Origin of the sequence: Pseudonocardia charpentierae (assembly GCF_031845345.1) — a bacterium.
Classification (GTDB): Bacteria; Actinomycetota; Actinomycetes; order Mycobacteriales; family Pseudonocardiaceae; genus Pseudonocardia; species Pseudonocardia charpentierae.
In genome coordinates this window covers 339319-454117 of sequence record NZ_JAVREJ010000002.1, presented here as the reverse complement: position 1 = coordinate 454117, position 114799 = coordinate 339319, and the positions used below count along the sequence as shown (strand labels likewise).

Genomic DNA, 114799 nt, shown 5'->3' with positions numbered 1-114799 from the left:
GTGTAGACGTAGTTGGTCGGGCCGGTCATCGGCGCACCGAGCGGTACGGGTCGGTCGAGCCGGCGCACGTCCCACAGGCGCACCGTCTTGTCGGCGCTGCCGATCGCCAGCGTGTGCCCGTCCGGGCTGAAGGCCGGCGAGTAGGCGTAGCTGGTCGGGCCGTCGAGAACTGCGGTCGGGACGTCGTCGGGCCTGGTCAGGTCCCAGAGATAACCCTTCCGGTCGGCGCTCGCCCCGGCGACGACGCGGCCGTCCGGGCTGAAGGTCGCGGCGAAGACGTAGTTGGTCGGGCCGGTGAGCATGCGCAGCGGTCGCGGTGTCCGGGGCTGGGAGATGTCCCAGAGCCGGACCGTGCCGTCGTCGGACGACACCGCGAGGGTGCGGCCGTCCGGGCTCGTCGTCAGCTGCTCCACCACGCCCGTCGACCCGGTGAGGGGCGGTTCGACCGGGACCGGCCGGTCGGGCGCGCTCACGTCCCAGAGCCGGACGCTGCCGTCGGAGCGGCCGACCGCCACCGTCCGACCGTCGGGGCTCAGGGTGGCCGAGCCGGAGAACGTGGCCTCGCCCGGCGGGTTCGTCACCGATCCGAGCAGGGCGGCGGACGCGTCGTCGAGCCGCCAGAGCGAGACGGTGCCGTCCTTGCTGCCGGGACCGACGGCAAGCACGCGGCCGTCCGCGCTCCAGTCGAGCGCGAAGACGGAGTCGGCGAAGCCGGACAGGCCCGGACCCGGCACCGGCCAGACGCGCGCCACGCCGTCCGCCTCTCCTGCGACGAGCGTGCGGTCGTCGAGAAACGTCGCGGCGGTGACGGGGCTGGGATGCGGCAGCTCCGCGACCAGGCGTCGGGACGCCAGGTCGACCACCCGGAGGGTGTTGTCCGAGCTGCCGAACGCGATGCTCCGTCCGTCCGGGCTGAAGGCGACGGAGTTGACCCAGGTCGTCGGGCCGGCCAGCGGCTCACCGATCAGTGGCAGCGTGGGATCGGCGACGTTCCACAGGTGCACGGCGCGGTCCGCGCCTCCTGCGGCGAGGGTGCGACCGTCCGGGCTGAACGCGACCGCGTGGATCTTGGCGGTGGCGCCGATCAGCACCTCCCGGCGGGCCGGATCGGCAAGGTCCCACAGGTAGGCGCCGGTGTCGGCGCTTCCGGCGGCGAGCTGCCGCCCGTCCGGGCTGACGGCCACGGCCTGGACGTCGCCACCCGGCCCGGTGAAGACGGCGCCGGGGACGGGGTGCGCGGGGTCGCTGACGTCCCACGAGCGCACCGTGCGGTCGGCGCCGCCGGCCACCAGGGTCCGGCCGTCGGGGGTGAACGCGATCCCGAAGATCGTCCCTTGCGCGCCGGTGACCGGTGGCCCGACGGCCGTCGGGTGCGCCGGATCGGCGAGGTCGATCAGATGCACGGCCGTCCCGGCACCGGCGGCGAGCAGCCGACCGTCCGGGCTCAGCGCCACGGTGAGCACCGTGCCGTCGGCCACGGGTGGGGTGTCGGCGAGCCGTTGCCAGGCGCCGGAGTCCGACCGGTTCCACACCTGGGCCGTCGGGTCGCTCCCCGCCGCGGTCACGACCAACCCGCGCCGGGCGTCGACCGCGACGGACTGGGTGGTACCCGACGGCCCGGGCAGCCGGGCCGGCGTCGGTGCGCCGGTGGCGCCGATCAGCTGCGCGCGGGCCTCGGGGGTCGGGGAGATCCGGTACGCCGCCACGGCGAGCTGCGCGGCCAGCGACGGATCCCTGCCGCGCAGCATGTCCGCCCGCACCGCGACCTGCCGCGACACGGCGACGTCCCGCTCGCGGGCCATGTCGCCGCGTTGCTTCAGGGCGTAGGCACCGGATCCGGCGGCAATCAGCAACGCGACCGCCAGCACCGCCAGCAGCCGCCGGAGCCGGCGGGTGCGCCGCCGCTCGGCCTGCCGCTCGGCGGCCTGCCTGGCGGTCGCGGCGGCGAGGAAGGCGCGTTCGAGCTCGTTGAGCTTGCCGGCGCGTTCGGCGGTCGCTTCCTGCGCAGCGGCGAGCCGGCCGCCGCGCAGGAGCAGGTCCGGATCCCGGTCGGCGTCCCGCCACGCGCGGGCCGCTTCGCCGAGACGACGGTGGACGGCCAGTCCTCCGCGGTCGGTGTCGATCCAGCCGCGCAGCCGTGGCCAGGCGGTCAGCAGGGCCTCGTGGGTGATCCCGACCGTGTGCCGGTCGACCGTGAGCAACCGGCGGGCGACGAAGAGGTCGAGGACCTCGGTGACCTCGGCACCGCCGGGCAACTCCGCCCGCTCCACATGACGGCGGGTGTCGGCCGTGTCCGGCGCGACGTGCACGAGCCGCAGGAAGATGTGCCGGACGAGCTCCTGCCGGTCGTCCGGCAGCTGCGTGAACACCTCCTCCGCGGACTGCGCCACGCCGCCCGCGATCCCCCCGACCGCGTGGTAGTCCGCCACGGTCATCCGCACGCCCTGCCCACGCCGCCAGGTGGCCAGCAGCGCGTGCGACAGGAGCGGGAGGAGTGCGGCCGACGCCGCACCGGCGCCGGTCCGGTGCAGGTCGGCGAGGAGCACCTCGACCAGGCCGTCCTCCACCGTCACCTCGGCCTTGCGCGCCGGTTCGACGATCGCCGCCCTCAGCTCGTCGTCGCTCATCGGGCCGACGACGACCTGGCCCTCCTGCACGGCCCGGGCGAGCGGCGCATGGCCCAGCGCACGACCGTAGAAGTCGGCGCGCAGGGCGAGCACCACCGGCGCGTCGAGCGCACAGAGCACCCGGATGAACGCCGCGCGCTCCGCCTCGTCGACGGCCGGGCCGAACACCTCCTCGAACTGGTCGACGACGAGCAGGAGGTCGGCGTCGACACCGAGGACGGCCGGATCGAGAGGTTCCGCCGCCAGCGCGGCGCGCAGCTCGACCGGGTCGGCTCCGCGGGCGGCGGCGAGGTGCGTCGCGAGTGTCGTGAGCGGGCGCTCGCCGGGGGTGAGCAGCACGGGCCGGGTCTGCATCGCGGGGATCAGCCCGGCGCGCAGGACGGACGACTTGCCCGCCCCCGAGGCGCCGACCACCACCAGCGGCCCTCGCCCGCCGCGCTCGGTGAGCGCCGCGACGATCGCCGCGGCGAGCTCCGCGCGGCCGAAGAACCACGGGGCGTCCTGCGGCTGGAAGCTCTCCAGACCGCGGTAGGGAGGCTCGACCGTCCGGGACCGACGCCGCCCGGGAACCTTCCGCACGCGGCCGAGGGCGTCGTGCCACTGCCGGACGGCCTCGGGATCGTCGATTCCGCAGGCCCGGAGGATCGCCTCGAGGCTCTCGGCCGGCGGGCTGTGGCGACCGGAGAAGTAGCCGCCGAGCGTGCTCGCGACGATTCCGGTGGCCGCCTGCACCCGGCGCACGGTGAGTCCGGCGTGTTCGCGGGCCAGCGTGAGCTCGCGGGCGAACTCGCGCCCGTCGGCGATCCGGGCCGGGTCGGGCGTGAGCCGTTCCGGTGCGTCGGTCTCCTCCGCCATCGCCACCCCCTGGTGACCGCCCATCACGACCGGGTGACCCCGCCGATGACCGCGCACCGTACGGGCAGGCGCTGTACGGGCTTTGTACGGGGTTGTGCCCGGGTGCCGTACCGGGGTGACAACGCACCGTCACCGCCTGTTGACTTGCGTCACCCGTCACGGACGGTCGCGGTCGCCGTCGGCGCTGGAGGGGAGCGCCGGCGGTCATCGTGACAGCGACGCCTCGTCGTTCAGCGGCGACGGCGCAGCAGGTACGTGTCCATGATCCAGCCCTTGCGGGCACGGGCCTCCGTGCGGCAACTCTGGATCTCGTCCTCGACCTCGTGCAGGTCGCCGGACACCAGGATCTCGTCCGGCGTGCCGAGGTAGGCGCCCCAGTAGATGTCGAGATCCGTGTCGGCCAGCCCGGCGAAAGCCGTGCGGCCGTCGAGCATGACGACGACGTCGTCGACGTCGCGCGGCATGCCCCCGTCCGCGAGCCGGCGGCCGGTGGTGATCAGGATCGGGGTGCCGACCCGGTTGAGGATCAGTCCGTGTGCGGCGGCCAGCGCGGCGACGCTGCTGATGCCGGGGATCGAGACGATCTCGAGCTTCTGGCCCTGCTCGGCGATCCCGTGCAGGAGGTTGAGCGTGCCGTCGTACAGCGACGGGTCGCCCCAGACGAGGAAGCCGCCGGTGCCGCCGTCGGCCAGCTCGTGCTCGATCATCTCCGCGTAGAGCGCCGCCCGGCGCGCCTGCCACTCGGTCGCGGTGGCGACGTACGCGGCCGGGTCGCGGTCGCGCGGGACCTCCGGCGCGGTCACGACCCGGTGCGGGCTGGTGACGTGACGGGCCAGGAGGTCGGCGCGCAGGCCCGCGAGGTCGGCCGTCGCTCCCCCGTTCACCGCGCCCTTGTCGATCGTGAAGAACACGTCGACGCGGTTCATCGCGGCGACGGCCTGCAGGGTCAGGTGCTCCGGATTCCCCGCACCGATCCCGATGACGTAGACCGTGCGGGTCACTCCGCCTCCAGATCCCCTTCGGTCTCGAGGTAGGTCTGCCGCAGGGCGTCGAGGGTCGAGGGCTCGGGTGCCTCCCACAGCCCGCGGTCGACGGCCTCCAGCAGCCGCTCGGCCATGCCGTGCAGCGCCCACGGGTTGGACTCGGCGAGGAACTCCCGGTTGACGGGGTCGAGCACGTAGCTCTCGGTGAGCTTCTCGTACTGCCAGTCGGCGATCACGCCGGTGGTGGCGTCCCAGCCGAACAGGTAGTCGACGGTGGCGGCCATCTCGAACGCGCCCTTGTAGCCGTGCCGGCGCATGGCCTGCATCCAGCGCGGGTTGACCACCCGGGCGCGGAACACACGCGAGGTCTCCTCGTGCAGGGTGCGGGTGCGGACCGACGACGGGGTCGTCGAGTCGCCGACGTAGGCGGCCGGCGCGCTGCCGGTCAACGCACGGACGGTCGCGATCATGCCGCCGTGGTACTGGTAGTAGTCGTCGGAGTCGGCGATGTCGTGCTCGCGGGTGTCGGTGTTCTTCGCGGCCACGGTGATGCGCCGGTAGGCGGCCTCCATCGCGCCGCGGGCGGGGACGCCGTCGATGCCGCGGCCGTAGGCGTAGCCGCCCCACGTGGAGTAGACCTCGGCGAGGTCGGCGTCGTCGCGCCAGCTGCGGGAGTCGACGAGCTGCAGGAGACCGGCCCCGTAGGTGCCGGGCTTGGAGCCGAAGATCCGCATCGGTCGGTCGGCGCCGTCGGCGTGGGCGCGCACGAAGTTGCGCTCGTCCGGCTCGTCGAGGGCGGCGACCATCTGCACCGCGTCGTCGAGCAGGGCCAGGACGTGCGGGAACGCGTCGCGGAAGAAGCCGGAGATGCGCACGGTGACGTCGATGCGCGGCCGGTCCAACTCGTCGAGGTCGATCACCTCGAGCCGGGCGACCCGGCGCGACATCTCGTCCCAGACCGGCCGGACGCCGAGCAGCGCGAAGACCTCGGCGATGTCGTCGCCGCTCGTCCGCATGGCGGACGTGCCCCACACGCTGAGGCCGACGCTCTTCGGGTACGCGCCGTCGTGGTCGCGCCGGTAGCGCCCGACCAGCGACTCCGCCATCGCCTGCCCGGTCTCCCACGCGAGGCGCGACGGGACGGCCTTGGGGTCGACGGAGTAGAAGTTGCGGCCGGTCGGGAGCACGTTGACCAGCCCGCGCAGGGGCGAGCCCGACGGTCCGGCCGGGATGAACCCGCCGTCGAGGGCGTGCAGGACGCGCGGGATCTCGTCGACGGTCGCGTCGAGCCGCGGCACGACCTCCTCGGCCGCGAACCGCAGCACCCGCTCGACCTGCTCGAGGTCCGCCGTCGGCTCGATGCCGGCTGGCGGAACGTGCGACTCGCCCTGTCGAAGTGACGGACTCGCGGGGGTTTCCGCGCGAGTCGGCACGTTCGTCAGCGCGAGTGCGCGGTTCTGGCACACGTCGGCGACGACCGTCGGGGCGGCGTCCGGGTTCCACCCGGCGGCCTCCATGGCCGCGACAAGGGCGTGCGCGAGCGCCTCGATCTCGTCCACGTGGGCCTTGGGGGCCTCGTCGGGCAGGCCCAGGGCTTCGCGCAGGCCGGGCAGGCTCTGCTCGCCGCCCCACATCTGGCGGGCGCGCAGCATGGCGAGCACGAGGTCCACGCGCTGGTCGCCGGCCGGCGCGGCCCCGAGCACGTGCAGGCCGTCGCGGATCTGGACGTCCTTGATCTCGCAGAGCCAGCCGTCGACGTGCAGCAGGAAGTCGTCGAAACCCTCCTCCTCCGGCCGTTCCTTCAGCCCGAGGTCGTGGTCCAGCTTCGCGGCCTGCATCAGCGTCCAGATCTGCTGGCGGATCGCCGGGAGCTTGGCCGGGTCGAGCGCGGAGATGTTGGCGTGCTCGTCGAGGAGCTGCTCGAGCCGCGAGATGTCGCCGTAGGTCTCGGCGCGGGCCATCGGCGGGATGAGGTGGTCGACGAGGGTGGCGTGCGCGCGGCGCTTGGCCTGGGTCCCCTCCCCCGGGTCGTTGACCAGGAACGGATAGACCAGCGGCAGGTCACCGAGCGCCGCGTCCGTACCGCACGACGCGCTCATGCCCAGCGTCTTGCCCGGCAGCCACTCGAGGTTGCCGTGCTTGCCCATGTGCACGATCGCGTCGGCGCCGAAGCCGCCCTCGTCCTGCGGCGCGGCCAGCCAGCGGTACGCGCCGAGGTAGTGGTGCGAGGGCGGGAGGTCCGGGTCGTGGTAGATCGCGACCGGGTTCTCGCCGAAGCCGCGCGGCGGCTGCACGATCAGCACGACGTTGCCGCTGCGGATGGCGGCGACGACGATGTCGCCGGTCTTCCCAGAAGAGAAATCGACGTAGAGCTCGCCCGGCGCGGGGCCCCAGTGCGACTCGACGCCCTTGCGGAAGTCGTCGGGCAACGTGTCGAACCAGCGGGCGTACGTCGCGGTCGAGATCCGGATCGGGTTCCCGGCCAGCTTCTCCTCGGTGAGCCAGTCGGGGTCCTGCCCGCCGGCCTCGATCAGCGCGTGGATCAGCGCGTCGCCGTCCTGCTCGGCGACGCCCGGAAGCTCGCCCACGTCGTAACCGGCCTTGGCCATCGCCGTGATCAGGGCGACGGCACTGGCAGGTGTGTCGAGCCCGACGGCGTTGCCGATCCGCGCGTGCTTGGTCGGGTACGCCGACAGCATCAGCACGATCCGCTTGTCCGCGTTCGGGATGTGCCGCAGCCGGGCGTGCCGCAGGGCGATCCCCGCGACGCGGGCGGCGCGCTCCGGGTCGGCGACGTAGATGGACAGCCCGTCGGCGTCGAACTCCTTGAACGAGAACGGCACCGTGATCAGCCGGCCGTCGAACTCCGGCACGGCGACCTGCGTGGCGACGTCGAGCGGCGACAGTCCGTCGTCGCTGTCCGCCCAGGTCGCGCGACTGCTGGTGACGCAGAGCCCCTGGAGGATCGGGACGTCCAGAGCGGCCAGCTCCGCGACGTCCCACGCCTCGTCGTCGCCGCCCGCCGACGCGCTGGCCGGCTTCGTGCCTCCCGCCGCCAACACGGTGACGACCATCGCGTCCGCGGCGCGCAGGGTCTGCAGCAGCGCGGGCTCGGCCTGGCGCAGCGACGCGCAGAACACCGGCAACGCCTGCCCGCCCGCGTCTTCGATCGCGGCGCACAGCGTCTCGACGTAGGCGGTGTTCCCGGCGAGCTGCTGGGCGCGGTAGTAGAGGACGGCGACGGTGGCGCCGTCCGTGGCCTTGCCGTCGCGCTCCAGGACGCCCCAGCTCGGCAGCTCGACCGGCGGCGCGAACCCCTCGCCGGTGAGCAGCACGGTGTCGGACAGGAAGGCGTGCAGCTGCGCGAGGTTCTCCGGCCCGCCCTGCGCGAGGTAGGTGTGGGCCTGGGCCGCGACCCCGGCCGGCACGGTCGACAGCTCAATCATCTCGGCGTCCGGCGCCTGCTCGCCGCCGAGCGCGACGACCGGCTTGCCGGAGGCGAGGACCGTGTCGATCCCGTCCTCCCAGTACCGGCGCCCGCCGAGGACGCGGACGACGACGATCTCCGCATCCGCGAGCATGGCCGGCAGGTCGTCGACGCGGTTCGGGTTGGCGGGGCGCCAAGCGGCGCCGCAGGCGCGGGCGGAGAGCAGGTCGGTGTCCGAGGTGGACAGGAGCAGGATCACCGGGACGGCTCCCGGAACGGCGCGCGAAGCATGGCGGACCTTCCTCGGGATCCGCGTCCCGGGTCACGGCGGCGGGCGGGGCAGTGTCCGGCTCCTGCGAAAGCAGCGCAGTGACGGTGGCGGGACCGCGCCGGACTCGCACCGGCTTCCTGGTCCCCGCTCGCGATGTGGACTTGTCGGTAGGTACGTCTTTCCGGCCAACTGTCGCACGTGTCCCGGCGATCGCGTCAAGCGTGGCCGGAAGCGCCACAGTCCCGGTCGCGATGTGATCGCCCGCTCGCAGGAGCGCACTCTCGCATCGGTCGTGCCTAGAGTGACCCGGTGCCCGCCGCCGTCCGATCCCGCGCCGACGCCTGTCCGGGGGTCTTCGCCCCGCACGACGCCGCCGACGGGGCGCTCGCCCGGATACGCCTGCCCGGCGGTGTGATCGACGCGAAGGCCCTGCGCGTGCTCGCGGGCTGCGCCGAGGAGCTGGGCGACGGGCGGGTGCACCTGACGTCGCGCGGAAACCTGCAGTTGCGGGGGCTGTCGCGGTCACCCGCGCTCGCCGCGCGCCTGACCGACGCAGGGTTGCTGCCGTCGGCGACGCACGAGCGTGTGCGCAACGTGCTGGCGTCGCCGCTGTCGGGGATCGCCGGGGGCCTGGCCGACGTGCGGGGGCTCGCCGCGACGCTGGACCGCGGCTTGTGCGCCCGTCCGGAGCTGGCGGAGCTGCCCGGCCGGTTCCTGTTCGCACTCGACGACGGCCGGGGCGACGTCGCCGCGGAGGACCCGGACCTGTGCTGGCGCGCGCCCGGTGCGCTGCTGGTCGCGGGGATGGATACGGGGCTGGTCGTGACGGCCGCGGACGCCGTGGCGGTGCTGCTCGACGCGGCGGAGGCGTTCCTGGCGCTGCGGGCGGCGGACGGGGGCACGGCATGGCGGGCCGCGGAGCTGGCGGAGGGGCCGGCGCGGATCGCCGCAGCGCTGGTATACGCGCACGGCGCCGGGCTCCGCCCGTCGCAGCATGGTGGCTTTGCTGCGGTCGGAGTGCAGCAAAGCCACCATGCTGCACTCACAGACACCCCGGCGGCGGCGGCGCGGCCCGGGCCGGTGCCGCGCGCCGACGGCGGCACCGCGCTCGTCGTCGCGCCGCTGCTCGGGGAGCTGACCGCGGACCAGCTCCGCCTCCTCGCCGATACCGGGCCCACAGCGGTCGTCACGCCCTGGCGCACCCTCGTGCTGCCCGCCTCCCGCCTCGCCGCCACGGAGCTCGCCGCCGCCGGACTGGTCGTCGCACCGGGGCCGGCCGCCGACGTGAGTGCCTGCGCCGGCCGGCCGGGCTGCGCGAAAGCGCTCGCCGACGTCCGCGCCGACGCCCTGGCTGCGATCGGGCGGCTGCCCGCCGGCCGCGTGCACGTCTCCGGCTGCGCGCGCCGGTGCGGGGCGCCGCGGGGTCGGCATGTCGACGCCGTCGCGCTCGTCGACGGCGGGTACCTGATCGATGGGATAGCTCGGGCGGAGCTCGGATGATCCACCAGTACGTCCGCGACGGCGACGAGATCTACCGCCGCTCGTTCGCCACGATCCGCGCCGAGGCCGACCTCTCCCGACTGCCGCCGGACGTCGCGCAGGTCGCGGTCCGCATGATCCACGCCTGCGGCCAGGTCGACCTGGTCGACGACCTCGGCTACTCCCCCGGCGTCGTCGCGGCGGGCCGCGCGGCGTTGCGCGATGGCGCCCCGATCCTCTGCGACGCCGAGATGGTCGCCTCCGGCATCACCCGCGCCCGCCTGCCCGCCGGCAACGACGTCGTCTGCACGCTTCGGGACCCGCGCGTCCCCGCCCTCGCGGCGGAGCGGGGCACGACCCGCAGCGCCGCCGCCCTGGAGCTGTGGCGCGACCGGCTCGACGGCGCCGTCGTCGCGATCGGGAACGCCCCGACGGCCCTGTTCCACCTGCTCGGCATGATCGACGCCGGCGCGCCGCGGCCGGCCGCGGTGATCGGGATCCCGGTCGGGTTCATCGGGGCCGCGGAGTCGAAGGACGCGCTGGCGGCGACCGACCTGGAGCACCTCGTCGTCCGCGGACGCCGCGGCGGATCCGCGATCACGGCGGCGGCCGTGAACGCCCTTGCGACCCAGAAGGAGATCCTGTGAGCACCGGGCGTCTCTACGGCGTCGGCGTCGGCCCCGGCGACCCGGAACTCACGACGATCAAGGCCGCCCGGCTGATCCGCGCCGCCGACGTGATCGCCTACCACTCCGCCCGCCACGGCCGGTCCATCGCCCGCCGCATCGCCGAGCCGCACCTGCGCGGCGACCAGATCGAAGAGGCGCTGGTCTACCCGGTCACGACCGAGACCGTCGACCACCCCGGCGGCTACCAGGGCGCGATCGACGAGTTCTACGCCGCCGCGGCGGAGCGGCTGGCCGCCCACCTCGACGCCGGCCGCGACGTCGTCGTGCTCGCCGAGGGCGACCCGCTCTTCTACGGCTCCTACATGCACATGCACAAACGCCTCGCACACCGCTACCCCACCGAGGTCGTCCCCGGCGTCACGTCGATCAGCGCCGCGTCGGCCGCGCTCGGGCAGCCGCTGGTCGAGCGCGACGAGGTGCTCACCGTCCTCCCCGGCACCCTGCCCCGCACCGAGCTCGCGCGGCGGCTCGCCGACACGGACTCCGCGGCCGTCCTCAAGCTCGGCCGGACCTTCGACAACGTCCGCGGGGCGGTGGCCGACGCCGGTCGGACCGGGTTCTACGTCGAGCGCGCGACGATGGACGGCCAGCGCACCGCCGCGCTCGCCGACGTCGACCCCGACTCCGTGCCCTACTTCGCGATCGCCCTGCTCCCCGGCGCCGTCGCCGCGTCGCTGCCCGAACCTCCGCCTCGCGTGGACCGGCCGGGCGAGGTCGTCGTCGTGGGCACCGGGCCCGCCGGACGCGACTGGCTCACCCCGCAGGTCGCGGCCGTGCTCGGTGCTGCCGACGACCTCGTCGGCTACGGCCCGTACCTGGACCGCGTGCCGCCGAACCCGCGCCAGACCCGGCACGCCAGCGACAACCGCGTCGAGGCCGACCGCGCCGCGCACGCGCTCGACCTCGCCGCGGCCGGGCGATGCGTGGCGGTGGTGTCGGGCGGCGACCCAGGCGTGTTCGCGATGGCGGCAGCGGTGCTGGAGGTCGCCGCGCAGCAGAAGTACGTCGACATCCCTGTGCGCGTGCTTCCTGGCGTGACGGCATCGAGCGCGGTCGCCGCCGCGGTGGGCGCCCCTCTGGGCCACGACCACGCCGTGATCTCGCTGTCCGATCGGCTCAAGCCGTGGGAGGTCGTCGCCGAGCGGCTCGCGGCCGCAGCTGGCGCCGACCTGGCGATCGCGATCTACAACCCGCGCTCGAAGGCGCGTCCGTGGCAGATGGCCGCCGCCCGCGACCTGCTGCTGGAGCACCGCAGCCCGGAGACGCCGGTCGTGCTGGGCCGTGACGTCGGCGGCTCGGGTGAGCGGGTGACGGTGACGACGCTGGCGCAGCTCGACCCGGAGCAGGTCGACATGCGCACCCTGGTGATCGTCGGAGCGTCGACGACGCGCACCGTGCGCCGCGGCGACCGGGACGTGGTGTTCACCCCGCGGCACTACCACCGCTGACGCCCGTAGGGGGTGTGCAGGGCTCCCCGGGCGACCACAGTCCCCCGTAGCGGACGATCACCAGCCACCCACGCCCGTAGCGGGCGATCACCCAGCCCTGAGCCGGGCCACGGCGGCCTCGACCGTGTCGACGGCCTCCACCCCGGCCGGCAGCGGAGGCCGGCGCACCACCAGCACGGTGACGCCCTCCTCGCGGGCCGCGGCGAGCTTCGCCGACGTCAGCGGGCCACCGCTGTCCTTCGTCACCAGCACGTCGACGCCGTGCTCGCGCATGAGCGACCGCTCGCCGTCGACCGTGAACGGCCCGCGGCTCAGGAGCACGTGCACCCGGCGCGGCATCGGCCCGGTCGGCGGGTCCACGCACCGGACCAGGAACTCCAGATCCAGGTCCACGAACGCCGCCAGGCTCGTGCGGCCGGTGGTGAGGAACACGCGCTTCCCCCACGACGGCAGCAGCGTCGCGGCGGCGGCCGTCGACTCGGCCCACACCCACCCGGGCTCGGGCGGCCAGCCCGGACGGCGGAGCACGACGAGCGGGACGCCGGCCGTCGCGGACGCCGAAACGGCGTGTGCGGTCATCGTCGACGCGAAGGGGTGCGTGGCGTCGACGACCGCGGCGACGCCGTGCTCGCGCAGCCAGGCCGCGAGGCCCTCCACCCCGCCGAAGCCGCCGATCCGCACCTCACCCACGGGCAGTGCGGGGCCGCGCACCCGCCCGGCCAACGACGACACCACGTGGACACCGGCGTCGACGAGGGCCGCCGCGAGCGCCCGGGCCTCGGCGGTGCCCCCGAGGATCAGGACCGGGCCGGGCAACCCGCTCAGCTCCGGCATCGCGCGTCCGAGTACAGGTGGCTGTCCGGGAAGTGCTCGGCGGCGAGCGCCGGGCCGACGATGACGACCGCGGCCATCCGGATGCCGGCCTCGTGGACCGCCGCGGGGATCGAGTCGAGGCGGCCGCGCAGCACGACCTCGTGCGGGTGGGAGACGTGGCCGACCACCGCGGCCGGGCAGTCGGGCCCGTAGACGCCCTTGAGCTGCGCGACCACCTCGTCGATCCGGTGCACCGACAGGTGCAGCACCAACGTGCCGCCGGATCGGCCGAGCTCGGCCAGGCCTTCGCCCTCCGGCATGGGCGTGGCCAGGGCGGATATTCTTGTCAATGTGACAGTCTGGGCCACAGTCGGGACCGTCAGCTCCCGGCCCAGCGCCGCAGCGGCCGCAGCGTAGGCCGGCACGCCGGGGCACAGGTCGTACGGCACGCCGAGCGCGTCCAGCCGCCGCATCTGCTCGGCGAGCGCGGAGAACACCGACAGGTCGCCCGACGCGAGCCGGGCCACGTCGAGCCCCTGGCGATGCGCCGCGGCCATCTCGTCGACGATCTCGGCGAGGGTCATGTTCGCGGTGTCGATCGTCCGCGCGCCCTCGGGGCACAGGTCCAGCATCTCCGGCCGCACGTACGTGCCCGCGTACAGGCAGACCGGCGACGCCGCGATCAGGTCCCTCGCCCGCAGCGTGAGCAGGTCGACGGCGCCCGGGCCGGCGCCGATGAAGTGCACGGTCATGTGTCGCCCTTCGTGGTGCTCCAGATCGTGACCGGCATCGCGGGCCGCCAGCCGGTGAACCCGCCCAGCGGTGCGGCGCGGGCCACCTCAAGACGCGTGAGCTCACCGCCGTGGCGGGCGCGACCTGCGACGAGCACGGCCTCGGCCTCCAGCGTGACGGCGTTCGCCACCAGCCGTCCGCCCGGTCGCAGCGCCGTCCAACAGGCGTCGAGCACGCCGGGGTTCGTGACGCCGCCCCCGATGAAGACGACGTCCGGCGTCGGCAGCCCCGCCAGCGCCTCCGGGGCCCGACCGCGCACGACCTGCAGCGACGGAACGCCCAGCGTATGGGCGTTCGTCACGATCCGGCCGGCCCGCGCGTCGTCGCTCTCGACGGCGACCGCCCGGCACGCGCGATGGGCCCGCAGCCACTCGATCCCGATCGACCCGTTGCCCGCCCCGACGTCCCACAGCAGCTCCCCGGCCCGGGGCGCGAGGAGGGCGAGCGTGACGGCGCGGATCTCCCGCTTGGTGAGCTGCCCGTCGTGGTCGTAGGCGTCGTCGGGCAGGCCCGGCACCTCGGCGCGGACCGGCACATCACGGTCCGCGACGCAGGGGACGGCGACGACGTTCAGCGGGTCGCCCGGCGGGTGCGCCCAGCTGCCCGCCGCGCCGTGCACGGCGCCCTCGTCCGGCCCGCCGAGCCGGGCGAGCACGGTCAGCTCCGACCCGCCGTACCCCGCGTCGACGAGCAGCGCGGCGAGGGCGGCGGGCGTCGTCGCGTCTTCACTGAGCACGAGCAGCCGCACGCCGGGCGCGAGGACGCGCCGCACTCGGGCGAGCGGCCGGGCGACCGCGCTGACGATCTCGACCCCGTCGACCGCCCATCCCATCCGGGCGCACGCCAGCGACACCGACGAGGGGTGCGGCACCACGTGCAACCGGTCGGGCCCGAGCATGCGGGCGAGCGTCGCACCGATGCCGTGGAACATCGGGTCGCCGCTGGCGAGGACGCAGACCCGCCGGTCGGCGAGCTCTGCGAAGAGCCCAGGCAGGGCGGGCAGCATCGGCGACGGCCAGGGGCGGGCGTCGGCCTTGGTCTGGCCGGCGACGAGCTCCAGCTGCCGCGGGCCGCCCAGCACGACCTCGGCGGCGCGCACGGCCGCACGGCCCGGCTCGGCGAGCCCGGCCCAGCCGTCGGCCCCGATGCCCACGACGGTCACGGTCTGCACGGGCCCATCGTTTCCCACCGCACCGATGATCCGCACGGTTACCTAGCCCACGGTGCAGCATCCGCCGTGTCTACCTGCGCAGTCGTCCGGCCAGTTCGGTCTCGTCCGCGACGAACCACGTCTGCCCGCCCCGGTTCGCCTCCCGCACGAAGTCGCGCAGGGCAGTGCTCTCTGCGACGAACCCGCTGACGTCGCCGACGACGGCGAGCCGGACCCGGTAGTTCACGAACTTCTGCACGACGGCCCCCGCGACGCCGCTGGTCAGTGCGAAGAACTCCGGCGCGATCCTGGCAACGGGCACCGCCACGAGGTCGGCCTGACCGAAGGTCGCGCCGATGAGGTCGAGAGCGGCCTGCTCGCCGTCGAGCACCGGTCCGTCGTCGGTGCACCACAGCACGGGCACGCCGCCGACCGGAACGACCACGTCGCCGTCACCGGCAGCCCCCGTGCTCGCCGTCTCCTGCTCCTGCGTCATCTCCGCTCCCTTCGCGAACGCCGGTCCGTCCGCAGAGCTTTCCGGCGATCGCGACAGGTCGCCAACGAAATTCCGATGGTTTTGTCGGTGGTGTCCGGTCTGATGGGAGTGACCACCACCGCGACCCGAGGAGGAGCCGTGCCGGAGCCGACGGTGCCCGCGAGCCCGACCGGCCCCGCCGTGCCCGGTCCGACCCTGCCCGACGAGGCCCTGCCGGAGAACCGGACGGAGCCGCCGGTCCCGGGCGGCGACCGGCGACGGGTGTTCCACCACGTACTGGTCAACACGCTCGTGGCGTCCGTCGTCAACTTCACGGTCTGGTTCGCCGCCACGTTCTGGGTGTTCCTGGAGACCCGCTCGGTGTTCGCCACCGGCGTGATCTCGGGGATCTACCTCGTGTTCACCACCGCGTCCGGCGTCTGGTTCGGCGGGCTGGTCGACCGGTACCCCAAGCGCGCGGTGATGCTGGGCTCGAGCACGGGATCGTTGCTCTGCTACGTCGCCGCGCTGGCGGTGTACCTGCTGACGGAGCCGGCGAGCTTCACCGACCCGGCGAGCCCGGCGCTCTGGACGCTGGTGCTGCTGCTGATGAGCGGCGTGATCATCGGCAACCTGCGGGCGATCACGCTGTCGACGCTGGTGACGATGCTCGTGCCGCCCGAGGGCCGCGACCGCGCGAACGGCCTCGTCGGCACCACGAACGGCACGTCGTTCCTCGTGACGTCGGTGATCAGCGGACTGCTCGTCGGGCTGTCGGGAATGCTGCACGCACTGCTGGTCGCGGTGGTCGCCACGGCGCTCGTGATCGGGCACCTGGCCGTGGTCCGCATCCCGGACGACCGCCCCGCCGCGCCCGACGACGGCTCGGGGTCGAACCGGCTGGACCTGCGCGGAACGATCGCGATCGTCGCCGCCATCCCCGGCCTGTTCGGCCTCATCGCCTTCTCCACGATCAACAACTTCCTCGGCGGGGTGTTCATGGCCCTGCTCGACGCCTATGGGCTCTCGCTCGTCTCCGTCGAGGTCTGGGGGCTGCTGTTCGGCGTGCTGAGCTCGGGGTTCATCGTCGGTGGCCTGATCGTCGCGCGGCGCGGGCTCGGCGCGAACCCGCTCCGCACGCTGCTGGTCGTCAACGTCGTGATGTGGGCCGTCTCGAGTGTGTTCACGCTGCAGTCGTGGATCGTGCTGCTGGGCGTCGGCATGTTCATCTGGCTCTGTCTCGTGCCGTTCGCCGAGGCCGCGGAGCAGACCGTCCTGCAGAAGGTGGTGCCCTTCGAGCGCCAGGGGCGGGTGTTCGGCTTCGCGCAGAGCGTCGAACTGGCGGCGGCGCCGCTCACCGCGTTCCTGATCAGCCCGATCGCGCAGTTCGTGGCCATCCCGTTCATGACCACCGGAGCGGGCGTCGACCTCATCGGCGGCTGGTTCGGGACCGGTCCCGAGCGGGGCCTCGCGCTGGTCTTCACCGTCACGGGCGTCATCGGCCTGGTGGTCACCCTCCTCGCGTTCCGCACGCCCTACTACCGGCGGCTCTCGCAGCGCTACCTGACGGACCGGCCCGTGGCCGCTTGACCGCTGTCCCCCGATCCGGCGGTCTACGCACGCGGCCGGGTGGTCCCGAGCCGCGGCGACGTCACCCGCGCGTGCGGACCTCGTTCGGTTCCTCGTAGCGCGCGGCGCCGCCGGATGCAGCCGCGACGGGGGGAGCGAGCGGTGTCGATGTCTGCCGGGTCACTGGAGATCTCCCGGACGGCCGCCCGCCGCGGGGCGGCCGCCGTCCTCGTCGCCGGGTGCGCCAGCGCCTTCCTCGTCGGGATCGGCGAGATTTCGCGGGCGGCGGCGCAGACCACCACCGTCAGCCTGGGCGCAGCCGCGCCCTTCGCCGTGCTTGCGAGCGGCGCCGTCACCGGCTCCGGGACCTCCTCGGTCACCGGCGACGTCGGCGGCAGCGCGGTCACCGGACTCGACGACCAGATCACCGGCACGATCACGACGTCGGGCGACACCCTCACGCAGGCTCGCGCCGACCTCGTCGAGGCCGACGACGCCGTCGCCTCCGCAGCGGTGACGAACGAGACGACGACCGTCAGCGGGACCCTCGGCCCGGGCGTCTACGGGCTGTCCGGCGCGATCACCGTCAGCGGCCCGGTGACGCTCGACGCGGGCGGCAACGCCGACGCCACCTTCATCTTCAAGACCGACTCCACGCTGACCACGGCCGACGGGGCGAACGTGACACTGGCCGGCGGCGCGAAGGCGTCCAACGTCTTCTGGCTGGCGGGCAACAGCGCCACGGTGGACGGCACGGTCGCCGGGACGGTCTTCGGCCGCAGCGGCATCACGGTGCGCAACGGCGCGAACGTCACCGGCCACCTGTACTCCCGTGGCGGGACGGTGACGCTCGACGCCGCGACGGTCCGCCGCTCCGAAGGGGCGGGTGGCGCCGGCAACGGCTGATCGAACGAGCCCGTACACACGACAGCGGCTCTCGCAGGGATCGTCCCTGCGAGAGCCGCTGTCGTCCGTGGTCGTCAGGTCAGGCGGTGCTCACCGTGCCGTCGGAGACGTTCTCCTCCTCGGTGGGCGGAACCGTGATCATCGGACGCACCCGCTCGAGCAGCGCGAACCCGAGGCCGCAGCCGATGAACCAGCCGAAGTCGCCGATGCCGGTGAACAGGCTGAGCAGGATCGCGACGACACCGGTCGCCACCACCGTGATGACGGCGTTCGGGTTCCACCCGTTGCGGTACCAGTACCGGCCCGTCGGCGAGAGCGTGTACATGTCGTCGACCGAGATCCGCTGCTTGGCGGCCAGGTAGTAGCCCGCGATCAGGATGCCGAACAGCGGGCCGATGAGGCTGCCGAGAATGCCCAGCGAGTACTGGATCGCCTCGCTGTTGTTGTACCAGTTCCACGGCGTGAGGATCACCGAGCCGACGGCGGCGATCATGCCGCCGGTGCGCCACGAGATCTTCTGCGGGTTCACGTTCGAGAAGTCGAACGCGGGCGAGATGAAGTTCGCGACGATGTTGATGCCGACCGTCGCGGTGACGAACGTCAGGCCGCCGAGCAGGATCGCGAACGGCGTGTCGATCCGCTGCACCGTCTCGATCGGGTCGGTGAGCAGCTCGCCGAACACCGGCACGGTCGCCGACGCGGTGATGACCGTCAGCAGCGAGAAGAACAGGAAGTTGAACGGCAACCCCCACAGGTTGCCCTTCTTGACCGCCTCGAAGCTGCGCCCGTAGCGGGAGAAGTCACCGAAGTTGAGCATCGGGCCCGAGAAGTACGACACCACAATCGCGATCGCGGTGAGCATGACCGGGATCGACGCCCAGAAGCCCAGTTCCTCACCGGAGTGCAGGCTGAAGCTGATGTTGGACCAGCCGGCCTGGGACACCAGGTAGATCGCCAGGACGACCATGACGACGTAGACGGCGGGGCCTGCCCAGTCGATGAACTTGCGGATGGTCTCCATGCCGGTCCAGAACAGCGCCGCCTGGGCGAACCAGAGGATGGCGAAGGAGATCCAGCCCAGCGCCGGGAGCCCGAGGAAGCTCGGCTCCAGGAGTGCCGCGCTGGACGGGATGAACTTCAGGAAGATGATGTTCAGCGACTCGGCCGCGAGGTAGGTCTGCACGCCGTACCAGGCCACGGCGATCAGGCCGCGGATGATGGCGGGGATGTTCGCGCCCTTGACCCCGAAGATCGCCCGGTTGATCACCGGGTACGGGACGCCCGTCTTCTGGCTCGGCTTGGCGACGAGGTTGACGAAGATCTGCACGATGACGATGCCGACGAGCAGCGCGACCAGCACCTGCCAGGCGGCGATGCCGAGTGCGAACAGGCTGCCCGCGGTCAGGTACCCGCCGACCGAGTGCACGTCGGACATCCAGAACGCGAAGATGTTGTACGACGACCAGGTCTGCTTCTTCAGCGGGGCCAGGTCCTCGTTGGTGAGGGCCGGGTCGTAACCGGGCTTGATGAGCCCAACACCCGCCGGGTGGTGGACGTCGGGAACCTGCTCGACCTCGTTGGAGGCGGCGTCGGCGGACATGGGGCTCCTCTGCTGGGACGGCGGGCCGCGGAGACCAGCGGCCGGCGATACGACGACGGTAGATCCGGAACTTCTGTCGCACACCGTTCGTTCAGCAGTGTTCACGCGGTCATTGCGCGCGGTAAACAACTCTCAACATATATCTGGCTTGACGACCTCGAAATCGGACAAAAGGCCGATATATGTCTTCGGAAGAGGCGGTGCGAACTCGGCGCGGTCGCTGGTCCGCAGGCCCATCGCGACGAGCCCCTCGACCGTCTTCGTCGCCGCCGCGACACCGTCGATCACGGGGACGCCGACGGCCTCGGTCATGCGCGCGGCGAGGTCGGCCATGCCCGCGCACCCGAGCACGATCGCCTCCGCACCGTCGTCGGCGACCGCGCGCCGCGACTCCGCGACGATCGCCGCGAACGCGTCCGACTCCGGATCCTCGAGCGCGAGGACGGGGATCTCGCAGGCGCGGACGTTGCGGCAGAACCGGGTCATCCCGTAGCGCTCGGCGAGGTCCCAGGCCCGGCCCGCCGTGCGCCCCAGCGTCGTGACCACGGAGAACCCGCGGCCGAGGAAGCTCGCGGCGTGCATGGCCGCCTCCGCGACCCCCACCACCGGCCCGTGGGCGAGCTCCCGCGCCGCGTCGAGGCCGGGGTCGCCGAAGCACGCGATCACGAACCCGTCGGCCGCCTGCTCGCCCGCCTGGGCCCGGGCGATCTCGGCGAGCAGCCCGGGAACGCTCAGCGCCTCGTCGTAGTGGCTCTCGATCGAGGCGGGGCCCATGTCCGGGTTGACGGCGGTGACGGTCGTCCCCGGGGCGGCGACGGCGCGAGCCGACTCGCCGATCAGCCGGGTCATCGAGGCGGTGGTGTTCGGGTTGATCACGATGAGGTGCACGGGTTCTCCGGATCGTCGGGCTCGGTGACGAACAGTTCCTCGCCCGGTGGCACCGTCGCCAGCGCCGCGAGCAAACGGCCGTGATGCGCCGTGGCGCACTGCAGGAGCGACGCCGCGTCGCCCGCGACGAACGCGCTCAGCATCGCGGCGTGGTCGGCGTGGAGGCGGCGGCGGTCGATGTCGGAGACGCGGGCCATGGGCCGGTACGACTCGGTGAGGTTCCACGCCGCCCCGACCATCGCCGTGAACCGCCGCATCCGGGCCGGTTCGAGCAGCGCGAAGTGGAACCGGCGGCTCTCCCGGTGGTAGGCGGGCAGGTCACCGTCGCGGACCGCCCGGTCCAGGTCGTCGAGTGCGCTCCGGGCCCGCACGTGGTCGGCGGGCGCGGCGGCGCTCACCGCCGCGGCGAGCACCGCGTTCTCCAGCACACCGCGCGCCGCGTACAGCTCCAGCAACTCGGAACGGGCGAGCCGGGCGACGGTGTAGGCGCTGCGGCTGCGCTGCTCGACGAGCCCCTCGCCGACGAGGATCTTCAGGGACTCACGCACCGGGATGACGCTCATCCCGAGGACCGCGGCCACCTCGTCGAGTGGGATGCCGGTGCCGGGTGGGACGTCGCCTGCCAGGATCACCCGCCGTAGCTCGGCGAGCACCGCCGCCTGCGTCGGCGCACCGCGCAACGGTACGAGGCACGCGGCGAGCGGCGTCGACCGCCGCGGCCGATAGGGCTCGGCAAGATGGGCGGAATCGGGATCGGACCTGGTGGACACCGTCGTGAGCCACCTCCTGCCGTCGCCTCGGGCCGGACGATGGGCCCCCCGTGTTGCACTACATGAACCCGCTCCCGGTCGGCCGCGTCAAGAGCACGTTCGGCGCGCCGTGACGCACGGTCGTCGCACGCGGGGTGGTGCCGCACCGGACTGGCCCTAGGTTCATCAACGGATCATGACGACATGGTCACGTGATGGACACGGGACTCCCCACCCGCCGGTCCCCCCGAACCGGGCGTCCAGCCGCGTCGTCGATCCGGAAGGTTGGTCGTGGCTCGGCATCGCTCCCCCCGAGGCCGCCGCGCGCTCCAGACCCTCCCGTTCCCGCTGGCCGGGACCACAGGAGGCGACGGTGCCCGCCGCGCGTCGCACGCATCTCCCGTCCGTACGCCCGCGCCCGTGCTGCGCGGCGTCGGCATCGCCACCGTGGCGGCCATCGCCGTCACCGGTGGCGCCGCGGCACTGGCCGGCCCCGGTGTGCCCGACGCCGCCGCCGACGGCACCGCGGAGCTGAACCTGGCCGCGCAGCGCGCCCCCGTCGTTCCGGTGCCGTCGCGGGTCGCCGCGTTCGTCCCCGCGCCGGTCGTGCCGATGCAACGCGCGGTCGACACCGGCATGCTCGACACCACCTTGCTGTCCGACGCCGTGTCGCGTGCGCAGGACGAGGCTCGCCGGCTCGCGGACGACGCCCGCACGCGGGAGGGCGAGGCACGTACCGCGGCCGACCGCGCGCAGCAGGCCGCGAAGGACGCCGCCGCGGCGGAGGAGGACCGGCGGACGGCCGAGCAGGGCCGGCGCGTCGGCCGGATCACCCAGCCCGATCCGCAGCCGGCGGCGACCGCCGACTGCGGTCTGAACACGGGCCAGCTCGGCGCCGTCAAGCCGTTCGTGCGCACCGCGGCCGAGTTCCTGGGTTGCGCCTTCGACAAGCCGACGGTGCTGGGCGTCGCCGGCCGCGGCAACGCGTCGGACCACCCGGGCGGCCGGGCGCTCGACTTCATGGTCGACCGGGCCACGGGCGACCAGCTGGCGGCCTGCACGATCCGCAACCGCGAGGCGCTGGGCGTCAGCTACGTCATCTGGCGTCAGCGCATCGACACCGGCAGCGGCTTCCGGGCCATGGAGGACCGGGGCAGCCCGACGGCGAACCACCTCGACCACGTCCACGTCTCCTTCAAGCCGGGCGCCGGCACGGGCTCGCCGATCTCCTGCTGAAACCGCACCCGGATCGGTTCCGCCCGGGAGACGCGAGCCTCGAGGGGCTGCCCCCGCGGCCCCGGCACGGGTAGAAACACCGCATGGATGTCGCCGGACGCGTTGCCATGCGGTTCACCGGCGATGTCGTCCGCGGCGGCAGCCACGACAACCTGACCGCCGTGCGCGTCGACGGCGAGCACCTGTGGGTCGCAGGCGACGAGACCGCGACGATCGACCGCCTCGTCCTCGACCCGGTGCCGACACCCAGCCGCGCCGGTCGGCAGCGCAGCTTCCGGCTGGCCGATCTCGTGCAGCTGCCGGGACCGCCCGGCGGGGAGACCGACCTGCAGGGGATCGCCCGCAGCGGAGGCTGGCTGTGGGCGGTGGGGTCGCACGCACTCGTGCGCCGCCGCCCGAAGCCGATCCACGACGACGGGAAGGTCGTTCGCCGGCTCGGCAAGCTGCGGCGCGACCCGAACCGGTTCGTCATCGTGCGGCTCGCGGTGCAGCTGGGCGTCGACCGCCGCCCCGAGCCGGTGCGGGTCGCCCGCGACGGGCGTCGCTCGGCGCTGATCGGAGCGCCGCGGGCGGAGAGCCTGGTGGACCTGCTGCGCGCCGACGCGCACCTCGCACCCTTCCTCACGATCCCGGGGCAGGACAACGGCTTCGACGTCGGCGGCCTCGCGGTGGTCGGCGACCGGCTCTACGTCGGCCTGCGCGGCCCCGTCCTGCGCGGGTGGGCCGTGGTGCTCGAGCTGCGCCCCGCACAGGACCCCACCGACCCCGGCCGGCTCGCCCTCGGGATCTTCCCGGAGGGTGCGCGGTACCGGAAGCACGTCCTCGACCTCGGCGGACTGGGCGTCCGCGACCTGTGCCCGGACGGCGACGACCTCCTCGTGCTGGCCGGGCCGACGATGGCCCTGTCGGGCCCGGTGCGGGTGCACCGCTGGCGGGACGCGGTCGCGGACGGGGGCGGCCCCGTGGTGCGCGACGCCGAGCTGGCCGTCGAGACGGTGCTGACCAACGGGGATGGCGTGGACCATCCCTCGGCGATCTCCCTGCTCGGCCCCGATCCGCTCGACGCCCGCGCCCGGCTGCTCGTGGTCTACGACAACCCGTCGGCGGACCGGCGGCCGTGGGCGGACACGGTGCTGGCCGACCGCGTGCGGATCGGGGTGGTCGACGACGGCAGCCCGGAGGCGGTCGACGCGGACGACACCGACGCGGATCCGGCCGACGTGGATCCGGGCAAGATAGATCCGGGCGACGGCCTGGCGCCGGTCGACCTCGCCTTCGTCGACACCGTCGGACCGGTCGACGTCTTCTCCCCCGACGAACTCGACGACGAGCCGGCCGACGAGACCGACGACGACTCCGACGACCTCGCGGTCCCCGACGACCGGCCACCCCTCGACGTCGTGGCCGACGAACCGGCCGACGAACCGGCCCCCGTCGACCACCGGCATGCCGCCGTCCTGCTTCCCGACCACCTGCGGTCGATCGACTCCTGACGTCCGCCTCCGGCGAACATCGCCGCCCTGGGCGAACACGGCCCTCCCGGGCACTCCCGCGCTCCTAGCGTCGCGGACGACCCGAGGAGGAGCCATGTCCCGCACGCTGAGCCCGTCTCCCACCGACGCCGTTCTCGACCGGCTGTTCGAGGAGCGGATCGTCTACCTCGCCGGCGTCGTCGACGACGAGGCCGCCCACCGGATCACCGCACAGCTGCTGCTGCTCACCGCCGACGACCCCGCGCGCGACATCACGTTCTACGTCAACTCCCCCGGCGGATCGGTCACCGCGGGCATGGCGATCTACGACACCATGCAGCTCGTCAGCCCGGACGTCGCGACCTGGGCCGTCGGGTTGGCGGGGTCCATGGGGCAGTTTCTGCTGTCGGCAGGCGCCCCCGGCAAGCGGTACGCGCTCCCGCACGCCCGGATCCTCATGCACCAACCTTCGGCGTCGCTCGGCGGCACCGCGTCCGACATCTCGATCCGGGCAGGCGTGTTCGGGGAGATGAAGCGCGAGATCGCGGAGCTGACCGCCCGGCACACCGGGCAGACGGTGGAGACCGTGACCGCCGACGCCGACCGCGACCGCTGGTTCACCGCGGAGCAGGCGCGGGAGTACGGGCTGGTCGACCACGTGGCGGGACGAAACGGACCGACGGGATCGAACCGGCGTATCGGTTTCCTGGGCGAGGGCCGGGGGAATCCGGCCGGGTGACCAGCCAGGACCGGGGCACGTCCCGGCGCTTCCCGCCGCAGCTCCTGATCGCGCTGCTGGCGAGCCTGCCGGGCACGTATCTCGGTGCCGCCACCTACCTCGGACTCCCCCACCCCGAACTCGCACCGCCACTCGCCGCGCTCGTCTACGGCATCGCGATCGTCGGGGCGGCGTTCCTCCTGTCGTGGGCCGCCGAGGCCGCCCAGATCGACATCAGCGCCGGGCTGGCGCTCGCGGTACTGGCGCTGCTCGCCGTGCTGCCCGAGTACGCCGTCGACTTCGTGTTCAGCTGGCAGGCCGGACAGATCTACGCGGCCGAGGGTTCGTGCCCCCCGGACGAGGGCGGCACCACCGCCTGCGCGCTGGCGCTGGCGAACATGACCGGGGCGAACCGGGTGCTGGTCGGCGTCGGGTGGCCGCTGGTGGTGGCCGTCGCGACGTTCGCGGTCTGGCACTCGCGGCGCAAGGGCGGGGGCGACAGCGCCACCACGCACACGGGCTGCGTCCAGATGCCCCGCACGCTCTCGGCGGATGTCGTCTTCCTCGGCATCGCCACCCTGTACTCGCTGACCCTCCCGCTGCGCCACACCCTCACCCTCGTCGACGCCGCCGTCCTCGTGGCGATCTTCTGTGCCTATGCGTGGCGGCTGTCGAAGGCTCCCCCGGAGGAGCCGGACCTGCAGGGCACGTCGGCGTGGGTCGGCGAGCTGCCGTCCGCGAAGCGGAAGTGGACCTACAGTGCGCTGTTCGTCTTCGCCGCCGCGGTCATCCTGGCCTGTGCGGAGCATTTCGCCGAGGGCCTGGTGCAGACCGGGGAGAGCCTCGGCGTCGACCCGTTCATCCTCGTGCAGTGGGTGGCTCCGCTCGCCAGTGAGGCGCCCGAGCTGATCGTCGCGTGCCTGTTCGCGTGGCGGCTCAAGGCCTCGGATTCGCTCGGCACGCTGCTGTCGAGCAAGGTCAACCAGTGGACGCTGCTGGTCGGCACGATCCCGATCGTCTTCGCGATCTCCGCGGGCACCTTGGACGGCCTGCCGATCGACGCCCAGCAGCGCATCGAACTGCTGCTCACTGCGGCCCAGTCGCTGTTCGCGGTCAGCATCCTGATCACCCTCGCGCTGACCACCCGCGGCGCCCTCGCCCTGTTCGTGCTGTTCGCGGTGCAGTTCTTCGGCAGCCTGCTGCTGGAGACCGAGGCCGACCAGATCCTCAACATCACGCTCTCGGGCGTCTACGTCGCGCTGGCCGTCGTCCAGTTCGTCCGGCACCGTCACCTGCTCGCCCGCACTGTCCGCGACGGCCTCGTCACGCCCTTCGACACGCTCGCGGAGGCGGACGAGGAGCTCACCGGCGAGAGCACTGCCGGAGGTCGGGACTCCGCGTGACCCCTGCCACGCAAACGTGTGCCCCGGGGCTAGCGTGGGAGCCGGTGTTGACGGAGACGAGGAGTGATGACATGCGCGTCGGCGTGCTCACGGGGGGCGGCGACTGCCCCGGGCTGAACGCGGTGATCCGGGCGATCGTGCGCAAGGGTGTACCCGAGTACGGCTACAACTTCCTCGGGTTCCGCGACGGCTGGCGCGGCCCCCTGGAGGCCGCGACCATGCCGCTGGACATCCCCGCGGTCCGCGGTCTGCTGCCCCGGGGCGGCACAATCCTGGGCTCGTCGCGGACGAACCCGTTCGCGATCGAAGACGGCGTGCAGCGGATCAAGCGCAACCTGCAGAACCTCGGGGTGGACGCGCTGATCGCGATCGGCGGGGAAGACACACTGGGTGTCGCGACCCAGCTGCACGACGCGGGCGTGAACGTGGTCGGCGTGCCCAAGACGATCGACAACGACCTGTCGGGTACGGACTACACGTTCGGGTTCGACACGGCCGTCGGCATCGCGACCGAGGCCATCGACCGCCTGCACACCACCGCCGAGAGCCACCACCGGGTGCTGATCGTCGAGGTCATGGGCCGGCACGCCGGCTGGATCGCGCTGCACTCGGGCATGGCAGGCGGAGCGAACATCATCCTCATCCCCGAGGTGCCGTTCGACATCGACCAGGTCTGCCGCTACGTCGAGGCCCGGTTCCGGCTGCACTACGCGCCGATCATCGTCGTGTCCGAGGGCGCCAAGCCCAAGGAGGGCGAGGAGTCGCTGCACAGCGGCGAGAAGGACGCGTTCGGCCACGTCCGCCTCGGCGGGGTCGGCGAGTACCTGGCCCGCGAGATCGAGTCGCGGACCGGCAAGGAGGCCCGGACGACGGTGCTCGGCCACGTCCAGCGCGGCGGCACGCCGTCCTCCCGCGACCGCTGGCTGGCCACCCGCTTCGGGCTGCACGCGATCGACGCGGTCGCCGAGGAGAAGTGGGGCATGATGACGGCCCTGCGCGGCACGGACATCGTGATGGTGCCGCTGGCGGAGGCGACGAAGGAGCTCAAGGTCGTCGACCCGGCGCTTTATGCCGAGGCCGAGGTCTTCTTCGGGTAGCTCGCGGGCCCAGGCGGCGCCTCGCGGCGTTGTCGTCGCCGCCGATACAACCCCGGTATCGGCGGCTCCTCCGCCTTGCGATCCATCCGCCTGGATCCCGCGATCTGGCGGCAACGGGTGTCAGGCGATCGGCAGGCCTGTCACGATCCGGGCCGCCACCGCGCCCGCCCTCCGCCATCCGGGCGGGTCGCCCCCAGAGGCAAGGGCGAGCGCGGGGGCGCCCGGCGGCAGCGAGGCGTGGTGCACGGCGACCGTACCGTCGGCGTCGATCCCGACGCCGACCTCCAGCGGCGACGCCAGGGCGGCGGCGTGCGCGAGCACCGCGGCGTCAGCGGGCGTTCCCGACGGCTCGACGCGCGTCGGCACGCCCTCCTCCTCGGCTCCGGCGCAGACCTCCCGCAGCACCGGGCCGGGGGCGCCGCCGTGCCGGACGACGATCGTGGGCGGCTCGGGCCGCTCCTTCACTGTGCCGCCTTCACTGTGCCGCCTTCACGGGGCCGCCTTCACGGGGCCGCCTTCACTGTGCCGCCTTCACTGTGCCGCCTTCACGGGGCCGCCTCCGAGTACGCCATGACCAGCCCGGACGCGACGGCGTTGCGCGGGCCCTCGGTGCCGTGCACGTTGCCGGTTCCGCAGACCACGCCGAAGGGGGCGAGCGCGTCGGCGAGCATGTCCGGGACCTCGAAGTCCAGCGCCGATCCGCCGAGCAGCACCACGAAGTCCAGCGCCCGCAGGTCGCCGCGGGGGGCGACCTGGCGCAGGGCCCGTAGCGCGTTCACGACGAACACCCGCCGCTTGGCCTTGCGCCGCACCCTCCGGATCGCGTCCAGGTTCAGCCGGGTGGGCACCGGCGCGGGGCCGTCCGCGCCGAGCGTCACGACCCGGGCGAAGACCTGGGGCGGCAGCGGCTCCTGCACGAACTGGACCGTGCCGTCCTCGTGGCGCAGGTGGTAGAAGCTCTCCACCTTGGCCAGCGGATGGCGCTTGACGTGCTCGGCGGTCTCGCGGTTGTCCAGCGCCAGCTCGGCGTCGATCAGCTTGGTGACCAGCTCGCCCGCCCCCGCGACGTGCATGGCGACGCACGCGCCGTCGCGGTCGAGCAGGGCCGCGTCCGTCGAGCCGCCGCCGAGGTCGAGGACGGCGACCGGCCGCTCGACGCCGGGGGTGGTGAGCGCGCCCAGGGCGGCCATCGCGCCCTCTATCCCGCCGACCGCGGCCGACGTACCCAGCTCGTCCGCGACCCGGTCGGCCACGGCCTGCATGCGGCTGCGGTCGGTGCGCACCATCGCGGCCAGCGCCACGGCGTTCTCCAGCGCGACCTCGCCGGCCAGCCCGCCGCGCACTTCCGCCGGCACCATCGTGTCGACGGCGAGGACGTCGCGGATCGCGATCTCGCTCGCCGGCTGCCCGGTGATGTCGGTCATCGTGTCGCGGACCTGCGCGAGCATCCCGCCGACGTGGGTGCCCGGCTCGCCGGTGGCGTCGACGAGCGGCTGGGCGCGGGCCAGCGCGTCCATGATCGCCTCGGCGCCGGCGTCGACGTCGACCCGCACGGTCCGCGCCTCCCCCCGCAGCGTGAGCTCGCCGACGGGGATGCGGCGGTCGGTCACGTCGCCGGTCGGGGTGCGCACGACCACCGCCGACCGGTTTCCGGTGAGGGCGCGGGCGACCGGCGCGACCTGCCGGGTCTGCTGCGGGTCCAGGCCGAAGACGGTGGCCAGGCCGTAGGAGTTGGACAGGGTGCGGATCGTGCGCCCTGGCGGGGCGACCTCGACGGCCGACAGCATGCCCAGCGGCACCTTCTCCACCGCCGCGACCTCGTCCACCACCGGGACCTTGCGGGTGAGCCGGTTGGTGACCAGCACCGCGTCGTCGCCCGCGAGGATCGCCGCCGTCAGGTCGACGCCCGTGTCGACGGCCGCGTTGAGCGTGGCGGCGACGTCGTCGAAGTCCCACCCCGGGGGTACGACCACGACGACGGGCCCCTCCGGGCCGTCAGCGATGTCGCCGACGTCGCCGATCGCCACCGTGACCCCGACGCCGATCCCGGTCCCGCCCGGCGTCGCCGGGTTATGTCCGATCATCGTCGACTCGGTGATGATCGTCTCGGTGATCGTCTCCATGGCCAGCCCGCTGATCACGGGCGTGGCCTCGTTGAGCAGCACGCGGTGCAGCGCGTCCGGCGTGACCCCGGCCCGCTCGAGCGCGGCACGGACCGCGGTCACCGCCCCGTCGGCGTTCTTGGGCGTGCCCTTCACCCCGGTGGTGCGGGTGAGCGCGGTGGCGAGCAGGGTCACCGCGCCGTCCCCGACCCGGGCGAGGCACGCCTCCGTGGTGGAGTTGCCGACGTCGACGCCGACGACCAGCTCCATGCGGTCAGCTCCGCCCATCTATCCGGCGGAACTGAGCTCGAAGTCGAGCTCCACCTCCACCGGCCCGCGCCCGGCCTCGATGGTCTCGAACTCCTTGAGGTGCAGGAGGGCGGCCTTCGCCTGCCAGCGCGGCCGGGCCATCTGGTCGTTGCGCGTGGGCACCGGCTCGGGCGACTCGCCCTTGGCGTAGCGGGCCGCGTTGCTGCCGATCTGGCGGAACACCGGGGCGTCGAGCAGCGGCGACTGCGGGAACAGCTCCAGGTTGCTCAGCCGGGCCAGGTCCCGCTGGTGGATCATCGTGGTGCCCCGGGAGAGCACGCCGACGCTGATCCCCGAGCCGGACAGGCGGGCCCCGAGGTGCGAGATCGCCGCGAGGTCCGCGGTGTCGTGCACCTGGATCACCCGCGCGGTGACGCCCTGCTCCTCGATGCCCGCCAGCAGCTGGCGCAGCACCTCGGCGTGCGGGACCTCGACGATCGTCTTGCTGAAGATGCCCGCGAAGGCCGGTGACAGGGCGATGACGACCTCGTCGGGGCGGGTGCCGCGGCGGGCGGGGCCGATGTCGCGCAGTCTGAGCGTGCGCTCAGCCGTGGAAGTGGGCCCAGTGGGAGAACTCATGGTCAGCTCACCTCGGTCTCGGGGTTGCTCGCGGAGGTCACGTGGCGGAGCTTCTTGAGCTCTTCCCAACGCTCGCCCTGCAGGCGGTAGCCGGTGCCCGGGCCGGCGTAGTCGTTGGCGTCGTTGATCGCGGACAGCGGCACGAACTCGGGCGTGAGGATCGCCGACGTCTGGAGCAGGTCGCCCGAGACGCGCTGGCGCAGCACCGTCAGCAGGTTCTCCGCGACGTCGTGGAAGCCGGTGGCCTCGAGGCCCTTGACCAGGTCGACGCCGGTGAGCCCGCGCTCCATGACCGACTGCGCCCCCTTGAGGTCGGCGAGCACGTCGCGCAGCGGGTAGTCGTTGGAGGAGTTGGCGTAGGTCGCCGCCTCGACCTCCGCGTCGGTGATCGTCGGCAGGTCCAGGTGCCGGAACAGCGCCTGCAGTGCCTCGGCCGCCCGCCGGCGCACCGCCAGGATGTCGTCCTCCCGGACGTGCCGCAGCCCGCCGTCGACCTGCAGGTCGCGCTGGATGGTGTTCCAGTCGTCGTAGTCGTCGGTGTCGAAGTTGGAGCCGGCGAACATGTTGTCGGCGTTCGGCACCGCGGAGTAGCCGGAGCAGACGAAGTCGGTGCCCGGCAGCAGCTGCGGCATCAGCCGCGCCACCCGCCGCATCGACGAGTGGGAGAACGACTGGTCGTTGCCGGAGGCGACCTCCAGGTCGCACAGGCTCGCGACGAGGTTCTCCGCGGCGACGGCCCGGATGCCGCCCGGCACCGCGCCGGGGACCCCGATGCAGCTGATCGAGCCGTTCTGCAGGCCCTGCACGCCCGCGCCGCGGGCCATGAGGATGCAGCGGATCTCCAGGTAGAGCATCGACTTGCCCTCGGCGTTGCCCATCTGCACCTCGGAGCCCGTGCCCGAGGTGAACCGCATCTTGATGCCGCGCGAGGCGTAGGCCGAGGCGAGGAAGGTCTTCGACCACGGGGTGTCGTCGCCGTCGACGAACACCGACTCGGTGCCGTAGATCGAGATGGTCTCGGCGTACGCGGTGATGCCGCGCATGCCCAACTCCAGCTCGGTGGCCTCCTCCAGTGCGCACTGGGTGAGCACGCCGCCGCGCCCGACCTGGCCGCCGACCTGCAGGGCGATCGCGACGAGCGGGGCGTAGCGGACGACGCCGAGCGTCGTCTCCAGCTCGGCGAACCCGCGCACCGCCCCTTCCGCCGCGTCGACGGCGACCTGGATGGGGTTGTCCCGGGCGCTGGTCGAGTGCGCCTGGTTGGCGGGCGTGCGCCGGGCCCGCATCTTCTGCATGCCCTGCATGATCTCGACGACGTTCATCAACCGGACGACATCGAGGATCTTGGCCGGGGTCAGCCCGCGGATGACCGCGAGCACCTCGTCCCGGCTCGTCCGGGGGTCGATGATCATCCGGGCGATCTCGTCGGACGAGACGGCCATCGAGGCCTCCGTCGTGGCGATGTCGATCGCGTGGGCGGCGATGAAGGTGTCCATGAAGTCGAAGTCGGCGCGCGGCTTGCCGTCGAGCTCGACGATCACGCCGTCCTCGACACGCACGCCCGGCTCCGGGTCGAACGCGCTCTCCATCGCGACGAGGCCCTTCTCGGGCCACTCCTCGACGAAGCCGTCGAGGTTGACCGGGCGGTCCTCGAGGATGTCGGTGCGGAGCGAGGTCCGCTTGCGGGACTGGCCGGCGGGCTGGGTGGTCGTCATCGTCGGTTCCTCCGTCAGTCCTTGCCGAATCAATCCTGTTCCGGGCGGGCCAGAAGGTCGCGGCGGCCGTAGACCTCCGCGGCCTCGCGGACCAGGGCGGCGCAGGCCGTGGCGCCGTACTCGCCCTCCAGCCGCTCGGCCAGTGCGTCCAACTGCTCGGCGCTGCTCGCCCGGGGGCGCAGCGCGTTGTACATCAAGAGCACCTCGGCGTCCGGGATCGCGGTCATCTCCGCGGCCCGCCGGAAGTTCGCGGCGAGCTGCGGGCGCCGCGCGGCGTCGGCGATCTCGGCCTGCAGCAGCAGGGTCTCCGGGGCGATGCGCACGTCAGCGGCGGTGAGGGCACCGGAGACGACGGCGTCCATCGTCAGCTCGGACAGCGCCTTGCCGGTGGGGGTGCGCAGCAGGTCCGGGCGGTTGACCGACAGTGGGTAGTCGGCGGTGGTGAGTGGCGCTCGGGACGTGCTGGCGGTCATCGACGGCTCCTCCTCGTGGATCCAATCGGACGGTCGCGCCTGCGCCGGACGGTCGCGGCGGGGGCGACGGATCTACCGTGCCCTCACCCGGACCGAAAAGACCAGCACCCTGTCCGGATAGCCGGGTCGGCACCCTGACCAGCCGGTCAGGGCGCGGGCTCGCTGCTCTGTGCCGGCGGGGTGGGCGCGAGGCACACTCGGCGACCATGAGCGAATCGTTGACATCCGCTGCATCGCTGACCTTTTCCGAAGCCCAGCGGATCCTCGCCGTCGGACTCGCCAAGGCCGAGGAGATCGGGCAGCCGATGAACATCGCGGTCGTCGACGCCGGCGGCCACCTGCTCGCGTTCGGCCGTCAGGACGGGGCGATCAAGGTCAGCATCGACATCTCCCAGCGCAAGGCCCGCACCGCGATCCTCATGGAGCTGCCGACCGCGGCACTCATGCCGCTGGTGCAGCCGGGCGCCGAGCTGTACGGGTTGGAGCACACCTCGGGCGGACTGGTGGCGTTCGGCGGCGGCGTCCCGATCACCCGCAACGGGACCATCATCGGCGCCGTCGGCGTGAGCGCGGGGAGCGTCGACCAGGACGTGACCGTGGCCGAGGCGGCGGCGGTCGCGCTGGAGACGGCCACGGTCTGAGGCCGACCGTCGAGCGGAGGGGACCGGCGCCACCGGTCCCCTCTATCGGCTGAGCCGGGCGACCGTCAGACGATGCCCTGACGCGTGGCGGTGTGCACGATCTCCGTGCGCCGCCGCACCTCGAGCTTGTCGCGCAGGTTGCGCACGTGGAACTTGACGGTCGCCTCCGAGATCAGCAGCCGCTCGCCGATCTCGCGGTTGCTCATCCCCACCGCGAGCAGCTTGAGCACCTGGGTCTCGCGCTCGGTGAGCACGGGCCCGCGGGGCTCGTCGGGCCGCAGCACGTCGACCACCACCGGGCCCGCGTCGAACACGCCCTCGCCACGCAGGAGTGACCGCACCGCCGCGACGACCTCCGCGGTGTCGGCGCTCTTGCGCAGGAACCCGTGTACGCCCAGGCGCATGGCCTGCATCATCAGGTCGCGGTCGCGCGAGCCGGTGAGGACGAGGACCCGGATCCCGCGGTGGCGCTCCAGCAGCCGACGGGCGAGGTCGAGCCCGGCGCCGTCGCGGCCGAGGTCGAGATCGAGGACGACGAGATCGGGCGGGCACCGGTCGGCGAGCGCGAGCGCGTCCCGGGGGCCGGCGGCCTCGCCGACGACGACGAGATCGGGGTCGGCGGCGAACAACTGGCGCAGGCCGAAGCGGACGATCGCCTCGCCGTCGACGAGCAGCAGGCGGGCGGTCCTCCTGGCCTGCGTGCGCACCGGACGCTGGTCGAGCAGGGTCACGGGAACCTCCTGGCGGCGTCGGCGGCGTCCTCGTGAGCGGACGGCCGGACGGTAACCTCGGTCACGTTGCCCTCACGTTGCACGCGGGACTGCGTTGTTGCCGCCTGCTGCGACGGACGTGATGATGGGAGTCGGACGGTGCAGCAGCGACGGTGCTCGAGGTGCTCATGAGGGACGAGGGCGCGGCTGTGCTGCGCGACGGTGCGGCCTTCCCGAGCGACCCCGTCGAGCGGGCGCGTGCGTTGCACGAGGTCTACGACGCCGTGCTCTCCGGCGCGGCCACCGGCACTGTCCCGCGCTCCCTCGTCTCCGACTCGTGGCGGCGCAGCCTCGCCGCCCATGTCGACCCCGACCGGCACGACCCGCCCGTCGTCCACCAGGCCGCCGACATCGACGGGGTCCGGGCCGCGCACCCGCTCGGCGCCGTGCTCCCGCTGCTGCGCAGCACGCTGGTGAGCATCGCGGACGAGGCCGTCCACGTCATGATCGTCACTGACGCGGACGGGACGATCCTGTGGCGCGAAGGTGCCCGCAGCCTGCTCCGCGCGGCCGACTCGGTCGGGCTCGCGCCGGGTATGCGCTGGTCGGAGGACGCGATCGGGACGAACGCGATGGGCACGGCACTCGCCGTCGACGAGCCCGTCCAGATCCACTCCGCGGAGCACCTCGTGCGCACCGTCCACGCGTGGACGTGTGCCGCCGCGCCCGTGCACGACCCGGACACCGGCGCGCTGATCGGGGCGATCGACATCAGCGGGCCCCTGCACACCGCGCATCCGGCGATGGTGCAGCTGCTCGCGGCCACGGCCCAGCTGGCGGAGAACCAGCTGCGGGTGCGCCTCGCGATCGCCGACGAGCAGCTCCGGGTCCGCAACATGCCGCACCTGGCGAGCCTGCGCGGCCGACCGGGGGCACTCGTCACGCCGACCGGGCGCATCCTGGCCGGCGAGCCGTACACCGGATGGCCGGCACGCGTCCGGATCGAGCCGGGCGTGGAGCGCGTGCGGCTCGACGACGGCCGGGAGATGGACGTCGAGCCGCTCGCCGAGGGCTACCTGCTGCACGCGACGCAGCCCGCCAGCACCGCGCCGCGGCGCCGGGCCCTGTCACTGCGGTTCCTCGGCGACCACCCGTCGGTGCTGCTCGACGGCACGCCCGTACCGGTGACGCTCCGGCCCGCCGAGCTGCTCGCCGCGCTGGCGCTGCACCCCGACGGGCTCACCGCCGAACGGCTGGCGATGCTGCTCTACGGCGACGACGGCAACCCGACCACCGTGCGCGGCGAGATCCTCCGACTGCGCACCCTGATCGGCGCGGACGTCCTGCGCACCCGGCCCTACCGGCTCTACGCGACCGTCGACACCGACTTCGGCACGGTCCGCCGGGCGCTGGTGGCCGGGAAACCGGCCGAGGCGCTGCGGGGGTGCGCAGGTCCGCTACTGCCGCGCTCGGACGCCCCGGAGATCCGGGAGGAGCGCGACGCGCTGGTGGCCGGCCTGCGCCGGGCGGTGCTGACGGCGGACGAGACGGACCTGCTGACCGACTACGCCTCGCACCCCCTGGGTCACGACGACCTCGAGGTGCACGAGCGGCTGCTCGTCCGCATGGCCATGCACGACCGCCGACGCCCGCACTTCGCAGCCCGCCGCGACCGCCTCCTCGCCGCCGACGCCTGACCTGCCCCGTCCCCCGCCCCCGCGAGTCCGTCATTTCGACAGCGCGAGTCGGCACGTTCGACAGCGCGAGTCGGCACGTTCGACAGCATGAATGTGCACTCCGGGCCCGTCGAGGCCTGACGAAAGTGCGCACTCGGCCTGACGAACGTGCCGACTCGCGGGAACACCCCGGGGCGGGCTCGGCTACTCGACCGTGACGCTCTTGGCCAGGTTTCGGGGCTTGTCGACGTCGCGGTCCAGGGCCACGGCCGCGTGGTAGGCCAGGATCTGCAGCGGGACCGACATGAGGATGGGGTCCAGCTCGTCTTCCGACTTCGGCACGACGATCGTGCGGTCGGCCAACTCCACCGGCAGCTCGCGGTGCGCCACCGCGACCACCGGGCCGCGACGGGCCTTGATCTCGGCCAGCGTCGACGTGTTCTTGTCGAACAGGTCGTCGTCGGGCACCACGGCCACCGTCGGCATGTCCGGGCTCACCAGGGCGAGCGGCCCGTGCTTGAGCTCGGCCGACGCGTAGGCCTCGGCGTGGATGTAGGAGATCTCCTTGAGCTTCTGCGCGCCCTCGCGCGCCACCGGCTGACCCCGTCGGCGCCCGATGAACAGCATGCTCGCGTGCGGCGCGAGGTCGCGGGCGATCTTCGCGATCTCGTCGTCCAGCTCCAGGATCTCCGTGATCTTCGCGGGCAGTGCCTTGAGCCCGTCGACGATCCGCTTGCCGTTGGTCGGCGACAGGTCGCGCATGCGGCCCAGGTGCAGAGCGAGCAGCGCGAACGCCGTGACTGTCGAGGTGAACGACTTGGTGGCCGCCACCGACATCTCGGCCCCGGCGTGGAGGTAGATCCCGCCGTCGCACTGGCGGGCGATCGTCGAACCGACGACGTTCACGATTCCGATCACCCGGCCGCCCTTGCGCTGCAGCTCCTGCACCGCGGCGAGGGTGTCGACGGTCTCGCCGGACTGGCTCACCGCGATGTAGAGGGTGTCGGGCTCGACGACCGGGTTGCGGTAGCGGAACTCCGACGCCGACTCCGACGTCGCCGGCATCCGGGCCAGGTCCTCGATCAGCTGCGCACCCAGGTCACCGGCGTAGCAGGCCGAGCCGCAGCCGAGGATCTTCACGCGCCGGAACTCGCGGGCCTCGCGCACCGAGAGGTTCAGCCCGCCGAGGTGCGCGGTGGAGAACCGCTCGTCGAGACGGCCGCGCAGGGTCCGCTCGATCGTGCGCGGCTGCTCCGCTATCTCCTTCTGCAGGAAGTGGGAGTGGTCGCCGATCTCGGCGCCGATGATGTCCCAGTCGATGGTCGCCGGGCTCTTGGCGGTCGACCGGTCGTCGAGGGTGAACGTGCGGTAGCCGCCGGTGGTGATCGTGGCCAGCTCGCCGTCGTCGAGGTAGACGACCTGCCGGGTGTAGCCGACCAGGGCGGCGGCGTCGGAAGCGACGAACATCTCGCGCTCGCCGATCCCCAGCAGCACCGGGCTGCCGTTGCGGGCGACGACGATCCGGTCCGGATGGTCGGCGTCCAGCACCGCGATGCCGTACGCACCGACGACCTGGCGCAGTGCCTGGCATACGGCCTGCTCGAGGTCGGGCGCGCCTGCGGCGAACGCGGCGGCGATGAGGTGCGGGACGACCTCGGTGTCGGTCTGCGAGCGGAACTCCACGCCGTCGGCCATCAGCTTGGCGCGCAGCTCGTCCGCGTTCTCGATGATCCCGTTGTGCACCACGGCGATCCGGCCGGCCGCGTCTGTGTGCGGGTGGGCGTTCTCCTCGGTCGGCTCACCATGGGTGGCCCAGCGCGTGTGCCCGATGCCGGGAGCGCCCTTGAAGCGCGCAGGCAGCCCGGCGACGAGGTCCGCCACCCGGCCCTGCGACTTGCGGATCTTGAGACCGCTCTTGGTCACGACCGCGACTCCGGCGGAGTCGTAGCCGCGGTACTCCAGACGTCCCAGCCCTTCGAGAAGGATCGGGGCGGCGTCCTGCGCACCGATGTAGCCGACGATGCCGCACATAGCGTGTACCTCTTCCGATTTGGGCCGAGTCAGCCGTAGACGAGGCGGCGCAGCTGCCGCGACGAGAGCGGGGGCGCAGGGAACAGCCGCTCCGGGAGCTCGATCGTGATCGCTGCGAAGATCCTGTCGTTGGTGAGCCCGCGTGCCGCCAGCTCGCGGTGCCGGCGCCGCACGAAGTCGGGCACCGGCTCGGCGAACCACTCGAAGACCTCGGCCAGCACCCGGTCCGCTTCGCCCTCGTTGAGCGGGGTGGAGCGCACCAGGTGGGCCACGAGGTCGGCGTGCGGCCGCGGAGTCACCCGGCGAGGATGCCCCATGCGCGGAAAAATCGCCAATCCGTGCCCGATTCCGGGCAGGAATCAGGCAGTTCGAGTGCGTAGGTTCACTCCATCGAGATCGTTCTCGTCGCTGTCCGTGTCGTCCACGGCGGGTTCCAGCTCGCCGGCCCTCCACAACCGGGCGAAACGCCCGCCCTCCGCGAGCAGTGCGCCGGGCGGCCCCTGCTCGGCGATCCGGCCGTCGTGCATGACGACCACGCGGTCGGCCCGTGCCGCGGTCGCCAGCCGGTGCGCGACGACGAACGCGGTGCGCCGTGACGTCACACGGTCGCCTGCCGCGAGCACCGCGGCCTCGGTGGCAGGGTCGAGCGCCGCCGTGGCCTCGTCGAACAACAGCAGGTCCGGCGCGACGAGCTCGGCCCGGGCGAGCGCCACGAGCTGGCGCTGGCCCGCCGACAGCCCCTGCCCCCGCTCCCCCACCGGGCTGCGGAAGCCCTGCGGCAGCCGACGGACCAGCTCGAGCGCTCCGACGGCACGCGCGGCGGCCTCGATCTCGGCGGGCGGGGCGTCCGGACGTCCGTAGGCGATGTTCGAGGCGACGTCGCCGGTGAACAGGTGGGGTTCCTGCGGCACGACCCCGAGCCGCTGGCGGAACCCGGCCAGCCGGTAGCGCCGGACGTCCACTCCGTCGACGAGCACGGCGCCGCGGCCCGCGTCGTAGAACCGCGCGAGCAGCTTGACCAGCGTCGACTTGCCGGCCCCCGTCGCGCCCACGAGGGCGACGGTCTCACCCGGCGCGACCCGCAGCGACACCCCGTCGAGCGCGGGCCGGTCCGCTCCGGTGTAGGCGAAGCCGACGTCGCGCAGCTCCACCTCGCCGCGCAGGCGGCCGGGCACCTCGAGCGCTCCGTCGTCCGGAACGCTCGTCGGGGTCCGCAGCAGGTCGCCGATGCGCCGCAGCCCGACGCGGGCCTGCTGGTAGCCGTCGAAGACCTGGGAGAGCTGCTGGACGGGTGCGAAGAACAAGCCGAGATAGAGCAGGAACGCGGTGAGCACCCCGGGGGTCAGCGCGCCCGACGCGACGCGGGCGGCGCCGACGCCGAGCACCGCGGCCGTCGAGAGATCGCTCAGCAGCGCGACGAAGGGGAAGAACGTCGCGATGTAGCGCTGCGCACGCATCCGGGAGCGACGGTAGGCCAGGCTGCGGTCGCCGAACCGGGCGGAGCTGTACTGCTCGCGCGAGAAGGCCTGGGCGACCCGCACGCCCGTGACGCTCTCCTGCATGTCGGCGTTGACGACGGCCACCCGCTCGCGGGCCTCCGCGTAGGCGCGCGACGACAGCACCCGGAACCGGAGCGTCGCCACGATCAGCACCGGCAGTGCGGCGAGCGCGACCAGCGCCAGTTCCGGATCGGTGACGAGCAGCGCGACGGCCACTCCGACGACGGTGAGCAGGCTGACGACCGCCTGGGCCAGCCCGGTCTGCAGGAACGACGACAGCGCGTCGACGTCCGTGGTCATCCGCGTCATGATCCGGCCCGACAGCTCGCGCTCGTAGTAGTCGAGCCCCAGCCGCTGCAGGTGGGCGTAGCTGCGCACGCGCAGCAGATAGAGCAGGCTCTCGCCGGCCCGCGCCGTGACCACCGTCTGCACGGCGACCACCACCCAGCTCAGCGCGACGATCCCGAGCCCGAGCAGCACCGCGGTCTCCAGCGGCCCGGGCGCGGCGGCGGTGATCCCCGAGTCGACGGCGTAGCGGGCGACGGTCGGGAACGCGAGGGTGGTCGACGCGTCGAGGCCGACGAGCAGGATCGTGAACGCGAGCAGGCCGCGGACCGGGCGCAGCAGCCGGACGAGCCGGAACCGGGGATCCGGTGCTGTGGGGTCTTCGCCCGGGAGGCGGGGGACGTCGGTGGCGGGCGGCAGCGCGTCGACGGCGGCGAGCAGCTCGGGCGTGGCGGCGATGCCGCCGAGGTCGGACATAGAGCCGCCGTGCCCCGAGCCGGCGGCGCGGTCACGAGCCGGCCGGGTGTCGACGTCGCCAACGGGATCGGGCCACAGCTCCGGCGACACACCATCGGGACGAACGGCACTCTCGTCGGAACCTATGCGACGAACGGGCCGCTCGTCCGAGGTCGTGAACAGCGCGCGGAACAGCGGGCTGCGCACGGTCAGCTCCGCCTCCGTGCCCACGTCCACCACCCGGCCGCGGTCCAGCACCGCGATCCGGTCCGCCAGCGCCAGGGTCGAGCGCCGGTGCGCCACGAGCAGCGTGGTGCGGCCGGTCGTGAGATCGCGCAGCGTGTCGTGGATCGCCGCCTCGGTCGTGTTGTCGACGGCCGAGGTCGCGTCGTCGAGCACCAGCACCCGCGGGTCGGCGAGGATGGCCCGGGCCAGCGCGACACGCTGCCGCTGGCCGCCGGAGAGGGTGAGCCCGCGCTCGCCGACCAGCGTGTCGTAGCCGTCAGGCAGTTCGTCGACGAACTCGGCCACCTGCGCGGCCTCCGCCGCCGCGTAGACCTGCTCGTCCGTGGCGTCCGGACGGGCGTAGGCGATGTTGGCGCGGATCGTGTCCGAGAACAGGAAGGCGTCTTCGAACACCATGCCCAGCGCGGCGCGCAGCTCGACCAGGGACAGGTCGGACAGCGGCACCTCACCCAGCTGCACCTGCCCGGCCTGCGGGTCGTAGAAGCGGGCGAGCAGCTGCGTGACCGTCGACTTGCCCGAGCCCGGCGGCCCGACCAGCGCCACCGTCTCTCCCGGCTCCACCCGCAGCGACAGCCCGTCGAGCACCGCCTCGCCTCCGGCGTAGCCGAACCGCACGTCGTCCAGCTCGACCGACAGGGGGCCCGGCGGCAGGGCCACCGGCTCCGGCGGGTCGGTGACCGCCGGCTTGGCGTCGACGAGGTCGTAGACGCGCTCGACGCCCGCGCGTGCCAGCTGGGCGCTGACCACCAGGGCGCCCATCATCCGCGCCGGTCCGACGAGCTGCGTCACGTACGTGGTGAAGGCCAGGAACGTGCCGAGGGTGAGCGAGCCGGACAGCGCCATCCCGCCGCCGATGCCGATCACGCCGACCTGCCCGAGAGTGGGCAGCGCCAGCAACGCCGGGTTGAGCCGGGCGGTCATCCGGGCCGCGCGCATGCGCTCGGCGAACAGCTGCCGCGCCCGCCCCTCCAGGGTCGAGACCTCGCGGGCCTCCTGGCCGAAGCCCTTGACGACCCGGACGCCGGTGACGGTCTCCTCCACCTGCTGCGCGACTTCTGCCGCCTGCTGCTGGGCCGACCACGTGGCCGGGAACAGCGACCGCCGCGACCGGATCGTCACGATCGCCGCGGCCGGCAGCACCACGAGGGTGACCAGGGTGAGCAGCGGCGAGAGCCAGAGCATCGCCGCGACGGAGGTGACCACGAGCGTCGCCGTGCCGAGCGTGAACGGGACCATCGAGAGCAACCCCTGCACGAGCTGCAGGTCCGTGATCGCCCGCGACGCCACCTGCCCGGTGCGCAGCGCGTCCTGCCGCTCGCCGTCGAGGCGCGCGACGGCGTCGAACACGCGCCGGCGCAGGTCGTGCTGCACGTCGAGCGAGAGGCGCCCGGCGTAGAAGCGGCGGACGAAGGAGGCGCCGTACTGGACGAGGGCGAGCACGACCAGCGCGGTGACGACGGGGACGAGCGCGGAGGTGGAGCCGGCCACGGCGTCGTCGACGACGACCCGGGTCAGCAGCGGTCCGACGGCACCCAGGCCAACACCGATCACGGACGAGCCGAGCGCGGCGGCCGTGACTCCGGGATGGCGCAGACAGGCGCCGGTCAGGCGGCGGATCCACCCCCGTCGCTCCGGTGAGGAACGAGGGGACTGCACCCCTCCACGGTAGGCCGATCTCCGCCGGGCCGTCGGGCGTCGCCCTGACGGGCGCGCGGACTCGGCCTGAGGAACGTGCCGACTCGCGCCGACGAACGTGCCGACTCGCACCGACGAACGTGCCGACTCGCGCCGACGAACGTGCCGACTCGCGGGTCAGGTGACGTCGCGCCGGTCGCCGACCGTCCAGGCGAGCACCGCCGCCAGGGCCGCCCACCCGCCGAGCACGGACAGGGCGCCCCACCACGGCGGCGGGGCCGTCACCCCGGCCAGCTGCTCGACGATGCGGTCCGCGAACCCCGGTCCCGCCAACGCCCGTGCGGGAAAGTCGTAGATCGCGACGTCGCCGGAGTTGCCGGGCAGGTACGGGGTCAGCCGGGCGAGGGCGTCCGAGCCCGAGTTGTTGAGCACCGCCGCCAGCACGAGCTCGCCGACCTGCAGGTACACCAGCAGCACGACGAGCGCGCCCACCTGGTTCGCGAACAGCACGCCTACGGCCGCGCCGATCGCGCCCCACAGCGCCGCCACGGTGATCCCCACGGCGGCCACGCCGACCAGCGTCTCGGCCCCGGACACCCGCCCGGTCCCCTGCCCGAGCAACCCGACGGCGACGCCCACCAGCACCGCCACCAGCGCGTACAGCGCGCCGACGCACGCGCCGGCGACGAGCTTGCCGACGAGCACCCGCCCCCGGCCGCCGGCGGCGAGATAAGCGGTGGTGACGGTGCGGTGCCGGAACTCCCCCGCGGCGGTCACCGTGCCGTACACCGCGGCGAACACCACGGTCAGCGTGAGGGTGAAGGCGACGGACGCGGGCAGCACCGGGAAGTCGCCGCCGGTGTCGCCGACCCCCGCGCCCAGCAGGCCGCCGAAGAGGTTCACGAGCACGGCCAGCACCGCGACCGGGATCAGCAACGCCCACCACAGGCGGGTGGTGGCCACCCGGCGCCACTCCGCCCGCAGTGTGGAGCCGAGGACCGTCATCGCCGCACCCCGGACACGAGCTGCAGGAACATCTGCTCGAGGTCCACCCGCTCCTCCACGAGGCCGTGCACCGCCACCCCGGCGGCGAGGGCGACGTCGCCCACCCGGGCCGCGTCCACGCCGCCGACACCCAGCCGCCCGTCGGGCAACGTGTCGATCTCGACGACCCCCGCCGCGGCCAACGCCTGCGCCAACCGGACCGGATCCGGGCACCGGACGAGCACCCGCGCCGGTCCGGTGCCGCGGAGCTGCTCGAGCCCGCCCTGGAAGACGCACCTCCCGGCGTCGATGACGACGAGGTGGTCGACACCCTGCTCGACCTCCGCGAGCAGGTGGCTGCTCACCAGCACAGTGCGTCCCTGCCGGGCGAACCCCCGCAGGAACTCCCGCAGCCAGGCGATGCCCTCGGGGTCGAGGCCGTTCGCCGGCTCGTCCAGGACGAGCACCTGGGGGTCGCCCAGCAGCGCGGTGGCCAGAGCCAGACGCTGCTTCATGCCCAGCGACCAGCCGCCGACCGCGCGCCCTCCGGCGTCGGCGAGCCCGACCAGGCCCAGCACCTCGTCGACTCGCCGGTCCGGCACGCCCAGGGCCGCGGCCGCGACCCGCAGGTGTGCCCGCCCACTGCGCGTCGGATGGAACCCCTGCGCCTCCAGCACGGCGCCGACGACCCGACCGGGCGCATCCAGTTCGGCGAAGCGCGCGCCGTTGATCCGGGCCTCGCCGGACGTCGGCGCGACGAGGCCGAGGATCATCCGCAGTGTCGTGGTCTTCCCCGAGCCGTTGGGCCCGAGGAAGCCGGTGACGCCACCCGGCTCGACCGTGAAGCCGAGCCCGGCGACCGCGGTCACCGCTCCGAACTGCTTGGTCAGGTCGTGGACGCCGATGCGCCCGCTGCCGTCGTTCACCAGGACGTGGCCGACCTCAGCCGGTCGCGGCGCCGGAGGCGTCCCGATCGACCGCATCACCCCGGGCGGCCGCGAGGACCGCCGCCGCCCACCGGGCGTGGCCGACGTCGTTGGGCTGGTAGGACGCGCCGTACCAGCGTCCGCGCCGCGGGCTCGCGTCCCAGACGTCCGCGACGCGCAGGCCGCGCCGGGCGGCCTCGTTGCGGACCGACGCGTTCAACGCCGCCGAGCTGCGGGTGCTCCCGACCGGGGGCAGGGTCGCGACGACCGCGCCCTCCGGCAGGGCGGCGAGCAGCGCACGCAGCCGGGCCTCGTTGGCGCGCGGCCTACTCCGCACGTCAGCGGCGCCGACGATGCAGGTCACCAGGTCCGCAGGGTCGTCGGCGGTCAGTTCCGCGAGCTCGGGCAACTGCCGGGCCAGGACGTCGTCGATCCCGGCGCCGTCGGCCGCGAGGTTGACGACGCGCCACGCGGTGCCGTCGCCGGCCAGCGCCTCGGCCACGAGCGAGACGAAGCTCATCTCGCGCGTGCTCGCCCCCAGCCCCAGGCTCGCGCCGTCGCCGAGCACGACCCACAGCCGCCCGCTGTCGTGGCGCGCTTCCAGGTTGGCGGCCGACCACTCGTCGGCGAGGGCCGCGGCTTGCATCCGCCGCGCCGATGCGCCGGGCAGGAAGGCCCCGACGAACCGCTCACCGCCTGCTCGCGCGCGGTGCAGCACCGCCAACGCGTGCCCGGCACGCTCCTGCAGGGTGGGAACCATCGTTCTCTCCTCGCTGCGCTCGTTCCGGCGCAGGAGCGCCGCAGCACCGGGGTGCCCGCGGTGACGCTGCGGGTCCCGGACCCGGCCGCACACCGTACCGCCGGGGCTCATCCCGTCCCTGCCCGCCAGGCCACCGCTGTTCCTGGGCGGCGAGGGCATGGACCCGCTCCACAGCCGACTTCACCCAGATCTCCGCCGCCGCGAGAGGCCCGGGAGGCGTGGCCGATTCACCCGTTCCGTCCGGGACGGGGGTCGCATCTACCGGATCGTTGACGGCTCCGCACGACGAACACGCCAGCAGCACCTGCGGGCCGTCGTCCGGGAGGTGACCCACAGCGAGCCACGTGTCGCACCGGCCGCACACGACGACCGCGTCGTGCGGGCCCCGACGCAGCGAGGTGCGGACCGCACGGCCGATCACGATCTCGTCGGGTACGACCTGCGCCGAGTACGTCCGCGCACGGTGAAGTCATACCCCGGGGTAAAGCCCCGGCAACGTCGGGTACCGGTACCCCGGGGCTCCTGTCGACAATGCACCTGATCAGGTGGAACGAGCCCCCTCACCGAGCACGCAGCGTGAGCATTCACACTGGACCGCGACCCTCTGCCGCCAACCTGCAGGGAGCGCGTTTTGCTCGAGCCGGCCGTCCGGACCGCCGACTGCCCGCTGGGTCCTGATCAGTACCGCTACATCGCCACGCGCGGATGGTGGATGGGCAGCTTCGGCACCTCGGCCGGGCTGCTGCTGCACCTCACCGAGCAGTGGATCCGGAAGTGGGTGCCCGCCCGTCCCGAGCGCGACTGGATGCTCGACAGGGAGGTCACCGGCCGCGTGCGCTGGCTGACCGGCTCGGCCCGGGAAGCCGACGACGAGGGTTTCGATCCGGCCGCGGGCGTCCCGACCGGTCGCTTCCGCGCCGCACACGGCGACTTCTACGCGGGGCTCGACGACCTGCCCGCGCGCTCACGCCCCGGCACCTGGCACGCGCCGACCACCGCGTTCCTCGCGGGCCTGCCGCGCGACCCGCAGGAACTGCTCGTCCGGCTGAGCGCCGACGGGCCCGAAGGCCGCACCGCCTCGCAACCGTTCATCAGGGCGGTCGGGGCGCTGCGCAGCGGGCTCGTGGCCGCCGACCTGCGCGCCGCCCTCTACGCCGCGCTGACGGCACTCCCGGCCGTCTCCGTCGACGAGCACGCGACGGACTGCGAGGGCAACCCGCGCGTCGCGCTCGTGCACGACGACGGACCCACCCGCACCGAGCTGATCATCAACCCGGCGGACGGCACGTTCGCCGGCGAGCGCGACACGCTCCGCACCGCGTCCCGACTGGGGCTCGCCGCGGGAACGATCGTGCTGTGCACGTCGGTGACGACCCGCGTGGTCGACACGCTCGGCGGCGTGCCCGTCTGAGAGATGCCGCACCTGCACCGATTCCGACACCGATTCGGCGTCGTCGCAGGGTGGTAGACGCCCCGGAGGGCGCTGCCGGGTTCGGCGGGTGGGGTCTAGCCTGGGAAGTAGTTCTCGCAACGACGATGCGATCCGATCAAGGCGGTTCCCAGCGTGCCCAGCAGCAGTATGTCCAGCCAAGCCGGCCAGTTCGGCCCCAACGAATGGCTCGTCGAGGAGATGTACCAGCGCTTCCTCGACGACCCTACTGCGGTCGACCCGGCGTGGCACGACTTCTTCGCCGACTACCGGCCGGAAGACGGGGACACGTCGCCCGCGGCGACCGAGGGCAACGGTGCGCAGGCGACCTTCGCGACGGAGCAGCCGGCTCCGCAGAAGCCGGTTGCCGAGAAGGCCCCGGCAGAGAAGCCCGCCACCACGAAGTCCGTCACGGCGAAGTCCACCCCCGCCGTGAAGGAGCAGACCGCGAACGGCCGGACGAACGGGACGGCGAAAGCGGCCGCTCCCGCCCGGTCTGCGCCGGAGAAGCCGGCGGCGGGTAGTGCCTCGCGGGCGGCCCGGCCGGCGTCGTCGGCGGAGGAGGGTACGACCACGCCGTTGCGGGGTGCCGCGTCGGCGGTGGTGAAGAACATGGAGGCGTCGTTGGAGGTGCCGACGGCGACGTCGGTGCGGGCGGTGCCGGCGAAGTTGCTGGCCGACAACCGGCTGGTGATCAACAACCAGTTGCGGCGGACCCGGGGCGGGAAGATCTCCTTCACCCATCTGATCGGGTTCGCCGTGGTCCGGGCGCTGGCCGAGATGCCGGTGATGAACCGGCATTTCACCGAGCTCGAGGGCCGCCCGACGGTGGTCGCCCCGGACCATGTGAACCTGGGGTTGGCGATCGACCTGCCCGGGAAGAACGGGCAGCGGTCGCTGGTGGTGGTGTCGATCAAGGGCTGCGAGTCGATGAACTTCGCGCAGTTCTGGTCGGCCTATGAGGCGATCGTGCACAAGGCCCGGGCCGGGTCGCTGTCCGGTGAGGATTTCGCGGGCACCACGATCTCGTTGACCAACCCGGGCACGCTGGGCACGAACCATTCGGTGCCGCGGTTGATGCAGGGTCAGGGCACGATCATCGGGGTCGGGGCGATGGAGTACCCGGCGGAGTTCCAGGGCGCCTCCGAGGAGCGTCTCGCCGAGATCGGCATCTCCAAGATCATCACTCTGACCTCGACCTATGACCACCGGATCATCCAGGGGGCGGAGTCGGGGGAGTTCCTGCGCCGGGTGCACGGGCTGTTGCTGGGCGGCCCGGACGCGGACGGGGTGGGGTTCTACGACTCGATCTTCACCGCGTTGCGGGTGCCCTATGAGCCGGTGCGGTGGGTGACCGACATCCCCGAGGGCGCGGTGGACAAGACCGCCCGGGTGATCGAGTTGATCGACGCCTACCGCACCCGCGGGCACCTGATGGCCGACACCGACCCGCTCAACTACCGCCAGCGCCGCCACCCCGACCTCGACGTGCTCTCCCACGGGCTGACCCTGTGGGATCTGGACCGCACGTTCGCCACCGGCGGGTTCGGCGGGCGGGCGCACATGAAGCTGCGCGACGTGCTCGGGCTGCTGCGCGACTCCTACGTGCGCACCGTGGGCACCGAGTACATGCACATCGCCGACCCCGAGCAGCGGGCCTGGCTGCAGGAACGCATCGAGGTGCCGCACCAGAAACCCGCGGTGGTCGAACAGAAATACATCCTCGCCAAGCTGAATGCGGCCGAGGCGTTCGAGACGTTCCTGCAGACCAAGTACGTCGGGCAGAAACGCTTCTCCCTCGAGGGCGGGGAGACCGTCATCCCGCTGCTGGACGCGGTGCTGGACAAGGCCGCCGAACACGAACTCGACGAGGTCGTCATCGGCATGCCCCACCGCGGCCGGCTCAACGTGCTGGCCAACATCGTGGGCAAGCCGATCAGCCAGATCTTCCGCGAGTTCGAGGGCAACCTCGACCCCGGCCAGGCCCACGGCTCCGGCGACGTCAAATACCACCTCGGCGCCGAAGGCAAGTACTTCCGCATGTTCGGCGACGGCGAGACCACCGTCTCCCTGGCCTCCAACCCGAGCCATCTCGAAGCCGTCGACCCCGTGCTGGAAGGCATCGTCCGGGCCAAGCAGGACCTGCTCGACAAGGGCGACAGCGAACAGGGCTACTCGGTGATGCCGCTGATGCTGCACGGCGACGCCGCGTTCGCCGGCCAAGGCGTGGTCGCCGAAACGTTGAACCTCGCCCTGCTGCGCGGGTACCGCACCGGCGGCACCGTGCACGTGGTCATCAACAACCAGGTCGGGTTCACCACCGCCCCCGAAGCGTCCCGGTCGAGCCAGTACTGCACCGACGTGGCGAAGATGATCGGCGCCCCGGTCTTCCACGTCAACGGCGACGACCCCGAAGCCTGCGTCTGGGTCGCGAAACTGGCCGTGGAGTACCGGCAGCGCTGGAACAACGACGTCGTGATCGACATGATCTGCTACCGCCGCCGCGGGCACAACGAGGGCGACGACCCCTCGATGACCCAACCCTCGATGTACGACATCATCGACGCCAAACGCTCGGTCAGAAAGATCTACACCGAGAGCCTCATCGGGCGCGGCGACATCTCCGTCGAAGAAGCCGAACACGCCCTCAAGGACTTCAGCAACCAACTCGAGCACGTGTTCAACGAGGTCCGCGAGCTCGAGCGCGCCGTGCCGAAGGCGAGCCCCTCGGTCGAGGAGGAGCAGTCCGTCCCCCTCGACCTCGACACCTCGGTGCCGATCGAGGTCGTGCACCGGATCGGCGACGCGCACGTCGACCTGCCCGACGGGTTCTCGGTGCACCCGCGGGTCAAACCGGTGCTGGAGAAGCGGTTGAAGATGTCGCGTGAGGGCGACGTCGACTGGGCCTTCAGCGAGCTGCTCGCACTGGGGTCACTGGCGGCGCAGGGCAAGCTGGTGCGCCTGTCCGGGCAGGACTCCCGCCGCGGCACGTTTGTCCAGCGGCACTCGGTGGTCATCGACCGGAAGACCGGCGAGGAGTACGTGCCGCTGCGCAACCTCTCGCCCGAGCAGGAGCGGTTCCTGCCCTACGACTCGGCGCTGTCGGAATTCGCCGCGGTCGGCTTCGAGTACGGCTACTCGGTGGCCAACCCGGACGCGCTGGTGCTGTGGGAGGCCCAGTTCGGCGACTTCGTCAACGGCGCCCAGTCGGTGATCGACGAGTTCGTCTCCTCGGGCGAGGCCAAATGGGGTCAGCGCAGCGACGTCGTGCTCCTGCTCCCGCACGGCCTCGAGGGTCAGGGCCCCGACCACAGCTCGGGCCGCATCGAGCGGTTCCTGCAGCTGTGCGCCGAGGGGTCCATGACCGTGGCCCTGCCGTCGGAGCCGGCGAACTACTTCCACCTGCTGCGCCGGCACGCCCTGGACGGGGTGCGCCGTCCGCTGGTGGTGTTCACGCCGAAGTCGATGCTGCGCAACCGCGCCGTGGTCAGCCCGGTGTCCGACTTCACCGGTGGCCGGTTCCGCTCGGTCATCGACGACCCGCGCTACCGCGAGAACGACGGCCCCGCTTCCAACATCCACCGCCTCGTCCTCTGCAGCGGCAAGATCTTCTGGGAGCTGGCCGCCGCCCGCGACAAGCGCAAGATCGACGACACCGCGATCGTGCGGGTCGAGCAGCTCTACCCGCTGCCGCATCGCCAGATCGCCGCCGTCCTCGAGCGCTACCCCAACGCCGACAACGTGCGCTGGGTGCAGGAGGAGCCGGCCAACCAGGGCGCCTGGCCCTACTTCGGCCTGGAACTGCCCGAGAAGCTGCCCGAACGCCTCTCACGGATCACCCGCGTCTCCCGCAGGCGGATGGCCGCCCCCGCACCGGGGTCGTCGAAGGTCCACGAGGTCGAGCAGGCCGACATCATCGACCGGGCGTTCCAGTGATCGATCCGGGCGACTGACGGTGTACGCGACCGACCGGGGCATCGAGGAACTGCTGGAGCGCCGGGGCGAGGAGACGGTGAGCGTGGAGTGGCTGGCGGAGCGGCTGCGCACGTTCGTCGACCTCAACCCGGCGTTCGAGAACGCCGTGGAGCGGGTGGCGAGCTTCCTGGCGCGCGACGACGCCGACGACGAGTAGGCGGTCAGCGCACCAGGGTCAGCGCAGGAACGGGAAGCGGTTCCTCGCCGCGGCGATCACGTCGTTCGCGGCGAGGTCGGCTTCCCGGTCCATGTCGTCGAGTCGGTCGCCGTCGGCACCGGGATCCGGCCGCGGGTGCGGCTTGAGGGTCATCCACTGCTGATCCCACAGCGCGTCGAGCACCATCTCCCAGCGGATCTCGACGGCCAGCCGGGACAGCGCGGCCCGCTCCTCGGCCCGCACCATCGCGGAGTCGAGCTCGACCAGCCGCCGCGCCAGGGCGGTCGCCTGCGCCTTGTCCTTCTCGCGCAGCGCTTCGGCGACAGCGGTCAGCTCGCCCACGATCTCCTTGTACCGGCGCACGGCGTCGGTCACGGCGCGTCACCGTTCGTCGTGTCGTCCGTCGCGGCGACGATGACGACCTCGGGCCGGGAGTGGCGGGCCCGGTCGAACACCAGCGCCCGTGCCGGCCGCGGCGCCCAGGCCGGTGGCAGGCCCGGGATGAGCGTGCCCAGCTCGGCACCCTGCACGTCGAGCCCCACCACGCAGCCCAGGTCGTCGGGGGCCGCGCCGAGCGTGAGCAGCGTCTTCAGCCGCTGCGGGCTGCGCCACCAGCCGATCGTGTGCACCCCGGTCTCCGGTCCCGAGTGCAGCACGGTGCGCAGGGCGTCGGTGCCGGACCTCTCGAGCACGCTGTCGGCGGCGTCCGCGGCGTACAGCACCAGGTAGACCGGGACGCGGGCCTCGCCGGCCAACCGGTCGCGGATCTCCTGGGCGAGTCCCTCGATCCGCTCCCGGAAGTCGAGGAGCCGGACCGTGTCGACCTTGTGCCCTTCGAGCTTCTGCTCGAGGGCCGCAGCGGCCGTGTCCGCGTCGATCACCAGTGGGGCGAGGACGAACCGGACGTCGCCCTGCTTGTGCTGCGCGCCCAGCGAGGCCGCCGCGGCCCCGAGCACGGCCACCGCGTCCTTCAGCGCCGTCCCGACGACCCCGATGTTGCGGCCCGGAGAGGTGGGCAGCGGCACTGCCGCCGGGCTCGCGTCGACGTCGATGCGCTGCCCGATGATCGCCCGCGGTACCGCCGACGAGCGCAGCCCGGCGATCAGCTGCCCGATCTGCGGCGCCTTGCTGCCGTCGAACAGAGGCGGCGACTGGTCCGCCGACTCGTCCACGAAGTGCGCGTACAGCCTCTGCTGCACGTTGTCGACCGCGCCCCTGGCGGTGGCGTCGGGAATGCGGGCGATCTCGTTGCCGTGCCTCATCCCCGACTCGTGGTTGATCACGGCGTGCCAGCGCGGCAGCCCGAGGGTGGCGTCGTTGGCCTCGGCGAGGATCCGCCGGGCACGGGGCAGACCGATCCGCAGGACGAACTGCTCGAAGATCGCCGGGCGGCCCCAGAACGCCTCGATCCCCGATACGTCTTGGCTGGCCAGCACCAGGTGGATGCCCTGCGAGCGGCCGCGCCGGGCCACGTCTTCCAGCAGCCGGATGGCCTCGCGGGTGACCGCGTCGCGCTCGGCGAAGAGGAACTGGAACTCGTCGATCACCGCCACGATCCGCGGCCAGTGCCCCTCCGGGTCGGCGCCGCGCAGCTCCTCGAGCTTCGTGACCTCGTGCTCCTTCGCGACCTCGGCACGCCGGCGCATCTCGTCGGACAGGTGCTGGAGCAGCGCGAGGCCGAACTCCCGGTCGGTGTTGACGTTGACCCCGATCAGGCGGGCGTGCGGCAGCCATGTCGGGTCGCGGCGCCCCGGCGCGAACTGGGCGAAGGACACGCCCTCCTTGAAGTCGAGCAGGTAGAACTCCAGCTCGTCCGGGGAGTAGCGGGCGGCCATCGAGGCGATCAGGGTGAGCAGCAGGTTCGTCTTGCCCGAGCCGCTCGGGCCGCCGATCAGCGCGTGCGGCGACGCGTCGGCCAGCGTCAGGCTCACCGGTATCCCCTCGGCGAACCCGACGGGGGCGCACAGCCCGGACAGCGACGATTCGGTCCCGAACTTCTCGGGCAGCAGGTCGTCGAAGGTGCCGACCCGCGTGCGCAGGCGCTCGTGCTCGACCACGATGTCGTGGCAGACCGCCGTGACCTCGGCGCGGGGCGGCGACGCGTCGAGGACGACGGAGACGTGCGGCCCGGTCATCGACGTGGTCGCCACCACCCGTCCCGGTTCGGCGGCCTCCCTGAGGCGGACGGTCTCGACCGCCGCGGCGATCGTCAGCGGCACGTCGACCAGTACGGCCGAGATCCCGCACGCCGGGCCGCCCCGCAGGACGCGCTGGAGCTGGCGCTGGTCCTCCTCGGCCAGCGCCCTGCGGTTGCCCAGCAGCACCGCCACGACCCACGGCTCGGTGCGGGTGCCGCCCTGCCGGGCCTGCTCGGCCAGTGACGGCAGGCCGCCGACCAGCACCCGGGTGTGCACCCGCCGGATCCGGTCGGACAGCTCGTCGAGCAGCCCGCCGAGGCTGCCGGGGTCGTGCACTGTCAGCAGCCCGCTGCTGGTCAGCGGGTAGAGCCCCGGCAGCGACCCGGTGAACTGGCCGACGTCCCAGACGTGCAACTGGACCAGCCCCGGCCGGAAGTAGCCGACCACCCGCATGAGCAGCGACTCGACCATCGCCTCCGCCGCGGCCCGGGTCTCCGCCGGGCCGCTGATCTCCAGGTGCGCCGCGTCGAGCAGCGGCAGCGCGACCGGGAACTCCCCGCAGCCGACGCCGACCGTGCCCGTCCCGATCCGCCACAACTGGGGCACGGGGTCGTGGAGCTCGGCCGTGCCGACCGTGAGCCAGCCGTCTGCCTGGCCTGCCGACCGAGGTGCGGTCTCGGCGACGAGGCCCCCGAGGCGGCGCGGTCCGGAGTCGTTGCCGTCGCACCAGCCGGCGAACGCGGTGTCGCGGTCACGGGCGACCCGCTCGACCGCGTCGGCCAACGCCGGGTTCGTCAGGACGTCGGCGAGACCGGGATCGACGCGGGCGGCGTCGATGCCGACGTCGCGCAGCCACATCTCGGCCATCGTCTCCGCGTGGGCCCGGGCCGCCGCCCCGCCGAGGTTCTCCGCGGCGCCGAGCACGGCGCCCATCGCAGCATGGAAGGCGTCGAAGGCCTCCGTCATCCGTTCGCGCCGGGCCCGTCGCGCCATCGTGCCGCACCTCCCTCGATGCTCCACCGCCGGACGGGTACCCGCAGTCCCCGAAGATCCATACAGGTCAGAGGCGCTGCGCGACGCCTTCGAACTCCTGCAGCGCCGACGCCACCTGTTGACGGGCCTCGTCGATCTTGTTGAGGGCCTCGGTGAGCTGGGCGTGGGCCTGGTCGGCCTCTGCCTGGTTGCTGCCTTCCGTGCCTTGCCGCAGCCCGTTCTGCGAGTCCTCCAGCGACCTGTGCGCCTGCATCAGCTCGTTGAGGGCCTGCTCGGCGCTCTGATGCCCGCTCATGATCGCCGAGCGGGCTTCTTCGATGTTCGGCATGGACTTCGGATGCCTCCGGCTCTCGTGGCGTCGGTCACCGCTAGTGCGCGACCGGTGCGCACTGTAGTCCCAGTACACGCCACGATCGCGCCGCCCGCGAGCGGGCGGCCGGGTGATGCCGTCCGCAACCCGGTGTGACGTCCCCGTGTCGGGTCTCCCGAGGTACTTGCCCCTGCCCGCACGGAGGTCCAGGGTGATCTCTTCGATGGAAAGTCAGGGGAGGTTGCCATGCCCGGGTCGGGAGTCGTGCGAGCGGCGATCGTGCAGGCGAAGTGGACCGGCGACACGGCGTCGATGATCGAGATCCACGAGGGCTACGCGCGCGCGGCGGCGGAGCAGGGCGCGAAGATCATGGGTTTCCAGGAGGTCTTCAACGCGCCCTACTTCTGCCAGGTGCAGGAGTCGGAGCACTACCGCTGGGCGGAGCCGGTGCCCGACGGGCCGACGGTCACGCGCATGCAGTCGCTCGCCCGCGAGACCGGGATGGTGCTCGTCGTGCCGGTGTTCGAGCTCGAGAGCTCGGGCAACTACTACAACACCGCCGCGGTGATCGACGCCGACGGCACGGTGCTGGGCAAGTACCGCAAGCACCACATCCCGCAGGTCAAGGGCTTCTGGGAGAAGTACTACTTCAAGCCCGGGAACCTCGGGTGGCCGGTGTTCGAGACCGCTGTCGGCACGGTCGGCGTCTACATCTGCTACGACCGGCACTTCCCCGAGGGCTGGCGCGCGCTGGGCCTGGCCGGGGCGCAGATCGTGTTCAACCCGTCGGCGACGAGCCGGTCGCTCTCGTCGTACCTGTGGAAGCTCGAGCAGCCGGCCGCCGCCGTGGCCAACGAGTACTTCGTCGCGGCGATCAACCGGGTCGGCGTCGAGGAGTACGGCGACAACGACTTCTACGGGACGAGCTACTTCGTGGACCCGCGCGGACAGTTCGTCGGCGACGTGGCGTCGTCGCACGACGAGGAGCTCCTGGTCCGCGACCTGGACCTCGACCTGATCGACACCGTCCGCCAGCAGTGGGCGTTCTACCGCGACCGGCGCCCGGACGCCTACGGTCCCCTGGTGCAGTCGTGAGCACCGGGAATGAGCAGGGGGACCTGCTGGCCCGTACCCGGGCCGTCCTGCCCAGCTGGCTCTCCATCTACTACGACGACCCCATCGAGATCGAGCGCGGCGAGGGCCGCCACGTCTGGGCCGCCGACGGCACCCGCTACCTGGACTTCTTCGGCGGCATCCTCACCACGATGACGGCGCACGCGCTGCCCGAGGTCACGGCCGCAGTCGCCGAGCAGGCCGGGAAGATCCTGCACACCTCGACGCTGTACCTGAACCGGCCGATGGTGGAGCTCGCCGAAGAAATTGCTGCGATCGCGGCGATTCCGGACGCGAAGGTCTTCTTCACCACGTCCGGCACCGAGGCCAACGACGCCGCGCTGCTGCTGGCGTCGTCGCTGCGCCGGTCCAACCAGATCCTCGCGCTGCGCAACAGCTACCACGGCCGGTCGTTCTCCACGATCGCCATCACCGGGAACCGCACCTGGTCGCCGACGTCGCTCTCGCCGTTCCAGACCTACTACGTGCACGGCGGCAACCGCTTCCGCAGCCCGTTCGCGGGGCTGGGTGACGCCGAGTTCGTCGACGCCTGCGTCTGGGACCTGCGCGAGGTGCTCGACCAGGCGGGCGGCGACGTCGCGGCGCTCATCGCCGAGCCGATCCAGGGGGTCGGCGGGTTCACCCACGGGCCCGACGGGCTGCTGGGCGCATTCGCCAAGGAGCTGGGCGAGCGCGGGATCCTGTGGATCAGCGACGAGGTGCAGACCGGCTGGGGACGCACCGGCGAGCACTTCTGGGGCTGGCAGGCGCACGCCCAGGGCGGCACGACCCCGGACATCGTCACGTTCGCCAAGGGCATCGGGAACGGCCTGTCGGTGGGTGGGGTCATCGCCCGCGCCGAGATCATGGACAGCCTCAAGGGCAACTCGATCTCGACGTTCGGGGGCTCGCCGGTCACCGCGGCCGGGGCGCTGGCCAACCTGCGCTACCTGCTCGCGAACGACCTGCAGGGCAACGCCGCGAAGGTCGGGCCGATCCTGCTCGACGGGCTGCGGGAGCTGGATTCCCCGATCGTCGGCGACGTCCGCGGCAAGGGGCTGATGATCGGTGTCGAGCTGGTCCGGCCGGGGACGGGCTCACCCGGCGAGCCCGCGCCCGAGCTGGCGAGCGCCGTGCTGGAGGCGACGAAACGCCGTGGCCTGCTGGTCGGCAAGGGTGGCCTGTACGGGAACGCGCTGCGCATCGCGCCCCCGCTGACGCTCACCCCGGAGGAGGCGACGGAGGGGCTGGCCCTGCTCACGGCGTCAATCGAGGAGGCGGCCGCGGGTCTCGCGACGACTGCGTCCGTCGAGGAGAAGGTGGTCTCACCATGAGCCGGACGCTGATCTCGGGCGGCCTGGTCGTCACGGCCGCCGACGAGGTGCTGGCCGACGTCCTCATCGAGGACGAGAAGGTCGTCGCGGTGACGGCGCCCGGCTTCGGGGCGACGGCCGACACCGTGATCGACGCGACCGGGATGTACGTCGTCCCGGGCGGGGTCGACGCGCACACCCACATGCAGATGCCCTTCGGCGGCACCACCGCCGCCGACACGTTCGAGACCGGGACCCGGGCGGCGGCCTGGGGCGGCACCACGACGATCGTGGACTTCGCGATCCAGCAGGCCGCGGCGAGCCGCGAGGACGGCAGAGCCGGCTCGCTGCGCGAGGGCCTCGACACCTGGCACGCGAAGGCCGACGGCAACTGCGCCATCGACTACGCGTTCCACATGATCATGGCCGACGTCAACGAGAGCTCGCTGAAGGAGATGGAGGCGCTCGTCGGCGAGGGCGTGACCAGCTTCAAGCTGTTCATGGCCTATCCGGGCGTGTTCTACAGCGACGACGGCCGGATCCTGCGCGCGCTGCAGAAGGGCGCCGAGACCGGCGGCCTGGTCATGATGCACGCCGAGAACGGCATCGCGATCGACGTGCTCGTGGAGCAGGCGCTCGCGAAGGGCCACACCGACCCGCGCTACCACGGCGAGGTCCGCCACCAGCTGCTCGAGGCCGAGGCGACGCACCGGGCGATCAAGCTCGCCCAGGTCGCCGGGGCGCCGATCTACATCGTGCACCTGTCGGCGGCGCAGGCCCTCGCCGAAGTCACCCGCGCCCGCGACGAGGGCTTCAACGCCTTCGCCGAGACGTGTCCGCAGTACCTGTTCCTGTCCACCGACGACCTGGCCCGGCCCGGCTTCGAGGGTGCGAAGTACGTCTGCTCGACGCCGCTGCGTCCCAAGGAGCATCAGGCGGCGCTGTGGCGGGGGCTGCGCACCGACGACCTGTCGGTGGTGTCGACCGACCACTGCCCGTTCTGCTTCAAGGGGCAGAAGGACATGGGGCTGGGCGACTTCTCCAAGATCCCGAACGGGTTGCCCGGCGTGGAGACCCGGATGGACCTGCTGCACCAGGGCGTCGTCGAGGGGCACATCTCGCGGCGGCGCTGGATCGAGATCGCCTCGGCCACGCCGGCGCGCATGTTCGGGCTCTACCCGCGCAAGGGCACGATCGCGCCGGGCTCGGACGCCGACATCGTGGTCTACGACCCGACCGCGACCCAGGTGCACTCGGCGTCGACGCACCACATGGCCGTCGACTACTCCTGCTACGAGGGCCGCGAGACCACCGGCAAGGTCCGCACCGTCCTGTCGCGGGGCCGGGTGATCGTCGACGGCGGGCAGTACCGGGGTTCGGCGGGCGACGGGCAGTTCCTGCGCCGCGACACGTGTCAGTACCTGAGGTGAGCGGGATGGACATCGGGCTCGTCCTGCAGACCGACCCGCCGGGCTCGGCGGTCGTGGACCTGATGGTGCGCGCCGAGGAGCTGGGCTTCAGCCACGGCTGGACGTTCGACTCGCACGTGCTCTGGCAGGAGCCGTACGTGATCCTCTCGCAGGTGCTCGCGCGCACGTCGCGGCTCGTCGTCGGGCCCATGGTGACGAACCCGGCGACCCGCGACTGGACCGTCATCGCCTCCGTGCACGCCACGCTGAACGAGATGCACGGCAACCGGACGGTGTGCGGCATCGGCCGGGGCGACTCCGCGGTGCGGGTGCAGGGCCGGAAACCGACGACGCTGGCCCGGCTGGCCGGCGCGGTGCAGGCGATCCGGGAGCTGGCCGAGGGGCGTCCGGTGGACGTCGAGGGCACATCCATACAGATCCCATGGGTGCCGTCCGGGGCACGGCTGCCGGTGTGGGTGGCCGGCTACGGCCCGAAGGCGCTGGAGCTGACGGGCCGGTACGCCGACGGTTTCATCCTCCAGCTCGCCGACCCGTACCTCGTGGAGTGGACGGTCAAGTCGGTGCGCGCCGCGGCGGAGGCGGCGGGGCGTGACCCCGACGCGCTGACCATCTGCGTGGCCGCCCCGGCGTACGTCGGCGACGGCAGCGCGGAATCCACAGCGCACGCCCGCGACCAGTGCCGCTGGTTCGGCGGGATGGTGGGCAACCACGTGGCGGATCTGGTGACGCGCTACGGCGAGAGCGGGGCCGTGCCCGCGGAGCTGACGAGCTACATCAAGGACCGCGAGGGCTACGACTACAGCCACCACGGCAAGGCCGACAACCCGTCGACGACGTTCGTCCCCGACGAGGTCGTCGACCGGTTCTGCCTGCTGGGCCCGCCGTCGGCGCAGCTGGAGCGGCTCGCGGAGCTGCGCGGGCTGGGCGTGGACCAGTTCGCGATCTACGCGATGCACGACGCCCGGGAGGCGACGATCGAGGCGTACGGGAGGTCGGTGATCCCGGCGCTGACCTGATCCCCGCTACGGGTATGGGAGGTCGACGATCCTCCGCTACGGGCGCTGACGGCAGCGTGATCCCCCGCTATGGGTCCTCAGTGCTCCGCGATCCGCGGTCGCGGGTGCTCAGGGTTCGTCACGAGACCATGAGCACCCGTACCGGACGATCACCGACCCGACGCGGGATACCGACGATCAACGCCCGGCCGTACGAGCCGCCAGTTCTGCCTGCACCTCCGCGACTATCTGGTGCGGCCGCCGCATGACGACGGCCGCGTCGAACCGCAGGATCCGCCAACCCGCGCTGGCCAGATCCGCCTCGCGCACGAGGTCCCGCCGGGCACGGGCCTGAGTGCGGTGTTCCTCGCCGTCGTACTCCACCGCGATCCGAAGTTCCGGATACGCAAGATCGAGTCGATATCGACGGCCGTTGACGACCACGACGTGCTGGACCTCGGGTGGGATACCTGCCAGGACCAGCGGAATCCGCATCCGCGTCTCCATCGGCGACTCGGCTCGCCGATCGCAGAGCTGGAGCGCTTCTGCAATGTTCGCGCCACCGTGCGAGCCGAGGTACTGCCGCCGCAGCGCACGAACGACGTCGAGATCGGCATCGCAGCAGTGCGCGAGGGCGTCGAGGGCGACCACGCGCTCGACGAGCCGAGGGGCCCAGCGCGCGAGGTCGTAGGCCGTGCGTTCCGGGGTGGTGACGACACCTCCGGAGTCGATCGGCACCGTCTCGGCGAAGTCGAAGTAGTCGCGGTGGACCCGCAGATCGTCGCAGAGGTACCTGTCCGTCATGAGGACGTGCGCCGGTTCGTCCGCAGGCCCGCAGGACGCTCCCCAGAGCTCGGCCGCTGCATAGCCGGCTACGGCACCGCGCCCGTCGACCAGCAGACCGGCCGCGCGGGCCCGCAACGCCAAGTCGACCTTAGCGGTGACGGGGATGTACACGTCGGGAAACAACCGCCGGAAGTGCGGCCCACGCAACTGGCCACGGGTGAGGATGCCGGCGGCGACGGCACGGGAGCCGCGGAAGGGGCGGGAGGACTCGGGCGAGAGGTTGGGGCGAGCGATGTTCAACATGACCGAGCTCGACGGATCCCGTGGACGACCGGTTCCCTGATCGCCCGCTTCGGGTGCTGACGGTTGCGCCGACAGCTACCAGCACCCGGTAGTGCCGATCAACGGCCGCTCGGCAGCCGGAGGCCCCCGAAGCGGCGGATCAACGGCCACCAACACCCGTAGCGGGGGATCAACTCCCCGACCCCGAACAACGAACGGCACTCTCGCCGGAACCTATCCGACGAGAGTGCCGTTCGTTCGTTTCCGGAGCGGGCAGCCGGCCCTGGGAGCTACGCGAGGCCGTTCTGCGACAGCCAGTTCTTCGCCACCGTCTCGGGGCTCGGCTTCGCCTCACCCGCCGCCTCGGCGTTGAGCGCCGTCAGGTTCTGCGTGGTCAGCTTCGTGGCGATCTCGTTCAGCGTCGACTTGACCGCGTCGCTCGCCTTCGCCTTGTTGATCAGCGGCAGGATGTTCTGCGCGGCGAAGTTGTTGTTGGGGTCGTCGAGCACCACGAAGTCGTTGGTCTCGATGGAGGCGTCCGTGGTGAACAGGTCGGCGGCCTGCACGTCACCGTTCTTCAGCGCCGCGACGGTCAGCGGGCCGCCCGCGTCCAGGGAGCGGAACTCCTTGAACGAGCAGTTGTAGGTCTTCTGGATGCCCGGGATGCCGTCGGGGCGGGTCTGGAACTCCGGCGGGCCACCGAACACGAGGTTCGCGCACTGGGGGGCGAGGTCGGCGATCGACTTCACGTTCAGCTGCGTCGCGGTCTCCCGCGTGACGACGATGGCGTCCTTGTCCTCGGCGGCCGACTTGTCGAGCACGACCAGGTTGTCCGGCAGCGCTTCCTGCAGCGCGGTGAAGACCGCGTCCGGCGCCGTCTCGTCGGCGGCCTTGTCGAAGTACTGCAGCAGCACCCCGCTGTACTCCGGGATGAGATCGATCGACCCGTCCTGCAGCGCCGGGATGTAGGCCTCCCGGCTGCCGATGTTGAGCCGCTTCTCGACCGTGACGCCCTTGGCCGACAGCGCCTGCGCGTAGATCTCGGCGAGGATCTGGCTCTCGACGAAGTTCGCCGAGCCCACGACGACCGTGTCGTTCGGCGCCGCGGCGCCCGAGGTCTGGCCGGAGCCGCTGGACAGGGGGTCGCCTCCGCCTCCGCAGGCGGTGAGGGCCAGGGCCAGGCCCGCCAGCGCCGCTGAGGTGCGGGCGATCAGGGATGTACGCATCGGGGACGTTCCTCCTGTGAGGTCACGCCGCACGTGCGGCGTCGGGGGCTTTCGAGGGGACGACACGCAGCCGGCGCGTTGCGGGCGCGGCGCGTAGACCGGGCGACACGACCAGCTTCTGCAGGGCGGCGAGCAGCAGGTCCGCGACGACGGCGAGCAGCGCCACCAGCAGCGAGCCGGCGATCATCTGCGGGAAGTCGCGGATGGCCAGGCCGTCGATGATGTACCGGCCGAGGCCGCCGAGCGCCACGTACGCGGCGATGGTCGCAGTGGAGATCACCTGGAGCACCGAGCTCCGGATGCCGCCGATGATGAGCGGCAGGGCGTTGGGCAGCTCCACGCCGAGCAGCACCTCACGCCCCCGCATCCCCATCCCGCGTGCGGCGTCGACGACGGCGGGGTCGACGTTGCGCACCCCCGCGTAGGTGCCGGCGAGGATCGGCGGGACGGCGAGGATGACCAGCGCGACGATCGGGCCGATCAGTCCGAGGCCGGTGGCACCGACGATCAGGACGAGCAGGCCCAGTGTGGGCAGGGCGCGCAGGCCGTTCGCGAGGCCGACGACGACGAAGCCGCCGCGGCCGGTGTGCCCGATCCACGCACCGATCGGGACCGCGATGACCAGGGCGATCACCAGCGTGAGAGCGGTGTAGCCAAGGTGCTCGACGAGCCGGGCGGGGATGCCCTGCGCACCTGTCCAGTGCGCGGGGTCGAGCAGGTAGGAGAAGAAGTTCACGCGGGCCTCCCCACGGTGCGGCGGGACCGGTCCCACGGGGTGAGGACCCGGCCGAGCAGCAGGAGCAGCCCGTCCACGACGAGCGCGATGACCAGCACCAGCACGATGCCGGTGACGATCTCCGCCGGGATGTCGCGCTGGAACCCGTCGGTGAACATCTTCCCCAGCCCGCCGAACCCGATCACCGCTCCGACGGTCACGAGGCTGATGCTCGACACCGCGGCGACCCGCAGCCCGGCCACCACCACGGGGACCGACAGCGGCAGCTCGACGGCGATGAACCGGCGCAGCGGGGTGTAGCCCATCGCCGTGGCGGAGTTGACCACGATCGCCGGGACGGCGTTCAGCGCGTCCGCGACCGTGCGCACGAGCAGGGCGACGGTGTAGACGGTCAGGGCCACGACCACGTTGATCGGGTCGAGGATGCGGGTGCCCAGGAGCGGCGGCAGCAGCACGAACAGCGCCAGCGAGGGCACTGTGTACAGCAGCCCGGCGACGTTGATCGTCAGGCTGCGGCCCAACTTGGTGCGGTTGGCGAGCCACCCGAGCGGGATCGCGAGCACGAGGCCGATCACGACCGGTGGCAGCGCGAAGTACAGGTGCTCGAGCGTCAGGTCACGGATGAGGGCGAGGTTTGCCCAGAGCCAGTTCAACGCAGCATCCACCCCATGCGTGCTCAGGCCGCCTCGGCGCGCCGGACGGCGGCCAACGCCTCGAGCACGTCGTCGGCGGCGACGGCACCGACCGCGCGCCCGTCGCCGTCGACGGCGACGCCCTGCCCGGACGGCGACGACAGCGCCGCGTCGAGCGCGCTGCGCAGCGAGCCGGAGCCCGTGTCGTACAGCGAGCCGCCGGGGACGATGTCGTTCGCGTCGGCGGTCGCCCCGCCCGTGCGGTCGTGGTGCCAGCCCAACGGGCGTCCGTCGGCGTCGAGCACCAGGGTCCAGCCCTCGTCCGTCCGGTCTCCCGACCGGACGGTCCGCAGCTCGTGCAGCGGCAGCCGCTTCGACGACAGGAACGACAGCCCGCGGTAGCCGCGGTCGCGGCCGACGAACGAGTCGACGAAGTGGTCGGCCGGGCGGGCGAGCAGCACCCCGGGCTCGTCGTACTGGGCCAGCTTGCCCCCGACGCGGAACACCGCGACCCGGTCGCCGAGCTTGACCGCCTCGTCGATGTCGTGGGTGACGAACACGATCGTCTTGCCCAGCTCGGCCTGCAGCTTGAGGAGCTCGTCCTGCAGGCTCTCGCGGACCACAGGGTCGACCGCGCTGAACGGCTCGTCCATCAGCAGCACGGGCGGGTCGGCGGCCAGGGCGCGGGCCACGCCGACGCGCTGCTGCTGGCCACCGGAGAGCTGGCCGGGATAGCGGCGCGCCATCTCGGGGGTCAGCCCGACGGTCTCCATCAGCTCGGTCGCGCGGTCGCGGGCCTTCTTCTTGTTCCATCCCAGCAGCAGCGGCACGGTCGCGATGTTGTCGACGATGGTGCGGTGCGGGAAGAGGCCCGCCTGCTGGATCACGTACCCGATCCCCCGCCGCAGCTCTGCCGCGTCGGACTTCATGACGTCCGTGCCGTTGACGAGGATCGTGCCGGACGTCGGGTCGATCATGCGGTTGACCATGCGCAGCGACGTGGTCTTTCCGCAGCCCGACGGCCCGACGAACACCGTGATCCCGCCGTCGCGTACCTGAAGCTCCAGGTCGTCGACCGCGACCGTGCCGTCGGGGTAACGCTTGGTCACACCGCGGAACTCGATCACCGGGCGGCCTCCCTGCTCACCGACGACGCCTTGCCGGCCGTCGTGAACGGCTGAGGCTAACCCGGTCGAAGGCCCGGGGCACCCTGATGGCCGCGCCGTTACCGCTCTGGGACGCAGCTGTCGGGCGAAGCCCTGCCCTGAACCGCAGCCGATCTGCTCAGTCGGGGAGCGCGACAGTTGCGGAGCGGGTCTCAGGCGACGGAGGGACCGTCAGCCGCTCCCCCGCGAGCATCTGCCGCAACTGCCGCGGCGGCAGCGACCGCGAGAACAGCCACCCCTGGTGCGCCTCCACCCCCACGCCACGCAGCACGTGGTACTGGTCGGTGGTCTCGACGCCCTCCGCCACACACGAGCGCCCCATGGCCTTCGCCATGTCGACGACCGCGCGGGCGACCGCGAAGTCGGCGGGGTCGGAGGCGACGCCGCGGACGAACGCGCGGTCCACCTTGACGATCTGCGCGGGCAGCTCCTTGAGCCGGGCCAGCGACGAGTACCCGGTGCCGAAGTCGTCGATGGCGAACCGGACCCCGCACTGCACGAGCCGCTCCATCGCCGCGAGCGCGTGCGCCGGCAGGGCGACGAGGCTGGTCTCGACGACCTCGAGCACCAGGCGCTCCCACGGCAGGCCGCTCGACTCGACGATGTCGGTCACGGTCGCCCGGAAGGCCGGGTCACCCGGCAGCAGCCCCGCGAGGTTGACCGCCACCGACACGGGCCGGCCGCCGTGCTCGGGCCAGCCTGCGGCCTCGCGGCACGCGGTGGTCAGCACCCACTCGTCCAGCTCGCGCAGCAGGCCACCCCGCTGCGCGATCGGCAGGAAGTCGCCGGGCGGGATCAGGCCGTGCTCGGGGTGCGGCCAGCGCACCAGCGCCTCGGCGGTGCAGATCAGCCCGTCCGGACCCACCACCGGCTGGTACTCCAGCACCAGCGCGTCCGTGGCGATCGCGTCGCGCAGCTCCGCTTCCAGCTCCAGGTCGCGCGTCGCGGAACCGACCACGCCGTCGGTCGCCAGGGCGACGCCACCGCGGCTGGTGCGCTTCGCGTCGTGCATCGCCACCTCGGCGAACCGCAGCAGATCCGCCGCCGCGACCTCGCCGTCCGCAGGCGGCACCGCCACCCCGACCGACGCCGTGAGCTGCACAGGGCGGCCCCGGACGGTCAGCGTGGTGCGCAGCAACCCGGCGACGACGCCCGCGAGCGCCTCCGGCCCGCCCGCGTCCGCGGAGTCGCCACTGACCACGACGAACTCGTCGGCCCCGAGCCGGGCCGCCGTGCAGCCGACCGGGAGCTCGCGCTGCAGCCTGCCGGCCAGCGTGACCAGCAGGTCGTCGCCCGCGTCGTGCCCCAGGGCCGAGTTCACCCGGCGGAAGTCGTCGAGGTCGCCGCAGATCACGGCCACCTGGCCGCGGCCGGGGCGGGTGAGCAGCCCGTGCAGCAGCTGCAGGCACGCGGCCCGGTTGGGCAGCCGCGTCAGCTCGTCGACGCTGCCGGCGTTGCGCAGCAGCTCGGCGGCGCGGCGCTGCTCGCTGACGTCGGTGCAGGCGAGCAGCCAGAACCAGCCGTCGTCGTCCAGCGTGGTCGCGGACACGGCCAGCTCGCACCACACCGTGGTGCCGTCGCCGCGCAGCAGCGGCACGGCCGCCACCTGGTAGCGGTGAGCTGAGCCGGGCGGCACCGCGCGCAGCCATTCCGGCAGCGGCGGGAGCAGCGGGCCCTCGAGCGCCGCCGTACCCGGGTCGGGCACGGGGTCCGCGCACATCGCGGCGACCGGCAGCCCGCGCAGCTGCTCCGGGACGGCGTCCAGGAGCGCGCACAGAGCCGGGTTCACCTCGCGGACGACGCCGTCGGGGTCGACGATCGCGACGCCGGTGGGCACGAGGGCGGCGAGGTCGGCGAACCGGCGGGCCGCGTGCCGGGCACGCGCCTCGAGGTCGTGCTGGCCGGTGACGTCGCGGACGACGCCGATCAGCCGGGCGGGCGCCCCGTCCGGCCCGAGCTCCACCTCGGCCCGGCAGCTGAGCCGGACGCCGGGCAGCGCCAGCTCGGCCTGGTGGTCGCGGGGGCCTGCGCCGACGCGCAGCGCCCGGACCAGCAGCGCGACCTGCTCACCCTCGACCGGTCCACCGCTGCCGTCGGGCTCGACCCCGATGTTGCGGTACAGCTCCTGCAGCGGCTCGCTGCGGTGCAGCGTGCCGGTGGCCAGCTCGTAGCGCCAGGTGCCGACGCGGGCCATGCGCTCCAGCTCGGCGGTCCACCGGCGCTCGGCACCGTGGTCCGGCCGCGGGACCAGGACGACGACCTGCAGGTCGCGGTCGGGGACGTCCCACTGGAGCAGGTGCACCGGGAGCGGCGCGGCCGCGCCCATCAGGTGCGCCTCGGTGCTTGCACCGGCGACGAACGCGGAGACGCCCGCGCCGAGCAGCTCGGCCTCGGTCCGGCCGGTGAGCCGCTGCAGCGCCGCGTTCACCTGCACGATCCGGTCGGCGCGGTCGCGGACGAGGGCGGCTGCCGCGGCGGGCAGCGGGAGGTCGACGTGACCCGGCGCCACGGTGCCGACGAACGCCTCGGCGTCGAGCAGGTCGGTGGCGGACCCCGCCGGGACCGCCGCGGGCGCCTTGGTGGTGGCCGACGCGGGGCCCTCGACGACCCCCAGGGGCGAATCCCCTGGTGCGGCGACCGCACCGAGGACACGGGGCCGGGGCGACGGCCGGGGCCGCAGGCGGGGAGCGCCGGCCGGGGCGAGCTTGACCGTCGACTCCTTGCCCTCGCCGGCCGCCGGAGCGGCAGGAGCGAGGGGGACGACCGTCAGCGGGGCGGGTCGGGACGGGACGGCTCCGAGCGGCCTCGGGGAGTCCGGCATCGCCGCCGACACGGGTGGCTGCTCGGCGACGACACGGGCCAGTCGCGAGGCGAACAGCGCGGCGTCGGAATGTGGCTCGGTGCCGTACCGGGCCTGCTGCGCGCGCTGCAGGTCCACCCGCGCCACCGGGTCGAGTGGGTGCGGGCCCGACCGCTCCGCGCCGTCGTAGGAGCCGTCCGCGTAGGGGCCGTCCGCAAAAGGGCCGCCGTGCTCGGTCACGGGCATCTCCCGGGCTGGTGGTGTCGTCCGTCACTGGTTCAACGAGCGACCCGCCGCCACGATCCGCCTGATTCTCCCGATCGGCCTACACCTCATCGCGGCGCGTGCCCACCGTCCGTAGTCGGCGCTCCGTATCCGGCGCGGACAGCCGAGGCGGTGCGTCCCGATCGGACGCACCGCCCCACTTCGCATCAGCGCGTGATGTCGGCCGCCGCGGCCACCGCTGCGGCGACCGCGGGCGCGACGCGCGGGTCGAACGGGCTCGGCACGATCCGGTGCGGCGCCAGGTCGTCCGCGACCACGGAGAAGATCGCCTCCGCCGCGGCGAGCTTCATGGCCTCGGTGATCCGCCGCGCGCCCGCGTCGAGCGCGCCGCGGAACACGCCTGGGAAGGCGAGCACGTTGTTGATCTGGTTCGGGAAGTCGCTGCGGCCCGTGGCGACGATCGCGGCGTAGCGCGCCGCGACGTCCGGGTGCACCTCCGGATCCGGGTTGGACAGTGCGAACACGAACCCGCCGGGCGCCATCACGGCGAGCAGCTCCTCGGGCAGCCGCGCGCACGACAGGCCCACGAACACGTCCGCGCCGGCGAGCGCGTCGGCCGTGCCACCCGTGACGCGGCGGGGGTTGGTGACGGCCGCGAGGGCGGCCTTCTCCCCGGTCACGCCCGCGCGACCGGGCACGAGCACGCCGCGCGAGTCGAGCACGACGACGTCCGTGGCCCCGGCGGCGAGCAGGATCCGCGCGCAGGCCACCCCCGCCGCTCCGGCACCGGAGATCACGATCCGCAGCCGGGCCAGGTCGCGTCCCGCGACCGCACACGCCCCCCGGAGCGCGGCGAGCAGGACGATCGCGGTGCCGTGCTGGTCGTCGTGCATGACCGGGCAGTCGAGCGCCTCGATCAGCCGGCGCTCCAGCTCGAAGCAGCGCGGCGCGGAGACGTCTTCGAGGTTCACCGCGCCGAAGCTCGGACGCAGCCGCACGAGGGTCTCGACGATCTCGTCGACGTCGGTGGTGTCGAGCACCAGCGGGATGGAGTCGAGCCCGCCGAAGGTCTTGAACAGCGCCGACTTGCCCTCCATCACCGGCAGTGCCGCGCGGGGGCCGATGTCGCCGAGGCCGAGCACGGCCGTGCCGTCGCTGACCACCGCGACCAGGCGCTGCGTCCAGGTGTAGCGGGCGGCGAGCGAGGGGTCGGCGTGGATCGCGCGGCTGACCTGGGCCACGCCCGGGGTGTAGGAGATGGACAGGTCGCGGTCGTCGCGCAGGGGCGCGGTCAGACCCGTGGAGAGCTTGCCCCCGACGTGCGCGGCCATGATCTCTTCGGTGGTCGGGGCATGTGCGGTCTCGGGCAGGGTGACGTCGATCGTCATCTGTCGGCTTTCCTTCGATGCGTGTGGTCGCGGGCGCTCTCGCGCGGCCGCTCGCCGGTGCACCGGAGGCTCGCGGGTGTAAGCCGGACGCGGTGCCGGACGGCCCCTCCGGGTGTGGCCACAGGATGTCGCGGCCGGTCGGAGGTGGGGCTGTCGGGTACGGCGGTGATGCTACCCGGCGGGCCGCCGCAGCGGTGCTCAGCGCGCGGGGGGAATGCGGCCCGGCCGGGGCCACAGGCGGGCCCGCACCACCGCGACGACGTCCGCCGGCCCGAGCTCACGGGAGTCCGTCGAGCCGAAGGGGTTGTCGCCGTGCACCCACCAGCCGTCGTCGACGGTGCGCACCGCCCGCTTGACCGACAGCTGGCCGGCGCGCGCAGGCCAGCGCACCAGCACCACGTCGCCCGCCCGCACCGGTGCCCCGAAGCGGACGATCACGACGTCGCCGTCGTGGAGCGCGGGCGACATCGACGGGCCGCGCACCGCAACCCGCCGCCAACGCACGTGACCTCCTGCGGGGGGTGTTCTTCGGACCCGTGCCGTGGGTACGGGAAGAGTACTGTCAGCACGGCCAGGACGATCATCAAAACGAGGGAGCAGACCCAATGCGACTGCTGTCGCTCCGCCGTCCGCGCCTGGAGGCCACCGCACACTGCGACCTCCCCTGTGGCGTGTACGACCCGGCCCAGGCCCGCATCGAGGCCGAGTCGGTGAAGGCGATCCAAGAGAAGTACCAGGGCAACGACGACCCGGCGTTCCGCGAGCGCGCGCTGATCATCAAGGAGCAGCGCGCTGATCTGGTCAAGCACCACCTCTGGGTGCTGTGGACCGACTACTTCAAGCCGCCGCACTTCGAGAAGTACCCGGAGCTGCACGAGCTGTTCAACAAGGCCACCAAGAAGGCCGGCGGCGGCCCGGGCGGTGCCAAGTCGTCGACGGACCCGGCCACCGGCCAGGAACTGCTCGACTACATCGCGCAGATCGACAAGATCTTCTGGGAGACCAAGGCCGCGGCCTGATCACAGCCCTACCAGCGGCGCTGACCAGCGGGAACGACCTCCCGTCGGTCAGCGTCGTTTCTCGATGTCGGGGGTGATTCGACGGCCCAGAGGCGGTCCGCACGGCCCCGAGGCGCCCCAATACCTCCGAACGGCCGCGACGCTCGTTGGGTCAGGCGCCCGCCCGCGGGCAGCCGACGAGGTGAAGGCCGCGCGTAGCGTCGCAGGCGACTCCCACCGCGCGACGTTGACGAACACAGTGCTTCCGGCGGTCCCACGGTGCAGCTGAGCGCGGATGAACCCTGGCTGCTGCTTCATGAACGCCGCGTCGTCGGCCCAGACTGCGAGGAAGTCCTCGACGTCCGGTTTCGCCTCTCAGGCGTGCCACGTCGACGGGGTCATGCGAGCCGCCCGGCGATCTCGCGCAGGACCCGCGACGCCACGGCCAGGTCCGCCACCGACAGGCCATCGGTCAGACGCCCGATCCAGGCTTCCTGATCTCCGCTGAGCTGGGCGTACGCAGTCGCACCACGCTCGGTCAGCGCGAACACCGGCGACCGGCGGTGCGCGGCGTTCGGGCCTGCGACGAGCATGCCGTCCGCAACCAGACGATTGACCGACTGCTGCACGCTCTGACGCTTCAGTCCCATCCGCCGGGCGACCTGCGGAACCGAGGGCGGGCAGTCGGCCAGGGCCACTGCGCCGAGCACCTGCCACCGTGCCGAGGTCAGACCTTCCCGACCGGCGAGGTCGTCGCCGGCGGCCAAGAGCAGCCCGTTGATCCGGAACACGTCCAGGACCAGGTCCGTGGCTGTGGCGACCCGCCCCTCTGACATGACAGCACCTGTCATTACGACAGGAACCTGTCCCGGCCGCGGCGCCGCTTCTCGTTGCCGGACTGCCGCTCAGGACCCCGGCGGCCGGCTGACGCTCATGACGGTGCTGCGGGCGATCTCGCGCAGCTTGATGTTCCGGTTCTGCGAGGCCCGGGTCAGGATCGCGAACGCGGCGTCGGCGTCGCAGCGGTTCTGCGCCATGATCACGCCCATCGCCTGGTCGATGGTCGACCGGCTGTCCATGGCCTTCCGCATCTGCGCCACGAGCGTCGTGGCCTCGGTGAAGGCGATCGCGTTTCCGACGGCGACCGCCACGTGCCCGGCGAGCTCCTCGGCGATCTCGACCGCCTCGGTGGAGAAGGCCGAGGGCGCGCGGGAGTAGATGTTCAGCGCGCCGATCACGTCGGTCTGGATCGGCAGGGGTACCGACAGGGAGCTCAGGACACCACGGGCGGCGACGTGGGCCGTGTAGTCCGGCCACCGGGTCTCGACCCGGGTGTCGTCGATGAGGAGCACGGTCCCGGTCCGGCCCGCGTCCATGCAGGGCCCGTAGCCCCGCTCGTACTGCAGCTCGTCGGCGTCGAGCGCCAGGCGGCCGGTGTAGGCGGACGTCCATCCCTTGTCGCCGCGCACCAGGGTGTTCGACACCTCGTCCGCTCCCGGCACGGCGTCCTTGGTGATCTCCACGAACTGCTGCAGCACATCCTCCAGCGGTCGGCGGTCCAGCCGGATGCCGAGCAGGGCCGTGGTGGTCGGGGCGGACAGGCGGGACATGCGATGCAGCGTACGGCGGTCGGCGCACCGCGTCCCCCGGCGACCGACCGCATCGGGGTCAGTCCGCGGCGAGCTCGGTCCGCAACCGGTTCAACGTGCGGGACAGCAGCCGCGAGACGTGCATCTGGGAGATCCCCATCTGCGTGCCGATCTCGGTCTGCGTCAGGCCGCCGAAGAACCGCAGCAGGAGGATCCGGCGTTCCCGGCCGGGCAGCGAGGCGAGCAACGGCGCGAGGGACTCGCGGTGCTCGACCAGGTCGTAGTCCTCCTCGACCCGCGCGAGGGACGTGTCGAAGCGCATCCGGTCCCCGCCGCCGTCACCGTCGAAAGCCGGCTGGTCCAACGAGACTGTGTGCGCCGCGCCCTGCGCGGACAGCGCCTCCAGCACGATCTCGACGTTCACGTCGAGATGTGCCGCGATCTCACTGGGCCGGGGCGCACGGCCGTGGCGCTGGGTCAGCTGGGCGGTCGCCTCGTACACCATCGACTGCAGGGCGCGGATCCGGCGCGGCGTCCGGATCGGATGCGCCCGGTCCCGGAAGTACCGCAGCACCTCGCCGGTGATCGTCGGCACCGCGAAGGAGAGGAAGTCGATGCCACGAGCCGGGTCGAACCGGTCGACGGCCAACACGAGCCCGACGGCCGCGACCTGTTCGACGTCCTCGGGATAATCGCCGCGGTGCGCGAACCGCCGCGCGATGTTCCGCGCGAGCTGCAGGTGCCCGGCGATCAGTTCGTCCCGCAGTCGCTCCCGGCGCGGGTCGTCCTCGGGCAGCGCGGCACGCTCCACGAAAAGCGGCGCGAGGTGCTCGAACCCGGGACGGGCTGCCGGCGGGGTGGCGATCGTGGTGCGGACAGCGGCTACGGACATGGGCCACCTCGAGTACGTCGTCGATGTGGCCGCCCTGTCGGACCGTAATCCAGCTTACGCCGGTGTCCCGCGGGCGGCGAACGCGCTCGCAGCGCACCCGTCGGGGGGCTGCACCTCGACGACGGTGTCGAGTGCGGTGATCGCGAGAATGCGGCGGACCTGGGCCGGAACGGCGTCGAGCCGCGCCCGGCCGCCGACCTGTCCGGCCCGGAACGCGGCCTCCCGGAAGGCAGTCAGCCCGGCCGCGCCGACGAAGGTCACACCGGAGAGGTCCAGATCGATCTGCCGGTGGCCGGAGTCGAGAAGGCCGTCCACACACCGGACGAGCCGCGGGGCGGTGCGGCAGTCCAACTCCCCGACCACCCGCACCCGGACCGACGGAGCGGCCCCGACGACGTCGAGCATCAGACCGTCGCGGACCGTGTCGCGCGACAGGTGCGGTGGAGGTTGCGTCGTCATCGGTCGGCCCCGATCGCCGGCAGGTCGGCGGCGCGTCGGACGACCCGAGCGCTCACCAGAAGCAGCGGCTGTGGGCCCAACCTCGGCACAGCCTATCGGGCGGTCGCAGCGGCTGCGTCCTCCAACCGCTGCAACCTTGACCCCCCGGCTCCCGGGTGTCGGCGAGGCCCGGCTCCAGTAGACCCGATCACGACGGGGCGATCCGGTGCGGGTTCGTCGGCGGGCGGCCGGGCGACGGGTTAATGTCTCCGTCGCCCGCTCGGATCGTCGTGTCCCCTCTGTAAGGACGGCGTGACCCACACCGAGGGGGTGATGGCGTCCGGCAGCGCGGCGCGCGGTCTGCAGTGTCCTGCAGGCCGGCCGTTGCGTGGGCGAGGAGGCCGAGTACGTGCAGGAGTCGGGTCTTCGGGATGCCCGCGATACCGCCCTGGATCTTCAGACACTGCTCGTCGCCGCCGCCGAGGTCGAGTCGTTCCTCGGCGAGGTGGCGCGGCGGGCCGCGGTCGCGGTCCGCCGGGTGCAGTCCTGCGGGATCACCGTGCAGGGCGATGCGTCGTCCCCGGTGCTCGGTGCGACCACCGACGAGCTGGCCTACCGCATGGATGCGGCGCAGTACGAGGTCGACGACGGCCCCTGTCTGACCTGCCTGCGTCGTGGCGTGCCGGTGTCCGTCCCCGACATCCGCTCCGACCAGCGGTGGCCGGCCTTCACCCGGCGAGGCGCGCAGGAAGGAGCAGGCAGCTCGCTGTCGGTGCCGCTCGTGGTGCGGGAGAAGACCGTGGGCGCGCTCAACCTGTACAGCCGGACGACCCACGGTCTGTCGGAAGCCGACCGCACCGTCGCGACGGAGTTCGCGCGCCACGCCGCCGCCGTGGTGGCACTCGCCGCGCAGCGCGCGGACCACGAGCTGCGGGAACACCACCTCGAGAACGCCCTGCGCTCCCGCTCGATCATCGACCAGGCGATGGGCGTGCTGATGGGACAGGCGCACGTGACCGCCGAGGAGGCCTTCGAGATGCTGCGCCGGAGGTCACAGCACTCCAACACGAAGCTACGGGACGTCGCGGCGACGATCGTCGCCGACGCGGTGCGGCACCGCTGAGAACGATCATCCGGGTGCATCGGCCTCAGGGCACGCCCCCGAGCGCCGATGCCGCTACGGTCGCGACGTGGCCTCTCACGACCCCGCGTCGGACCCCGGGCGCATCGTGCTGCTGCGGCACGGCCAGACCGAGTGGTCGGCGTCCGGGCAGCACACCAGCCGCACGGACATCCCCCTGACCGACCGCGGTCGCGTCCTCGCGGAGGAGACCGCCGAACTCGGCAGGCGCATCCTCCGCGACCGCCCACCCGCACTCGTCCTCACCAGCCCGCGGGCGCGGGCGCGGACGACCGCCGAGCTGGCGGGTCTGCACGCCGACCGGGTCGACGACCGGCTCGTCGAGTGGGACTACGGCAGCTACGAGGGGCTCACCACCGACCAGATCCGGGCCGACCAGCCGGGCTGGTCGATCTGGGAGAACGGCGCGCCGGGAGGCGAGTCGCCCGAGCAGGTCGGCAAGCGGGCCGACGACCTGATCGCCGACATCACGCCGACCCTGGCCGACGGCGACGTCGTCCTCGTCGGGCACGGCCACTTCAGCCGCGTACTGATGACGCGCTGGATCGAGCTGCCCGTCGTCGAGGGAGCCCGGTTGATGATGGACGCGCCGGCCTGGGCGGTGCTCGGGCACTACCACGGCGACGTCCGCTGCCTCGACCACGTCAACCTGCACTCGCTCGGATGACGGCTCGGATGACTACTGGGATGACTACTGGGATGACTACTGGGATGACGACGACGATCCGGCCCGTCGAGAGGCACGACGTCGACGCCGTCGTCGGGCTCGTGCACGAGCTGGCCGACTACGAGCGGGCGGCGGAACACTGCCTGCTGACCGCGGACCAGCTCCACACGGCACTGTTCGGGCCGTCGCCCGCGTTGTACGGGCACGTCGCGGAGGTCGCCGACGAGAAAGGGGGGGCCACGGTCGTCGGCTGTGCGCTCTGGTTCCTCAACTTCTCGACCTGGCGGGGCGTGCACGGCCTCTACCTCGAAGACCTGTACGTCCAGCCCGCGCACCGCGGCTCCGGCATCGGCCGGGCGCTGCTCGCCCGGCTCGCGGCCGTGTGCGCGGAGCGGGGGCTGGCCCGGCTGGAGTGGGCGGTGCTCGACTGGAACGCCCCGTCGATCGGCTTCTACCGGTCACTGGGAGCGGTGGAGATGGACGAGTGGACGGTGTTCCGGCTCGACGGCGCGGCGCTCGCGGCGCTCGGCACGGAGTCCTGAGGGCTCCGTCCGGTCCCGGCGGCGGAACTACCGCTCGTCGCCCATCGACCACGCCCGCGACCGCTCGCTGATCAGCAGCATGAACGCCGCGACCACGACGACCCCGGCGACCAGTCCGAGCACCAGCTGCCGCGAGGGCCCGATCAGCGAGTAGACCACCGGCAGCAGCAGGAGCTGGGTGACGATCGCCGGCGTGCGCGCCCAGCGGCGACCGGTCACGAGCCCCGCGGCCACGGCGCCGAGCGCGACCGCCACCAGGAGGAAGAACAGTGCCTCGCCCACCACCGCGCCCATGCCCAGCTGCGTCGCGGTGGCCCGCAGGGCCAGCACGACGGCGAACACCACTGCGGCGAGCGTCTCGAGCCCCACCAGTACCCCGGCGGCGCGGACCGGCACGGGCGGAGTCTCCCGGGTACGGGCGCGTGCTGGGCGGTCGTCGCGAGCCACGGTGCCGAGGATAGGCGGGGCTACGCTGCCGGAGTGCGCGCGCTGCTGGTGGTGAACCCCAACGCCACGACGACGACCGCCGCCGGCCGCGACGTCCTGGCGCACGCACTCGCCAGCGAGCTCAAGCTGGAGGTCCTCGTCACCCGCTACCGCGGGCACGCCGCCGAGGCCACGGCACAGGCCGTACGCGACGGTGTCGAGCTGCTGGTCGCGCACGGCGGCGACGGCACGGTCAACGAGGTCGTCAACGGGATGCTGCAGGGGATGGGCGGCCCCGTCGGCCCCGGTCCCGGCGAGCGGGTGTCGCTGCCCCGCGGCAAGAGACGGTCACCACGCCTGCCGTGCGGGCCCGCCCTCGCCGTCGTCCCCGGAGGCTCGGCCAACGTCTTCGCCCGCGCCCTGGGCACGCCGCGCGACCCGGTCGAGGCCACCGCGCAGCTGCTGCACGCGCTCGGAGCCGGACGCAGCAGACTCGTCGGTCTCGGCCGAGCCGACGACCGGTGGTTCACCTTCAACGCGGGGATGGGCTGGGACGCCGACGTCGTCGCCGAGGTCGAGCAGATGCGGTTCCGCGGGCTGGCGGCCACCCCGCTGCGGTACGCGGCGACGGGGCTGCGGCAGTACTACCGGCAGTGGCGCGACCCCAAGCCGATGACCGTCGAGGTGCCGGGGCTGCTCGAGCCCACCCCGGTCCGGGTGGCGTTCGTCAGCAACACGTCGACGTGGACCTATCTGGGCTCACGTCCGGTGCACACCAACCCCGGGGCGTCGTTCGCCAGCGGCCTGGGTCTGTTCGCCATGCAGAGCCTGGGGATCGGAACGGTCGCGCACGTGCTGCACGAGATCCTGCGCTCCGGGGGCGACCCGAAGGGCCGGCATGTGATCCGCCACGACGCGGTTCCGCTGGTCAGGGTCTCGTGCGAGACCCCGGTGGCCCTGCAGTTGGACGGCGACCACCTGGGTGAGCGCAGCGAGGTGGAGTTCCTCTCCGTACCCGAGGCGTTACGCGTCGTCGTCTAGTGACGACGCGTCGTCGCCTCAGGGGTGCTGTTCGTCGCAACCGGGGTGGGCTCCACCCCGGAATACGCGGAAAGCCCGGTCCGTTCGTCGATTGCGGCGTACCGTCGGACTGCAAAGGGCTCGCACCTGGGGAAATGTTGGCCCAAGGTAGTGCCCAGAGACACAAGGAGCGACGGCGGGGAACTTTCCCGCATGGTCCATCGTCGGTCGGGTAACCGGTCGCGGTGGGCAGGGGTCGGATCGCTCATTGCACTCGGGCAGGGTCACCGTAACCGACGGTGTCGCAGCTCGTTGCGATGGGAGGGTGAGGGTGCTCACCCGCTGCAACCGGATCCCTTGAAGAACGTCTGTGCTCGTGAAACGATTCACAAGCGCGGAAACACCGTGTCAACGATCGGCGCGACCCCGATCGCGCATTACGAGGAGCAGAGCAACATGGATTGGCGTCACCGCGCGATCTGCCGCGACGAGGACCCGGAGCTGTTCTTCCCTGTGGGGACCAGCGGACCGGCCCTACTGCAGATCGCCGAAGCCAAGTCCGTCTGCCGGCGCTGCCCCGTGGTCAGCGAGTGCCTCACGTGGGCTCTCGAGAGCGGCCAGGACGCGGGCGTCTGGGGCGGCATGAGCGAGGACGAGCGGCGGGCCCTGAAGCGCCGCAACGCGCGTACTCGTCAGCACACCGCCTGACGGAACGGCGAAAGCAAGACCAGTACAGGCACGTAACCCGACACTCCCCCACCGCGGGCCCGGTTGCCGGACACCACCCGGCTCCGGGCCCGCGGTCGTCGCGACCGGAACGTCGTCCCCGGTCGGGGTGCGACCGGCGTTCTGGTCGTGGTGACCGCACGGCGCCGCGCCGACGCGACCTCGGCACGGTGTCAACGGTCACGTCGTGAAGCTTAACGGCCCCTCAGCGGGAGGCTGATGACGGCCTCCGTCCCGCCCCCCGGCCGTGCCCGGACCAGGAGCGAGGAGTCGAGCTCCGAGCCGAGCAGGGTCCGCACGATCTGCAGACCGAGCCCCTCGGACTGCTCCGGATCGAAGCCCTCCGGCATCCCCGTGCCGTCGTCGGCCACCACCACGTCCAGGCCACCGGCCGACCGCTCGGCGAGCACGCAGACCTCGCCCGTCGTCCCCGGCGCGAAGGCGTGCGCCATCGCGTTGTGCACCAGCTCGGTCAGCACGAGCACCAACGGCGTGGCCAGAGCGGCCGGCAGGGTGCCGAAGCTGCCCTCACGGCGCACCTTGGCCCGCGACTCGGCCGTCGCACCGTCGCCGATCGCCGGGAGCACGGTGTCGACCAGCTCGTCGAGGTCGACGAGCTCGTTGACCGACCCCGACAGCGACTCGTGCACCAGCGCGATCGAGTTGACCCGTCGCACGCTCTCGGCGAGCACCCGTTGCGCCTCCGGGATCGCGGTGCGCCGGGCCTGCAGGCGCAGCAGCGCGGCGACCGTCTGCAGGTTGTTCTTGACCCGGTGGTGGATCTCTCGGATCGTCGCGTCCTTGCTCAGCAGGGCCAGGTCGCGGCGGCGCAGGTCGGTGACGTCGCGGACGAGCACCAGCGCGCCCGCCGAGGTCCCGCGCGGCCGCAGCGGCAACGCGCGCACCAGCATGACCGCCCCGCGGGCCCGCACCTCCATCCGCAGCGAATGCCGCCCGTCGAGCGCGGACTCGATCCGGTCGGCGACCTCCGCGGCGTCGAAGGGGTCGCGCACCAGCGTGCGCGTGACGTCGGCGAGCGACAGCCCGACGAGGTCGCTGGCGTGCCCCATGCGGTGATAGGCCGACAGCGCGTTCGGGCTGGCGTAGGCGACGTGGCCGTGCGCGTCGAGCCGGATCAGCCCGTCGCCCGCGCGGGGGCTGGTGTCCGCTCCGGTGACCGACGACGGGGGCGGGAAGGTGCCGTCGGCGATCATCTGGCACAGATCGGACGCGCTGCCCAGGTAGGCGATCTCCATCGGGCTGGGCACGCGGGGCATGGCGAGGTTCGTGTCACGCGACAGCACGGCCAGCACGACGTTGCCCCGCCGGACGGGGATCGTCTCGCGCCGCACCGGGACCTCCAGGTGCCAGCGCGGGTCTTCGTCGCGGCAGATCCGCCGCTCGGTGGCGGCCCGCCGCAGCTGCGGATTCTCCGCCGCGTCGACGCGGGCCGCGACGACGTCCTTGGGATACGCGGTCGGTGCGGTGGTCGGGCGGGCCTGCGCCACGCACAGCCACTCGGTGGCCGCCGACGCGTCCGTGCCGAGCGGCACCCACAGCAGGAAGTCGGCGAACGACATGTCGGCGAGCAACTGCCACTCGGCGACGACGCGCTGGAGGTGCTCCACCGCCTCGCCGCTGAGCCGGCTGTGCTCGGCGAGCAGCTCGCTCAGCGTGGACACGTGCCGTCCCTTCCTCGTGCGGCCACCAACGGCTCCCATCCCACCACGTGCGAAACTCGGGGCACGCATCCCGATGCGTGTCCGAGAAGCCGACGCCGCCAGGCGGCGGTTCCTCGGTGGAGATACAGACGGGGAAGGAGGAACTCATGTCCCGTCGGGCACGTAAGCGCCGCGACCGCAAGAAGGGCGGCGCCAACCACGGCAAGCGGCCGAACACCTGAGCAGTGGGGCGGGAACCCGTAGGGGTTCCCGCCGCCTCAGAACGACTGCTCGAGCCGGGACGTGCGCACCTCGACGACGGTGCCCTCCGGCCCGGACTCGACCGTGACCTCCGCGGTCTCCAGGACGATGTCGCGGATCGACTGCCGCAGGCGGTTCTTCAGCCCGTCCGGAGCGTGTTCGCCCGAGCACTTGGTGGCGAGGAGCTTCTTGAGCTTCTCGTCGAGGCCGTACTCCGCGAGACACGGCGTGCACTCGTCGAGGTGGCGCTCCAGCAACTTGCGCCGCGCGTCGTCGCACTCGTGGTCCAGGAACAGCCACACTTCGGCCAGCACCTCCGCACAGTCCGTCTCGTGCGGCTTCCCGCAACTCATCGAGCCACCTCCTGGCCGCGCAGGAACCCGCGCTCGCGGGCGGTGTCGGTGAGGATGTCGCGCAGCTGTCGACGGCCGCGGTGCAACCTCGACATCACGGTGCCGATCGGCGTGCCCATGATCTCGGCGATCTCCTTGTAGGCGAACCCCTCGACGTCGGCCAGGTACACCGCCATCCGGAAGTCCTCCGGCAGTGCCTGGAGGGCCTCCTTCACCGTGGTGTCGGGCAGCCGGTCCAGGGCCTCCATCTCGGCGGACGGCAGGCCTTGCGAGGTGTGCTCGCCGGCCTGGGCGATCTGCCAGTCCGTGATCTCCTCGGTGGGCGCCTGGATGGGCTGGCGCTGCCGCTTGCGGTAGCCGTTGATGTAGGTGTTGGTCAGGATGCGGTACAGCCAGGCCTTCAGGTTCGTGCCGGCGCGGAACGTGCCGAACGCCGAGTACGCCTTGAGGAACGTCTCCTGGACGAGGTCCTCGGCATCCGCGGGGTTGCGCGTCATCCGCAGCGCGGCGCCGTAGAGCTGGTCGATCAGCGGCATCGCGTCGCGCTCGAAGCGCGCTGCGCGCTCCCCGGCCGTCTCCTGCTGCTGGTCGACGGGGGCTGTTCCGTCCACACTGCCGTCTGCGCTTGTGTCGGTGGCAGCCGCGTCGGTGCGTTCGACCGGACCGGCCCCGTTCTGCTCACTGGCGCCGGTGGGCACCGGATTCCCGGGCACCGCGCTCCTTCCACTGCGGGCCGGCGGACCGGCCGCGGGGGCGACCGCCGGGGCGACCGCATGACGAGCCCAGCGTACGCGCTCGACTCTCGGCGGGCCGGACGACGGTGCGTCCATCACTGCGAGCATCACGATCGTGGGAACGCGGCCGGCGGCGGCGGGATTCCCGGCCGCTACTGTCGCGTGGTGGCAGGCACGGGAACCCCGGCGACGGCGCTGCTGGCGAAGCAGAAGGTCGGGCACCGGGTGCACACCTACACCCACCGCGGCGGGCAGGCCTACGGCCCGGAGGCCGCCGACCAGCTCGGCCTCGAGCTCGCGCAGGTGTTCAAGACCCTCGTCGCGGAGGTCGACGGCACGCTGACCGTGGGGATCGTCCCGGTGTCGGCGACGCTGGACCTGAAGGCACTGGCGGCGGCGGTCGGCGGCAAGCGGGCGCGGATGGCCGACATCGCCGCGGCCGAGCGGGCCACCGGCTACGTCGCGGGCGGCATCTCGCCGCTCGGGCAGCGCAAGAGGCTGCGGACCGTGATTGACTCCTCGGCCCAGGACCTCGCGACGATGTTCTGCAGCGGCGGCCGCCGCGGGCTGGAGGTCGAGCTCGCCCCTGCCGATCTCGCCCGGCTGACCGGGGCGGTGTTCGCGCCGATCGCTGGCTGAGGACACATTCTGAGTACACCTCAGCGACACGACCCGGTCGGATAAGGGTTCGTGCTTCCGGGATCCACGCTCCGGGCCCGATCATGAGCGATGTGGCCGACACCCTCGCTGAGCGGGCCCGCACGCTGATCCAGACGTGGGGCACCCGCGGGACGGCGCCGCGGCCTCTCCCGCCGGACCTCGTCCGCGCCGTCTACCAGCTGTGGCTGGTCGCGTTCGCCCTCAAGGTGCTCGGGGCGTCGTGGGACATGTCGTGGCACTTCAAGTGGCTCCGCGACGACCTCGCGCCCCCGCATCTCCTCAACTCGGCGGGCACGGCGATCGTCGTCGCCCTGGTGATCGCACACGGCTGGACGGGGCGGGCGGTGGACCGCCCGGCGCTGCGGCTGCAGCAGGTCGGGCTCGGGATCTTTCTCGTGGCGATTCCGCTGGACGTGGTGAACCACCGCATCAACGGGCTCGACCTCACGGCGTGGAGCCCGACGCACGCACTGCTCTACCTCGGTTCGGCGCTGATACTGGCCGGGGTAGTCCGCGGGTGGTGGCTCTTCGGCTCCGGCCGGGCACGGTTGCCGGTGCTGGTGGTGCTGTGGATGCTCGCGCTGGAATGCGTCTGGTTCCCGGCACAGCAGCAGGAGTACGGCGTGCTCGCCGTCGCCGCCTGGGACCGTGGGAGCCCCGAGGCCGAACCGATCCTGCTGCAGTTCGCCGCCGACCAGATCGGCAGGCCGGTCGACCGCGCGGCCGTGCTGCACTTCGCCCTGCCGACGGGGGCGTGGGTCTACCCGGTGTGGCTCCTCGCCGCGGCGGGCCTCGTGCTCGTGCTGGCCCGGTGGATGATCGGCAGGCCGTGGGCGGCGACGGCGGTGGCGGGCGGATACGTGGCGTACCGCTGCGTGACGTGGGCGCTGCTCGACGGGATCGGCTTCCCGGGGTCCGCGGTGCCGTTCGTGCTGTTGGCCCTCGGGGTGGCGATCGACGTGGCCTTCCGGGCGCCGCTGCCCGAGTGGCTGCGGCCGCTGCTCGGCGCGCTCCTGGCCGGGGCGGCGGTGACGGGGACGATGGTGCTGCAGCACGAGTGGCTGGCCCTGCCGCCGATCGGGCCGATCGGGCTGGTCACGGGCACGCTGCTGCTGGCGGCGCTGTGGATCGCCACGGTGCTCGGGGTGCGCACGCAGGCCTTCGCCCGCTGGGCCCACCCCCACTGAGGCCGGGTCAGGACGGCAGGACGGTGGGGAGCCACGCCGTGACGGCGGCGGCGATACCTGGAAGATCGGCCTTCAGCGAGTGGTCGCCGGCGAGGAGCACGACCTCGCGGCCGGGCGCGGGCGGTGGGCGACCGAACGCGTCGCGCTCACCCTGCACCACCAGCACCGGGACCGTCGGCTCCGCGAGCTCGGCCAGGCGGTCCTTCTCCGGTCGCCCCGGCGGGTGCACCGGGAAGGCCAGGCACAGCACCGCGACGGCGCCGACCGCCGACGCGGTCCGGCACGCCACGCGGGCGCCGGAACTGCGGCCGCCGACCAGCAGCGGGAGCCCGGGCAGCGCGGTGCGGACGGCGGCGGCGACCGCGAGCCACGCGGCGTCGAGCTGTGCCGCAGGTGCCGGGGCCCGGCGGCCGGCGACGCGGTAGGGCTGCTCGACGTGGGCCACGTGCAGGCCGGCGGCGAGCGCGGCGATGGTGGCCCTGCGCAGGTCGGGCGCGCCGAACCCGCCGCCTGCACCGTGTCCGAGCAGGAGGACGCCGCGGGCCTCGGCCACGGGATGAACGGTCAGCAGGGCCGGACCGTGCGGGGTGTCGACGTGCCGGACGACCGGGTCGGCCGCCGTGCCGCCCGGTCGACGGCTGCCGGTCACTGCGGGTTCGGACCCGCCAGGAGGTCGAGCTGCAGCGGCTCGGCGACCTGCTCGGGGGGCAGGGCCTCGAGGAGCTCGGGGCCGTTGTTGCGCACGTTGTTGACCCGCGGCGACACCGGGCGCAGCTCCATCTGCTCGACGAGCTCCGGGGACGGGGGCGTGAGCAGTGCGGCGACGGCCTCGTCGTCCGGTGTGCGGTCCGGGTCCAGCCACGCCTCCCACGCCGACGGCGGGAGCACCAGCGGCATCCGGTCGTGCACCTGGGCGAGGGGCCCGACGGCGTCCGTGGTGAGCACCGCACAGGTGACCAGGCCGTCGGCGTACTCGCCCTCCGGGTCGTCCTTGGGCTTCCAGAACTCCCACAGCCCGGCCAGGGCGATCGAGCTGCCGTCGCGGTAGTGGGTGAAGTAGGGCTGCTTGTGCTGTGTAGAACCCTTTCCTGGGGAACCCCGCTGCCACTCGTACCAACCGTCGGCCGGGAGGATGCACCGCCGGGTCTTGAGCGCCCGCCGGAACGCCGGCTTCTGCGCAGCGGTCTCCGTCCGGGCGTTGATCATGCGCGCACCGCCCGACGGGTCCTTGGACCACGAGGGCACCAGCCCCCAGCGCAGCATCCGCAGCGACCGCTCGACGCGATCCGGATCGGGGGTGCCCTCCTCGTCGCGCGGGTGCCGCTCGACGACCGCGACGACCTGCTTGGTGGGCGCGACGTTGAAGTCGGCGACCTTCGCCCCGTCCGTGGCGTCGACGGCCCGGAACTCGTCGGCCAGGTCCTTGGGCGCCTTCGTCGAGGAGTAGCGACCACACATACGTCCATCGTGGCACGGCACACCGACAGTTCCGCCGCACCATGAGCGCCGCGCGGTGGCGCGGTGCCGGAGACACGGGATCGAGGTGGCCCGGGGAGTGCAGCATGGTGGCTTTGCTGCACTCCGACCGCGGTAAAGCCACCATGCTGCACTCCCGCGCACCCGTTGCGGCGCGCGCCGACCCGCCCGGCGGCCGGGCTGCGTCCATCACGATCCACCTGGGACGATGAACGGGTGAGCACCCCCTGGCCCGCGCCCGTCGCCGCCGGTCCCGTCCGCGGCCGGGTCGCCGTGCCCGGCTCGAAGTCGGTGACCAACCGCGCCCTGCTGCTCGCCGCGCTCTCCGGCGGGCCCGCGAGCGTCGCCGGCGCTCCCCCCACCCGCGACACCGCGCTGATGGTCGACGCCCTGCGTGCCCTGAGCGTCCCGATCACCGTAGACGGCGAGCACGTGACGGTCGCCGCGTACGACGGCCTGCGTGGCGGCGGGGCCGTCGACTGCGGGCTGGCCGGCACCGTCATGCGCTTCGTCCCGCCCGCCGCGGCGCTCGCCGACGGCCCCGTCCGCTTCGACGGCGACCCCCGCGCCCGCGAGCGGCCGATGGGCACCGTCCTCGACGCGTTACGGGCGCTCGGCGCGCGGGTCGACGGCGACCGGCTCCCCTTCACCCTGCACGCCACCGGCGGTCTGCCGGGGGGCGAGGTGGTGATCGACGCCTCGGCCTCGTCGCAGTTCGTCTCCGGGCTGCTGTTGTCGGGCGCCCGGTACGAGAAGGGCGTCACCGTCGTCCACGACGGCAAGCCCGTGCCGTCGCTGCCGCACATCGACATGTCCGTGGACATGCTGCGCACCGCGGGCGTGGAGGTCGACGACGCCGACGCGAACACGTGGCGCGTCGCGCCCGGCCCCATCGCCCCCCGCGACTGGACCGTGGAACCCGACCTCTCGAACGCCGCGGTCTTCCTCGCCGCCGCCGCGGTGACCGGCGGCGAGGTCACCGTCGCGGGCTGGCCGGAGCGTTCCACGCAGCCCGGTGTGGCGATCCTGCCGGTGCTCGAGCAGTTCGGCGCGACCGTCGGGCCGACGGCCGGCGGGATGGCCGTCCGGGGGCCCCACACCCTGCGCGGCGTCGACGTCGACCTGCACGACGTCGGCGAGCTCACCCCGACGATCGCCGCCGTCGCCGCGCTCGCGACCACGCCGTCGCGGCTGCGCGGGGTGGCGCACCTCCGGGGGCACGAGACGGACCGCCTCGCCGCGCTCGCGACCGAGCTCGCCGCGCTGGGTGGCGACGTCGAGGAGACCGACGACGGCCTGCTGATCCGGCCCGCGCCGCTGCGCGCGGGCGACCGGCCGTGGCGGGCCTACGCCGACCACCGGATGGCGACGGCGGGCGCGCTGGTCGGCCTGGTCGTGCCCGGTGTCCGGATCGACGACGTGGCGAGCACCGACAAGACCATCCCCGATTTCCCCGGCCGGTGGGCCGCCCTCGTGGAGGGGTGAACCGATCGCCCGCGAGTACGACGAGTCCGACGTCCGGGTGCGGCCCGGACGCAGCTCGCGCCCCCGGAGCAAGCGCCGGCCGGGCCACGCCGACGCGGAGCCGGCGATGGTCACCACGGTCGACCGGGGCCGCTGGACCTGCGCACCGGACGGCGACGCCTCCCGCGAACCCGTGACCGCGATGCGCGCCCGCGAGCTGGGCCGCACGCCGGTCGTCGTCGGCGACCGGGTGGGGCTGGTCGGCGACCTGAGCGGCAAGCCCGACACCCTCGCCCGCATCGTGCGGGTCGAGGAGCGGACGACGGTCCTGCGCCGCACCGCCGACGACACCGACCCGGTCGAACGCCTCGTGGTGGCGAACGCCGAGCTGCTCGTGATCGTCACCGCCGTGGCCGACCCGGTACCGCGCACCGGGTTCGTCGACCGCTGCCTGGTGGCCGCCTACGCGGGCGGGCTGTCCCCCCTGCTCTGCCTGACCAAGGCCGACCTCGCCGATCCCGCGCCGTTCGCCGCGAGCTACGCCGAGTTGGAGCTACCGGTGATCACCACCCGGCGCGACGAGCCGGAGCGGGTGACCGAGCTCGCGAACGCGCTGGCCGGACGGGTCTCGGCGCTGGTCGGGCACTCGGGGGTGGGCAAGTCGACGCTGGTCAACACGCTGGTGCCGGACGCCGACCGGCGGGTCGGGCAGGTCAGCGGCGTCGGCAAGGGTCGGCACACCACTGTCGCCGCGCTCGCCCTGCCGCTGCCCGCGGAGCTCGGCGGCTGGGTGGTCGACACCCCCGGGGTGCGGTCGTTCGGGCTGGCGCACGTGACCACGAACGACGTGATCGCCGCGTTCGACGACCTCGCCACGGCGATCGACGACTGCCCGCGCGGCTGCGGGCACCTCGGGCCGCCCGCGGACCCCGAGTGCGCGCTCGACACGCTGGTCGAGCAGGGGCAGCTGCGCGCGGGCCGGCTCGCCGCGCTCCGCCGCGTCCTCGTCGCCCTGCGCCCGGTCTGAAAACCTCTGGGGACCGGATCGCGCGGCACGCCACCCGGATGGTTGACGTGCCGATGATCCCCGGGCATCCTTCCGCCGCCCCTGCCCGGCCGACTGTGGAGCCCGACATGCAACCGCGGACGTTCGGCCCCTACACGGTGCTGAGCGTGCTCGGGGTCGGGCGGACCGGCCGCGTCCATCTCGGCCGCACCGACAAGGGCAGGCGGGTCGCGGTCCGCGTGATCCGCCCCGAGTTCGCGGCCGACCCGCGCTTCCGGTCCTGCCTGCAGAAGGAGATGGAGATCGTCTCCGGGATCCGCGGCCCGGGGGTCGCCGCCCTGCTCGGCGGCGATCTCGAGGCCGACGTGCCGTGGCTGGCCGCGGAGTACGTGCCGGGGCCGTCGCTGGCCACGGTCCTCGCCCGGTGCGGCCCGTTGTCCGTGGACGGCGTGCGGCGGCTGGGCGTCGACCTGGCCGAGGCGCTCACCACCATCCACGGCGCCGGCGCGGTGCACCACGATCTCAAGCCGGGCAACGTGCTGGTCACCGCCGCCGACACGCGCGTCGTGGACGCCGGCATCGCCCGGGCCGCCGCGGCGTCGCCGCTGACCCGCGGCGGTGGCCTGGTCGGGACACCCGGCTACCTGGCACCCGAGCAACTGTTGAACAGGGTCAGCCTGCCCGCGTCGGACGTGTTCGCCCTCGGCAGCCTGTTGCTGCACGCCGCGACCTGGCGCGAGCCGTTCGGGACCGGCGACGTCGCGGCCGTCCTCCATCGCGTGCTGCGGGTCGGCCCGGACCTGCGCGGTCTCGACCCGGGCATCGCCCCGGTCGTCGCGGCCTGCCTGCACCCGGATCCCGTGCAGCGACCCTCTCCGGAGGAGGTGCGCGAGGGCCTCATGGCGCCCAGGACATCCCCGCCTGCGGCCGAGCCACCGAGCGACGAACCCGCCGACGAGCCACCGGCCGACACGGCGTCCGCCGACGACGCACCGGACCCGGACGACGCACCGGTCGCGGACGACGCACCGGTCGCGGACGACGCACCGGTCGCGGGCGAGGTGGAAGACCCCGTGCGGGACGACCGCCGCGTCGCGACCGGCTCGGCCTAACCGAGCTCGACGAGGAACGCCACCTCGCCCGGGTCGTACCAGGCCAGCTCGTGGTCCTCGGCCTCGCCGATGAGAAACTCCGCGTCGAGGTCGCCGAGGTCCGCCGCGTCGATCACGCCGGCGGCCTGGCGCACGGCGAACTCCGCGTCCGCGGTGTCGACGTGCACGGCCGCGATCGACGACAGCTCCACCGGCCCGCGGATCCGCACCGCGCCGTCGTCGAGGTCGGGACGCAGCGCGATGTCGTCGAGGTCCGCGGCCACCACGATCCGGCGCGCCGGCGTGCTGTCCTCCCCCAGCCCGAACTCCACCGAGAGCAGTCGCAGCGACGCCCGGGCGGCTTCGCTCATCGCGGCGTACTCGAGCTCGTCGTCGTCGCCCACCGTGTACGACTCGCGCAGCTTGGGCGTGAGCGCGAACGCCGTTCCCCCGACCGGGTCGAGCCGCTCGTTGGCCACGAGCTTGCGCAGCATCGGCCAGGTCGCGGGGATGTAGACGCGCATCAGGCGCCGTCCTCCGAACGCACCGTGGCCCGGAGTTCGTCGAACGCCTCGTCGACCGTCGCGGCGAGCACGTCGACGTCCGGCAGCGCGTCGCGGTCGGCGGTGAACCCGTAGTACAGGCCGCCGTCGTAGGAGGTGATCCCCACCGCGAGGCCCTGGCCGTCGGCCAGCGGCACCACCGGGTAGGTCTCCAGCAGGCGGGCGCCTGCGGCGTAGAGCGGGACCTGCGGTCCGGGCACGTTCGTCACCACCAGATTGAAGATCCGTTTCGAGATGCCGTTCACGGCCCGGGCCCCGAGCGCGTGCAGCGTCGGCGGAGCGTAGCCGCCGATGCGGGCCAGCGTGGCGGCGCGCACCGAGCGGTTCCCCGCGGTGTGCTCGCGCATCGCGTGGGCGACGTGCTGCAGACGCAGCGCGGGGCTCTGTTCTCCGACCGGGAGATCGACCAGCGTCGACAGCACCCGGCCGCCGGCCTCCGGGCTGTCCGGGCCGTGCACCCACAGCGGCACCAGCGCCCGCACGCGGCTGGTCGAGGTCACGGGCTCGCCGCGGGAGAGCAGCCAGGCGCGCAGCGAGCCCGTGACGACGGTGAGCACGACGTCGTTCACCGTGCACCCGTGGGCGGTGCGGACCTCGCGGTACGCGTCGAGTTCGCCGCGGGCGACGGCGAACCGGCGCTGGGTGGACAGCTCGACGTTGAGCGGCGAGCCGGGCGCGAGGCGGCCGCCGGTCACGACCGTGCCGACGAGCGTGCCGAGCCCGCGCGCCAGCCTGGCCGCCTCGCTGAGCGCGCCGTTGGCCGTGGCGCGCACGCTGTCGATCACCTGGCCCGGCCGGGCGATCGCCTCCGCGACCGCGTCCACGACGAGCCGGGCGTCCGTGGGCTCCGGACGCGGCATCCACAGCTCGTCGGGCACCTCGCGCGGGTGGACCGACGGATCGAGCAGCAGCTGCCCGATGTCGATCGTCGTGACGCCGTCGACCATCGCCTGATGGGTCTTGGTGATGATCGCGAAGCGACCGTCGGCGAGGCCCTCGACGAGGTAGACCTCCCACAGCGGGCGATCGGGGTCCAACGGTCGCGACATCAGCCGCGCGACGAGCTCCGTGAGCTGTGCCGACGTCCCGGGCCGCGGCAGCGCCGACCGGCGGACGTGGAACGCGACGTCGAAGTCGGCGTCGTCGACCCACACCGGCCGGGCCAGTTCACCCGGGACGTGGCGCACCTTCTGCCGGTACCGCGGCACGGCCACCAGCCGGCGTTCGACCATCTCGACCAGGCGCTCGTAGTCGAACCCGCCTGCCGGCGCGCGGAAGATCCCCACCGCCCCGACGTGCATCGGCGTGCGCGCCTGCTCCAGGTAGAGGAACGACGCGTCGACGGCCGAGAGCCGGGGCGGCGACATGCGGCGATCCTAGGTGCGGCCGGGAACGACCGCCGTGGCACGCTCGCGGACCGTGGCGCGCTCACCCAAGGACACCTTCATCACCGTGTACGGGCGCAAGCCCGTCCAGGAGGCGTTGGACGACGCCGACCTGCACGTCGACAAGGTCGTGCTGGCCGACGACGCACGCGGCGAGCCGGTCCGCGCCATCCTCGCCGCGGCCCGCGCCCGCGGGGTGCCGGTGCAGCGGGCGACGGCGCACCGGGTCAAGGTGCTGGCCGGCAACGGCCGCCACGACCAGGGTGTGCTCGCCGACGTCGTCGCGCCGCGGATGCAGCCCGTCGACGAGTTCCTCGCTGCGTTGAACTCCTCAGGCCTCGGCAACGACCCCGCCGCCGTGCTCGTCCTCGACGGCGTCACCAATCCGGCCAACGTCGGGATGGTGCTGCGCAGTGCGACGGCAGCCGGCCTCGACGGCGTCCTGCTGCCCCGCCGCGGTGTGCCGGCGATCGATCCGCTGGTGGTCAAGGCGTCGGCCGGGGTGGCGTTCCGTGCACCGGTGCTGCGGGCGGCGACGGCCGAGGAGGGCTGCGCGGCGCTGCGCGACGGCGGATTCACCGTGCTCGGGCTGCACGCGTCCGGAGCATCGCTGCTGGACGCGGAGTTGCCGCGGCGGGTCGCGCTCGTGCTCGGCAACGAGACCGACGGCCTCTCGGCCGGAGTCCGCGAGGTGTGCGACGGGCTGCTGGCGATCCCGATGGAGGGCGGGGTGGAGTCGCTGAACGTGGCGAGCGCAGGCGCCGTCGCGGCCTTCGAATTGCGGCGCAGGCGTCGGCGGTGACGGCTGCCCGTTCCACGGCGGGGTGACCCGGTGGTGCGGCATCGTCGCTCAGGGTCCAGAGTGGGCGCATGGGATTGGGTGACTTCGCGAACAAGGCCAAGAACCTCGCCGACCAGCACGACGAGCAGGTCGACCAGGGCCTGGACCGCGCGGGCGACGAGGCGAACAAGCGCTTCGCCGGGCACGAGGGCCAGATCGACGGCGCGGTGGACAAGGCGCAGCAGCACACCGGCGCGGGCGACACCACGGCCGCGGGCGTCGAGCCCGCCTCGGAGGTGCCCGGCGGCCCGGAGACCGACGTGCCGGCCGGCCCGGGCAACGTGCCGCCCCAGCAGTAGGACCCTGTCTGACACCCCACCGGGGCGCCACGGCGCCGTCGTGCCACAGAGCCGTGCCAGGGCGCCCCGGACTGCTGTTTGGCGCCTGCGCTCACGGTCAACACATGCATATGAGCACCGACGCCGGCAGTGCCGCCGCTCCCGAGGACGCCGCGACCCACGACGTGTCATCGGAACGCCCGGGCCTGGAGTCCGCCGATCCGGGGTCCGCGGACTCCGCGACCTCGACGCCGGACACGGCCGATCGCGGCGTCGAGGGGTCGGCCGACTCCGACGCCGATGATTCCGACGGTGCCGTCTCGTCGGAGACGCAGACGACAGCGGGAACGCCGGGCTCCGCGGGAGACGCGGACGACCCTCGGGCCGAGGGGTTCGTCGCGAGCCTGATCCGCGACTCGACGATCACCGGCCTCCCCGGCGACACCGGCACCCCGCCCGTGGAGCCGCACGCCCCGCAGGCCCAGCAGGAGGGCGACGAACCCGTCGGCTCGGAGCCCCCCGCCGGCGACAACCCGCACGGCGTCGACTGACTGTGATCGATCCGGCCACGACGCGCCGGATCACGATCAGTCGGGCAGTGCCAGGAGGATCTCCACCTCGCCGATCGTCGTGTCGGGGTCGTCGTGCAGCACGCCGACGGCTCCGGCCTCGCGCGCCCCGCGGATGTTCGCCTGCAGGTCGTCGACCACCACGCACTCCGCCGCGGTGAGGCCGAGCAGGGCTGCGGTCCGCCGGTAGACCTCCGGGTCCGGTTTCATGGCGCCGACGGTGCCGCCGAGCACCAGCACGTCGAACAAGGCCTCGATCTCACGGGACACCGACCCCGCCGACGACACGAGCGCCGTCGGCCGGCCCGCGGCCCGGGCCCGGCGGGGCAGGTCGCGCATCTCGGCACCGTCGGTCAACACCCCGGCGTAGTCCATGATCAGCCCGCGCAGCGCCATGGCCGCCACCGTAGTGCCGCCTCCACGCCGCCCGCCTCACTCGTCGGCCTCCGCGGCGGCGAGCACCGCGAGCAGCCAGGCGCGCACCGCCGCCTCCAGTTCGGGCACCGGTTCCGGCAGCCACGCCTCCCGGCCGGCCGCGCCCGACAGGCGGGCCGCTCCGGCCGCGGTGCGGCGCACGCGCACGACGCGCCGGTCGCCCGTGTCGCGCTCGCGCCGGATCTCCCCCGCGGCCTCCAACCGGTCCAGCACCGGAGTGATGGTCGCGGGGCTGAGGCCGATGCGCGCCGCCAGCTCGCGGTGCGACGGCGAGTCGCCCGCATCGAGAGCGGTGAGGACGGCGACGGCGGTGGGAGTCACGCCGTGCCGTGCGGCGAGCCTGCGCCGGCGGCGGGCGACCGCGGCTCCGACCCGCGGGAGCAGCATCTCGAGCGGCACGGTTTCGGCGGCGGGATCACCGTCCACGTGCCGACCGTACGGGAGCAGTCGATTCGCAGGCAGATCGTTCGGCGACGAAGTGTCGGAAACGGCCTCGAACGCCGCGCCCGTTGCGCACGCTGCAGCGGTGACATCAGCAACGGCCACGAGCCTTCTGCCGGACGTCGCCGCGACAGTTCGCGTGCACCGCCCGAGCCTGCGCCTCCTGCGGTACGAGCCGGAGTCCGGCGAGCAGAGCGGATCACCGCCACCGGCACGACCGCACGCACCGGCGGTGGCCGTCACCGTCGACGCGACCGACACCGCGGTCGTGCGCCGGCGCGCCGAGCAGGTGCTGCGCCTCACCTTCGAGGTCCTCGACGGCAGACGGCCCGTCGCGCAGCTCTCCGGGCACCTCGAGCCCCGGGCCCTGCGGTACGTGCGAGCCGCCGTCGCGCAGCGCCGCGCCGCTCAACAACCGGCGCGCATGACCTCGTTGCACCTCGACCAGCCGTGCGCAGGCGTCGCCGAGGTCGCCGCCGTCTACCGGCGCGGGTCCCGGGCCCGGGCGCTGGCCGCCCGCTTCGAGCGGGTTCCGACGGCCGAGCCCGACGACCCGCGCCGATGGCGGTGCGTGACGCTGCGGCTTCTCTGACCGGTGGCGATCAGGGGCGCGCGGCCGTCGGCATCCCGTGGCAGTGCTTGTACTTGCGGCCCGAACCGCACGGGCACGGCCGGTTCCGCGCCGGCTCGCCGGCGGCACCGGCCTCGGCCGACGCCCCAGCACTGCCGGACCGGCTGCGGCTGGTGCCCCCGTCTTCGGCCGGCCCGCTGTACTGCAGCTCCGACACCTTCCGCGGACCACCACCCAGCACCGTGGGCAGCGCGCTCGTGGCCGCCGTGGCATCGCTCTCGGGTGCCGCGTGCCGGCCGCGTGCACTGTTGCCGGACCGCGCGGGGACCCGGGTGGTCCGCTCGGCCTCCGGAGTCACCGGGGAGGCTGCGGCAGCCGGAGCTGCTGCCGGGGCAGCCGCCGTGGCGACGGCCCGCGTCGGCGATGTCCGCTCCACTGGGCTCACCGCCTCGCCGCCGGCCTCCGGCTCGGGCGCCGCGGGCGGCGCCGCCGCCTGGACCCGCACGTTGAACAGGTGCCCGACCGTCTCCTCCTTGATGCCCTCGAGCATCGCGGCGAACATGTCGAAGCCCTCACGCTGGTACTCGATCAGCGGGTCGCGCTGGGCCATCGCCCGCAGCCCGATGCCCTCCTTGAGGTAGTCCATCTCGTAGAGGTGCTCACGCCACTTGCGGTCCATGACCTGCAGCAGCACCTGGCGCTCCAGCTCGCGCATGCCACCCTGCGCGCCGATCACGGCGTCGATCTCGGCCTCGCGCGCCGCGTAGGCCCTGCGGGCGTCGGCGATCACGGCCTCGGCGAGCTTCTCGCGGCTGAGATCGTCGACGTCGCCGTCGGCGAGCTTCTCGCGGTCCACGCCGACCGGGTAGAGGGTGCCCAGCGCCGTCCACAGCTTCTCGAGGTCCCAGTCCTCGGCGTAGCCCTCGGCGGTGGCGCCGTCGACGTAGGCGGTGACCACGTCGCCGATCATGTGCTCGATCTGCTCCTTGATGTCCTCGCCGTCGAGCACCCGGCGCCGCTCGTCGTAGATGACGGTGCGCTGCTTGTTGAGCACCTCGTCGTACTTGAGGACGTTCTTGCGGATCTCGAAGTTCTGCTGCTCGACCTGGGTCTGCGCGCTGCGGATGGCCTTGGTGACCATGCCGGCCTCGATCGGCACGTCGTCCGGCAGGTTGAACCGGTTCATGATCGATTCGACGAGCTGGCCGTTGAACCGGCGCATGAGCTCGTCGCCGAGCGAGAGGTAGAACCGCGACTCGCCGGGGTCGCCCTGGCGGCCGGAGCGGCCACGGAGCTGGTTGTCGATGCGGCGCGACTCGTGGCGCTCCGTGCCGAGCACGTACAGCCCACCGGCGGCGCGCACCTCCTCGGCCTCGGCCGCGACCTGCGCCTTCATCTGCTCGACGATGCCGTCCCAGGCCGCTTCGTACTCCTCGCGCCGCTCCACCGGGTCGAGGCCGCGGCTGCGCAGCTCCACGTCGGCGAGGAACTCGGGGTTGCCGCCGAGCACGATGTCCGTACCGCGCCCGGCCATGTTCGTGGCCACCGTGACCGCGCCCGCGTGCCCGGCCTGGGCGATGATCGCGGCCTCGCGAGCGTGCTGCTTCGCGTTGAGCACCTCGTGCGGCACCTGGAGCTGGACGAGGAGCTTCGCCAGGTACTCGGACTTCTCGACGCTCGTGGTGCCCACGAGGACCGGCTGACCCTTGGCGTACTTCTCCGCGATGTCGGCCGCGACCGCGTCGAACTTCGCCTCTTCGGTCTTGTAGATGAGGTCGGCCTGGTCCGCACGGACCATCGGCCTGTTCGTCGGGATCGGCACCACGTGCATCTTGTAGATCTGGTACAGCTCCGCCGCCTCGGTCTGGGCGGTACCGGTCATGCCCGACAGCTTCGAGTAGAGCCGGAAGTAGTTCTGCAGCGTGATGGTGGCCAGCGTCTGGTTCTCCGCCTGGACCTCCACGCCCTCCTTGGCCTCGATCGCCTGGTGCAGGCCCTCGTTGTAGCGCCGGCCGGCGAGAACGCGCCCGGTGAACTCGTCGACGATGAGCACCTGGCCGTTCGTGACGATGTAGTCCTTGTCGCGCTTGAACAGCTCCTTGACCTTCAGCGCGTTGTTCAGGTACCCGACGAGCGGCGTGTTCGCGGCCTCGTAGAGGTTGTCGATCCCGAGCTGGTCCTCGACCAGCGCGACACCTTCCTCCGTGACGCCCACGGTGCGCTTGCGCTCGTCGACCTCGTAGTGGACGTCACGCTTGAGCATCGGCGCCATCCGCGCGAACTCCTGGTACCAGCGCGCGCTCTGCTCGGCGGGCCCGGAGATGATCAATGGCGTGCGGGCCTCGTCGATCAGGATCGAGTCGGCCTCGTCGACGATGGCGAAGTTGTGGCCGCGCTGCACGAGATCGGCCTTCTGCCACGCCATGTTGTCGCGCAGGTAGTCGAAGCCGAACTCGTTGTTCGTGCCGTAGGTGATGTCGGCGGCGTACTGCTCCCGCCGCACCGCCGGCGTCATCTCGGAAAGGATCACGCCGACCGAGACGCCCAGGAACCGGTGGATGCGGCCCATGTTCTCCGCGTCGCGTTTGGCCAGATAGTCGTTCACCGTGACCAGGTGCACGCCGTCGCCCGAGATCGCGTTGAGATATGCGGGCAGGACGGAGGTGAGCGTCTTTCCCTCACCGGTCTTCATCTCCGCGATGTTGCCCAGATGCAGCGCCGCGCCGCCCATCAACTGCACCGGGAAGTGGCGCTGGCCGATCGTGCGCACCGCCGCCTCGCGGACGACGGCGAACGCCTCGGGCAGCAGCTCGTCCAGGCTCTCGCCCTCGGCGTACCGGGTACGGAACTCGTCGGTCTTCGCCCGCAGCTCCGCGTCGGTCAGTGCCTGGGTTTCCGACTCGAGCGTGTCGATGTGCGCGGCGATCCTGCCGAGCCGCTTCACCAACTTCGTCTCGCCGGCGCGAAGCAGGCGGCTGAACAGCGGCACGGTCGGCCTCATCTCCCGGTCGGGTCAGGACGCACTTGCGCGAGGCGCCGTGCGTCGGCGCCCGCCCATCCAGGGTAGCGAAACCGCAACGGGGCCCCGCCACAACGCCGACAGGGCCCCGCTCCGCCCGGGACACCCCAGGTGGAGCAGAGCCCTGCTCGGGTCAGTGCGTCGGGTCAGTGCGCCAGGCTGATCACGCCGTAGTCGTAGCCTTTACGCCGGTAGACGACCGACGGCGCCCCGGTCTCGCTGTCGGAGAACAGATAGAAGTCGTGTCCGACGAGCTCCATCCGCGACAGCGCGTCGTCGACGCTCATCGGATGCCCGGTGTGCACCTTGCGCCGGACGATCTGGCCGGGCCGGTGCTCGTCGAGCTCCATGTCGTCCGGGGAGGCGTCGTCGGCCAGGGAGTCGGCCACCGGTTCGGCGAGGCCGTCGACGGAGCCGTTCGCCAGGTGCGGTGGGGGGTCGAGGTCGACGTCCGACGCCGCGCGCTGACCGGGTACGTCCGCGTCGACCGTGTCGAGGTCCGGAAGCGCCTCGAGGAGCATCGTCTGGCCGCCTCCGCCGCGCCCGACCAGCACGGTCGTACGGCGGGCGGTGATGCGGCGCCGGTCGTGGGAGCGACGCAGCCGGGCCTCGAGTTTCGAGATCGCGGCATCCAGCGCCGAGTAGAAGTCCTGCGCACAGGCCTCGGCCCGGGCTACGGGGCCGCAGCCGCGGCCGGTGATCTCCACGCGCTGGCAGTTCTTCAGCTGGCGGCGGTTGCGTTCATGGAAGAGCTCGACCTCCAGCCCGACGATCTTGTGGTCGTACCGCTCCAACCGCTCGACCTTCTCGCCGACGTGCACCCGGAAGTGATCCGGGACCTCGACGTTCCGGCCGGTGATGACAATCTCCACTCGGACTCCTCGCTCTCTCACGGGGCATCGGAGGACGGACGCGGCGGCGGCTCGATTTCGGAGCAACCGTCGGAGGTCCCTCCTGACAGGCCCGATCGCGTTCCTGACGGAGCATGCCGACCGTATCGCTCATCACAGTCCGGCAACAGATCTGAGGTTCGAGTGACCCTGATCGGTGCAAGTGCGACAGTCCGTAGTTTTTTCGCGGCCCAATCGGGTATTTCTTCATGCTTTCCGGGTGGTCGCATCGGCGAGCACGACCGCCGCCGTAACGACAAGATCGGCACGCGCGAGGGCGGCGCGGCAGGCCCGCAGCGTCGCTCCGGTGGTCACGACGTCGTCGACAAGGATCACCGCCGCGCCCGCCGGAGGCAACGCCCGGGCGTCGACCCGGAGCCGCCCCGCGAGGTTCGCCGCGCGTGCCGCGGCGTCCAGTCCGACCGAGTCGCGCGCCCGCCTGCCCAGCCGCAGTGCGGGTGCGACGTGCAGCCGGGGATCGCCGCGGGCCAGGTGCCGGCACAGCCGGAGCACGTGGTCACCCCCGCGCGCTCGCGCCGCCGCCGGGCGCGACGGGGCAGGGACCAGCCACATCTCCCCGGACCCCATCGGGGACGCCGCGGCCTGCCCGAGCGGCCCGGCGAGCAGCGCGGACAAGGGGCCCGCGAGGTCGCGCCGCCCCCGCTCCTTGTACGCGAGGACCGCGGTACGCAACGGCCCGCGGTACCGGCCCGCCGCCACCACCGGCGGCCCGCCGGGCAGCACCGGCCACAGCGGCGGCCCGAGCTGCGCAGCGCATCCTGCGCACCAACCGGGCCCCGGCGCGGCGCAGCCGCCACAGGAACCCGGCAGGAGCAGGTCGAGCAACGCGGCCAGGAGGCCGCGTGTGGACAGGGGTGCAGCGGCGGGCGGCGAGGTCATGACGCGAGCGTGCCGGACCGTGGCGACAGAACCGGCCCGCAGACGTCCGGACCGGCCGAGTTGTCCACAGGCGGCACGCCGCGGCCGGCCGGAGCGGCTGTCAGCCGGGGTAGAGGGGCACCGCGTCCGGTACGCCACCCACGACCTGGCGCCACGTCTCCAGCTCGCCGCCGGCGAAGCTCCAGACTCCCGACTGGTCGGTCACCAGCACGGGACGGTTCGGCGCCGCGGCGACGGCGCGCAGCGGGGGCGTGAGGTTGCTGCCGGGCAGAAGTTCCCACGAGAGGCCGTCGACGGACACCTGTGACACCGGGCCGTCGGCGCGGCGGCTCACCGCCACGACCGTCTCGGCCGCCCGCCAGTCGACGGCGACCACGTCGCCGATGTCCGCCGGGCGCAGCGCCCGGACGTTGCGGATCGTGACGTCGCCGTCCGGGCTGCGGGCGAGCGCGGCCGCGTAGAGCCCACCGCGCACCACCGCGGCCACCCGCAGGCCGTCGCGGGACAGCCGCAGGTCCTGGACGGGGCCCAGCCTGGTCAGCTCGGTGGCGTCGACCGCGGCCAGGCGGGGGTTGCCGTCGGCGTCGGGCACCACCCGGGCCACGGTCGAGGAGTCCACGACCGTCCAGGCCTCCGAGCCGGTCGGTGTCCACGACGGACGCGCCATCGTGGCCCCGCCGAGCCCCGTCGGCACGGCGGGCCCCTCCGTGCCGCCGATCAGCAGCCTCCGGCGTGCACCCTCGGCGGCGACCACCGCGATGCGCCGCCCGTCCGGGCTCGCCGCCGCCGACTGCACGGCCAGCTCGCCGTTGCCGACCTGACCGGGTAGCGCGGTGTCGAGCTGGGCGCCGTTGAGCTGGTGCACCCGGCCGTTGTAGACGACCAGGGCGGGCGCCGTCGCCGGTACCGGCTCGGCGATCAGCGACACCACGTCGTCGCGGGTCAGGTCGGGGCGGCTCGGGAGCAGCGGCGCACCGTCGGCGAGCAGCCGGACCCGGCCGACGCTGACCTCCGCGAGCGAGAGCACCACCTGCGCGGCGAGCAGTCTGCGGCCGCCCTCGTCGAGGTCGCCCACCTGCGTCAGGTCGACGATCAACGAACCCTCGGGGCTCGTGGCGACGTTCGACCGCAGCTGCGCGTTCGTGACGAGCATGCTCGACGCCGCGCCCTGCAGTGCCGCCGACGGCCCGGCGAACAGCAGCTCCATCGCCCGCGCCGCCTGTGCCCGCGCCGGTGTGCTCGGCAGGTAGCGCAGGTCCGGCACGGCGACCCGGCGCACGGGATCCACGAACCAGGTCTTGACCGTGCGGTAGTTGACGCGGAAGTCGGACATCCGCACCAGGACCCCGCCGGGCAGCCGGGCGATCCGCCACTGGCCGTCGCGACGGACGACGTTCACGTCGATCTGCACCGGCGCCTGTGACGCCTCGAACCAGCCGCCGGGGGTGAGCTTGCCCAGCGCGGTGCCGCGGATCCGCACGGTGCGCATGTCCGCCTCGGGGTCCACCGAGGTGGGGTAGACGGTGTCGAACTCCTCGGAGAGAACGGTGACGCCGGTGCCGTCGTCCCAGTCGGCCGCCTCCGGGGCGAGGAAGCGTCGGGCGGCTCCGTGCCGGTCCGGGCTGCTGCCGGAGGCGTAGACGAAGCCACGGACCAGATCGAGGGCGTTGCTGCCCTCGGCGGGGCCGGGCGGCAGCACCGGTGCGTCGCCGTCGCCGACGCGCCGCAGCACCTGCACGGGCGAGCTCTCGGGCACGCTCGCGCAGCCCGCGAGCCCGGCGAGGACGAGCAGCAGCACCAGCAGCAGTGGACGGCGAGCGCTCCGCGGCGTGGGCGAGGTGTCGCTCATCGGTCGTCCTGGGTCTGCATCGCGGCGGCCGCGCGGACGGCCGCGAGGCCGTGCACGGGGGTGGGGACCGAACCGGCCGCGGCGTCGGAGGTCGACGACGCCGGGGCGGGCTCGGGAGCAGACCCCTCGCTCGCGGCCCGGTCGTCCGGCACCAGGGGAAGTGGGCTGGTCGTGAGCGGCTCACCGACGGCCCGCGGAAGCGTCAGCCTGAAGGCGGAGCCACGGCCGGGTTCGCCCCAGGCCTGCAGCCAGCCCCCGTGCAGGCGGGCGTCCTCGATGCTGATCGACAGGCCCAGCCCGCTCCCGCCGCTGCGTCGGGCCCGTGACTCCTCGGCCCGCCAGAACCGGTTGAAGACGAGGGCGGCCTCCCCCGGCCGCAGCCCCACGCCGTGGTCGCGCACCACCACGGCGACCGCGTGCTCGTCGCCCGCCAGCGTGATGTCGACCGGGCGTCCCTCGCCGTGGTCGACCGCGTTCGCGACGAGGTTGCGCAGGATCCGCTCGACCCGCCGCGGGTCGACCTCGGCGTACACCCCGACGGGCAGCTGCAGCCGCAGCGGCGTCCCGCTCTCCTCGGCGAACCCGCGCACGGCCTCGACCGCCCGGTTGACGACGCCGTGCATGTCGACCCGGTCCGCCGTCAGGTCCGCGACCCCCGCGTCGAGCCTGCTGATCTCGAGCAGGTCGGCGAGCAGCGCCTCGAACCGGTCGAGCTCGGTCACCAACAGCTCGGAGCTGCGGCGCAGCGCGGGCAGCAGCTGGTCCTTCGAGGCGTGCAGCACGTCCGCGGCCATCCGCACGGTGGTCAGCGGGGTGCGCAGCTCGTGGCTGACGTCCGAGGTGAACCGCCGCTGCAGGGCCCCGAACTCCTCGAGCTGGCGGATCTGGGCCTGGATGCTCCCGGCCATCTCGTTGTACGACTCGGCCAGCCGAGCCACCTCGTCGTTGCCGTGCACCGGCATGCGTTCGTCGAGGTGGCCGTCGGCGAACCGCTCGGCGATCTCGGCGGCCTGCCGCACCGGCCGGACCACCTGGCGGGTCACGAGGCTCGCGATCCCGGCGAGCAGCAGGAGCAGCACGAGGCCGCCGACGATCAGCGTGCTCTGCACCAGCGAGAGCGTGCGCTGCTCGGCGTCGAGCGGGAACAGCAGGTAGAACTCCAGGTCGCGGCCCGCGGTGCGCACCGGCTGACCGATGATCAGAGTGGGGATCTCGACGCCCTGGGCGGAGATCGTGACGTAGCGGCGGGCCAGCGACCCTCCGGCGACGTGCCCGCGCAGGTCCGCCGGGACGTCCGCGACGGTGCCCGCGGACACCTCGTCCGCCCCGGACCCGTCGACCCCGCGGCCCGGCTCGCGGGGGCCGGTGGTGAGAACGGCTCGGAACTCCCCCGCCGACGGCGACCCCGCGTCGTCGGACAGCGAGGCGTTCGTCAGGCGGTCGAGGGCCTTGTTCAGCTCGCCCTGCGCGCCTTCGCCGTCCGGATCGACGCCCGCCAGCTCGCGCTCGAGCACGGCGGCACCCGCCTCGGCCTGGCCGAGCGCATCGACCTCCTTGCCCTGCAGGATCCGGCCCGCGATCTGCGTCTGCAGGACCAGGCCCAGCACGAGGACCACGGCGGCCGAGAGCGCCAGCGTGCTGACGACCACCCGGACCTGCAGCGAACGGCGCCAGATGGCGTCGACCAGCACCCCGACCTCGACGGCCACGGCACGGATCTGCGCGACCGTCCGCTTCATGCGGCGGGTGATCGGCATCCGTTCCAGCCGTGTCCACAGCCGGTCGTCAGGCCTCGTCACGGCCCGGATCCGGCGGGGAGCGCCCCACGCGTCACGGAGGGCCGGCCTTGTACCCCACGCCGCGGACGGTCAGGACCACCTCGGGGTGCTCCGGGTCGCGCTCGACCTTCGACCGCAGCCGCTGGACGTGCACGTTGACCAGGCGGGTGTCGGCGGCGTGGCGGTAGCCCCACACCTGCTCCAGCAGCACCTCACGGGTGAACACCTGGCGGGGCTTGCGGGCCAGCGCCACGAGCAGGTCGAACTCCAGGGGCGTGAGCGCGATCGGCTCGCCGTCGCGGACGACCTGGTGCGCAGGCACGTCGATCGTGACGTCGCCGATCGACAGCTGCTCCGCAGGCTCGGCGTCCGTCCGCCGCACCCGGGCCCGGATGCGCGCGATCAGCTCCTTGGGCTTGAACGGCTTGACGACGTAGTCGTCGGCGCCCGACTCCAGGCCGAGCACGATGTCGACGGTGTCGGTCTTCGCCGTGAGCATGACGATGGGGACGCCCGACTCGCTGCGGATCGCGCGACAGACGTCGATGCCGTTCATGCCGGGGAGCATGAGGTCGAGCAGGACGACGTCCGGCCGCAGGTCGCGGACGGCGGGCAACGCCCGCGTGCCGTCGCCGACGACGGCGGTGTCGAATCCCTCACCCCGCAGCACGATGGTCAGCATCTCGGCCAGTGCCGGGTCGTCGTCGACCACCAGTACGCGCGACTTCATGCACGCAATATCCCACCTCCCCCCGACGGCCTGTGAAACGCCCTGGTCGGGCTAGTGCAGAAGGGCGTCGGAGAGGGCCTCGACGTCGACTCCCGCGGCTCCGTCGAGCACCGTCCACGGCGCGAGCCAGCCTGCCTCCGCGAGCTCCCGGTAGACCGCACCGGTGCGGTCCTGCAGGCCTGCGTCGGACTCGTAGCGGTCGCGCTCGCGGCCCTGCTCGGTGCGTTCGCGGTGCGCGGCACGTTCGGCCGCAACGGCACGGGGCACGTCGAGCAGCAGGTGCCGGTCGGGAACGGGCAGGTCGAACCGGCCGATCTCGAGGTCACGGACCCAGGCGACGAACTCCCCGCAGGCGTTCTGGTGCAGCCGCGCGGCGCCGTACGCGGCGTTCGAGGCGACGTAGCGGTCGACGACGACGAGGTCGTGGTCGGCCAGCGCCGCCCGGAGCCCGCCCGCCGCGGCCCGGCGGTCCAGCGCGAACAGCACCGCCATCGCGTGCACCGAGTCGGCGAGGTCGCCGAGCCGTCCGAGCAGGGCGTCGCGGGCCAGCTCCGCGTGCACGTCGGCGTCGTACCGCGGAAAGGCGAGTGTGGCCGTGCCGGCACCGCGCGCGGCCAGGGCGCCGAGCAGCCGGTCGGTGAGCGTGCGCTTGCCCGCCCCGTCGAGGCCCTCGATCACGACCAGTCGTCCCACGGACGCGGATACTGTCAGCCCCGGCGCCGCCGGTGGCCGCCGGCGTTCACCACCCGTAGACCGCGCCCGCGAACGGGCCGGTATTGGTCAGCCGCCCGCTGTACGGGCCGACCCGGCACACCGCTCCCGAGTGGTCGAACACCACCTGCAGCCCGTGCTCGGGCTCCCAGGACACCTCGCCCTCGAAGCTGACGTAGCACGGCGACGGCTCGTCCGGGGCCCCGAACCCGGGCGAGACCCTCGGCGACCGCGTCAGCTCGACGTGCTCCCAGATGTCGTCGCCGTCCGCCAGCGGGTCCATGCCCAGGTTGTCCTCGCCGCAGGCCTCGGCCAGGTCGCGGTAGTACGCCCACAGGTGTGGCGTGACCGTGTCGAGCAGGTCGACCCCGCCGGCCCGGACGGCCGCGAGCGCCTCGGCGAACAGCACCCGCTCCGGCTCCGTGGGGTGGTCCGGCTCGGTTTCGGCACGCTCGAGCAACCCCGCCACCTGCTCGGTGACGGCGCGCAGGCGGTCGGTCGGCACCGGCGCATCCTGGCACGGGCAGATCAACCGATCTCCCGCACCTTCTCCCACGTCGCCGCGAAACCCGGGTGCAGCGGCAGGTCGTACATCCGCTCGACGCTCACCCAGTCGACCGCCAGCGACTCGGCCGTGAGCAGCGGCGCCGCGAACGCCTCCTCGGCGAGGCCGACGACCGTCGTGTAGCTCCAGCCGCCGTGGTCGTCGACGTAGCAGCCGGCGACGGCGTAGCTGCCGGGCCTGATGCCGGCCTCCTCCGCAGCCTCGCGGGCGGCGGCGACCTCGGCCGTCTCGTCGCTGTTACGGGCCCCGCCGAGGACCCCCCAGGTGCCGCCGTGATGGCTCCACAGCGCCCGGTGCTGCAGCAGGATCCGCTCGCCGTGCCGCAGCAGCAGCCCGGCGGCGCCGTAGAGCCCCCAGTGCTTGTGCCCCTGGGCGCAGCGCGTCCAACCGTCGCCGTCGCCCCGGGAGATCACGGCACCAACCCTACGTCGGCGACGACCCGGCACGTCTCCGCAGAGTCGCCGGCGTCCCCGCAGGGCCGATCGACCCTGCGGGGACGGTGCGTCCTCTGCGAGGACGCGTCCGGGAACTCAGTACCGGTAGTGCTCCGGCTTGAACGGGCCCTCGACGTCCACGCCGATGTACTCGGCCTGGTCCTTGGTCAGCTTCGTCAGCTCGCCGCCCAGCGCCAGCACGTGGATCTTGGCGACCTTCTCGTCGAGCACCTTGGGCAGGCGGTAGACGTCCTTGTTGTACTCCTCGTGCTTCGTGAACAGCTCGACCTGGGCGATCACCTGGTTGCTGAAGCTGTTGCTCATCACGAACGACGGGTGCCCCGTGGCGTTGCCCAGGTTCATGAGCCGGCCCTCGGACAGCACGATGATCGAGTGCCCGTCCGGGAAGACCCACTCGTCGACCTGCGGCTTGATGTTGATCCGGTGGATGCCCGGGTAGCGGCCCAGCCCGGCCATGTCGATCTCGTTGTCGAAGTGGCCGACGTTGGCCAGGATCGCCTGGTGCTTCATCCGGGCCATGTCCGCGGCGGTGACGATGTCCTTGTTGCCGGTGGTGGTGACCAGGATGTCGGCCCGCTCCACGACGTCGTCCAGCCGCGCGACCTGGTAGCCCTGGAGCAGCGCCTGCAGCGCGCAGATCGGGTCGGCCTCGGTGACGATCACGCGGGCGCCCTGCCCGGCGAGCGCGGCGGCGCTGCCCTTGCCCACGTCGCCGAACCCGCACACCACGGCGACCTTGCCGCCGATGAGGACGTCCGTGGCCCGGTTCAGGCCGTCGATCAGCGAGTGCCGGATGCCGTAGACGTTGTCGAACTTGCTCTTGGTGACCGAGTCGTTGACGTTGATGGCCGGGAACAGCAGCAGGCCCTGCTCGGCCAGCTGGTAGAGCCGGTGGACGCCGGTGGTGGTCTCCTCGGTGACGCCGCGGATGTCGCTCGCGACGGTGGTCCACCGCTGCGGGTCCTCGGCGAGGGCGCGCCGGAGGGTGTCGAGGATGACCCGGTACTCCTCGGAGACCGACAGGTCGTCGTCGTCGACCGTGGGCACCACGCCGGTCTTCTCGTACTCGACGCCCTTGTGCACGAGCAGGGTGGCGTCGCCGCCGTCGTCCAGGATCATGTTCGGGCCGACGATCTCGCCCGACGCGTCGCGGAACTTGAACAGCTGCTCGGTGGCCCACCAGTACTCGGCCAGGGTCTCGCCCTTCCAGGCGAAGACGGGCACGCCCTGGGGCTCCTCGGCGGTGCCGTGCGGCCCGACGACGACGGCCGCGGCCGCGTGGTCCTGGGTGGAGAAGATGTTGCACGAGACCCAGCGCACGTCGGCGCCGAGGCTCACGAGCGTCTCGATCAGCACGGCAGTCTGCACGGTCATGTGCAGTGAGCCGGCGACGCGCGCGCCGTGCAGCGGACGGGCTTCGGCGTACTCGCGGCGCAGCTCCATCAGGCCGGGCATCTCGTGCTCGGCGAGCCGGATCTCCTTGCGGCCGAACTCGGCGAGTGCCAGGTCGGCGACGGCGAAGTCGATCCCGTTGCGCTCCTGGAAACGGCGGCCTGCCGTGTCCGGTGCGGCGATGTCGGAAGACGTGGTCATGGGGTGAAGGCCTCCTCGGCGGGCCCGCTGCGGGCCCGGACGGACGTACCCGACAGCGGCGCCCTGCGGGCGGCACGGCCGGTGGGGACTGCGGTGGGCACGGCGCCGCGGGACGGCTCATCTGCGTGCGCGGAACGATGCGACACGGCGGCCTCCTCGAAAGTTCTCGGGAGGCGCCCTTCGTGCCGGTGTCACCGCGGGCCGAGCGTGGCGGTCGTCAAGACCGCTGCAGCGCCTCTCGGCCCGGGCAGGTCGTACCCCTCCAGGATCGCGAGCGGTCCCGGCGATGTCAAACCCGCCGGTGGGCGCCGGCTCAACCCAGCAGGTGGTCCTCCAGCAGGGACCGGGCGGCCTCGACGTGCCCGGCGGCCGAGAGCATCCCGGCGGGGGCGACCGCGAAGTCGGCGTCCACCGCGACCCGCACCTTCGCCAGCAGCCCCGCGAGCTCGACGTCCGCCTGCAGCGTCGCGACGACCGCCGCCAGCGCGTGGGCGTCGGGGCGCCGGAACACCCCGCCGCTGAGCACCAGCAGGCCGACGTCGACCAGCGGGTCGTCCGCGGCCTCGTGCGCCGTGACATGGCGGCGCACGGCGAGCACTGCGGCTAGCGCCGCGATCCGCCGGTCCTCGGCCGCACCGCCGGCGTCCCGGGGCACGTAGCGCACCTCGCTGGTCATCCGCTCGACCGTCGGGCCGAGCAGATCCGCCTCGACCGGGTCGACGACCCCCTCGGCCTGGCCTTCCACCAGCACCCCGGCCGCCGCCGCCCGCATCCCGAGATCGCCCTCGACCGTCAGCCGCGACCCGTCGTCGGGGTCCGCGCAGTGGACGTCCGTGGTCGCGCAGCCGACGTCGACGACCAGCGCCCGCACGCCGAGTATCCGCGCGAGCAGCGCCGCTCCGGCGGCCACGGCGTCGGGGGTGCCCACCCGCACCATGCGCCGGAACCGCGGAGCCGCCGACGGGTTCCGGCCGCCCAGGACCTGGTGGGCGTAGAGCTCCGCGACGGCCGCCCTGGCCGGACCGGGCACGAGCTCGCCCGGCCGGGGGGCGATGTTGGGGCAGGCCACCACGGTGCGTCCGGTGGCGGTGAGCAGCGCCACCGCGTCGTCGCGCGCCGCCTCGTTGCCCGCGAGCACGATCGGGAACCGGATGCGGGCCCGGGCCAGTCGGGCGGCGTTGTGCAGCAGCGGGGCGGGGTCGTCGCCGTCCGCACCGCCCGTCAGGAGCACCGCGCCGGGCCTGCTCCCGCGCAGCATCCGCACGTCGGAGGGGTCCATGGGGCCTGCGTGCACGTGCACCACCCGCGAGCCGGCCGAGCGCGCCACCCGGTGCGCCGCCTCTTCCGCGGTCAGTCGCTCGGTGCCGATCGCCGCCAGGCGCAGCCCGCCGCCGGCCGAGGAACAGGCCAGCAGCTCCGGTTCCGCCGCTCCCGGAGCCGCCGCCACGACGGCCCGCACGGCCGCGTCCACGCCCGCCAGGACGTCCGCGGCCGTGGTCGGGTGCTCCGCGAAGCCGGCGAGCGCGCCGTCGGACCTGACGAGGACCGCCTTCGTCCAGGTCGAGCCCACGTCCACACAGACCGCGGCGCTCGCGTCGTCGCGCGTCACGAGTCGGAGCCTAACGGCCCGCGGGTCGCGCGCGCCCTCCGCCGACCCGGCACGGTGGTGGCATCCACCGACCGTCGGTACGGTCGTGTGAAACCGGACACACCGCCGGCACATGTCGAGGGAGTCGCGATGCGCGGGCTCATGCAGGACCGGCCACTGGCCCTGCCACACGTCTTCCACCGAGCCGAGCAGTTGTTCGGGCACAAGCCGATCGTCACGGCGACGGTGACGGGGGAGGTCGCGACGACCGTCGCCGAGTGGGCGGTGCGGGTGCGCAGGCTCGCCACCGCCCTCGACACGCTCGGCGTCCCGGCCGACGGGCGGGTGGCGACGTTCTGCTGGAACACCGCACCGCACCTGGAGCTCTACATGGCCGCGCCGTGCACGGGCCGGGTGCTGCACACGCTCAACATCCGGCTGTTCCCCGAGCAGCTCGTCTACATCGCGAACCACGCCGAGGACGACGTCGTCTTCGTCGACCGCTCACTGCTGCCGGTCTTCCTCCCGCTGCGGTCGCAGATGCGCACCGTGCGGCACGTCGTCGTGATCGACGACGGCGCCGACCACCCGCTGCCCGACGACGCGATCGACTACGACGAGCTGCTCGCCTCGTCCGATCCGTTCGAGGGCCGGTTCGAGGTCGACGACGAGAACCAGGCTGCGGCCATGTGCTACAGCTCCGGGACCACCGGCAACCCGAAAGGCGTGGTCTACAGCCACCGATCCACCCTGCTGCACTCGCTGATCACGCTCACCGTGGACGGGCTGGGCCTGTCGGAGCGCGACGTGGTGATGCCCGTGGTGCCGATGTTCCACGCCAACGCGTGGGGCCTGCCCTACGCCGCGCTGCTGGCCGGCTCCAGCACGGTGTTCCCCGGACCGAACATGACGCCGAAGGGTGTACTGAGCCTGCTGGAGCGGCACCGCGTCACGGTCACGGCGGGCGTCCCGACGATCTGGCTGGGCGCGCTGCCGCTGCTCGGCGGGTACGACCTCTCGGGGTTGACCCGGATCCTCTGCGGCGGGTCGGCCGTGCCCCGGTCGCTCTCCGAGGCCTACCGGACGACGCTGGGCGTGCCGATCCTGCACGCCTGGGGCATGACCGAGACGTCGCCGGTCGCCACGGTCGCGAGCCCGCGCACGCAGGACGACGCGCTCGACGACGACGCACGGGCCGACGCCCGCGTCCGGCAGGGACAGCCGACACCCCTGGTGGAGCTGCGCGTCGTCGAGCCGTCCAGCGGCGAGGTGCTGCCGTGGGACGACAAGTCGAGCGGGGAGATCCAGGCGGCCGGCCCCTGGGTCGCGGCGGCCTACTACCGCGACGAGAGCGGCGCTGGCCCATCCGGTTCGAGTCAGTTCACCGAAGACGGCTGGCTGCGCACCGGCGACGTGGCGACCGTCGACCGCTACGGCTCGGTGCGGATCGTGGACCGCACCAAGGACCTCGTGAAGTCCGGCGGCGAGTGGATCAGCTCGGTCGAGCTGGAGAACGCCCTCATGGCGCACCCGAAGGTGGTGGAGGCGGCCGTCATCGGCGTGCCGCACGAGCGGTGGGTGGAGCGGCCGTTGGCCTGCGTCGTGGTCGAGCCGGGCGAGTCGCTCACCCCGGAGGAGGTGCGCGCGCACCTCGAGCCGCTCGTGCCGCGCTGGTGGCTGCCCGACGCCGTGGAGTTCATCGACGAGGTGCCCAAGACCAGCGTCGGGAAGTTCTCCAAGCGGACCCTGCGCGACAAGTTCGCCGGCTACGAGCTTCCGGAGGTCGACCCCGCAGGGCGGGCGTGACGGTCCGGCACGTGGCGCGACACCGGCGTCACGTGCCGTTCAGGACCGCCCAGACGGTCTTGCCGTCGGCGTGCAGGCTCACGCCCCACGCACCGGCCAGTGCGTCGACCATCTGCAGCCCGCGCCCACGCGCCGCCGACGGGTCGATCGGGGCGAGGCGGGGCAACGGGACGGCCAGGTCGTCGCGCACGGTCACGCACAGCCCGCCCTGGTCCGCCCGGAGTCCGAGAGTGCTCGCGGAGCAGGCGTGGTCGACGGCGTTCGCCACCAGTTCGGTGATCACCATGGCGGCGTCCTCGGTGACGTCGTCGGAGACGCCCCACTCCCCGGCCACCCGCCGCAGGAAGGCGCGGCCGAGCCCGGGTGCCGTGGCGTCGGCCGGCAGGACCAGCTCTCTGAACGCCGTGTCGGGCGGCCGCAGGCGCGGGGTCGACCGGCGCGGCGGCTGTGCATCGGTCCGGCGCGCGGAGTGCGGGATGCCTCGGGGAGCCACCACGGCCGGGATCACCTGCGTGGACAGCGCACGGAACGACGTCCTCAGTGCCGCGACCGCAGGCCCGCCTGCGTGCAGAACGGCGACGACCCCGCGGACGACCGTGCCCGCAGCGCCGCGGAGGCTCTCGGCCGCCTGCGCCACGACCGAGGACAGGTCGCAGGCGAGGGCGACGGCAGAGGCGCCGGGCAGCGGACCCCCGTCGATCGCCACCGTGCCGACCATGCGCATCCGTCCACCTCCGGTGAGCCCCATCCGTGTCGAATGAAGCAGTACCCGGGCCCGATGGGCCGCAACCGGACGACCGTGCGTGATCCGGATGTGTCGACGGGCGGCGGTGGTCAGCGTCCGGACTGCTGGTCGACGTCGGGCCACCAGAAGTCGTCGTCCGCCCCCCAGCGGCGGACGGTCACCACGAGCGACGTGGCGGTCGCCGCGGACGCGGTCAGACCGACGATCTGGGTGACGGTCCGCCAGAACGTGTCGTCGAGCAGGACGCTGGCCATGAACGCCAGGGCACCGAGCAACGCGACCGCCAGCAGCGCGGAGAAGACCACCCGGCGTCGGCACTCGGTCCTCACGTCCGCCTCCCCCGCCACGCGCGGACGGCCGGTTGGCCGTCCTCTGTCGTCGAGAGTGTGCGGAGCGTCCGGGCCCCAGCGCCAGGGACGTGCCTGGAGGTACTAGGACCCTCCCGGCATCGCCGGGACGACGCGTCAGCCCGGGACGGCCGAGCGGTCCAGGTCCGGCTCGAGGTAGATCAGCCGGGCCTCCGGCACGGCGCTGCGCACACGCTGCTCGGCTTCGTCGATCGTGCGCGCGACGTCTTCGATCGTGGTGCACGGCGCCAGCGCGATCTTCGCCGCGACGAGCAGTTCCTCCGGGCCGAGGTACTGGGTGCGGATGTGGATGACCCGCTGCACCGGGTCACCCTCCTCGATCGCCCCGACGATCCGGCGGAGCACCGGCTGTGCCGCGCCCTCGCCGATGAGCAGGCTCTTCATCTCGACGATGAGGATCACGGCGATGACGCCCAGCAGGACGCCGATGGCGATCGTGCCGAGGGCATCGAACACCGGGTTCCCGGTGAGCACGGCGAGCCCGACACCGAGCAGGGCCAGGACCAGCCCGATCAGGGCGCCGAAGTCCTCCAGCAGCACGACCGGGAGCTCCGGGGACTTCGACTGGCGGATGAAGCCCCACCAGCTCAGCTTGCCCTTGAGCGGACGCGACTCCCGGATCGCCGTGCGGAAGGAGTAGCTCTCCAGCCCGATCGCCACCACCAGGATGAGCACTGCGACCAGCGGCGAGGTCAGCGGCTCGTGGCTCTCGAGCTTGTGGATGCCCTCGTAGAGCGCGAACACCGAGCCGAGGCTGAAGAGCAGCAGCGCGACGACGAAGGAGTAGAAGTACCGGTCGCGGCCGTACCCGAAGGGGTGGTCGGACGTCGCCACGCGCTGGGCCCGCTTGCCGCCGAGCAGCAGCAGGCCCTGGTTGCTGGTGTCCGCCACCGAGTGCACCGACTCCGCCAGCATCGACGACGACCCCGTGACCAGATAGCCGACGAACTTCGCCAGCGCGATGCCGGCGTTCGCCAGCAGCGCCGCAATGATCGCTTTCGTTCCGCCGCTCGCCGACACGCTGATCTCCTTCGCCTCCGGGACACCCGCGTCCGCCTCGTGCGTACCGTATCCATTGGCGGGCGCGGGAACCGTACTCAAGGGACAAGTCGGTCCCGGCGGAGGGGAATCAGACGTCGAGGCCGTCGCTGGCGAGGAAAACCTGGCTGTCCGGCTCCTGCAGGACGACGGTGACGTCGCGGTCGGCCGCCGCGAGCCACAGGGCCTGGCCGCGCGCGAGCTTCCGCTGCTCGCCCGCCGTGCCCACCAGCGCGGAACCGCGCGTGCACAGCAGGATCCGCGGGCCGCTGTCCGGCACCGCGACGGCCGCGTCGGCGCCGTCGTCCTCGTGGCGGGAGTCCAGACGGCGGAGCAGGAACTCCGCGGCGTCGGTGTCGTAGCGCACCCAGCCCCCGTCGTCGACGCCGCGCAGCACCGGCGGCGTCCGGGGCGTGAAGTCGAGCACCCGGAGCAGCTCGGCGACGTCGACGTGCTTGGACGTCAGCCCGCCACGCAGCACGTTGTCCGAGTTCGCCATGAGCTCGACGCCGGCGCCGGACAGGTAGGCGTGCAGGTTGCCGGCAGGCAGGTAGAGCGCCTCCCCGGGCGCCAGCACGGCGAGGTTGAGCAGCAGCGCGGCGAGCACGCCCGCGTCGCCGGGGTAGCGCTCGGACAGCTCCAGCGCCATGCGCGCCTCGCGGCCGAACTCGCCGGCCCCCTGCGCGAGCCGCACGCACGCCGTCTGCAGCGCGGGAACGGCCCGGTCCAGCACCGACTGGGGCAGCGTGATCCACGTGGTGAACAGGGCGCGCAGGCCCGCGGCGTCGGGCTGCGCCTCCAGCAGCGCGACGTGCGGGGCCAGCTCGGCGACGTCCAGCGCGTGCAGCAGCGCGAGGGTCTGCGGGATCTCGCGGAAGCCGACCAGCGCATGGAACTCGGTGAGCGCGCAGATCAGCTCGGGCTTGTGGCTCGCGTCGCGGTAGTTGCGGGTGGGAGCGTCGATCGGGATGTGCGCGGCGTTCTCACGGGCGAACCCCTCCGCGGCCTGGGCCGAGCTGGGGTGGGCCTGCAGGCTCAGCGGCTCGTCCGCCGCGAGGACCTTGAGCAGGTAGGGCAGGCCGCCGGACCACTTCGCGGCCCGGTCCGAACCCAGCAGCGTCTCGGGGTCGGCGCGCAGGGCGTCGAGGAGCGAGGTGCGCGCGCCGTCCGCGCCGACCAGGTGGGAGGAGTCGCCCGGGTGCGCGCCCAGCCACATCTCCGCCTCCGGATGCGGCGACGGGCTCGGCGCGCCGCGCAGCTCGGCGATCACGGTGCGCGATCCCCAGGCGTAGGGGCGCACGGGATTGTCCAGCAGCTCCACGATGGTCTTCCCTGTCTTGTGTCGGGGCGGCGCGGGGAGTACGCCGCCGGAGTGGTGGTCAGGCTGGTTCGATCGTGCGGGTGCCCAGGCCGAGGTAGACCGCCGCGACGTCGAGCCGGGAGGCCAGCAACGCGGCGCGCAGCACGGCCGCGTGGCGGGCGCCGCGGGGCACCTCCTCGACGGGGTGCAGCAGGTCCGTGGACGGCCAGGCGCGGCCGGTGCGCCGCAGGGCCGCCTGCCCGGGCTCGTCGTCGTCCGTGGCGAGCAGCACGAGCCGCGGCGGCGCGGCGGCCGGTTCCCCGAGGTCGTCCGCGAAGGGGTCGTGGAAGATGTCGCGGCCCCGGGCGGCGACGTCGAGTGCGCGGCGCAGGCCGGCCGCCTGGGCCGCCCGGGCCACGTCGTCGGCGTTCGCGACCACCCCGGCGTGCGCCGCGAGAGCGTCGGCGCCGTGGACCGCGACGGCCGCGGCCACGGCGTCCGTGCCCCACAGCAGCGGGGTGTGGCCGTCGAGCCGCAGCGCGAGCGACTTGGCCGGGTTCATGAACGGTTCGTGACCGGGCTGGTTGCGCTCGGCCTCGGCGTCGAGCAGGTCGGCCAGCGCGTCCAGGTCGGGATCGAGGGGGGTGGGCAGCAGCTCGAGGGCCGAGACGAGGGCGAGCCCCACGGCCAGCCCCCGGGGGAAGTCGAGCCCCGGCGGAACGGGGACGCGCGGTTCGATCAGGCGCACCCGGCCGGCCCCCGCCGCGGCGACCGGGCCGTCGTGCGGTGCGGACAGCACCACCTCGGCGCCCCGGCGCACCGCCCGCTCCACGCCGTCGGCGAGGTCCGCGTCGGTTGCGTCGGCGGTATGCGCCCACACGACGTCCAGCGGACCGACCCAGGCGGGCACCGCGTCGGCCGTGACGACCGGGACCGGGCAACCGGGCCCGAGGAGCGCGGTCAGCAGGCCTGCCACGGCCCCGGAGGTGCCGGGGCGCCGGAGCAGCACGAGCGCGCGCGGACGGTGGCCGCGCAGCGTCGCGATCCCGGCCTCCTGGGCGCCGTGCGCGGCCGAGCGCACCTGCGCCCCGGCGGTGGCCGCGGAACGCAGCACACCGCCCGTGTCCAGCGCGGCCAGCGCTCGCGGATCGGCCAGCAGGGTGTCGTCCAGCACGCCGGGACTCAATCCTCGGGGGTGTCCAGCGGCGGGCTCGCCTCGTCGAGCAGCAGCACGGGGATGCCGTCGACGACCGGGAAGCCGCGACCGCACGACGTGCAGGTGAGCACGTCCGCGTCCGGGTCGGTGGGTGTCCCGGACCGCAGCGGCGCGTGGTCGTCGGACGGGCAGGCCAGGATCTCCATCAGCCGGGGGTCGAGCGAGACGGCCATGGTCCTCCTTCCGAGCAGCGTCATGGAGCGGATATCGGCAGGTGCGGTAGATGTCCGATGCTGCCACCGGCCACCGTCGGATGCACCTGTCCTGCGGTGCCGCCGACCGATCTCCTGTGCCCAACCGGACGAGCGGCACACCCGTCGGAACCGCCCGACGGAGTGCCGGTCGCCGGCAGCGACACGGGCACCGGACGGCGCCGCGGGCTGGATGTGGACCTCAGGCGCGGACGACCGCGAGAACCTCGTCGCGCAGGGCGGCCATCGCCTCGTGGTCCGCGGCCTCGACGTTGAGCCGCAACAGCGGCTCGGTGTTGCTCGGACGCAGGTTGAACCACGAGCCGTCGGGCAGGCCGACGGTGAGCCCGTCGAGCTCGTCCGTGGTCACCCCGTCCCGCGAGCCGTACCGCTCCTTGATCTCGGCGATCTTGGCGTGCGCGTCGGCGACCGTGGAGTTGACCTCACCGGATGCGGCGTAGCGCTCGTAGGCGGCCATGAGCGCCGAGAGCGTGCCGTCCGACTCGCCGAGGGCGGCGAGCACGTGCAGGGCCGCGAGCATGCCGGAGTCGGCGCGCCAGAAGTCGCGGAAGTAGTAGTGCGCCGAGTGCTCGCCGCCGAACACCGCGTCCGTCTCGGCCATGACCTGCTTGATGTACGAGTGCCCCACCCGCGTCCGGACGGGCGTCCCGCCGTGCTCGGTGATGATCTCCGGCACCGCGTGCGAGGTGATCAGGTTATGGATGACGGCGCTGCCGGGCGACTTCGCGAGCTCGCGGGCCGCGACGATCGCCGTGACCGCGCTGGGGCTCACCGGCTCGCCGCGCTCGTCGACCACGAAGCAGCGGTCGGCGTCGCCGTCGAAGGCCAGCCCGATGTCGGCCCCCTCGGCCACCACGGCCTTCTGCAGGTCGACCAGGTTCGCCGGGTCCAGCGGGTTCGCCTCGTGGTTGGGGAACGTGCCGTCGAGCTCGAAGTACATCGGCACGATGTCCAGCGGCAGGCCGCCGAGCACCTCGGGCACCGTGTAGCCGGCCATGCCGTTGCCGGCGTCGACGACCACCCGCAGCGGCCGCGCCGCCGACAGGTCGACGAGGCCACGCAGGTAGGCCGCGTAGTCGGCGACCATGTTGCGCTCCTCGACCGTGCCCGGGGTGGTGCCGGCGGCCGGCGCCGGAACTCCCTGCTCGACGGCCTCACGGATCGTGGCGAGGCCGGTGTCGGCCCCGATGGGGGACGCACCCGCCCGGCACAGCTTGATCCCGTTGTACTTCGCAGGGTTGTGGCTGGCGGTGAACATCGCGCCGGGGACGTCGAGGGCGCCGGAGGCGAAGTAGAGCATGTCCGTGCTGGCCAGACCGATGTTGACCACATCGAGGCCGTGGGCGGTGACCCCCTCGGCGAAGGCCGCGACCAGCTCGGGGGACGACGGGCGCATGTCGTGGCCGACGACGACCACACCGGTCTCCGCGGACTCCGCGCGCAGCAGCCGGGCCAGCGCCGCGCCGACCTCGCGGACGAGGGCGGCGTCGATCTGCTCACCGACGATCCCGCGGACGTCGTAGGCCTTGATCAGGCCGGACAGGTCGTCGCGAGGGACCTCACGCGCGGTGGCGGCGGTGCTGGCAGGGGTGTCGGTCACGGCAGACGACCCTAGCGGGGGCCCTGTTCCGGCGAGCCGGGGGCCGGAACTGATTCCACCGTCGGTGTGTTCAGTCCTCCGACGCGCTGGGCAGCACCCGCAGATGGCCGCGGCGGCCCGGGGCGTGCACCGGGGGCATCTCGACGGGCCGGTCCGCGCGACCGGCCTCACGCACGGCCTCGGCCAGCGCCGTGAGGTCGTCGACACTGTGCTGCGGCGGGGCGAACTCGCCCTCGAAGCGGACGACCTCCCAGCCGCGCGGTGCGGTCAGCCGGTGGGCGTGCTGGTTGCACAGGTCGTAGGAGTGCGGCTCGGCCTGGGTGGCGAGCGGTCCGACGACGGCCGTGGAATCGGCGTACACATAAGTGAGCGTGGCCACCGCGAGCTCGGTGCACCCGGTCCGCGAACACCTCCGCGCGCTCAGCACGTCCGGGACCATAGCGCTTGTACGGCGTGGCGATCGATGCGACGCGCGCAGACCGCCCCGTCGGGGGTGCAACCGCAACCGGCCGGTCGGATCATGGCGGTCCGTTGAGCGCCGTCCTCCGACCGTGCACATCGGCCTGCTTCCGCACGGCGGCGCGGCCCGTACGATCCGGGGGTGACCACCGCCCGTCGCGCCAGGCTCCGCAACTCGCCCCGCCGACGGGACCGCCGCGGGCGTGGCCTGCGCGGAATGCTCTACCCGGCCACGATCCCGGCGGCCAAGACGCGGGCCGAGCGGTTCGACGCGATGGTGCTGGAGGCGCTCGAGCCGATCGAGCAGCGGTGGGGCTCGGAGCTGACGGACCTCGACCTCGCCGTCGACGACGTGCCCGAGGTCGACGAGACCTCGCCGGACGAGGTCGTCTGGCAGGCCGGCGTGCTGGCCGACGTCGGGGTGCCGCTCGCCCAGCTGGTGCCCGCGGGCGTCGACCCGGAGGGACTGCCGTCGCGCGCCCGGATCGTGCTCTACCGCCGCCCGCTCGAGGCGCGCGCCCGCGGCGGGGCGGACCTCGCGGACCTGCTGCACGAAGTGCTCGTCGAGCAGGTGGCGGAGTACCTCAACATCGAGCCCGACGCGGTCGACGGCGCCGAGGGCTGAGTGATCTCCCGTGCGCACGAACGGAAGGAACGTCCGGTGCGTCGTGCACCGGACGCTCCTGTCGTTCCGTCCGGGACCGGGCCCGGTCGACGTGCTGGGTTCAGACGGCGGCCCGGCGCAGGCGGCGGCGCTCCCGCTCGGAGAGCCCGCCCCAGATGCCGAAGCGCTCGTCGTTCGCCAGGGCGTACTCCAGGCACTCGGCCCGCACCTCGCAGCCCGAGCAGATGCGCTTGGCCTCGCGGGTGGAGCCGCCCTTCTCCGGGAAGAACGCCTCGGGGTCGGTCTGGGCGCAGAGCGCCTGCTCCTGCCAGCCCGGCTCCTCGGCGGCGTCGCCCCCGAGCGTCCCGGCCGTGAACGACTCGGACCCGAACGAGTCGGTCCCGAACGTCGCAGCTCCGAACGACCCGGGTTCGAACGTCTCGGGTTCGAACGTCTCAGCCCCGAACGTCTCGACTGCGACCAGCGGCTCGCGCAGCAGGTCCATCGAGACCGGTTCGACCGCATGGTCCGGACCGACCGACGACAGCGTTTCCATGATCAGGTTCACTCGCCCACCTCCCCCTGCACCGGCGAATGACACGACTGTAAGTACATCGGTGTCGTCCGGGGTGGCGCAAGCTCCGGCGGCCGTCCGGGTGATGGACTCCACCCCAACGGTCGCGTCTTTCGACAAACTGGTTTGGTGCTGGCAGTGATTCGGGGAATCAGTCCGTTCTTCCTGCTCCTTCTGGGGGCCACGACGGTCGGAGCGGTGCTCGCGGCGGTCGGTACGGGGCCCGTGCTCGTCGCGGGGATCGTGCTGGTGGTCCTCGGCGGGTGGGCGGTGTCACTGTGTCTGCACGAGTTCGCGCACGCGCTCGTGGCGCACCGCAGCGGCGATCTCTCGGTGCGGGCCCGCGGCTACCTGACCCTCGACATCCGCCGCTACACGAACGTCGCCCTGACCCTCGTGCTCCCGGTGCTCTTCCTGCTGCTGGGTGGCATCCCCCTGCCCGGTGGCGCAGTGTTGATCGACCACGGCGCCATCCGGTCCCGGGCGGCGCGCAGCCTGGTGTCGTTCGCCGGCCCCGCGGTGAACCTCGTCCTCGGGCTGGTGCTGGTACTCGTCGTGGCCGCGGTGCCGATGGCGATCGGGCTCGCGGCGGCGCTGTCGTGCCTCGCCCTGATCC

At 73.0% G+C, this 114799-nt stretch carries 105 protein-coding genes and 2 pseudogenes (2 of these 107 running past the window's edge); 38 read left to right on the top strand and 69 right to left on the bottom strand.

Annotated features, from left to right (window positions below; genetic code table 11):
• The 3 genes from RM445_RS05180 to cobN all read right to left on the bottom strand — a co-directional run.
• Positions 1-3506 carry the 5' portion of an nSTAND1 domain-containing NTPase gene (locus RM445_RS05180; protein ID WP_311554849.1) on the bottom strand. 325 nt of this gene lie to the left of the window's left edge, so the window shows 3506 of its 3831 coding nt (coding positions 1-3506); the start codon lies at positions 3504-3506; the stop codon falls past the left edge of the window.
• A gap of 206 nt (positions 3507-3712) precedes the next feature.
• Positions 3713-4483 carry a precorrin-6A synthase (deacetylating) gene (cobF, locus tag RM445_RS05175; RefSeq protein WP_311554848.1) on the bottom strand — a complete coding sequence of 257 codons (771 nt, stop codon included), beginning with the start codon at positions 4481-4483 and terminating at the stop codon, positions 3713-3715.
• Positions 4480-8151: a cobaltochelatase subunit CobN gene (gene cobN, locus RM445_RS05170; protein ID WP_311554847.1), complete on the bottom strand. Its 3672-nt coding sequence runs from the start codon at positions 8149-8151 to the stop codon at positions 4480-4482. The genes cobF and cobN overlap by 4 nt, the downstream gene beginning before the upstream one ends.
• 321 nt (positions 8152-8472) lie before the next feature.
• Here cobN and RM445_RS05165 point away from each other — a divergent pair, with 321 nt between their 5' ends.
• From RM445_RS05165 to RM445_RS05155, 3 genes are read left to right on the top strand one after another with little or no spacing between them, the layout of a single operon-like run.
• Positions 8473-9663 (top strand): precorrin-3B synthase, encoded by a 1191-nt coding sequence (locus RM445_RS05165; RefSeq protein ID WP_311554846.1) that lies wholly within the window; start codon positions 8473-8475, stop codon positions 9661-9663.
• The gene (locus RM445_RS05160; protein ID WP_397469228.1) at positions 9660-10289 is read left to right on the top strand and encodes a precorrin-8X methylmutase; all 630 of its coding nucleotides are present in this window, start codon (positions 9660-9662) and stop codon (positions 10287-10289) included. Before RM445_RS05165 ends, RM445_RS05160 begins: the two co-directional genes overlap by 4 nt.
• On the top strand, positions 10286-11779 hold the full coding sequence (locus RM445_RS05155) for a precorrin-2 C(20)-methyltransferase (protein ID WP_311554845.1): 1494 nt from the start codon (positions 10286-10288) through the stop codon (positions 11777-11779). The genes RM445_RS05160 and RM445_RS05155 overlap by 4 nt, the downstream gene beginning before the upstream one ends.
• 87 nt (positions 11780-11866) lie before the next feature.
• Here RM445_RS05155 and RM445_RS05150 read toward each other — a convergent pair whose 3' ends face one another.
• From RM445_RS05150 to RM445_RS05135, 4 genes are all read right to left on the bottom strand, one after another.
• Positions 11867-12613, bottom strand: coding sequence for a cobalt-precorrin-6A reductase (locus RM445_RS05150; protein WP_311554844.1), 747 nt, complete (start codon positions 12611-12613; stop codon positions 11867-11869).
• Positions 12601-13344, bottom strand: a complete 744-nt coding sequence (gene cobM, locus RM445_RS05145; RefSeq protein ID WP_311554843.1) for a precorrin-4 C(11)-methyltransferase — start codon at positions 13342-13344, stop codon at positions 12601-12603. Before cobM ends, RM445_RS05150 begins: the two co-directional genes overlap by 13 nt.
• Positions 13341-14555 (bottom strand): precorrin-6y C5,15-methyltransferase (decarboxylating) subunit CbiE, encoded by a 1215-nt coding sequence (gene cbiE / locus RM445_RS05140; RefSeq protein WP_311554841.1) that lies wholly within the window; start codon positions 14553-14555, stop codon positions 13341-13343. Before cbiE ends, cobM begins: the two co-directional genes overlap by 4 nt.
• A 70-nt stretch (positions 14556-14625) precedes the next feature.
• The gene (locus RM445_RS05135; protein WP_311554840.1) at positions 14626-15030 is read right to left on the bottom strand and encodes a DUF4180 domain-containing protein; all 405 of its coding nucleotides are present in this window, start codon (positions 15028-15030) and stop codon (positions 14626-14628) included.
• Positions 15031-15168: 138 nt separating this feature from the next.
• Between RM445_RS05135 and RM445_RS05130 the strand changes: the two genes are divergently transcribed.
• Entirely contained in the window at positions 15169-16599 is a 1431-nt protein-coding gene (locus RM445_RS05130) for an MFS transporter (RefSeq protein ID WP_311554839.1), read from the top strand.
• A gap of 147 nt (positions 16600-16746) precedes the next feature.
• Entirely contained in the window at positions 16747-17484 is a 738-nt protein-coding gene (locus tag RM445_RS05125) for an ice-binding family protein (RefSeq protein ID WP_311554925.1), read from the top strand.
• A gap of 79 nt (positions 17485-17563) precedes the next feature.
• Here RM445_RS05125 and RM445_RS05120 read toward each other — a convergent pair whose 3' ends face one another.
• The 3 genes from RM445_RS05120 to RM445_RS05110 all read right to left on the bottom strand — a co-directional run bounded on the left by RM445_RS05120 (position 17564) and on the right by RM445_RS05110 (position 20742).
• Complete coding sequence (locus RM445_RS05120; RefSeq protein ID WP_311554838.1) at positions 17564-19084, bottom strand: NCS1 family nucleobase:cation symporter-1; 1521 nt, start codon at positions 19082-19084, stop codon at positions 17564-17566.
• Positions 19085-19216: 132 nt separating this feature from the next.
• The gene (locus RM445_RS05115) at positions 19217-19972 is read right to left on the bottom strand and encodes an aspartate/glutamate racemase family protein (protein WP_311554837.1); all 756 of its coding nucleotides are present in this window, start codon (positions 19970-19972) and stop codon (positions 19217-19219) included.
• On the bottom strand, positions 19957-20742 hold the full coding sequence (locus RM445_RS05110) for a GntR family transcriptional regulator (protein ID WP_311554836.1): 786 nt from the start codon (positions 20740-20742) through the stop codon (positions 19957-19959). The genes RM445_RS05115 and RM445_RS05110 overlap by 16 nt, the downstream gene beginning before the upstream one ends.
• 399 nt (positions 20743-21141) lie before the next feature.
• Here RM445_RS05110 and RM445_RS05105 point away from each other — a divergent pair, with 399 nt between their 5' ends.
• The 5 genes from RM445_RS05105 to RM445_RS05085 all read left to right on the top strand — a co-directional run bounded on the left by RM445_RS05105 (position 21142) and on the right by RM445_RS05085 (position 26647).
• On the top strand, positions 21142-21957 hold the full coding sequence (locus RM445_RS05105; protein WP_311554834.1) for a hypothetical protein: 816 nt from the start codon (positions 21142-21144) through the stop codon (positions 21955-21957).
• A gap of 83 nt (positions 21958-22040) precedes the next feature.
• Positions 22041-23450 (top strand): DUF3616 domain-containing protein, encoded by a 1410-nt coding sequence (locus tag RM445_RS05100; RefSeq protein WP_311554833.1) that lies wholly within the window; start codon positions 22041-22043, stop codon positions 23448-23450.
• A gap of 94 nt (positions 23451-23544) precedes the next feature.
• On the top strand, positions 23545-24168 hold the full coding sequence (locus RM445_RS05095; RefSeq protein ID WP_311554831.1) for a ClpP family protease: 624 nt from the start codon (positions 23545-23547) through the stop codon (positions 24166-24168).
• Positions 24165-25550 carry a sodium:proton exchanger gene (locus RM445_RS05090; protein WP_311554828.1) on the top strand — a complete coding sequence of 462 codons (1386 nt, stop codon included), beginning with the start codon at positions 24165-24167 and terminating at the stop codon, positions 25548-25550. Before RM445_RS05095 ends, RM445_RS05090 begins: the two co-directional genes overlap by 4 nt.
• Before the next feature lie 71 nt (positions 25551-25621).
• On the top strand, positions 25622-26647 hold the full coding sequence (locus RM445_RS05085) for a 6-phosphofructokinase (RefSeq protein WP_311554827.1): 1026 nt from the start codon (positions 25622-25624) through the stop codon (positions 26645-26647).
• A 120-nt stretch (positions 26648-26767) separates the two neighbouring features.
• Here RM445_RS05085 and RM445_RS05080 read toward each other — a convergent pair whose 3' ends face one another.
• The 5 genes from RM445_RS05080 to RM445_RS05060 all read right to left on the bottom strand — a co-directional run bounded on the left by RM445_RS05080 (position 26768) and on the right by RM445_RS05060 (position 31825).
• A complete protein-coding gene (locus tag RM445_RS05080; RefSeq protein ID WP_311554826.1) occupies positions 26768-27112 on the bottom strand; it encodes a glycerol dehydratase reactivase beta/small subunit family protein in 345 nt (114 codons plus the stop codon).
• A gap of 80 nt (positions 27113-27192) precedes the next feature.
• Complete coding sequence (locus RM445_RS05075; RefSeq protein ID WP_311554825.1) at positions 27193-29019, bottom strand: diol dehydratase reactivase subunit alpha; 1827 nt, start codon at positions 29017-29019, stop codon at positions 27193-27195.
• A gap of 18 nt (positions 29020-29037) precedes the next feature.
• The gene (locus RM445_RS05070) at positions 29038-29637 is read right to left on the bottom strand and encodes a propanediol/glycerol family dehydratase medium subunit (RefSeq protein WP_311554824.1); all 600 of its coding nucleotides are present in this window, start codon (positions 29635-29637) and stop codon (positions 29038-29040) included.
• Positions 29638-29639: 2 nt separating this feature from the next.
• The gene (locus RM445_RS05065; RefSeq protein ID WP_311554823.1) at positions 29640-31352 is read right to left on the bottom strand and encodes a propanediol/glycerol family dehydratase large subunit; all 1713 of its coding nucleotides are present in this window, start codon (positions 31350-31352) and stop codon (positions 29640-29642) included.
• Between the two features lie 29 nt (positions 31353-31381).
• On the bottom strand, positions 31382-31825 hold the full coding sequence (locus tag RM445_RS05060; RefSeq protein ID WP_311554822.1) for a diol dehydratase small subunit: 444 nt from the start codon (positions 31823-31825) through the stop codon (positions 31382-31384).
• A gap of 206 nt (positions 31826-32031) precedes the next feature.
• Between RM445_RS05060 and RM445_RS05055 the strand changes: the two genes are divergently transcribed.
• Positions 32032-32466 (top strand): GlcG/HbpS family heme-binding protein, encoded by a 435-nt coding sequence (locus RM445_RS05055; RefSeq protein ID WP_311554821.1) that lies wholly within the window; start codon positions 32032-32034, stop codon positions 32464-32466.
• Between the two features lie 65 nt (positions 32467-32531).
• Here the strand turns inward: RM445_RS05055 and RM445_RS05050 are convergent, their stop codons facing one another.
• On the bottom strand, positions 32532-33197 hold the full coding sequence (locus RM445_RS05050) for a response regulator transcription factor (protein WP_311554820.1): 666 nt from the start codon (positions 33195-33197) through the stop codon (positions 32532-32534).
• A 167-nt stretch (positions 33198-33364) separates the two neighbouring features.
• On the opposite strand from RM445_RS05050, the gene RM445_RS05045 reads away from it, so the two are divergent.
• Complete coding sequence (locus RM445_RS05045) at positions 33365-34873, top strand: GAF domain-containing protein (RefSeq protein WP_397469238.1); 1509 nt, start codon at positions 33365-33367, stop codon at positions 34871-34873.
• A 183-nt stretch (positions 34874-35056) separates the two neighbouring features.
• Here the strand turns inward: RM445_RS05045 and glmS are convergent, their stop codons facing one another.
• From glmS to RM445_RS05015, 6 genes are all read right to left on the bottom strand, one after another.
• The gene (gene glmS / locus RM445_RS05040) at positions 35057-36883 is read right to left on the bottom strand and encodes a glutamine--fructose-6-phosphate transaminase (isomerizing) (RefSeq protein WP_311554818.1); all 1827 of its coding nucleotides are present in this window, start codon (positions 36881-36883) and stop codon (positions 35057-35059) included.
• A 29-nt stretch (positions 36884-36912) separates the two neighbouring features.
• A complete protein-coding gene (locus RM445_RS05035) occupies positions 36913-37182 on the bottom strand; it encodes a hypothetical protein (RefSeq protein WP_311554817.1) in 270 nt (89 codons plus the stop codon).
• A gap of 60 nt (positions 37183-37242) precedes the next feature.
• Entirely contained in the window at positions 37243-41025 is a 3783-nt protein-coding gene (locus RM445_RS05030; RefSeq protein ID WP_311554816.1) for an ABC transporter ATP-binding protein, read from the bottom strand.
• Positions 41026-41181: 156 nt separating this feature from the next.
• Complete coding sequence (locus RM445_RS05025; protein WP_311554815.1) at positions 41182-42009, bottom strand: ABC transporter permease subunit; 828 nt, start codon at positions 42007-42009, stop codon at positions 41182-41184.
• Positions 42006-42914: an ATP-binding cassette domain-containing protein gene (locus RM445_RS05020; protein ID WP_311554814.1), complete on the bottom strand. Its 909-nt coding sequence runs from the start codon at positions 42912-42914 to the stop codon at positions 42006-42008. Before RM445_RS05020 ends, RM445_RS05025 begins: the two co-directional genes overlap by 4 nt.
• Positions 42915-42930: 16 nt before the next feature.
• Positions 42931-43674, bottom strand: coding sequence for an SGNH/GDSL hydrolase family protein (locus RM445_RS05015; protein ID WP_311554813.1), 744 nt, complete (start codon positions 43672-43674; stop codon positions 42931-42933).
• 631 nt (positions 43675-44305) lie between these two features.
• On the opposite strand from RM445_RS05015, the gene RM445_RS05010 reads away from it, so the two are divergent.
• The 3 genes from RM445_RS05010 to RM445_RS05000 all read left to right on the top strand — a co-directional run bounded on the left by RM445_RS05010 (position 44306) and on the right by RM445_RS05000 (position 49235).
• Positions 44306-45085: a hypothetical protein gene (locus tag RM445_RS05010; RefSeq protein WP_311554812.1), complete on the top strand. Its 780-nt coding sequence runs from the start codon at positions 44306-44308 to the stop codon at positions 45083-45085.
• 168 nt (positions 45086-45253) lie between these two features.
• Entirely contained in the window at positions 45254-49039 is a 3786-nt protein-coding gene (locus tag RM445_RS05005) for a multifunctional oxoglutarate decarboxylase/oxoglutarate dehydrogenase thiamine pyrophosphate-binding subunit/dihydrolipoyllysine-residue succinyltransferase subunit (RefSeq protein ID WP_311554924.1), read from the top strand.
• Between the two features lie 19 nt (positions 49040-49058).
• Positions 49059-49235 (top strand): DUF6104 family protein, encoded by a 177-nt coding sequence (locus RM445_RS05000; RefSeq protein ID WP_311554811.1) that lies wholly within the window; start codon positions 49059-49061, stop codon positions 49233-49235.
• A gap of 18 nt (positions 49236-49253) precedes the next feature.
• On the opposite strand, the gene RM445_RS04995 is transcribed toward RM445_RS05000, so the two are convergent.
• The 3 genes from RM445_RS04995 to RM445_RS04985 all read right to left on the bottom strand — a co-directional run bounded on the left by RM445_RS04995 (position 49254) and on the right by RM445_RS04985 (position 52694).
• Positions 49254-49610: a hypothetical protein gene (locus RM445_RS04995; RefSeq protein ID WP_311554810.1), complete on the bottom strand. Its 357-nt coding sequence runs from the start codon at positions 49608-49610 to the stop codon at positions 49254-49256.
• Positions 49607-52366, bottom strand: coding sequence for an FtsK/SpoIIIE domain-containing protein (locus RM445_RS04990; RefSeq protein WP_311554808.1), 2760 nt, complete (start codon positions 52364-52366; stop codon positions 49607-49609). The genes RM445_RS04995 and RM445_RS04990 overlap by 4 nt, the downstream gene beginning before the upstream one ends.
• A 67-nt stretch (positions 52367-52433) precedes the next feature.
• Positions 52434-52694: a hypothetical protein gene (locus tag RM445_RS04985; RefSeq protein WP_311554807.1), complete on the bottom strand. Its 261-nt coding sequence runs from the start codon at positions 52692-52694 to the stop codon at positions 52434-52436.
• A gap of 228 nt (positions 52695-52922) precedes the next feature.
• Here RM445_RS04985 and RM445_RS04980 point away from each other — a divergent pair, with 228 nt between their 5' ends.
• The 4 genes from RM445_RS04980 to RM445_RS04965 are packed head-to-tail and all read left to right on the top strand — an operon-like array spanning position 52923 to position 57548.
• Complete coding sequence (locus RM445_RS04980) at positions 52923-53771, top strand: nitrilase-related carbon-nitrogen hydrolase (protein WP_311554806.1); 849 nt, start codon at positions 52923-52925, stop codon at positions 53769-53771.
• Positions 53768-55123, top strand: a complete 1356-nt coding sequence (locus RM445_RS04975) for an aspartate aminotransferase family protein (RefSeq protein ID WP_311554805.1) — start codon at positions 53768-53770, stop codon at positions 55121-55123. Before RM445_RS04980 ends, RM445_RS04975 begins: the two co-directional genes overlap by 4 nt.
• Positions 55120-56532 (top strand): dihydropyrimidinase, encoded by a 1413-nt coding sequence (hydA, locus tag RM445_RS04970; protein WP_311554804.1) that lies wholly within the window; start codon positions 55120-55122, stop codon positions 56530-56532. Before RM445_RS04975 ends, hydA begins: the two co-directional genes overlap by 4 nt.
• A 5-nt stretch (positions 56533-56537) precedes the next feature.
• Positions 56538-57548, top strand: a complete 1011-nt coding sequence (locus tag RM445_RS04965; RefSeq protein ID WP_311554803.1) for a TIGR03842 family LLM class F420-dependent oxidoreductase — start codon at positions 56538-56540, stop codon at positions 57546-57548.
• Between the two features lie 177 nt (positions 57549-57725).
• Here RM445_RS04965 and RM445_RS04960 read toward each other — a convergent pair whose 3' ends face one another.
• The 8 genes from RM445_RS04960 to RM445_RS04925 all read right to left on the bottom strand — a co-directional run bounded on the left by RM445_RS04960 (position 57726) and on the right by RM445_RS04925 (position 67272).
• Complete coding sequence (locus RM445_RS04960; protein ID WP_311554802.1) at positions 57726-58616, bottom strand: DUF559 domain-containing protein; 891 nt, start codon at positions 58614-58616, stop codon at positions 57726-57728.
• A 269-nt stretch (positions 58617-58885) separates the two neighbouring features.
• Positions 58886-59821 (bottom strand): ABC transporter substrate-binding protein, encoded by a 936-nt coding sequence (locus tag RM445_RS04955; RefSeq protein WP_311554801.1) that lies wholly within the window; start codon positions 59819-59821, stop codon positions 58886-58888.
• A gap of 22 nt (positions 59822-59843) precedes the next feature.
• Positions 59844-60557: an ABC transporter permease gene (locus RM445_RS04950; protein WP_311554800.1), complete on the bottom strand. Its 714-nt coding sequence runs from the start codon at positions 60555-60557 to the stop codon at positions 59844-59846.
• Entirely contained in the window at positions 60554-61222 is a 669-nt protein-coding gene (locus RM445_RS04945; RefSeq protein ID WP_311554799.1) for an ABC transporter permease, read from the bottom strand. Before RM445_RS04945 ends, RM445_RS04950 begins: the two co-directional genes overlap by 4 nt.
• Positions 61223-61233: 11 nt before the next feature.
• Positions 61234-62316 (bottom strand): ABC transporter ATP-binding protein, encoded by a 1083-nt coding sequence (locus RM445_RS04940; protein WP_311554798.1) that lies wholly within the window; start codon positions 62314-62316, stop codon positions 61234-61236.
• Between the two features lie 157 nt (positions 62317-62473).
• Positions 62474-65395 carry a putative bifunctional diguanylate cyclase/phosphodiesterase gene (locus RM445_RS04935; protein ID WP_311554797.1) on the bottom strand — a complete coding sequence of 974 codons (2922 nt, stop codon included), beginning with the start codon at positions 65393-65395 and terminating at the stop codon, positions 62474-62476.
• Between the two features lie 191 nt (positions 65396-65586).
• Entirely contained in the window at positions 65587-66768 is a 1182-nt protein-coding gene (locus tag RM445_RS04930; protein ID WP_311554796.1) for an NAD(P)-dependent malic enzyme, read from the bottom strand.
• A gap of 198 nt (positions 66769-66966) precedes the next feature.
• Positions 66967-67272 carry a S26 family signal peptidase gene (locus tag RM445_RS04925; protein ID WP_311554795.1) on the bottom strand — a complete coding sequence of 102 codons (306 nt, stop codon included), beginning with the start codon at positions 67270-67272 and terminating at the stop codon, positions 66967-66969.
• 101 nt (positions 67273-67373) lie between these two features.
• Between RM445_RS04925 and sodN the strand changes: the two genes are divergently transcribed.
• Positions 67374-67787 (top strand): superoxide dismutase, Ni, encoded by a 414-nt coding sequence (gene sodN, locus RM445_RS04920; RefSeq protein WP_311554794.1) that lies wholly within the window; start codon positions 67374-67376, stop codon positions 67785-67787.
• Between the two features lie 48 nt (positions 67788-67835).
• Here the strand turns inward: sodN and RM445_RS04915 are convergent.
• The 5 genes and pseudogenes from RM445_RS04915 to RM445_RS04895 form a co-directional block, all read right to left on the bottom strand.
• Positions 67836-68114, bottom strand: a pseudogene (locus RM445_RS04915) (antibiotic biosynthesis monooxygenase family protein); the annotation flags it as partial.
• A gap of 50 nt (positions 68115-68164) precedes the next feature.
• Positions 68165-68602 carry a MarR family winged helix-turn-helix transcriptional regulator gene (locus RM445_RS04910; RefSeq protein ID WP_311554793.1) on the bottom strand — a complete coding sequence of 146 codons (438 nt, stop codon included), beginning with the start codon at positions 68600-68602 and terminating at the stop codon, positions 68165-68167.
• A gap of 69 nt (positions 68603-68671) precedes the next feature.
• Entirely contained in the window at positions 68672-69376 is a 705-nt protein-coding gene (locus tag RM445_RS04905) for a GAF and ANTAR domain-containing protein (protein ID WP_311554791.1), read from the bottom strand.
• 58 nt (positions 69377-69434) lie between these two features.
• Complete coding sequence (locus tag RM445_RS04900) at positions 69435-70247, bottom strand: SigB/SigF/SigG family RNA polymerase sigma factor (protein WP_311554790.1); 813 nt, start codon at positions 70245-70247, stop codon at positions 69435-69437.
• Between the two features lie 54 nt (positions 70248-70301).
• Positions 70302-70706 carry an STAS domain-containing protein gene (locus RM445_RS04895; RefSeq protein ID WP_311554789.1) on the bottom strand — a complete coding sequence of 135 codons (405 nt, stop codon included), beginning with the start codon at positions 70704-70706 and terminating at the stop codon, positions 70302-70304.
• Positions 70707-71073: 367 nt separating this feature from the next.
• Here RM445_RS04895 and RM445_RS04890 point away from each other — a divergent pair, with 367 nt between their 5' ends.
• The 3 genes from RM445_RS04890 to RM445_RS04880 all read left to right on the top strand — a co-directional run bounded on the left by RM445_RS04890 (position 71074) and on the right by RM445_RS04880 (position 73035).
• A complete protein-coding gene (locus tag RM445_RS04890) occupies positions 71074-71808 on the top strand; it encodes a GAF and ANTAR domain-containing protein (RefSeq protein WP_311554788.1) in 735 nt (244 codons plus the stop codon).
• Positions 71809-71875: 67 nt separating this feature from the next.
• Positions 71876-72493, top strand: a complete 618-nt coding sequence (locus RM445_RS04885; protein WP_311554787.1) for an acid phosphatase — start codon at positions 71876-71878, stop codon at positions 72491-72493.
• A gap of 44 nt (positions 72494-72537) precedes the next feature.
• Entirely contained in the window at positions 72538-73035 is a 498-nt protein-coding gene (locus RM445_RS04880; RefSeq protein WP_311554786.1) for a GNAT family N-acetyltransferase, read from the top strand.
• A 27-nt stretch (positions 73036-73062) separates the two neighbouring features.
• Here RM445_RS04880 and RM445_RS04875 read toward each other — a convergent pair whose 3' ends face one another.
• On the bottom strand, positions 73063-73482 hold the full coding sequence (locus RM445_RS04875; protein WP_311554785.1) for a hypothetical protein: 420 nt from the start codon (positions 73480-73482) through the stop codon (positions 73063-73065).
• 33 nt (positions 73483-73515) lie between these two features.
• Between RM445_RS04875 and RM445_RS04870 the strand changes: the two genes are divergently transcribed.
• The gene (locus tag RM445_RS04870; RefSeq protein ID WP_311554784.1) at positions 73516-74502 is read left to right on the top strand and encodes a diacylglycerol/lipid kinase family protein; all 987 of its coding nucleotides are present in this window, start codon (positions 73516-73518) and stop codon (positions 74500-74502) included.
• A 435-nt stretch (positions 74503-74937) separates the two neighbouring features.
• Positions 74938-75189 carry a WhiB family transcriptional regulator gene (locus tag RM445_RS04865; RefSeq protein ID WP_311554923.1) on the top strand — a complete coding sequence of 84 codons (252 nt, stop codon included), beginning with the start codon at positions 74938-74940 and terminating at the stop codon, positions 75187-75189.
• Between the two features lie 212 nt (positions 75190-75401).
• Here RM445_RS04865 and RM445_RS04860 read toward each other — a convergent pair whose 3' ends face one another.
• Positions 75402-76889 carry a sensor histidine kinase gene (locus tag RM445_RS04860; RefSeq protein WP_311554783.1) on the bottom strand — a complete coding sequence of 496 codons (1488 nt, stop codon included), beginning with the start codon at positions 76887-76889 and terminating at the stop codon, positions 75402-75404.
• A 146-nt stretch (positions 76890-77035) separates the two neighbouring features.
• On the opposite strand from RM445_RS04860, the gene RM445_RS32270 reads away from it, so the two are divergent.
• Positions 77036-77110, top strand: coding sequence for a 50S ribosomal protein bL37 (locus RM445_RS32270; protein ID WP_397469237.1), 75 nt, complete (start codon positions 77036-77038; stop codon positions 77108-77110).
• Positions 77111-77146: 36 nt separating this feature from the next.
• Here the strand turns inward: RM445_RS32270 and rsrA are convergent, their stop codons facing one another.
• Together rsrA and RM445_RS04850 are read right to left on the bottom strand one after the other, a co-directional pair.
• The gene (gene rsrA / locus RM445_RS04855) at positions 77147-77482 is read right to left on the bottom strand and encodes a mycothiol system anti-sigma-R factor (RefSeq protein ID WP_311554782.1); all 336 of its coding nucleotides are present in this window, start codon (positions 77480-77482) and stop codon (positions 77147-77149) included.
• Positions 77479-78093 (bottom strand): sigma-70 family RNA polymerase sigma factor, encoded by a 615-nt coding sequence (locus tag RM445_RS04850; protein WP_311554922.1) that lies wholly within the window; start codon positions 78091-78093, stop codon positions 77479-77481. Before RM445_RS04850 ends, rsrA begins: the two co-directional genes overlap by 4 nt.
• 288 nt (positions 78094-78381) lie before the next feature.
• Between RM445_RS04850 and ybaK the strand changes: the two genes are divergently transcribed.
• Both ybaK and RM445_RS04840 read left to right on the top strand, forming a co-directional pair.
• Positions 78382-78855, top strand: a complete 474-nt coding sequence (ybaK, locus tag RM445_RS04845; protein WP_311554781.1) for a Cys-tRNA(Pro) deacylase — start codon at positions 78382-78384, stop codon at positions 78853-78855.
• 83 nt (positions 78856-78938) lie between these two features.
• On the top strand, positions 78939-80063 hold the full coding sequence (locus tag RM445_RS04840; protein ID WP_397469227.1) for a hypothetical protein: 1125 nt from the start codon (positions 78939-78941) through the stop codon (positions 80061-80063).
• Positions 80064-80070: 7 nt separating this feature from the next.
• Here the strand turns inward: RM445_RS04840 and RM445_RS04835 are convergent, their stop codons facing one another.
• Positions 80071-80712 (bottom strand): alpha/beta hydrolase family protein, encoded by a 642-nt coding sequence (locus tag RM445_RS04835; protein ID WP_311554779.1) that lies wholly within the window; start codon positions 80710-80712, stop codon positions 80071-80073.
• Positions 80709-81521 (bottom strand): SOS response-associated peptidase, encoded by an 813-nt coding sequence (locus RM445_RS04830; RefSeq protein ID WP_311554778.1) that lies wholly within the window; start codon positions 81519-81521, stop codon positions 80709-80711. Before RM445_RS04830 ends, RM445_RS04835 begins: the two co-directional genes overlap by 4 nt.
• 234 nt (positions 81522-81755) lie before the next feature.
• On the opposite strand from RM445_RS04830, the gene aroA reads away from it, so the two are divergent.
• The 3 genes from aroA (at position 81756) to RM445_RS04815 (ending at position 85121) form a co-directional block, all read left to right on the top strand.
• Complete coding sequence (aroA, locus tag RM445_RS04825; protein WP_311554777.1) at positions 81756-83024, top strand: 3-phosphoshikimate 1-carboxyvinyltransferase; 1269 nt, start codon at positions 81756-81758, stop codon at positions 83022-83024.
• Between the two features lie 106 nt (positions 83025-83130).
• Positions 83131-84030 carry a ribosome small subunit-dependent GTPase A gene (gene rsgA, locus RM445_RS04820; RefSeq protein WP_311554776.1) on the top strand — a complete coding sequence of 300 codons (900 nt, stop codon included), beginning with the start codon at positions 83131-83133 and terminating at the stop codon, positions 84028-84030.
• Between the two features lie 107 nt (positions 84031-84137).
• Positions 84138-85121 carry a serine/threonine-protein kinase gene (locus RM445_RS04815; RefSeq protein ID WP_311554774.1) on the top strand — a complete coding sequence of 328 codons (984 nt, stop codon included), beginning with the start codon at positions 84138-84140 and terminating at the stop codon, positions 85119-85121.
• Here RM445_RS04815 and RM445_RS04810 read toward each other — a convergent pair.
• Positions 85118-85624 (bottom strand): DUF6912 family protein, encoded by a 507-nt coding sequence (locus tag RM445_RS04810; RefSeq protein WP_311554773.1) that lies wholly within the window; start codon positions 85622-85624, stop codon positions 85118-85120. The genes RM445_RS04815 and RM445_RS04810 overlap by 4 nt on opposite strands.
• Positions 85624-87030 (bottom strand): WS/DGAT/MGAT family O-acyltransferase, encoded by a 1407-nt coding sequence (locus RM445_RS04805; protein ID WP_311554772.1) that lies wholly within the window; start codon positions 87028-87030, stop codon positions 85624-85626. The genes RM445_RS04810 and RM445_RS04805 overlap by 1 nt, the downstream gene beginning before the upstream one ends.
• Positions 87031-87082: 52 nt before the next feature.
• On the opposite strand from RM445_RS04805, the gene RM445_RS04800 reads away from it, so the two are divergent.
• The 3 genes from RM445_RS04800 (at position 87083) to RM445_RS04790 (ending at position 88718) form a co-directional block, all read left to right on the top strand.
• Positions 87083-87850, top strand: a complete 768-nt coding sequence (locus RM445_RS04800) for a TrmH family RNA methyltransferase (RefSeq protein ID WP_311554771.1) — start codon at positions 87083-87085, stop codon at positions 87848-87850.
• 68 nt (positions 87851-87918) lie between these two features.
• The gene (locus RM445_RS04795) at positions 87919-88188 is read left to right on the top strand and encodes an antitoxin (RefSeq protein WP_311554769.1); all 270 of its coding nucleotides are present in this window, start codon (positions 87919-87921) and stop codon (positions 88186-88188) included.
• Positions 88189-88292: 104 nt separating this feature from the next.
• Positions 88293-88718, top strand: a complete 426-nt coding sequence (locus RM445_RS04790) for a hypothetical protein (RefSeq protein WP_311554768.1) — start codon at positions 88293-88295, stop codon at positions 88716-88718.
• Positions 88719-88754: 36 nt separating this feature from the next.
• Here RM445_RS04790 and RM445_RS04785 read toward each other — a convergent pair whose 3' ends face one another.
• Positions 88755-89132, bottom strand: coding sequence for an HAD-IA family hydrolase (locus RM445_RS04785; protein ID WP_311554767.1), 378 nt, complete (start codon positions 89130-89132; stop codon positions 88755-88757).
• Positions 89133-89168: 36 nt separating this feature from the next.
• Positions 89169-89597 (bottom strand): MarR family transcriptional regulator, encoded by a 429-nt coding sequence (locus RM445_RS04780; protein WP_311554765.1) that lies wholly within the window; start codon positions 89595-89597, stop codon positions 89169-89171.
• A gap of 100 nt (positions 89598-89697) precedes the next feature.
• On the opposite strand from RM445_RS04780, the gene RM445_RS04775 reads away from it, so the two are divergent.
• A complete protein-coding gene (locus tag RM445_RS04775) occupies positions 89698-90204 on the top strand; it encodes an Rv3235 family protein (RefSeq protein WP_311554764.1) in 507 nt (168 codons plus the stop codon).
• 10 nt (positions 90205-90214) lie between these two features.
• Here RM445_RS04775 and secA read toward each other — a convergent pair whose 3' ends face one another.
• The 12 genes from secA to RM445_RS04715 all read right to left on the bottom strand — a co-directional run bounded on the left by secA (position 90215) and on the right by RM445_RS04715 (position 104282).
• Positions 90215-93172 (bottom strand): preprotein translocase subunit SecA, encoded by a 2958-nt coding sequence (gene secA, locus RM445_RS04770; protein ID WP_311554763.1) that lies wholly within the window; start codon positions 93170-93172, stop codon positions 90215-90217.
• Between the two features lie 176 nt (positions 93173-93348).
• Positions 93349-94074 (bottom strand): ribosome hibernation-promoting factor, HPF/YfiA family, encoded by a 726-nt coding sequence (gene hpf, locus RM445_RS04765; RefSeq protein ID WP_311554762.1) that lies wholly within the window; start codon positions 94072-94074, stop codon positions 93349-93351.
• Between the two features lie 225 nt (positions 94075-94299).
• Positions 94300-94992, bottom strand: coding sequence for a ComF family protein (locus RM445_RS04760; RefSeq protein WP_311554761.1), 693 nt, complete (start codon positions 94990-94992; stop codon positions 94300-94302).
• A 100-nt stretch (positions 94993-95092) separates the two neighbouring features.
• Positions 95093-96841: an LpqB family beta-propeller domain-containing protein gene (locus RM445_RS04755; protein WP_311554760.1), complete on the bottom strand. Its 1749-nt coding sequence runs from the start codon at positions 96839-96841 to the stop codon at positions 95093-95095.
• Positions 96838-98598: an MtrAB system histidine kinase MtrB gene (gene mtrB / locus RM445_RS04750; RefSeq protein ID WP_397469235.1), complete on the bottom strand. Its 1761-nt coding sequence runs from the start codon at positions 98596-98598 to the stop codon at positions 96838-96840. The genes RM445_RS04755 and mtrB overlap by 4 nt, the downstream gene beginning before the upstream one ends.
• Positions 98599-98671: 73 nt before the next feature.
• Complete coding sequence (mtrA, locus tag RM445_RS04745; RefSeq protein ID WP_311554759.1) at positions 98672-99349, bottom strand: MtrAB system response regulator MtrA; 678 nt, start codon at positions 99347-99349, stop codon at positions 98672-98674.
• 51 nt (positions 99350-99400) lie between these two features.
• Positions 99401-100042, bottom strand: a complete 642-nt coding sequence (locus RM445_RS04740; RefSeq protein WP_311554758.1) for a dTMP kinase — start codon at positions 100040-100042, stop codon at positions 99401-99403.
• Between the two features lie 46 nt (positions 100043-100088).
• Positions 100089-100565 carry a DUF6985 domain-containing protein gene (locus tag RM445_RS04735; RefSeq protein WP_311554757.1) on the bottom strand — a complete coding sequence of 159 codons (477 nt, stop codon included), beginning with the start codon at positions 100563-100565 and terminating at the stop codon, positions 100089-100091.
• A gap of 23 nt (positions 100566-100588) precedes the next feature.
• On the bottom strand, positions 100589-101038 hold the full coding sequence (locus RM445_RS04730; protein WP_311554756.1) for an NUDIX domain-containing protein: 450 nt from the start codon (positions 101036-101038) through the stop codon (positions 100589-100591).
• 117 nt (positions 101039-101155) lie between these two features.
• Positions 101156-102673 carry an adenosylhomocysteinase gene (gene ahcY, locus RM445_RS04725; protein ID WP_311554755.1) on the bottom strand — a complete coding sequence of 506 codons (1518 nt, stop codon included), beginning with the start codon at positions 102671-102673 and terminating at the stop codon, positions 101156-101158.
• On the bottom strand, positions 102670-102819 hold the full coding sequence (locus RM445_RS04720; protein WP_311554754.1) for a hypothetical protein: 150 nt from the start codon (positions 102817-102819) through the stop codon (positions 102670-102672). The genes ahcY and RM445_RS04720 overlap by 4 nt, the downstream gene beginning before the upstream one ends.
• A 167-nt stretch (positions 102820-102986) precedes the next feature.
• Positions 102987-104282: a glutamate mutase L gene (locus tag RM445_RS04715; protein WP_311554753.1), complete on the bottom strand. Its 1296-nt coding sequence runs from the start codon at positions 104280-104282 to the stop codon at positions 102987-102989.
• A gap of 129 nt (positions 104283-104411) precedes the next feature.
• Between RM445_RS04715 and RM445_RS04710 the strand changes: the two genes are divergently transcribed.
• Positions 104412-106067 carry a long-chain fatty acid--CoA ligase gene (locus RM445_RS04710; RefSeq protein ID WP_311554752.1) on the top strand — a complete coding sequence of 552 codons (1656 nt, stop codon included), beginning with the start codon at positions 104412-104414 and terminating at the stop codon, positions 106065-106067.
• A 28-nt stretch (positions 106068-106095) separates the two neighbouring features.
• Here RM445_RS04710 and RM445_RS04705 read toward each other — a convergent pair whose 3' ends face one another.
• The 8 genes from RM445_RS04705 to RM445_RS04670 all read right to left on the bottom strand — a co-directional run bounded on the left by RM445_RS04705 (position 106096) and on the right by RM445_RS04670 (position 112985).
• Positions 106096-106791, bottom strand: coding sequence for an ATP-binding protein (locus tag RM445_RS04705; RefSeq protein WP_311554751.1), 696 nt, complete (start codon positions 106789-106791; stop codon positions 106096-106098).
• A 110-nt stretch (positions 106792-106901) separates the two neighbouring features.
• The gene (locus tag RM445_RS04700; RefSeq protein WP_311554749.1) at positions 106902-107141 is read right to left on the bottom strand and encodes a hypothetical protein; all 240 of its coding nucleotides are present in this window, start codon (positions 107139-107141) and stop codon (positions 106902-106904) included.
• 135 nt (positions 107142-107276) lie between these two features.
• Positions 107277-108200, bottom strand: coding sequence for a cation diffusion facilitator family transporter (locus RM445_RS04695; RefSeq protein WP_311554748.1), 924 nt, complete (start codon positions 108198-108200; stop codon positions 107277-107279).
• A 109-nt stretch (positions 108201-108309) separates the two neighbouring features.
• Positions 108310-109539, bottom strand: a complete 1230-nt coding sequence (gene manA / locus RM445_RS04690; protein ID WP_311554747.1) for a mannose-6-phosphate isomerase, class I — start codon at positions 109537-109539, stop codon at positions 108310-108312.
• 58 nt (positions 109540-109597) lie between these two features.
• The gene (locus RM445_RS04685) at positions 109598-110692 is read right to left on the bottom strand and encodes an SIS domain-containing protein (RefSeq protein WP_311554746.1); all 1095 of its coding nucleotides are present in this window, start codon (positions 110690-110692) and stop codon (positions 109598-109600) included.
• 8 nt (positions 110693-110700) lie between these two features.
• On the bottom strand, positions 110701-110907 hold the full coding sequence (locus RM445_RS04680) for a Trm112 family protein (RefSeq protein ID WP_311554745.1): 207 nt from the start codon (positions 110905-110907) through the stop codon (positions 110701-110703).
• A gap of 220 nt (positions 110908-111127) precedes the next feature.
• A complete protein-coding gene (locus tag RM445_RS04675; protein WP_311554744.1) occupies positions 111128-112546 on the bottom strand; it encodes a phosphomannomutase/phosphoglucomutase in 1419 nt (472 codons plus the stop codon).
• Between the two features lie 70 nt (positions 112547-112616).
• Positions 112617-112985 carry a DUF3499 domain-containing protein gene (locus RM445_RS04670; protein ID WP_397469226.1) on the bottom strand — a complete coding sequence of 123 codons (369 nt, stop codon included), beginning with the start codon at positions 112983-112985 and terminating at the stop codon, positions 112617-112619.
• 162 nt (positions 112986-113147) lie between these two features.
• Here RM445_RS04670 and RM445_RS04665 point away from each other — a divergent pair, with 162 nt between their 5' ends.
• A complete protein-coding gene (locus RM445_RS04665) occupies positions 113148-113630 on the top strand; it encodes a metallopeptidase family protein (RefSeq protein WP_311554742.1) in 483 nt (160 codons plus the stop codon).
• 100 nt (positions 113631-113730) lie between these two features.
• Here RM445_RS04665 and RM445_RS04660 read toward each other — a convergent pair.
• A pseudogene (locus tag RM445_RS04660) lies at positions 113731-113940 on the bottom strand (WhiB family transcriptional regulator); the annotation flags it as partial.
• Positions 113941-114312: 372 nt separating this feature from the next.
• On the opposite strand from RM445_RS04660, the gene RM445_RS04655 reads away from it, so the two are divergent.
• Positions 114313-114799: the 5' portion of a site-2 protease family protein gene (locus tag RM445_RS04655; protein WP_311554741.1), read on the top strand. The gene runs 263 nt beyond the window's last position; 487 of the gene's 750 nt are visible here — the first part of the coding sequence; its start codon is at positions 114313-114315; its stop codon lies beyond the right edge, outside the window.

Bases quoted from the DNA above. Each gene is read 5' to 3' on its own strand.
- RM445_RS04930 (WP_311554796.1), bottom strand. From the start codon at position 66,768: ATGACGATCGACGTCACCCTGCCCGAGACCGCACATGCCCCGACCACC.
- RM445_RS04895 (WP_311554789.1), bottom strand. From the start codon at position 70,706: ATGACGACGCAACCTCCACCGCACCTGTCGCGCGACACGGTCCGCGAC.
- RM445_RS04755 (WP_311554760.1), bottom strand. From the start codon at position 96,841: ATGAGCGACACCTCGCCCACGCCGCGGAGCGCTCGCCGTCCACTGCTG.
- RM445_RS05150 (WP_311554844.1), bottom strand. From the start codon at position 12,613: ATGCCGGAGCTGAGCGGGTTGCCCGGCCCGGTCCTGATCCTCGGGGGC.
- RM445_RS04985 (WP_311554807.1), bottom strand. From the start codon at position 52,694: ATGCCGAACATCGAAGAAGCCCGCTCGGCGATCATGAGCGGGCATCAG.
- mtrA (WP_311554759.1), bottom strand. From the start codon at position 99,349: ATGAAGTCGCGCGTACTGGTGGTCGACGACGACCCGGCACTGGCCGAG.
- sodN (WP_311554794.1), top strand. From the start codon at position 67,374: ATGCGACTGCTGTCGCTCCGCCGTCCGCGCCTGGAGGCCACCGCACAC.
- cobM (WP_311554843.1), bottom strand. From the start codon at position 13,344: ATGACCGTGCACTTCATCGGCGCCGGCCCGGGCGCCGTCGACCTGCTC.
- RM445_RS04965 (WP_311554803.1), top strand. From the start codon at position 56,538: ATGGACATCGGGCTCGTCCTGCAGACCGACCCGCCGGGCTCGGCGGTC.
- RM445_RS04840 (WP_397469227.1), top strand. From the start codon at position 78,939: ATGAGCGATGTGGCCGACACCCTCGCTGAGCGGGCCCGCACGCTGATC.
- RM445_RS05100 (WP_311554833.1), top strand. From the start codon at position 22,041: ATGGATGTCGCCGGACGCGTTGCCATGCGGTTCACCGGCGATGTCGTC.
- hydA (WP_311554804.1), top strand. From the start codon at position 55,120: ATGAGCCGGACGCTGATCTCGGGCGGCCTGGTCGTCACGGCCGCCGAC.
- RM445_RS04905 (WP_311554791.1), bottom strand. From the start codon at position 69,376: ATGTCCCGCCTGTCCGCCCCGACCACCACGGCCCTGCTCGGCATCCGG.
- RM445_RS05055 (WP_311554821.1), top strand. From the start codon at position 32,032: ATGAGCGAATCGTTGACATCCGCTGCATCGCTGACCTTTTCCGAAGCC.
- RM445_RS04865 (WP_311554923.1), top strand. From the start codon at position 74,938: ATGGATTGGCGTCACCGCGCGATCTGCCGCGACGAGGACCCGGAGCTG.
- RM445_RS05025 (WP_311554815.1), bottom strand. From the start codon at position 42,009: ATGACGGTCCTCGGCTCCACACTGCGGGCGGAGTGGCGCCGGGTGGCC.
- RM445_RS04785 (WP_311554767.1), bottom strand. From the start codon at position 89,132: ATGGCGCTGCGCGGGCTGATCATGGACTACGCCGGGGTGTTGACCGAC.
- RM445_RS04705 (WP_311554751.1), bottom strand. From the start codon at position 106,791: ATGCGCATGGTCGGCACGGTGGCGATCGACGGGGGTCCGCTGCCCGGC.
- RM445_RS04910 (WP_311554793.1), bottom strand. From the start codon at position 68,602: ATGTCAGAGGGGCGGGTCGCCACAGCCACGGACCTGGTCCTGGACGTG.
- RM445_RS04990 (WP_311554808.1), bottom strand. From the start codon at position 52,366: ATGGCGCGACGGGCCCGGCGCGAACGGATGACGGAGGCCTTCGACGCC.
- RM445_RS05160 (WP_397469228.1), top strand. From the start codon at position 9,660: ATGATCCACCAGTACGTCCGCGACGGCGACGAGATCTACCGCCGCTCG.
- RM445_RS04760 (WP_311554761.1), bottom strand. From the start codon at position 94,992: ATGACCTCGCCGCCCGCCGCTGCACCCCTGTCCACACGCGGCCTCCTG.
- RM445_RS05120 (WP_311554838.1), bottom strand. From the start codon at position 19,084: ATGTCCGCCGACGCCGCCTCCAACGAGGTCGAGCAGGTTCCCGACGTC.
- RM445_RS05070 (WP_311554824.1), bottom strand. From the start codon at position 29,637: ATGAGTTCTCCCACTGGGCCCACTTCCACGGCTGAGCGCACGCTCAGA.
- RM445_RS04670 (WP_397469226.1), bottom strand. From the start codon at position 112,985: ATGGTCCCGGACGTGCTGAGCGCGCGGAGGTGTTCGCGGACCGGGTGC.
- RM445_RS04810 (WP_311554773.1), bottom strand. From the start codon at position 85,624: ATGCGCGTCTACATCCCCGCGACCTGGCCGATGCTGCGCAAGCTCGTG.
- rsgA (WP_311554776.1), top strand. From the start codon at position 83,131: ATGGTCACCACGGTCGACCGGGGCCGCTGGACCTGCGCACCGGACGGC.
- RM445_RS04980 (WP_311554806.1), top strand. From the start codon at position 52,923: ATGCCCGGGTCGGGAGTCGTGCGAGCGGCGATCGTGCAGGCGAAGTGG.
- RM445_RS04880 (WP_311554786.1), top strand. From the start codon at position 72,538: ATGACGACGACGATCCGGCCCGTCGAGAGGCACGACGTCGACGCCGTC.
- RM445_RS04830 (WP_311554778.1), bottom strand. From the start codon at position 81,521: ATGTGTGGTCGCTACTCCTCGACGAAGGCGCCCAAGGACCTGGCCGAC.
- RM445_RS05060 (WP_311554822.1), bottom strand. From the start codon at position 31,825: ATGACCGCCAGCACGTCCCGAGCGCCACTCACCACCGCCGACTACCCA.
- RM445_RS05125 (WP_311554925.1), top strand. From the start codon at position 16,747: ATGTCTGCCGGGTCACTGGAGATCTCCCGGACGGCCGCCCGCCGCGGG.
- RM445_RS05085 (WP_311554827.1), top strand. From the start codon at position 25,622: ATGCGCGTCGGCGTGCTCACGGGGGGCGGCGACTGCCCCGGGCTGAAC.
- mtrB (WP_397469235.1), bottom strand. From the start codon at position 98,598: ATGCCGATCACCCGCCGCATGAAGCGGACGGTCGCGCAGATCCGTGCC.
- RM445_RS05065 (WP_311554823.1), bottom strand. From the start codon at position 31,352: ATGACGACCACCCAGCCCGCCGGCCAGTCCCGCAAGCGGACCTCGCTC.
- RM445_RS05005 (WP_311554924.1), top strand. From the start codon at position 45,254: ATGTCCAGCCAAGCCGGCCAGTTCGGCCCCAACGAATGGCTCGTCGAG.
- RM445_RS05095 (WP_311554831.1), top strand. From the start codon at position 23,545: ATGTCCCGCACGCTGAGCCCGTCTCCCACCGACGCCGTTCTCGACCGG.
- rsrA (WP_311554782.1), bottom strand. From the start codon at position 77,482: ATGAGTTGCGGGAAGCCGCACGAGACGGACTGTGCGGAGGTGCTGGCC.
- RM445_RS04900 (WP_311554790.1), bottom strand. From the start codon at position 70,247: ATGTCCGTAGCCGCTGTCCGCACCACGATCGCCACCCCGCCGGCAGCC.
- glmS (WP_311554818.1), bottom strand. From the start codon at position 36,883: ATGTGCGGCATCGTCGGCTACATCGGTGCGCAGGACGCCGCCCCGATC.
- RM445_RS04815 (WP_311554774.1), top strand. From the start codon at position 84,138: ATGCAACCGCGGACGTTCGGCCCCTACACGGTGCTGAGCGTGCTCGGG.
- RM445_RS04955 (WP_311554801.1), bottom strand. From the start codon at position 59,821: ATGCGTACATCCCTGATCGCCCGCACCTCAGCGGCGCTGGCGGGCCTG.
- RM445_RS05135 (WP_311554840.1), bottom strand. From the start codon at position 15,030: ATGACGCAGGAGCAGGAGACGGCGAGCACGGGGGCTGCCGGTGACGGC.
- RM445_RS04960 (WP_311554802.1), bottom strand. From the start codon at position 58,616: ATGTTGAACATCGCTCGCCCCAACCTCTCGCCCGAGTCCTCCCGCCCC.
- RM445_RS04790 (WP_311554768.1), top strand. From the start codon at position 88,293: ATGCATATGAGCACCGACGCCGGCAGTGCCGCCGCTCCCGAGGACGCC.
- RM445_RS04805 (WP_311554772.1), bottom strand. From the start codon at position 87,030: ATGTCGCCGCCCCGGCTCTCGGCCGTCGACGCGTCGTTCCTCTACCTG.
- ahcY (WP_311554755.1), bottom strand. From the start codon at position 102,673: ATGACCACGTCTTCCGACATCGCCGCACCGGACACGGCAGGCCGCCGT.
- RM445_RS05015 (WP_311554813.1), bottom strand. From the start codon at position 43,674: ATGGTTCCCACCCTGCAGGAGCGTGCCGGGCACGCGTTGGCGGTGCTG.
- RM445_RS04710 (WP_311554752.1), top strand. From the start codon at position 104,412: ATGCGCGGGCTCATGCAGGACCGGCCACTGGCCCTGCCACACGTCTTC.
- RM445_RS05075 (WP_311554825.1), bottom strand. From the start codon at position 29,019: ATGGAGCTGGTCGTCGGCGTCGACGTCGGCAACTCCACCACGGAGGCG.
- RM445_RS04680 (WP_311554745.1), bottom strand. From the start codon at position 110,907: ATGGCCGTCTCGCTCGACCCCCGGCTGATGGAGATCCTGGCCTGCCCG.
- RM445_RS04795 (WP_311554769.1), top strand. From the start codon at position 87,919: ATGGGATTGGGTGACTTCGCGAACAAGGCCAAGAACCTCGCCGACCAG.
- RM445_RS05045 (WP_397469238.1), top strand. From the start codon at position 33,365: ATGAGGGACGAGGGCGCGGCTGTGCTGCGCGACGGTGCGGCCTTCCCG.